Here is a 115,343-nt window from a genome sequence, read left to right on the forward strand (position 1 = left end):
AAGGGGGAGATCACCTCTGACCTGCCGGTTCTAGTTCGTGTCCATTCGGAATGTCTGACCGGAGATGTATTCCATTCCCACCGCTGTGATTGCGGGCCTCAGCTTGCGGCGGCGCTCCGCCAGATCGATGAAGCGGGATGCGGTGTTCTGCTTTACATGAGACAAGAAGGAAGAGGCATCGGGTTGATTAACAAGCTGAAGGCATACGCGCTTCAGGAGCAGGGGTTGGATACGGTGGAGGCCAATGCCAAGCTCGGCTTCGGCGCCGATCTGCGCGAGTATGGCATCGGAGCGCAAATATTGCGGGATCTGGGCGTCAGGAAGATGAGTCTGATGACGAATAATCCGCGCAAAATAAAAGGACTGGAAGGCTACGGACTTGAAGTGTCGCAACGCGTGCCCATTCAGATGGAAGCCAACGATAACAACCGGAATTATTTGAAGACGAAGCAATCCAAGCTGGGGCATATGCTCCGATTAGATCAATTAGAGATGAAGGGAAGCGAATAAGATGGCAAACGTATTTGAAGGAAACCTGATTTCTAGCGGATTGAAATATGGTGTAGTGGTAGGGCGATTCAACGAATTTATATCCAGCAAGCTGTTGGGAGGCGCTTTGGACGCCTTCAAGCGTCATGGCGCCGATGAGGAAGACGTAGACGTAGCTTGGGTGCCAGGCGCCTTCGAAATCCCGCTTATCGCGCAGAAGATGGCGGAGAGCGGTAAATATGACGCCGTGATTACGCTAGGAGCGGTCATTAGAGGCTCCACGCCGCACTTTGATTATGTGTGCAACGAAGCGGCGAAAGGCGTGGCCGCCGTCAATCTGAAGACAGGCGTGCCAACGATATTCGGGGTTCTAACCGTCGATTCCATCGAGCAAGCGATTGAACGTGCAGGCACGAAGGCCGGCAATAAAGGGTACGAGGCGGCAGTTACCGCGATCGAAATGGCTAATTTGACCAAACAGCTCGAGGGCTAAGCAGGGAGTAGCTTCCCGAAACGAAATCTACTATTATATAATAAGTAGCTAAGAAGGTATATTCGGGAGGAAAGCAACTTGTCTGTGCTGTATAAGCTGGAAGCATTCGAAGGCCCGCTTGATCTCCTGCTTCATCTAATTGATAAAGCCGAGATTGATATTCATGAAATATCGATAAGCGAAATCACGATTCAATATATGGAATATCTGGATGCCATGAAGGAACTGGAGCTTGAAGTGACAAGCGAATTCCTGGTCATGGCGGCCACGCTGCTGGCCATCAAAAGCAAGCAGCTGCTGCCCAAGCCACCCGTATTCGAGGATGAAATCTATGAGGACTGGCAAGATGACGGACTGGATCTTCGGGACGAGCTTATTCATAAGCTGGTGGAATACCGGAAGTTCAAAGTGATCGCGGAGCAACTGCAGGAGAAGGAGCTGCAGCGCAGTCTCGTCTATTCGCGAGAGCCGGAAGATATGACGCCGTTCTTGAAGGAACGCTTCGTCAATCCAGTGGAAGGGCTTCGCTTGAGCGACTTAATCGCCGCATTCCAGAAGGCGCTGCGCAGAGCGGCGAGGCGCAATATCATTGCGACGGTGCAACGGGATGAGATATCCGTCAAGGATCGCATCGTCGACATCGTCGATATATTGAGGCAGCATGAGACCGTCCGGTTCTCCAAGCTGATTCGCGAGAATATGGACAGACATGAGATCGTGGTTACATTCCTTGCCATTCTAGAGCTGATGAAGATGAAAAATATTAGCTGCTATCAGCATGGATTGTTCGACGATATCGTCATCCAGTGGAGAGGAGAAGTCAGTCCGGATGGATTATCAGAACTTGAAATCAATTATTGAGGGATTGCTGTTCATGGCCGGAGACGAAGGCCTAACGAAGCGGCAACTGGCTGATATTATGGAGATCGATCCAGAATTCGCGGTGGACTTGATCTATGATCTGCAGCGCGATCTGGAACGGGAAGGAAGAGGCGTCCAGATCGCGGAGGTAGCCTCAGCGTTCCGCTTGACAACTAATGCGGAGCATGCGCCTTACTTCGAGAGGATGGCATACACGCCAACCCGTGCTCAGCTGTCCCAGGCAGCTCTGGAGACGCTCTCGATTGTCGCTTACAGACAACCGATAACGCGGATCGATATTGAAGAGATTCGTGGTGTGAAGTCGGACCGGGCTATTCAGACGCTTGTGTCCAAGGATCTGATCGAAGAAGTGGGTCGTGCGGAGGCGATCGGCAGACCGATTCTATATGGTACTACGAAATCATTCCTGGATTATTTCGGTCTTCCTTCCTTGAAGGAATTACCTGAACCCCGCGATATCGAATTGGACGACGAACTGGATGACGGTACCCAGATGCTGTTCGAGCGGCTGGAAGGCCGTCAAATAACAATTGAAGAAATAAAAGAATGAGAACTGACCGCATGGCTATACTATATTTAACCATACTTGGGGAATCGGGGAGGATAACGATGCTCGGAACCCTGTACGGTTGGATAGTGGCCTGCGGTTTTTTTGTGTTGCTCGCCACTGCGATGTTATCGCCAATCGTTATTACGGCACAATTTGCCAAGCAAGGGAAAAATGAAGAGATGGAGATTAGGGTGAATGGGTTATTCGGTCTTCTCTCTTATAAGTTGAAAGTACCGGTAATGAAATGGCAGGGCGCTTCGCTGCAAGTGGAAGAAGATAGTAGGAAAGTCGGAGCAGGCATCAATTCCTGGAGACACGATGAGGAAGATATCGATGCAGAGAAGGTAGCGAACGGAGTAGAGAAATTCAAACATGCACTCCGTTTGACCCGGAATATGAAAGAGTGGGCGAAGAGAACGCTTGCCAAAGTGAAACTGGTGGAGTGGAGATGGTCAACTTCTGTTGGAACAGGCGACGCGATGTGGACGGCGATGACGACAGGCTTGATATGGTCGGTCAAGTCGTCGATCATCGGCGTGCTGTCGCAACTGGTGCAATTGAAAGTCCAGCCAGTGATGAACGTCACTCCCCAATTTGCGCGACCTGCATTTTCAACGGAATGGACGTGCATAGCGAAAATACGCTTCGGTTATGCTATGCTTGCCGGACTGCAGCTATTGGTTCGCATGAAGAAATGGAAAGGAGGCGTCAAGGCATGGCAGAACATCCTATTCAAGGCCTAATGCAAACCGCAATGGAAAATATCAAAGAAATGGTCGATGTCAATACAATCGTCGGCGATCCCGTTCAAACGCCGGACGGCAGTGTCATTATGCCGATATCCAAAGTAGGCTTCGGCTTCGTGGCAGGCGGCAGTGAATTCAAGATGGGGGAGACGGAAAAACTTCATGGCACCGATGGGGCCGGAGGTGGGTCCGACGCACATAAAGCATCTGTGCATATGCCGTTCGGCGGCGGCAGCGGCGGCGGCGTATCCATTACCCCCATCGCATTCCTCGTAGTAGGAGCGCATGGCGTGAAAATTGTACCGCTGGACAATCAAACGCATCTGTATGAACGCATTATCGAGTCCGCCCCTGGCGTTGTGGATAAGCTCCAAACGATGTTCAAAAAAACCATCTAATGACAGCGGTACGGATTACGTCGAAACTGCAGCCATTATCGATGACGATTCACTACAATAAGCCTGATGAACCATCATCGTGACGCGCGAACTGCCCGAAAGGGCAGTTTTTCATTTTTTACCCCTTTAAGTTCGTCTACACTTCCATGTACAAGCATATACTACCCTTAACGATGGAACGCTAAAGCAAATATTTAGTATGCAATGCCAACGAGAGGAGTTAACGAACAAGATGGGCTTCACATTCAGAATCAATGCCAGTCGATCTATTTTGATGACGATAACAGTTATGCTGGTAACCATATTGGGGGTGACACCAGCCATCTCCGCCAAACCGGATGCTATTAAAACGAAGGCTAAAGCAGCTGCCTTAATTGATGTAACCTCGGGGAGACTTCTATATAGCTACAATGGAGATGAAGAGCTTCGCATTGCGAGCTTGACTAAAATAATGACAGCAATCGTAGCGATCGAGCATAGCGATATTCGTGATACCGTGAAAGTGTCAAAGCGTGCTGTCGGTAAAGAAGGTTCCTCCATCTATCTGCAACTGAACGAAGAAATGAGTTTGTCGAATATGTTGTTCGGATTGATGCTTCGGTCCGGTAACGATGCGGCAACAGCTATCGCTGAGCATGTTGGAGGAACGGAAGAAGGCTTCGTCTATCTGATGAATGAGAAAGCGGCGTTCCTCGGACTTGCACATACGCAATTCCGTAATCCGCACGGGCTGGATGCCGACGGGCACTATTCTTCGGCCAATGACATGGCCAAGCTTACCGCCTATGCGTTGCATAATCAGGTATTCGCGGAAATCGTGGCAACGAAGCAGAAAAAGGCGCCTAATCCCAATGATTCATGGGATTACAGCTGGAGGAACAAAAATAAAATGCTGACGATGTATGAAGGGGCGGATGGCGTGAAAACCGGTTATACGAAAAAATCGTTTCGCTGTCTTGTCAGCTCAGCTACTCGTAACGGCCAGCAGCTCGTAGCAGTGACGATTAACGATGGGGATGACTGGGCGGATCATCGAGATTTGCTGGATTGGGGATTCCGCCATTACCCTTTGCAGCAGATTACTTCCAAAGGCGAGGCCATAGAAGGTACGACAATCGTGGTAGGACAGAGCTTTCATTACCCTCTGACAACTGATGAGTATTCCGGTATTACCAGTGAAATCGTCTGGACGGAACAGGGAAGCGAAGCTCATGCGCTCGGCGACAGAGGCAAAATGAGTTGGAGGCTTAACGGAGAGACGATCGGCTCCGTGCCATTGTATGAGTCAGGCAGCGCCAAGCTGAAGACACGAGCACACGCCAAGCGCTCTGAGCAATCGTTGAAACAATTTCGCAAAGCGAGCAAGTATGAAGACTCCATCATTAAAAAATGGAAACGAATCATTGGTGTTGGACGATAGCGAGTATGGGAGGGGAGGCGTAACTATGGTGAATTGGATATGGCTGTTCTTAATTGTCGCAAGCGTATTAGTAGCCGCATTCACCGGTGAGATGGACACGGTGACGGCGGCCGCCTTCGATGGCGCAAAATCAGGCGTAACGGTCAGTTTTGGGCTGATCAGCATAATGGTATTCTGGCTGGGCATGATGCGTATTGCCGAAGATGCCGGATTGTTGAAAAAACTGGCGATCATGTTGGGTCCAATCGTTCGATGGCTGTTCCCCGATGTGCCCAAGGATCATCCTGCATTAGGCTATATAATGAGTAATCTCAGCGCGAATCTGTTCGGCCTCGGCAACGCGGCAACACCGATGGGTATTCGAGCAATGCAAGAGCTGCAGAAGCTGAATCGGGACAAAGAAACGGCGACGCCGGCGATGTGTACATTGCTGGCGCTCAATACGTCTAGCATAACCCTTGTGCCAACCACCTTGATTGCCATTCGGATGAACTACAACTCCGCCAATCCCGCAGAAATTATCGGTACGACGCTTGCCGCAACCTTCATCGCCACCTTTGCCGCAATTGCCGCAGACAGGTGGTATCGACGGAAGGCGCAATCACCGCCAAGAACTCCAACTACGGACAAATCAAGTAGCTTAGCTCAGCCCTCGGGAGGTGGCGAGGTTGTATAATTGGTTCGCCTCGATATCCTCATGGATGATTCCCGCGATTATCGTCTTCATTCCTCTGTATGCAGCTATGAGAAGGAAATTGCCCGTCTATGAGACGTTCGTGGAGGGGGCGAAGGACGGCTTCGGTACTGCCATCAGCATCATTCCCCATCTGGTTGGCATGATGGTGGCCATCAGTATGTTCCGGGCATCCGGTGCGATGGAGCTGATGCTATCGGCGGTACGCCCGCTGTTCGACTGGCTCGGCATTCCGAGCGAAGTGCTGCCGCTTGGCTTGCTGCGACCATTGACTGGCGCGGGATCGCTTGCTTTTACCGCAGATCTGATTGGCACGTACGGACCGGATTCCATGATCGGCCGAATCGCATCGACGATACAGGGCAGTACGGATACAACGTTATATGTGCTGACCGTGTACTTCGGAGCAGTCGCCGTGAGACGTACGCGTTATGCGCTGAAGGTAGGTCTGTTCTCTGATTTGGTAGGCTTCGTCGCGGCAATTATGATCTGTATGTACATATTCGGATAAACTGGCTTGAGATTTGCACTCGATATCGTTATGATGGAGAGTGAGGTGAAAGAATTGGATCGTTTACAGAAAATATTAGCGCAAGCGGGTGTAGCTTCCCGCCGCAAATGCGAAGAGCTGATTCAATCCGGCGTCGTAGAGGTTAACGGAGAGAAAGTGACTGCGCTTGGAGTCAAGGCGGATGCCGCAGCTGACATCATCACCGTGAACGGTAAGCCGATACGCGGGGAGAACAAGCTATACTTGATGTTGAACAAGCCTAAGGGTGTTATTACTAGCGCGACCGATCCCAAAGGCCGGAAGGTCGTCACGGATTTCCTGCACGGCATTAAAGAACGCGTCTATCCCGTTGGACGTCTGGACTACGATACGGAGGGGCTCCTGCTTCTAACGAACGATGGGGAGTTCGCGAACTTGCTCACTCATCCCAAGCATCATGTACCGAAGACGTATCATGCTACCGTGAACGGTATCCCGCACGGCACTGCATTGGAGCGGCTGCAGAAGGGGATTAAGCTGGAGGACGGCATGACTTCTCCCGCTGAAGTGGAGTATGTGGATGTGGATCTGGACGGGAACAAGTCAACCGTATCCATTACAATCCATGAAGGGCGCAATCGGCAAGTCAGGCGGATGTTCGAAGCGATCGGCCATAAGGTAACGCGTCTGCGACGTATCCGATTCGGTGAGCTGGGGCTGGAATCGCTGCACCGGGGGAAGTTCAGACACTTGACGCCGCAAGAGGTGAAGGAGCTGCTGGACGGGGCGCGCAAGACACATAAAGTTCATAAATAGTGAACGGCGGCGGCAGTAATTGCCGTCGACTTTTCGTTATAATGAAATCATTGCTCATGAAATATTGGTGGTGAGAACACATAATGAGAAAAAACCGAAAGAAAGTGCAAATTGTGATTCTGATCGCTGTATTCATCATCGGGGGATACGCCATCGGGAGTACGCTGTTCGGCGAAGAAGATACGGGACAGATCAAAGTGGGGATGGAACCGCCTCCGTTCACGCTGGCTGATCTTGACGATAATCCCCAATCTCTGTCTAACTACACGGGACAGCCCGTCATCATTAACTTCTGGGGAACGTTCTGCGAACCTTGCGTCAAGGAGATGCCCGAATTCGAACGCCAATACGAGAAGTGGAAGGACAGGGGGTTGGTCATTCTTGCGATCAATCTGAGCGAGGACACGCTCTCCGTCAACAATTTCGTAAAACGGTTCAATTTAAGCTATCCCATCCTGCGCGATGTCAATCGCAAAACCGAGCGCAAATACGGCTTGCGCCAGTATCCGACGACATTCTTCGTGAAGCCTGACGGCAAGCTGATGGAGGTCGTCGTCGGGGGAATGAGCGAAGAGCAGATCAACTCGAGAGTTGAGCGTCTGCTGCAGTCATAGGAGGTCATCACTTGTTACTACCGGAAAATACGAAATGCGAGTGCGGTCACCAGAACGCTATTGGAACCGTGCTGTGCGAATCTTGCGGCAAGCCGCTGGATAAGGAGATGCTGCAAGCGGAATCACCGCTTGAGATGCGTTATGACGGCGTAGCCAGAAGATCGCAGAAGAGCAACCCCAATCCGATTGATCAAATATGGAATTTCTTCTCCTCGGTGAAGATAGCCATCTACTTAATTGTCATCACATTCCTTGGGGCGATGCTCGGCACGATTTATCCCCAAGAGAGCACATTCATAAGCAAAACATTCGATGCGGCTTCTCACTACGAGGAATCATATGGCTTGCCGGGAAAAATCTATTATCTACTGGGATTGTCTCATACTTATGAGAGCTGGTGGTTCATTGGGCTGCTTGTCATGATTGGCGCATCTCTGATCATATGCAGTCTGGATCGGGTGCTACCGCTGTATCGAGCACTTAAGAAGCAGCAGATCCGCAAGCATCACCAATTTATTCTTAGGCAGAAGACAGTCTATAAGACGAGATTAGAAAGCGATGTCAACGAATGGACGGAACAGGTCGCCGATGCGCTGAAGGGCAAAAGGTACAAGGTTCATCGCGACGGTACCGCATTGCTTGCTGAGAAAAACCGCTTCAGCAGATGGGGGCCCTATATTAATCACATCGGTCTTATTCTGTTCCTGCTCGCAGCGCTGGCTCGAAGCATCCCTGGCTGGGAGATGGACGAGTATGTGAAAATAACGGATGGCGATACAGTGCCTGTCCCTGGCACCAACGATCAGTATTATATTAAAAGCGAAAAGTTCATTGTGGAATATTACGCCGAAGAGGAACTTCCCGAGGAACTGAAGGGCACGATGCGTGCCAAAAACTTCGAGACGAAAGCCGTGTTGTACGAATGTGTGGAAAACTGCGGCCTGGAATCGCTGAACGAACCCATCCTGAAGGAAGTGAAGCGGCACTCCATCATCGTGAATGATCCGCTGAAATACAAAGGCTTGAAGCTGTATCAATTCGATTTCGATCTGAATCCCCGGCTCAATGCTGTCCATCCCGTGTTGGAAGACAAGCGTACGGGTGAAACATACGGCCCATTCTATCTGCCGATGAAGGATGGCGAGACAAGGCATCAGCTCGGTCCGTTCACATTAGAGCTGTATGCGAACTTTATGGAGTTCGGTCTGGACAGCAATGGTGATCCTACGACTCTCTCCAGGGATCCCAATGCGCCTGCCTTCATCTTCACCGTGAAAGGACCGGGACTTCTTCCGGAGGGCGAGCCATATATGTACTTCCCAATGCAGAAGGATAAGGTGAGATTCTCACAAGATACGATCAATCGGGAGTTGTCCGAGAAGATTGAGATCAGAGTGGACGGCATGGAGAACGTAGAGTTCTCAGAAGCGTCAACGTATTTGAACGTCCGTGTAGATCGAGCGCTCCCCTACATCTGGATAGGCGCGGCATTTTCCATGATTGGCTTGTTAATGGGTTCTTACTGGCAGCATCGCCGCATTTGGTTGCGTGTGGATGACAGCGAGCTTGCGCTGGGCGCACATACGAATAAAAACTGGTTCGGCATGCGTCAAGATGTCGCGGCAGTATTGAAGAAGACAGGGATCGATATCGACCCTAAGTCTCTGGATAACGGAGGGAAAAACGCGTGAGTTTACTCGATTTTAGTAGTGATGTATTTTTGGCGGCATTTTTTCTGTACTGCTTTGCGTTTCTGTTTTATATGATTGCAATTGCGGGGAAACAGTGGAGCAACCGGGATCCTCAGAAGCATGAGAAGAAGTGGGGGAAAATTGCTTTTATCGTGTCAAGTCTCGGCTTGACTGCCCATCTCACCTTCTTTTTTACCCGCTGGATTGGCGGGGGCCAAATACCAACGAGCAATATGTATGAGTTCATGACATTTCTTGGCATGGCCATCATGATCGCGTATACCATCGTTTACTTGATTTACCGCAAGCCATTGCTGGGTATGTTCGCCCTTCCGCTAACGGTAATTATCATTGGGTACGCATCCGTCTTTCCACAGGAAGTGCAGCCGCTTATTCCTGCGCTTGATTCCATCTGGCTGAAGGTGCATGTCACGACGGCAGCGCTTGGTGAAGCTTTCTTCGCCGTCGGTTTTGCCGCGGGTTTGATGTATTTGCTAAGGGTTACAGACTATAATGATAAGAGCAAGCAAGCTAGAAGGGCTCAGTTCTGGGTAGAATTCACACTGTATTCCATTACAGTCATTGTGGGCTTCATTATTGTCGTGTTCGCGTTCCGCGCTGTCGGCTACGAAGCGGACTTTACGAGAGAGAAAGCGGTGGTAGACGCTAAAGGTGTGGTGCAGACGACAGTGGAAGAAGAACATTACACGCTGCCACCGATCGTGAAGCCGTACAATAGCGAAGTTGTTGCTATGCAGCCGTTCCTCGGCATGGAGAAGCCGTTATTCCAAGCGCCAGACTGGATGAACGGTGTAAGCGCAGGCCGCAAGCTGAATACGGTCATATGGTCCATCATTGCCGGTACGATTCTGTACGGCCTGCTGCGATTGGCATTCAGGAGGCGTCTCGGAGCTGTGATTCATCCCGTCATGGACGGCATTGATCCTGATGATCTGGACGAGATTAGTTACCGCGCCATCGCGATCGGCTTCCCTATCTTCACGCTGGGAGCATTGATCTTCGCGATGATCTGGGCTGAGATTGCATGGGGTAGATTCTGGGGGTGGGATCCCAAGGAAGTGTGGGCTCTCATTACTTGGCTGTTCTACAGTGCGTATCTTCACTTCCGGCTGTCTCGCGGCTGGCAGGGACGTCCGTCCGCGTGGTTGGCGGTTATCGGCTTCGTCATCGTATTATTCACGCTGATCGGGGTCAATCTGATTATCGCGGGTCTGCATTCGTATGCAGGTGTGTAATATCGGAAAAGAAAGTAGCGGGAAGGAGTTGTAATGATGCCGGATTATGGTAATCGCATATTGGTCGTCGACGATGAAGAGAGAATAAGACGACTGTTGAAGATGTACTTGGAGAAGGAAGGCTATACAATCGATGAAGCGGAGGACGGAGAATCCGCGCTGAGAATGGCAGTGAGCGGCGATTATGCGTTGATTCTGCTGGACGTCATGCTTCCTGGCATAGACGGGGTAGAGGTGTGCTCGCGTCTTCGCCAGGTCAAGTCTACGCCTGTTATTATGCTTACAGCCAAAGGAGAAGAGATGAACCGTGTGCAAGGCTTCGAGGTAGGGGCTGACGATTATGTCGTGAAGCCGTTCAGCCCGCGGGAGGTCATCTACCGGGTGAAGGCCATTCTTCGTCGATCTTCGGCTACCGCGTTTCTGACGAAGGAGAATAATACGAGCAACAATATCGTCTTCCCTCATCTTGTCATTGAGCATGACGCACATAGAGTAACAGCAGGCGGCCAGGAGGTAAGCCTAACTCCGAAGGAATATGAGCTGCTGCATTATTTGGCTGTCTCGCCGGACAAGGTGTTCTCCAGGGAGGAATTGCTGAAGGATGTTTGGAATTATGAGTTCTTTGGCGATTTGCGAACGGTAGATACACATGTGAAGCGGCTGCGGGAGAAGCTGAACAAGGTGTCGCCAGAGGCAGCCGGGATGATTACGACAGTATGGGGCGTAGGATACAAGCTGGAGGTTCCCAAGTAACATGAAGTTGTGGAACCGCCTCGCTCGACTGCTCTGGTACAGCGTCATCGGCAAGCTATGGGCGACGATCATGTTGCTCGTAGCGGTCGTGCTGCTCATATTAGGTGTATTCCTGCTGCAATACATCGATATCTGGTTCGACGAGAAGAATTCGCATGACATTAAAGTATTATTCGTCATTACAGCGACAATCGGGTTCCTGCTGTCCACCTTCTTCGCCTTCTTCCTATCGACTAAAATCCAGCAACCGCTGCTCCAGCTGAAAAATGCGGCCGATTCCGTCTCGCAAGGCGACTACAGCACGCGGGTCAATATTCGTTCATCGGATGAAATCGGCCAGCTGGCCAATACGTTCAATCATATGACAGAGCAATTGGATAAGCTGATTCACGATTTGAACGACGGACGCAATCACTTGGCCAGTATATTGAGGAGCATGGGCGACTCCGTCATTACATTCGATGCGGATGGGCAGGTTACGCTGACGAATCCGAGTGGGCACCTGCTTCTCAATCAATGGTCCGGACTGGAATCGGCTTGGGATGATCCTACAGCTGGATCGTCTCTCACTATGAGCGTTCCGGTTCCGTTAAGAGAGTTATTCTACAGTGTGAAGGAGCGGGGGAGAGATCTTACGGAGAATATTCATGTTCACAGCAGCGTCTGGTCAGTGGTCATGGCTCCTCTGCAATCGGGAGGAGTCGTTCGCGGCGCAGTAGCCGTTATCCGGGACGTCACGGAGGAGCATAAGCTTGACAAGATGCGCAGGGACTTCGTCGCCAACATTTCGCACGAGATTAGAACGCCACTCTCTATGCTACAGGGCTATAGTGAAGCGCTGCTGGACGATATTGTCGCTTCTCCTGAGGATCGGAAGGAGCTCGTTCAGGTCATTTACGATGAATCGCTTCGAATGGGCAGACTAGTGAACGATTTCCTGGACATCGCGCGCATGGAAGCGGGGCATGTCGATATGCACTTCCAGGAGATTGACTTGCGGAATATACTCACAAGGGTTCATCGCAAGTTCGGCGTATACGCGAAGGAACGGGGAGTGGATCTGCATGTGCATATGCCGCATGAAGCCCTCTTGCTGCGTCAGGCGGACGAGGATCGGTTGGAACAGGTGCTGACGAATTTGATGGACAATGCGCTTCGTCATACGCCGGCGGGCAAGTCCATCGCGATTACAGGGGAGCATCTGCAAGTGAACGGCACTTCCTACATTCAGCTTCAAGTGAAGGATGAAGGGCAAGGCATTCCGCAGGAAGACGCCCCATACATCTTCGAACGGTTCTATAAGGCGGACAAAGCCAGAAAGCGTGGGGCGTCAGGAGGCACGGGCCTTGGTCTCGCGATCGTGAAAAATTTGATCGACCTTCATCATGGACGGATCGTTGTCGACAGCGTAGCGGGTTCAGGCACGACCTTTACGTTGTTGCTGCCTGTCGAAGCACATGAATAAGCGAGCTCGTATTGGTGCGATTTCTGTCCGAATAAGTGATTTAATCGAAAGCGTTCCGTCCAGGGACGCTTTTTTTGTTGAAGCAAGCCGATTAATCTTGTTGTACGTGAAACAAAAAAAGCCCCCCGCTTACAAGGTTGCAAGGTTGCAAGCGAGAGGGCGTACTATTAACATGACTGCTGCTATGGCAAAATAATTTCCTTGGCCGTATTCAATCCGGACATGTCGGTCAATTGCAGCAGCACTTCTTTCGGTGTGCCCTTGTCGACGCGCAATACCATAATGGCGGAGCCGCCTTCCAACTGGCGCCCTACCTGCATGGTGGCGATGTTGACATTATTGTTGCCAAGCAGCGTGCCAACGCTGCCGATAATACCGGGCTTGTCGTTATGAGCAATCAAAATCAAATTGCCTTCCGGCGTAACATCAACAGGGTACTTGTCGATTTGCACGATGCGAGGACCATACCCTGTTAATAGAGTACCCGCAACAGAACGCTCTTCCTTCTTCGTGCGAAGGCTTACCGTAACCAAATTGGTGAAATCTTTCGATTTGTGCGATTTCTGAACGATAATGTTAATATCGCGCTGCTTGGCAAGGTGCATGGAGTTGACAATGTTCACCTGTTCCGATCCCAGATGGTGGGAGAGTAAGCCACGCATAATGTAACGCGTAATTGGCTGTGTATCCACTTCTGCCAGCTCGCCGGCATACTGGACGGTAATCTCTTGAACGGCTCCCTCGGACGCCTGAGCGATGAAGCTGCCCAGCTTCTCTCCAAGCTCGAAGTACGGCTGCAGCTTGCTCTGAAGATTAGCTGGAATAGGAGGCATATTAACGGCGTTCATGAACGGCTCGTTACGCAGAATATGCAACACCTGCTCCGATACGTCGATGGCGACATTCTCCTGCGCTTCCACTGTCGAAGCGCCAAGATGCGGCGTGACGATAATGCTTGGATGTCCCAGGAAAGGGTGATCCGCAGCTGGAGGCTCCTTCTCGAACACATCGAATGCAGCGCCTGCGACGATGCCTTCGTCAATAGCTTCAACTAGCGCCTGCTCGTCGATGATGCCGCCTCGCGCACAATTCACAATACGCATGCCGCGCTTCATGACGTCGAATTGCGACTTGCCGATCATGTGGCGAGTCTCGGGTGTTAGCGGTGTATGAACGGTGATGAAATCAGCATTTCTGACAATGTCATCGACGCTGCCCAGTTTCACGCCCAGTTTCTCCGCACGCTCCTCCGTCATGAACGGATCGAAGCCAAGAATATTCATTCCGAACGCTTTAGCTCGCTTGGCTACCTCGCTGCCGATACGGCCCATGCCAAGGACGCCCAGCGTCTTGTTACGAAGCTCTACTCCAAGGAACGATTTGCGATCCCATGTCCCCGATACCGTCTTCTTGTACGCTTGCGGAATGTGACGGGCCAGCGCCATCATCATGGCGAAAGTATGCTCGCAAGTGGTAATGGTGTTGCCGTCAGGGGCGTTAATGACGATAATGCCGTTCTGTGTCGCAGCTTCCAGATCGATGTTGTCTACGCCGACACCTGCTCGTCCAACGACTTTAAGCTTCTTTCCCGCTCCCATAATGTTTGCGGTGACGCGTGTCTGGCTTCGAACAAGCATGGCGTCATAATCACCGATAATAGCGATAAGCTCCTCTTCGCTTAACCCTGTCTTCTTGTCTACTAATACGTCTGAAGCATCAACAAGCTGCTGGATACCCATATCGCTAATGGGATCCGATACTAACACTTTGAACATATACTGCAGGCCTCCTAGACTGTACGAAGCCATGCTTGCTGGCTTCGCCGTATTATGAACAGAAAAACCCTCTACCCGCGTTGTTGGTATGGCGGGTTGAGAGTTCCATCAACGATCGTTCGGACTTTCTCTATTTTATAGCATGATTATGGCTTATTGCAATGCTCTAACTTGCTCATTTATGAATTTTTCGTTATGATTCTGTCATCCTTGATCGTGTTCGACAAAAATGTTGCCCTTTTTTCCTCTTAATTCATGTCCGGCAGAAAGAAGGGGAGCTGAGGCAGCAGCTCATCGTTGTAAAGCTTGTTCTTGAAGGAAATGAAGTGGCCGCTTGGTACAGCTTCCGTACTTAGAAGGAGATCCATCAATGCATTGAAGCTCTGCAGTTTCAACTTTGCCGCTCCGCCTGAATCGATGAACAGATCCACTCTGCTCGTCAAGTCATGCGGAAAGAAGGGATATAGATTGGAACTGTCAGCCAGGTAACCCGATACGATGCTGTTTTTCACAACGAGCGGCTTGTCCTGCCATTTGTCCAGCGCTAGCAGGTCCGGCGCGTTATACTCTCCCGGAATTTCAGGATCGACGGATGCAGCCCATTTTTGCATCGCCAAGTAATAACTGTTCTGAGCCTCTAGTGATTGCTTGACTGCTTTAAGGTATGTTTCATCATTCACAATATAATGATAAAGCTCGTCATCATTTTTGGTTTTTGCAGCTTTCTCAGCTTGTGCCGCTGCATCCTGGAACAGCTGCATGCTGCGGATGTACTGAATTTGCGCTTCTTCCAACAGCAAGGATTTACCCATATCGTAAGCGCTGGCCTCTTCCGCTTTCCGTTTGGACAATTTGCCCAGATTTTTGAATGCGGCCTCTGCTTCGACATGTTCGCTGCGGGCCAGCTTGTTCATCGTATTTAACCATTCGTTTTGAAATTCACGATACGGAGAAAATACAGTATGATAGAAAGAGACGAGATCTTGTTGCTGATAAGGGACGGCGAATTCATCAAGCGCTTCAGCTTCCATTTGTGCGGAATATTTCGCTTCGATTCGATCAGAGCCAATCTGAACGCCGTAGAAGAATGCTCCGACAGCCAGAATGAGCATGAACAGGAACCCTAAGCTAAATAACAATGCTGTTGCTGTAAATCTTTTTTCCATGATTAATCTCCTTCTATGTATGAAGTATAGGTTGACATCACAATTCAGCAATTAGGAGGAAACATTCGGGTATGAAAAAATTCGATATTCGGAACATACGCATCCGCAAGGTGAACGTTGATGAACTAGATGACCGGATGCTGCTTATCAACTTATATGTCACTCAGGCGCTTACTTTTATTATCGGTTTCATATGGATATTATTTCAGCATCAAAATTTCTTGGAACTGTTCGCGTTTCCCGCAACGTTTCATTTTGCAGCCTGGGGTCTCCTTTTCGCAGGGGGTGTCATTCTCGTCGATTTGCTCATATCTCGCTGGGTGCCGGAGGAGGCTGCAGACGATGGCGGCGTGAATGAGCGAATATTCGGCAACAGGCCGATCTGGCATATCGGACTCCTGTCCCTTGTCGTTGCGATATGTGAAGAGCTGCTGTTCAGAGGAGCGATTCAGCACGCGATAGGTCCTTATTGGACGAGCATCATATTCGCGGCGATTCATGTCCGCTATTTGCGCCACTGGATCCCGACAGGACTCGTATTCTCCATCAGCTACGGTTTGGGCTGGATTTATATCCAAAGCGGTAGCATTTGGGCTCCCATTATAGCACATTTTGTGATCGACTTCGTGATGGGTCTCATCATTCGTTTCAGGAGGGAGTCATGAACCGAAGGGAGAAGTACAGCCGAAGCCGGAAGGAGCCGGTAAACATACATGCCAAAAAACAGAGCGTCGTCTCCAAAGAAGCAGTTTCTTCAGAAGATCGAGCCCTGCCTTCAAGACGCATAAAATTTCCATCCAGCACCAATAAAATATCCAAATGGTACTACAATATCATGATTGTGCTGTTTCTAGTTCTGGTTGTCTGCTTGTTCTGGTACGGGACGACTTTTACTCATCAAGAGTAAAGCCAATCGTCGCAGGATCGATGAATACGTAATCCCTTCCGGCAATTTGGGTCAGCAGCTCATCCAACGCCTTGGCTGTCCATTCCAGCTCGTGCATGAGAATGTTGGCCCCGGGGTGGAGCTGCTCCATGACGTTGGCAATGACAACTTCAGGTTTCCCTTTTGCTGACTTGTCCCAATCGAGTGACCCGTTGGACCATGTCATATATAGCATTCCTTGTTTTTTGGCGGTGTCCTTGACGATATCGCTTCCGGCTCCGAACGGGGGTCTGAAAAACTTCGGCTTTTCCCCGATCAAAGCTTCCACATCTTCCTGCACCTTTCCCAGTTGGCTCTCCACTTTTTCCAATTCCTCATTTTTCAGATTGATATGATCATAGGAATGGTTGCCTAACGTATGTCCTCTTTCATGCATCAATTTAAGTAGCTCCGGATTCTGCTTGACCCGATAGCCGTTGACGAAGAATATCGCTTTAGCTCCGTGTTTATCCAATGTGTCCAGCATGCTGGTCAGCACCGTCTCGTCTTTCGGTCCGTCGTCGAAGGTCAGTAGCACGGCTCTCTCAGGGGCTTCGTCTTCATCGATGGGAACGAAGCGATACACCTTATTCATGCTGTATTTTGCCTTGATAGGTTCCGCCGATCCTTCAGGCACAGCTTCTGGATCGGGTGTCCTTGACGGTGCTATGCTCTGCACAGGGGCTGTGGTTGTGACTACAGCGTCGCGAGGAGCTGCCTCCTGTGGCGGAGCAGTGATAGAATGTGACTGTACGACCGGTTCCGCAGTCGGAGTCGCTGCGCCTCCGCTGCAGCCGGCTAGCAAGAAGAACAGAAGCGGGACCATTCGCCAATTACGTTTTTTCATATTCTAATCCCTCCGTAATATTCGGGTAACGAGCTACAATAGGTTCATTTAAATATCATATGGGGGTACGGCATCAACGTCAATCATTTCCTGTGAGAACGAAGCATGAGCCGAATTCGCCAGGGAATAATAATGCTGTAACGAGAAGACAAGGAAGAGGTGAACCACTTGAGAATGAGCAGCTTCATGCTTGGAGGCTTGTTGGGAGCCATGGCTGCGATGTACGCGACGCGCAGACGTCCCGAGCTGATGGCACGCGCCTGCAATGCGATGACAGATGCGGGTGCGGCAATGGCAGGTAAGGCAATGTCGATGTGGCTGAATGCTGATAGGAAGAAGGCGGCTGCCGAAGCCCCAAAGCCTGCAGACGATACCGCAGAACGATCCGGCGTCGCTTGGGAGCAAATTGAAGCCATCATTAGCAGCGACCCGGCCGTTAAGAAAGAAGTGGATAAAATAAAGGCGGCATCGTCCGGCATAACCCATTAACAGTCTTGATGCAAGAATCGTTGCGGATTGGTTTGTAAAGGCAAACATCCGTTATAACGGTTCTTTTTTTTGTGCAATAATAGTGCATTCCTGAACCAGAAGTGGTAAAGTAGTTGTAAGTATGGGTGTGCGCATATTCTTGGCACATTGGGTTGAAATGATCATACGCTATTACGACAGCTGCTGCAGAGGAGGATCCTGTCATGAAAATCGAACGGATTAGTGGGGACAGAATAAGGATTTTCCTAACGTTCGACGATTTGTTGGAACGTGGGATCCAGAAGGAAGATATGTGGCGCGAGCCTCCGAAGCTTCATGAACTGTTCCTGGAGATGATGGAGCAGGCTTACAATGAACTCGGCTTTGAAGCAAGCGGTCGTCCTCTTGCAGTAGAAGTATATGCTATGCCAGCGCAAGGTATGGTAGTCATCGTGACCAGAGGCAAGCAGGGAAGCGTCGATGATGGGTTGCGTGACGAAGACGAACTCGACGATGACATATATGATATGGAAGTGACGATGGAACTAAGCGATATCATCATGTACGCTTTCCGTGACTTCGAAGATGTAATCTCCATATCCACAGGATTAATGTCGGCAGGCATCACGGAGGGCGGCCAGCTCTATTCTTATAATGACAAGTGGATTATGGTTCTGGAGCCATCCCAGATCGATTCCGCCCGGCATAACGCTGCCATTGCTTTGTTGGCGGAATACGGTGAAGCGACATCTGTCACCTATGCTATGCTGGAGGAGTATGGGAAGGTTATTATGGCGGAGGATGCGGTCAAGACCGTTTGCGATCATTTTAATTTCTAGCCTTTTTGGATTCTACTTAGTAACATCTGCAGTCGAACGCACTGCGGATGTTTTTTATTTCGCAGACTTCAGTCGGCTATTCACTGGAATATGAAGTGCACCGAGGGCTCATATTAGAAGTATGAAGGCGGTGGATATGGTGGATAACGAAAAAAGCGATGTGTTGCATGCGACTCAGCTTGTCATCGAACAGGCTTTGGAGCGTTTAGGATACGGCAAGGATATGATTGAACTGCTGAAGGAGCCGCTTCGGATGCTAACAGTCAGAATACCGGTGCGTATGGATGATGGATCTACGATGGTGTTCACTGGTTTCAGGTCGCAGCATAATGACGCTGTCGGCCCGACGAAGGGCGGAGTCCGCTTCCATCCTGCAGTGACGGAACGAGAAGTTAAGGCGCTCTCGATCTGGATGAGCTTGAAGTGCGGTATCGCCGATCTTCCATATGGAGGCGGTAAGGGAGGCGTCATATGCGATCCGCGCAATATGTCATTCGGCGAGTTGGAGCGGTTAAGCAGGGGGTACGTGCGAGCAGTGAGTCAGATTGTAGGACCGACCAAGGATATCCCCGCTCCGGATGTGATGACCAACTCTCAGATTATGGCTTGGATGATGGACGAGTATAGCCGTATTCGCGAATTCGATTCCCCGGGATTCATAACGGGCAAGCCAATTGTGCTGGGTGGTTCGAAAGGACGCGAGACTGCGACGGCTCGAGGAGTCGTTATTATGATACAGGAAGCATTACGGCTTCGTAATTTTCCGATCAAGGATGCGCGGATCGTTATACAGGGCTTTGGCAATGCCGGCAGTTATTTAGCCAAATTCATGCATGAGGCGGGCTGCAGGGTAATTGCTATTTCCGATGTGCACGGAGCATTGTATAATAAAGATGGGCTTGATATTCCATACCTGCTTGACCGAAGGGATTCCTTCGGCAATGTGACCAATCTCTTCTCCAGCTCCATGACCAATAAGGAGCTGCTGGAGTTGGAATGCGAAGTATTGGTGCCGGCTGCAATCGAGAATCAGATTACGGAACATAATGCCCACGCTATTAAAGCCTCCATTATTGTGGAAGCGGCCAACGGGCCTACGACGCTGGAAGCGACTCGTATGCTTACGGATCGGGGAATTCTCCTTATTCCGGATGTTCTCGCGAGTGCTGGCGGCGTTATCGTATCTTATTTCGAATGGGTGCAGAACAACGGAGGTTACTATTGGACCGAGCAGGAAGTTGACGATAAACTGCAGTTGATGATGATACGCGGATTTCAGAATGTATATGAGATACACAGAACCCGGAAGGTGGATATGCGGCTTGCCGCTTATATGGCAGGTGTGCGCAAGGTAGCGGAAGCGGTCCGATTTCGCGGGTGGGTGTAAGAAAGCAGGGAAGTCATTTGTTGTTTTCGGTTATTGCCGCGGCTATTGCTCCCGGTATTTCACTTCTTCTTTATTTCTATTTGCGCGACCGGTACAACGCTGAGCCGATTCATATGGTACTTAGAATGTTTTTGCTCGGTGTGCTAATCGTGATCCCTATCATGGTTATTCAACGCGGGTTGCAGCTATGGCTTGGCGAGACGCCCTTTTTGTCCGCCTTCGTTCACTCAGCCGGCGTTGAGGAGTTTTTGAAGTGGTTCGTCCTTTATCATTTTATTTACAACCATACGGAATTCGACGAACATTACGACGGTATATTGTATGCCGCTTCCATCTCGATAGGTTTTGCCACGATGGAGAACGTGTTATACGCGTTAATTACGCCTGTATCGTTCAGCTCGTTGCTATTGCGTGCGTTGCTGCCAGTGTCAGGTCATGCGTTATTCGGCGTTATAATGGGCTATTACGTCGGGAAGGCCAAGTTTGCAAGTGGGAAGAATACCAGATTGTTCCTGGCGATATCTTTCTTATTGCCTTTCGGACTGCACGGCGTGTACGATTGGATTTTGCTCATATTCAAGGATGGCTGGCTATGGTTCATTGCACCATTCATGGTCCTACTCTGGATAGGGGGACTGTACGGCATGAATCGCGCCAATTCCAGATCTCCGTTCAGGCTCATGCATCGGGAAGAGGAGATTAAACTGTAACGTCTTCGTCCATACTGCTTATAGTTAACAAGCGAGGGCTCGCACCAAACTTACTATACTGACGGAGGTATGGATGGAGACGGACAGAGTAAAGGTAATCATTCGTTGTAACGTCTGCGGAGAGAAGTTTGTTCTTCGGGGCCGAAAGTACAGAGGCTCCTTCGATACAGGCTTCAAGCAATGCATTTGCAGCAACAGCGAAAATCTTCATATCGAAGAATACAATGCGCTATAATTGACGATCTATGAGTCTACAGATAATAGTGGATGCCCACATGCATAAAGCTCCATTCTGAAAACCAAACTAACACCAGGTTTGGCAATAGAAAGGAGTTTTTTGCATATGTACCGGAAAATAAGCTCGGTTCTGTTCCCCATTGTCACCGTGATGCTGATTGGAGCTGTTTATTGGGGTTATCAGACTCAGCAAGATAAAAATCAACTATTAATAAAGGCGGAAAATCAGTATCAACGGGCTTTTCATAATTTGACGTTCCATGTGGAAAAGCTTCATGAGCAACTTGGCAATACGTTAGCGGTCAATTCCACATCGAAAGGTTTTCATCAGAAAGGGCTTGTCAACGTCTGGCGGTTAACAAGTGAAGCGCAAAATGAAATTAGCCAGCTGCCGCTAAGTTATTTGCCGTTCACAGAGATGGAAAATTTCCTGTCGCATATTTCCAACTTTGCTTATAAGACCGCTGTCAGGGATTTGACGAAACAGCCGTTGTCGGAGGCGGAATTCAAAACGTTAAAGGAACTGTATGCGAAGTCGGATGATATCGCCAAAGATTTGCATCACATGCAGCAGGATGTTCTCTTAGACAACTTGCGCTGGACGGATGTGGAGCTTGCGATCGCCGCCGAGGAAGGAAGCGGAAAGAACACCGTCGTACAGGGATTAAGGGGAGTTGACCAGAAAGTAGGTGAATATCCGGAACTGGACTGGGGCCCTTCCGTCACCAGCATGTATGAGAAACGCACCATGAAGATGCTGAGCGGCGAAATGATGAATAACGTGGAGATTAGGAAGCGTGCGGCATCATTTCTTCAAGTAGATCCCTCTATGGTAGAGGTTAGCGAGAATGGCAAGGGGACGGAGTATGCTTCTTTCTCGGCAGTCGTACAAGGCGATGAGGATGGCAACAACAAAGTGCAGATGGACTTTGCCCAGCGTGGAGGAGCGCTGATCTGGTATATGAAAACACGTGAAGTGGGACAAACGACCATTAGCTTCGAACAGGCAAAGACGGCCGCAGATCAATTTTTGCAAAAGCATGGTTTCAAAAATATGCAAGCCGTAACCTACGACGAGTATCGTCATAATGGCGTATTCACTCTAGTTGAATCACAGAATGACGTGCTCATCTATCCTGACAAAGTAACGGTCAAGGTTGCGCTCGACAACGGAGAAGTGATCGGATTGCAGGCCAGCGATTATGTGTTCCAGCATCGGAAGAGAGAATTGACGGGGCCTGTATTGACCAAGGCGGAGGCTCGAAAGTCGATTAATCCGGAGTTGAAAGTGAAAGATGAGCGTCTGGCGCTCATTAAGGGGGATACCGGCGAGGAGGTTCTCTGTTATGAATTCGTGGGCAAGATCAACGGCTCTATGTATCGGGTATATATTAATGCGCAATCGGGCTTAGAGGAATCTGTAGAGGTTATTTCTGCTGAGGATATGCAGGCGGCTTCCTAAGGTTGATAGTCAAAATCAATGATAGCTCCCTTCTCTTCGACATGCTATAATGCTGTAGTATGGGAGGGGAGAGCTTGTTGTTGCCTAAAGTCAATCAGATGCTGTATTACCAGATCGCTTCATCCGATGAAGCAGAAGCGGCGATCGTGTACAAGTCACGTATTGCTGATGAAGAAGACCAATCGTTACATATCGAATATCCCATCAGTGAATCCAGCGGGCGCATGAAACGGCTCTTTCTGGGAGACGAGCTGTCCGTCTATTTCATCACCGGCGACGGCGTGAAACATTTTTTTGATTCACATGTCGTCGGATTCAAGGAAGAGTACGGCTTGAAATTGGTCAAAATCATGAAACCCGACCCCGAACGCATGACCAAAGTGCAGAGGCGCAGCTTTTTACGCGTGCCTGCCGAGCTTGAGCTTGCCGTAAAGTTCTCCGATCAAGTCCGCTTCTTGTGCCAGACTGACGATGTTGGGGGCGGAGGCATATCGTTCCTTTGCGAGAAGAAATGGTCATTCCAGCAGGAATTACAGATTGACTGCTGGCTGCTCGTTCCGTTCAAGAACGGTTCAGTGGAGCATGTGCCATTTAAAGCAGAAGTCGTTCGCGTTAATTTGCTTCAATCGGGACGCAATCAGGTAATGATCAAGTTCATCGCGATTAGCGACACAGAGCGTCAAAAAATTATTCGCTTCTGCTTTGAAAGGCAGCTAGAGTATCGTAATAGATGAATATTACGTGGAATAAACAACCATCCTAACGACCATCCGATGTTTTGGAGGGGCTGTTTGTGAAGGGAATATATCAATGGAGAGAGCGTCTTAGCCTTGATCTCGCTTTGCTTCTGGTGGATAAAATTTGCAAGTGGCTAGGAAAGAGTATTCTTATTCTCTTTATCTTGCTGCTTTTTGTACAGTCTATATCGCAAATCGACAGTGTCAGGTATTGGATAACGAATGTTGAGAAGTGGGAAGGAAACCGCTTGATGCGGCCTTGAGTAAACCTAATGTACAAGGAGATCATTTTTGCATCCCACAACAATCTGTGGTATAATTTTCACGTCGCAGGCAATGCCTGCTTTTTGTTTGACTTGAGCGGATTGATGAGGATGGCCGTCTTGAACTTAAAGGGGGTTGGCTGTAAGTGACGCAACAGACTGGTGACTGCGACCGCATCAATATCGCAATTGACGGGCCGGCAGGCGCCGGCAAGAGCACGGTTGCAAGACTTGTCGCCGGGCAACTGGGTTATATATATATCGACACTGGTGCTATGTATAGAGCCGTAACGTTAAGCGCACAGCGCTTGGCCATTGCCGCCGACCAAGATGAAGCGCTCTCCTTGCTTCTTGATAAGCTGGAGATAGCGTTAATCCGGGGCGAAGAGGGACAATCCGTGCTAGTGAACGGGGAAGATGTCACAGCCGATATTCGTTCCTTGGAAGTAACCCGCGAAGTATCCTACTACGCCGCTTCCCAGTCCATCAGGGAAGTGCTGGCTAGTCTTCAAAGAGAGATGGCTGCGCGCAAGGGAGTCGTCATGGACGGCAGGGATATCGGTACGCATGTGCTCCCTGATGCGGAAGTGAAAGTCTTCCTGACAGCATCTGCCCGCGAGAGGGCATTGCGTCGTTACAAGGAAATGAATAATCACGAGATTAGCCTGGATGAACTGGAAGCAGAAATCGCGAAGCGAGATTACCTTGATACGAAGCGGGAGATTGCCCCGCTTATTCAAGCGGAGGACGCCTATGTGTTGGACAGCAGCGGAATGACGATCGAGGAAGTTGTTGCGGACATTATCCGCTTATGCCGCACCAAATTGGCGGAGGCGAAGTAAACTATGCTATACATTTTTTTTCGCAGTCTGCTTGGCATCATCTACAAGCTGCTATTTCGTCTTGAAGCGCAAGGGCTGGAACATATTCCAGCTGAAGGCCCAGTTATTCTTGCTTCTAACCACATTAGCAATCTCGATCCGCCTACGGTGGGCATTTATGTGAAGCGAAAGGTTCATTTCATGGCGAAGGAAGAATTATTCAAAGTTCCCGTTTTCGGCGCGCTTATTACAGCCTTTGGCGCATTCCCGGTAAAACGCGGAGGTGTCAGCAAGGACGCGATCAAGTCGGCGATTACTCTGGTGGATTCCGGCAAGGTGCTGGGCATTTTCCCGGAGGGAACAAGAGGCGGTTCAGGTGCCGCCAAGAAGGGAACAGCCATGATCGCATTGCGAAGCGATGCGAAGATCGTACCCGTCGCCATCAAGGGAAGCTATAAGCCATTCCGCAAAATGTATGTCTGCTATGGCGAACCGATTACATTATCCGCTATTATTGACGCATCATCATCAGATAAGCTAGAGCAGGCGACAGATGCCATTATGGCTGCAATAAAAAAGCTTTCATCAAACAGTTAACGAATCGTTTTAAATACCGTATACTAAATAGTGTTATGCGGATTTAAATAAAGTTGGGGTAAGAACCGAGGAGGTTATTTCAATGTCAGAAGAGATCAATGTGCAAGAATCCGTTGCAGAGGAAGTAACACAAGACGCAATGGACAACATGGTGACGCTGAAGAAAGGCGACACAGTGAAGGGTACAATCGTCAAAATTGAAGACAACCAAGCTTATGTAAGCCTTGGATATAAATATGACGGTATCATTCAGCTTCGCGATCTGTCCGCTGTTCAGTTGGCAAATGCAACAGATGCAGTGGAAATCGGCCAAGAGGTTGAAGTGAAGGTTGTCAGCATCGACGACAATAAAGAGAGCCTCATTCTTTCCAAGAAGCTTATCGACGGAGAGAAAGCTTGGGACGTTCTGGGACAGCGCTTCGAAAATGGCGAAGTGTTCGAAGTAACTGTAGCGGATGTCGTTAAAGGCGGCCTTGTCGCTGACGTTGGCGTTCGAGGATTCATTCCGGCATCCATGGTTGAGCGTCATTTCGTAGAAGACTTCAGCGATTATAAGGGTCGTACGCTACGCGTCAAAGTGAAAGAAATTGACCGGGAAAACAATAAAGTCATCTTGTCCGCTAAAGAAGTGCTGGAAGCGGAATTCGAGCAGAAGAAACAAGAAGTTATGTCTTCGCTTGAGGTAGGTCAAGAACTGGAAGGAACCGTTCAACGCTTGACGCCGTTCGGCGCATTCGTTGACATCGGCGGCGTTGATGGATTGGTTCACGTATCAGAGTTGTCTTGGCAACATGTAGCGCATCCTAAGGATGTCGTGTCGGAAGGCCAATCGGTTAAGGTGAAGGTGCTGAAGGTAGATCCTGCAGCGGGTAAAATCAGCCTCAGCGTGAAAGAAGCTCAGCCAGGTCCTTGGGAAACGGCTGCCGATCAATTCAAAACAGGCGATATCGTAACAGGCACAGTACGCCGTATCGTATCCTTCGGTGCTTTCGTTGAGATTGCGGCGGGCGTAGAAGGACTTGTGCATATCTCCCAAATCGCGCATCGTCATGTCGCTACTCCTTATGAAGTGCTGAAGGAAGGGCAAGAAGTTTCGGCTAAAATTCTTGATTTCAATGCAGCTGAGAAGCGTGTCAGCCTCAGCATCAAGGAAACGGAAGAAGCTCCGGAGGAGACTGCACCACGCGCGAAGCAAGAGCGTGCTCCACGCGCTCCTAAGGTGGAGAACATCAATAACCCTAATGTCAGCTTGAACAGCTCAAGCATGAGTTACTCGCTCGGCGAGCGCTTCGGCGACAAGCTTAGCAAGCTGAAGTAATCCTTTATATTAATCAAGGCTATTCCCTCTTTTGGGAATAGCCTTTTTGTATTGGCGCATAATAGGGAAACGAGGAACGAAAGGTGGTGTATGGTCATGGTTACAGGTTACGCCAGTACCCTTTTTATTATGATCGGCATCATTCTGCTCATTACAGGTTGGCGCACCCATTTCTTTCCCGGCATCGGAAAATACACTTTTTGGTGCTTTCTAATCTTGTTTGGAATTTTATGCAAGCTCCCTCTATGGTTTAAGCCGATCCCGGATTATGATGGCCTTCAAATTCATGTGGCGTCGATCTTGCTGCTGATCGCTTGTTCAGTTGGTTTGTTTATGGGGAAGAGAGAGACGGCGATTGGCTACGAAGTGCTGTGCCTGTTGATGCTGACACTTGTATGGACGAGCTTGCGTTCACTTTATGCACATGATCCTTTGTTTCATTGGGTTTCTCCTGAGATGGATGCGCCACTGTTGTGCGGAATACTAAGCAGTGCGTTCGCCTCCTCTTACAGACAGCAATTCACTCAGCTTATTTGGGGCTCCACACTTGCTTCCATGTTGCTCGCTCTGCAGCAGCATAGCGGCACGCTAATCGGATCCGTAAATTGGTGGGATGAGCTATGCACGGCGGTTGCGGCAGGAATACTGTGCTCAGTCGGCGTCAAGATGTGGCAGCGAATCCTTTCTTGGCTTAACGGGGCATTGTTTTATAAGAATAGGGGGTCGTCATAGCGATGATGTTGTTTCTGGAGCAGAATAAATACTTGCTTGGCGTACTGAGCGGTATTGTAATAGGCGTTATAGCCCGTATCTTGCTGCTTAAGACGGATTACCGACAGTATCCGACATACCCTCATGGGAGAATAATACATATTTCACTCGGTGTCATAGCAGCTGCGCTTGGAGCGGTCGCGGTGCCTGCCTTGTTCAAGAAGGATTATACGGCGATTACGTTCCTGACGCTGGCTGCTCAACAATTCCGTGACGTCAGAAAGATGGAACGGGAAACATTGACGAAGATCGACAGTCTCGAGCTCGTAAGCAGGGGAGCGACATATATAGAAGGGATTGCCATGGTATTCGAAGGCCGGAATTATCTTGTGATCATGTCGGCGCTAGTTACTAGCTTGTTCGCGATTTTGTTTCACGTAGGGTATGGACTTGCCGCCGGCATCATTACTTTGCTCGTCGTTATGAAGCTGAAGTCGGGACATAATATCTCGCATATCGCTAAAGTCCATCAAGGCAAGGTGAAGGTGGACGGCCCGGACTTGTTCGTCGATGATATCTACATCATGAATGTGGGATTGAAGACGAATCAGGATGTTATTGCAGAACGCGGGGCGGGGTACATATTAACGCCGATCAATCCGAACGCAAGAGTGACACTCAGTAATCTGGGTCAGCGCCAAGCGATACTCTACGATCTTGCAACCATTATGGGTGTATATCGTGACGACGGGGAGCCAGCTCTAATTCCAATGGCCAAGTTGGATATGAATGATGGTCGACTGGCCATATTCTTTATCCCTCAAGATCACAGCACCTGGAAGGGGACGGAAGTTATCCTTCGCGTACCGATCCTGGAGTCAGCGGTAAGAATGCCGACAGAGTCACCGGTCAATCAGAAAGGAGAGGGTCAGCATAGCTGATATTATTGCCGTCGTCACGATGAACAGAGACACAGTAGCAGGAGGAGGAGCCCCCATATTCATCATGCAAAGTGAAGAGGGACTACAAGAGACGGCGTTTCTCCTTGAGAAAATTATGGATGCAAGCGCTCACGATTTGAAGAACGGCACGATCATTCTTGTGGACCATCAATAATTTATAGCCCCTTCTTCAACGAAAGGTTAGCCAAGCTCGCACTTTTTTGCTATGATGATTTACGTGAGAATTGTTGAAGGAGTGAAAAACCAATTATGGCAAGACCCGTTATCGCCATCGTCGGACGTCCGAATGTGGGCAAGTCTACCATATTCAATCGGGTAATCGGTGATCGGCTGGCAATTGTTGAAGATAAGCCAGGTGTTACGCGTGACCGACTTTACGGCACAGGAGAATGGAACGGAAAGCCATTCAGTATAATCGATACCGGAGGCATTGAGATTGACGGCGAGGATGAAATATTAAAGTCTGTTCGCATGCAAGCGGAGTTGGCTATTGAAGAGGCGGATGTCATTATTTTTATGGTGGATGCCAAAACAGGGCTGACGCATGCCGATGACGAAGTTGCGCAGCTGTTATTCCGTTCGCGCAAGCCTGTTGTCGTAGCCGTGAATAAAGTGGACAACGAGCATCGGATGGATGAAGTGTACGAATTCTACGGACTTGGCTTCGGCCAGCCGGTACCGGTATCCGGCTCGCACGGTCTTGGCCTTGGCGATCTGTTGGATGCGGCTACTGATCTGCTTCCGGAGCTGGAGGATGACGGTTACGACGACGACGTCATACGCGTCGCTTTGATCGGGAGACCTAACGTTGGGAAGTCATCGCTTGTGAACGCGCTCTTGGGAGAGGATCGTGTTATCGTCAGTAATGTGGCGGGAACGACACGTGATGCGATCGATACGCCATTCCAGCGCGACGGCCAGAAGTATGTACTGATTGATACAGCTGGCATGCGCAAGCGAGGCAAAGTGTACGAGACGACGGAGAAGTATAGCGTCATGCGAGCTATGAAAGCGATTGAACGCGCAGATGTCGTGCTGGTGCTTATTAACGGCGAGGAAGGTATTATTGAGCAGGACAAGCATATTGCAGGCTACGCGCATGAAGCGGGAAAAGCCTCCATATTTGTCGTTAACAAGTGGGATGTTGTGGACAAAGACGATAAAACGATGAAGCAATTCATGACAAAGGTCAGAGATCATTTCCTGTTCATGCAGTATGCGCCGATCGTCTTTCTGTCAGCGCTAACCAAGTCCAGACTGCATAAATTGCTGCCCGTCGTCAACTATGTCTCGGAGCAACATGCGCTTCGCATTCAGACCCATCTGCTCAACGATGTCGTATCGGATGCAGTGGCCATCAATCCTCCGCCTTCCGACAAAGGCAAGCGTCTGCGCATTAATTATGTCACACAGGTTTCGACGAAACCGCCGACTATTGTATGCTTCGTCAACGATCCAGAGCTGATGCATTTCTCTTATGAGCGTTACCTGGAGAACAAGATTCGTGCCGCATTCCAGTTCGATGGAACACCGGTGCGGATTTATACGAGACGGAAATCAGAGGAAGACTAGGGGAGAAGAAGTTTGGTGCTAGAAATTTTGGCGGTAGTGCTTAGTTACTTGATTGGATCGATATCATTTAGTATCGTAATTGCCAAGTTGGTGAAGGGCATCGACATTCGTCAGCATGGAAGCGGCAATGCAGGCGCCACGAATACACTGCGTGTATTAGGGAGAGGTCCAGGACTAATGGTATTCGTCCTGGATATCGGAAAGGGCATCGGAGCGGTCTTGATCGGGCACGTCGCAAGCGACAACGGCTGGGTCCCCGTATTGTGCGGTCTTGCGGCAATCATCGGCCATAACTGGCCGATCTATTTCCGCTTTAAGGGCGGTAAGGGTATCGCGACGACAGTAGGCGTCATCGCAACGCTTGCTTTCTGGCCGGCGCTGTGCGCAGGCATCGTGGCGATCATCTCCATCGCCATTACGCGGTATGTATCACTCGGCTCGCTGTTGTTCGCCTTGCTCACACCGATCTTTATTGTCGTATTTCAGTATTCCTTGCCGTTGTTCGCAGGCGCATTAATCATTACCCTGTTCGCATTCCTGCGTCATCGAAGCAATATCGGCAAGCTGCTGCAAGGGACAGAGAATAAATTGGGCGTGAAGAAGGGAGCGTGACGCAGCATGAATCAACATCCACCTATCAAGAGGGCGGCAGTACTTGTCGCAGGCAGCTGGGGCACAGCTCTGGCTTCCGTCCTTGCATGTAATGGTTATGGAGTCTCACTCTGGACGCGCAACGCCGTGCAAGCCGAAGAGATCAATACGCAACGTCGCAACAACAGGTATTTGCCGGGATGCGAGCTTCCCGTCGGAATTCACGCCACAACGGATATGCGAACTGCACTGGATGGGGCGGAGCTGTGCTTGTTCGTCGCGCCATCCGGAGCGATGAGGGAGGTAGCTAGGCAAGCGGCGCCGCATCTTGAATCGGCCATGCTGTGCATGCATGCCACGAAGGGATTCGAAAGCGAGAGTCTGAAGCCGATGTCGCTTGTGCTTGCTGAGGAATTGGGTCGCGAGCAATCTAGTGTCATCGTATTGTCCGGTCCTAGCCATGCGGAGGAAGTCATTCGCAGGCAGCCTACGACGGTCGTCGTGGCCTCTGAAGATATTGTTAAGGCGGAGAAGGCGCAGGATGCTTTCATGAACAGCGACTTCCGGGTGTACACAAACAAGGATCTCATTGGTGTGGAAGTAGCCGGCGCTATTAAGAATATTATCGCTCTTGGGGCGGGACTTATCGATGGGTTGCAATTCGGCGATAACGCCAAGGCAGCGCTCATTACACGCGGGTTGGCGGAGATCGGCAGGCTGGGAGCAGCTATGGGTGCGAATCCGTTAACGTTCGCTGGATTAGCTGGCGTTGGCGATCTTGTCGTCACGTGCACAAGCAAGCATAGTCGCAATTGGCGCGCGGGCTATATGCTGGCCGACGGAACGCCGCTCAGCGAAGTGCTGGACAAGATGGGCATGGTCGTGGAAGGCGTAAAAACGACAAAGGCGGCATACTCGCTTGCACAACAGTACGAAGTAGATATGCCAATTACGACTCAACTGTATGAGGTGCTCTTCCAGGGCAAGCAGCCTCGCGAAGCGGTGTCTCATCTGATGGGAAGAGTGAAGACGCATGAAATGGAAGTAATAGGATAGCTGCCTACACCAATTTTTCGCCCACTTCATATGATGGTAAGTACTCATATGGCTTAAGGAGGGTGGATAATTTGTCGAAAGGTATTCCTAAGGACGTATTGAGCGCTATCAATAAGAAAGCTGGCAAAAATATATCCGAGAACGCCGTTAAAAAATTGGCTGGAACGGTTGATGCCAACACACTTACTGATGAAGCGGAGCTGCGCAAGCTGATCAAGCGGGTTGCGGATATGGCAAAAATAAAAGTACCGGATTCCACAATGAATGACATTGTCAAAGCGGTAAAAGCGAGTGGCATGAGCCAGTCTAGTATGGAATCCTTGATCAAAATGATGATTAAAAAATGATCATGCTTTTGACAAATGCCGGCAACTTGCGGGGAGACCTACCGCTTCTGCTGCTGGCGTTTGTCTTTTTTTAAGTATGACAGTTGGGAGTATGATTGATGGATCCGATGACAAAAATGTGGGTTTCTTTTTTGGGCATAGGCTTGATGGCAATTGCAGCTGTCATCATTACGATTGCAAGATTGAAAACGAAAGGGTTTATTCGTATCATTTTGTCGATTGTTGCTTTCTTTTGTTTGCTGCTTGGCTTTATTTACGGTTTTTTCTCTATCATATAGCATTAGCAGTGAGAAATACATAAATCACAGAATGCAAGTTCGGAAGAGGAGCATGAGTAAATGATTGTTCTAACGGGTAAAACGAAAACGGCCGAGGTGGAGCCGGAAGCGGGTCTGAGCTTGCTTGACCTTGCTATGAAGCATGATATCGACTGGAGCTTCTCGTGTACACGAGGTACTTGCGCACGTTGCCGCTGCCTCGTATCCGAAGGCATGGATTTTTTGGAAGAAGTGACGGATGAAGAATGGGATCGCTTGGATCCAGAGGAATTCGATGAAGGCTACAGACTTGGTTGTCAAGCCGTCGTACGGGAAGGCGCCGGACGGATCGTAGCTGTTAATAAGACCTATTTCTAGGTAACGGAAAGGGATGTCGGTATGAACGACGTCAATCGGGTGTACCGTGCATTGACTGCCATTGCCAAAGCAGTGGGAAGCTCGAAATGGGTAATCGGGGGTAGTGCAGGTCTGTTGTTGCGAGGTTTGCCGCTGTCGCCGAATGATGTAGACATTTATTGCGACGATGAGGATGTAGCATATGTTCATCATGCGTTAAAGAAATATGCCATCGACCATCCTGAACATAGCTCAACGGCTATCTATCGATCTCGATTGGCTCATTACCGGATCGAAGGACTGGCCATTGAGCTGGTTGGCGGATTTGTTGTCTCTGCGCTTGGCTGCGCATATTCCATTAAAGTGAAGGAGCTTCTAATTCCGTACGCCCAGCTTGTGCAATTGCCTGAAGCGGAAGAGTCCGTGTATGTCGTACCGTTGGCCCATGAGCTGTTATTCAATGTGCTACGGGAGCGTCGCGACCGCGTCACGCCGATCGTTGCCATGATGGAGCGGGACCTTAAGCGACACTTGCCTGCATTGGAAGCGCTGGAGAGGAATAATAGCATTCCTGAAGCGATGAGCGTATATATTCGCGAGTTGATGGCTGGCAGGAACATGGAGGTGCCACAATGGAAGCTGAAGTAACCTTTCTTCCTTCCGGAAGCTCCGTTAAAGTCCGCAGAGGAACGAGTCTGTTGGATGCAGCAAGAAAGGCTGGCGTGCATATACCGACCAGATGTGGCGGGAAAGCGGGATGCTTTATGTGCAAAATTAAAGTATCCGATGATCGCGGTCTTCTGCCGATGGGAGATGTTGAACGACGAAAGCTGGCCGGCATGCAGGAGCAATCGTTCCGACTGGCTTGCCAGGCGCGTGCGGCGGGGAAGGTGGAGGTCCATGTGCCGATGGACCCGCTGCGGGCAGCTGTACAGAAGCAGCTTGAACTGGCTCGCAAGAAAGAAAATGATGATAAGCTTTGGTAGCCATGTGGAGGGCTGAGTGATGAAAGTAAGGAATAGCTTGCGGCAATTGAGGCATGTATATGTCATGTTGTGTCTGGCGGCAATGGTCGTATTGCTGGCTGGTTGTCTGTATCCGAAGGAGAATACGCAGCAGAACAGGGGAGCGGCGAATGAAGCTGTTCGTAATGTGCAAGCGGCTGTGGATCAATATTTGGAAGTGACGGGACTGCTACCGATTCATAATAGTACGCCAGACGTTCCGAAGTTCGAGAAATTCAAAGTCGATTTCACCAAGTTGCAGGCGAAGGAGTTAATCGGGGAGATTCCGTCTGTGGCTTTCGAGAAGGGCGGCAATTTTTATTTTATCGTCATTGACGAGGAGATTAATCCTACGGTAAAGCTGATGGATATCGTCTCTATGCAGAAGGTGAACGATATTCAAAATTGGGTAAGTCTGCATATACAGGAAACGGGTGAGCTGCCCAATCAGGCAACGGCTGTATATCCTGGATTCTATGAAATTGATTACAAGGTATTAGGCAAATCGGCTCCTATATTGACAAGCATTTTCTCCGGTCAGACCTTAAGAGCTGTGGTGGACGAGTCCGGGATCGTGTATCTGGATTATGGAATTGACATCATGCAGCAGTTGCAAAAAAATGGCGATACCGCTTTAGAAGAGGAAGGCGACTTGCGCGATCTGTTGGTTGCTTCCTCCTCTTTCGTGCCCGTAAAGGCTCCTTCATACCGTTATCGTGACGGGGAGCCGGTAGCTGTAAGGCAATAATATGCCGGAATAGCCTCATACTGAAGAAACCTCTTGCAATCTTTTACGTTTGCAGGAGGTTTTTTGTCATGTTTGCGGCAGTAGGCTCATATATTTCAATCTTGGAAGGGAAGGCAGTCTAATCTGGAAGGAAAAAGATTTCGTAGACGGGATCGGCATAATTGGACAGTCTGAACATAAGATGTTACTAGTCCAAAAAGTATGTACGAGTTGCGTCGCTGGCCTGCCCTCTTGTCCGGTGGAAGGCGGCGAACCGGAAAATCAATTGGGAGGGGATATTCAGTGGAGAAAGTAGACATTTTCAAGGACATTGCCGAACGTACCGGCGGGGATATTTACCTCGGCGTGGTCGGGGCGGTCCGGACGGGGAAATCAACATTTATTAAACGGTTCATGGAGACGGTCGTACTTCCCAACATTGCCAATGAATCAGATCGCGCCAGAGCCGTTGATGAGCTCCCTCAAAGCGCCGCAGGTAAAACAATCATGACGACCGAGCCGAAATTCGTGCCTAACCAGGCTGTTCAGCTGCGTGTGGCCGAAGGGCTTGAAGTAAATGTAAGAATGGTGGATTGCGTTGGATATGCGGTGGAAGGAGCCAAAGGCTACGAGGATGAAAACGGTCCGCGAATGATTACAACTCCGTGGTACGACGAGCCTATTCCGTTCCAAGAAGCTGCCGAGATCGGTACGCGCAAAGTAATTCAAGAGCATTCCACTTTAGGTGTCGTTGTCACGACAGACGGAACAATTGCCGAAATCTCAAGAAGCTCGTACGTCTTGGCGGAGGAACGGGTCGTCGAAGAACTGAAGGAAGTGGGCAAGCCCTTCGTCCTGATCATTAACTCAACTCGGCCGCGCAGCGACGAAACGCAGCAACTGCGCAGCGAGCTTCAAGCTAAATACGACATCCCTGTCATGGCGATGAGCGCCGCTACGATGGGAGAAGAAGAAGTGATGTCCGTCCTGCGCGAGGTGCTCTACGAATTCCCGGTTCACGAGGTGAATGTGAATCTGCCGAGCTGGGTTATGGTGCTAAACGACAAGCATTGGCTACGTAGCAATTATGAAAATTCCGTGCGTGACACCGTGAAGGACATCCGCCGATTAAGAGATGTGGACAGAGTTGTTAACCAATTCATGGAATACGACTTTATCGCTCGAGCGGGTTTAAGCGGGATGGATATGGGGCAAGGCGTCGCGGAGATCGATCTGTATGCGCCAGACGAGTTGTATGACCGCATCTTGATGGAAGTTGTCGGCGTCGAGATTCGGGGCAAGGATCACTTGCTTCAACTGATGCAGGAATTCTCTCATGCGAAGCGGGAATATGACCGGTTCGCAGAGGCGCTGGAGATGGTGAAGACGACCGGTTACGGCATTGCGGCACCTTCTCTCGCGGAGATGGCGCTGGATGAGCCGGAGCTGATACGCCAAGGCTCGCGCTTCGGTGTCCGGTTAAAGGCGACTGCGCCATCCATCCATATGATTCGCGTTGATGTGGAGTCGGAATTTGCGCCGATTATTGGCACAGAGAAGCAGAGCGAAGAGTTGGTCAGATACTTGATGCAGGATTTCGAGAACGATCCTATCAAAATATGGGAGTCCGACATTTTTGGTCGCTCCTTGCATTCTATCGTCCGAGAAGGTATACAAGGAAAAATCGCGATGATGCCGGATAATGCGCGTTATAAACTGCAAGAAACACTGGGACGGATTATCAATGAAGGCTCCGGCGGATTGATCGCTATCATTTTGTAGAATGCCACCCAATAAGGGGGGGAATAGTCAGGCCGTTTCGCTATGGGCGAAGCGGCCTGACTGCTTTTCAATGTTGGTCTGAACAGGGCAGTGAACGATCCGAGACGAACGAACTATAGAGGAAAGAATGGTATAAGCTGCAATAGGCTATTTTACCTAGCGTAGTGAGGGGAGCGTGGCGATTGCGGCTTTTTTATACAGGTTTAATCGGTTTCCTCTTGAAATTGCTTTTTGGCTGTATTAATATATGTTTGTTCGATCATGAGGTATATATTTCAAGTTTTCGGTGAATAAGAGGAAATATGAAGAGTATGATGCTTACGAAGTGAGTTTTGCTCCGCAAAACTAAGCTAATGCTTACGAAGTCAGTTTTGCTCCGCAAAACTATAAGGAGGTGAAATCATGAACAAAGCAGATCTGATCGCAAAAGTGACAGAGCTTACCGAGCTTCCGAAGAAAGATGCCACGAAAGCAGTTGACGCTGTGTTCGAAGCGATCTCTGAAGCGCTTCAGAACGGCGATAAAGTGCAACTTGTCGGCTTCGGCAATTTCGAAGTGCGCGAACGTCAAGCGCGCAAGGGCCGCAATCCTCAGACAGGCGAGGAGATTGATATTGCTGCAAGCAAGATGCCGGCATTCAAACCAGGCAAATCTCTAAAGGACCTCGTATCCCCATAACGCATAAACGGTATGAAACGCTCAAACTTGAACAAGTTTGGGCGTTTTTTAATAGCATAGAAATTATAAGTTGTAAGGAAATGGGTCGGTTGCCGCCGCGATTAAAGAGTCTGGAAATAGCGATATCGGGTCTGCGATTGAAACGTTGGAAGGATACGTTGCACAATGGTGGGACATCCTCTATAATTCTCAGAGACGGTTAAGCTATTGAAGGATACGGAGGGATTACGTTGGAACAATCAACGAACGATTATATTGTTGTTAAAGCAAAGGATCAGGGCGTGCAGGTTATAGGGCTGACCCGGGGTCAAGATACGAAGTTTCATCATACGGAGAAGCTGGACAGAAACGAAGTGCTGATTTGCCAATTCACAGATCATACATCCGCAATTAAAATTAGAGGCAAAGCAGTTGTCATGACGAAATACGGTACGGTGGAAACAGATCAATAGCAATCGGTGAGAAGCAGGCGCAGCCTGCTTTTTGTCGGTATAGACGACGGATATAGATGCTGTCGGACTAGTATAATCGCGAGAGGCTGCTCGTACAATGTTGTATGGGCCCTTATCCTGTATGAGCGCATCTTGAGATGTCCACACTTGTGATAGGGCACGAATTCCCCCCTCTGGGAGGTGTTGACGTGCGCACAGCTAAATCGTTAGCTGCAGCATGCTTGGCGGCACTCGTCGTAACTGCGTCATTGGCATGGATTCCCGATCAACTTCAGAATCAAGCCGACGACCGGCATTCCGTTGCAGCGTTCCGAGAGATGCCGATGAATCGAATAACGAATGAGAACGTAGTGGATATCTTTTCCGAAGTAGAGTTGCGGGAGCGGCTAGGTAAGGTGAAGTGGCACATTCCAGTGCTGACCGTAGATCTTGTAGTTTCCAATCAAGGAGGAAGACCAGAGGCTTTGTTCTCGGATATGGTGAAGCTGATCAGATTGTCTTACAAGCGTCTGACGAATGTGGACAGACTGCTTATTCGCTTCATGGAACACAGCGGCGGCGAGCAGCGTATTTTGGCGGCGGTCGACGTGAGGCAGCGGGATGGGTGGTTGGCGAATGAGAGCATTCCTGCTTATATCGATCCTATTCACGATGTGAAGTGGCGCAACAGGCTGCGACTCAGCTTTACTACGGCGTGGGTGCAGCGGTATGGACCGGTACAAGGCTATAGTACCGACTTGGCTGAAGATCGGCCTTGAATGCAAGAGATATTGCAAAAAGATGAATAAGCTGGCCAGGTCGTATGCTCATCATCGAAGTTATGCTATAATAGTTTAGATAATTAGGCAGCGACCTTGTCATTACTGTTCGGAGGCTTCCACAATGAATAGATACCGTATTCCTGAGATAGCAGAAAAGTATATGAAATATGACATGATACAATCTTTCACGGAGCTTCCTCCACTGTCTGAACCGAGACTGCGCATCCTGCATGCCGCACTGAACGGCCAGCTTACTACAGCAAAGCACAGCGAGCTGTTCACGCTCGTTACATCGCTTGTACAGGTCGGATTGGATACGCACGACTTGATCGACACGGACGGGCAGCGTCGCTCCGAACGGGAGATGCGCTCCAGGCAATTGAATGTGCTTGCGGGTGATTATTTCAGTTCCCGTTTCTACCAGTTGTTGGCGCAAGCCGGCCAGATCGAGATGATCGCTCGCATTAGCGGGGCCGTTAGCGAAGTGAACCGATTAAAGGTGACCCTGTATACCAAGATGAGAAGTTTGAAAGTAACCGCCGAGGATTATTATAGCCAGGCCGTAAGGATAAAGAGCGGTTTATTCCATCATTTTGCCGACTTGTTGGAAGGTTCCGTGTCCCGATTGTGGCCGGAGCTCCTGAATAAGCTTAGCAGCTGTGAGGTGGCTCTGGATGAGATGAGGCGGACTGAGAGCTGGGAGCGGTTCCGAAGCAGTTGGGGATATTGGTATATAATTCAGGTTGGTACGGACGAGGAGCGCTACAAGCTGACCAGCGCGTCTATGGAGAACAGATATTTGCAAGGGCTTGTGGAGAAGTACGGTATCCATTCTCAACTGCTTCAGTTGCTGAAGCAGTCTGGGCAAGAAGTCAAGACGATCGTGAACCGCATGGAGTCTGAGAGGCTTGTAGATGAGATGTCCCGCATTGTCGACCACATGCTGAATACACTTGGCGATCATGTGCCTGCCCTAAATGAGACGAGGTGATGTTATGACACAATCAGGTTCAAAGGATCATGTGCATGCTCTGTTCGAGGCGATAGCGCCTAAGTATGACACGATGAACGATATTATTAGCTTCCGCAGACATAAGGCTTGGCGCAAGTTCACGATGAAAAAAATGGGGATGAAGCCCGGTCACACTGCGCTGGATGTGTGTTGCGGCACGTGCGACTGGAGCATTGACATGGCCCGGACGACCGGCACCGGCGACATCATCGCGCTTGATTTCAGCCAGAATATGTTGGATATTGGCGCCGCCAAAATCAACAATTTGCAGCTGCAAGATCGGATACGGCTGGTCCGTGGGAATGCCATGAGTCTTCCATTCGAGGACGATACCTTCGACTATGTCACAATTGGCTTCGGACTGCGGAACGTGCCGGATTACCTGCAGGTTCTGCAGGAAATGAGACGTGTAGTAAAGCCTGGTGGGAAAGTCGTATGTCTGGATACGTCCAAGCCGACCTGGCAGCCGTTTAAAGGAATTTATTATTTATATTTTGAACGGATCTTGCCTCTATTCGGCAAGATGTTCGCCGGTAAGTTCAAGGAATACAAATGGCTTCCGGATTCGCTCAAGTTGTTCCCGGATGCCAAGCAATTGAAAGAGCTATTCCAAAAGGCGGGCTTGGAGAAAGTCGATGTAAAACTGTTTTTCGGGGGGGTAGCCGCCCTTCATATGGGAACTAAAGGGAAAGAGGAAGGGTAATGATTCGCAAACTTGGCATTATACTTGAAATGATTAAATTTGAACACACTGTTTTTGCCCTCCCGTTCGCTTATATGGGCGCTATCCTCGGCACAATCGTCATGGAAGATCGCTTGCCATTATGGAGCGAAATCGGATGGATTACGCTGGCCATGTTCGGCGCCAGAAGCGCAGCCATGGGCTTGAACCGTTTGATCGACAAGCGAATCGACACCAGCAATCCGAGGACGAGTAACCGCGCGCTGCCGGCTGGGCTGCTCCGTTCGGTTGAAGTGCTGCTATTCATCGTGGCTTCCTTCGCTATGCTGGTCTATGCTTCGGCCAACTTGGATGCCATTACGATGAAACTTATGCCGATTGCGGTGTTCATGCTAGTGTTCTATTCTTACACGAAGCGCTTCACTTGGCTTTGCCATATTATACTGGGCTTGACGATCGGATTGTCTCCGTTGGGCGGCTGGGTTGCCGTTACCGGAGAGTTCAATGCCGCAGCTTGGGTGCTGTATGCGACAGTTTCGTTATGGATTGCCGGATTCGATATCGTCTATGCGACACAGGATCGGGAATATGATCAGCGCGCAGACCTGCACTCCATTCCTGTCCGATTCGGAATTGCAGGAGCGCTGTGGATTGCCAGAGCGCTCCATGCTGTGACGGCTGTTGGATTTTTGTCTTTGTTCTGGATGACAGGACTGAGCTGGGCTTATCTGTTTGGTGCCGTAATCGCAGTGTCATTACTGTTTTACCAGCATTTTCTCGTCCGACCAACGGACTTGTCCCGCGTTCAAGTGGCATTTTTTGGCATGAACGGGACGCTAAGTGTCGTATTGTTCCTGTTCGCTATTTTTGACTTGTTGGTACTGCGCCAATGGTAGCTCACGGTAAGCGGCGGTTGGTCGTCGGCATAACGGGAGCAAGCGGATGCATATACGGCATCCGCTTGATTGAACAACTGCTTGCTAGCGGCTGGTGCGTGCATCTGGTTGTTACGGAGGCGGGCTGGCGGGTGCTGAAGGAAGAACTCGGCTGGGAGGTGGCAAGACGTACGGTTGCGCTGGATCAGGTTTTTGGAACGGCGCTTAAGGACGGTAGTCTGCACTATCATCCCAATGCTGATATTGGCGCCTCAATTGCGAGCGGCTCATTCCGTGTGCAGGGAATGGTTATTACTCCATGCTCGATGGGAACATTAAGCGCAATTGCCCACGGAAGCTCCGATAATCTGCTGACGCGTGCAGCGGATGTCATGCTGAAGGAAGGGCGTCCGTTGCTTCTCATGCCGCGGGAGACGCCGCTGCACGCTATTCATTTGGAGAATATGCTGACGCTCGCCAGATTGGGCGTTCGAATCGTTCCGGCCATGCCCGCCTTTTATTACAAGCCGCAATCGATGGAAGATATGATTGATTTCCTTGTCGGCAAAGTACTGGACAGCTTAGACATTGATCATGATTTGTACAGAAGATGGGGAGATGATCAGCATGGGGCTGGGACGCCCAATTCGAATAGGGGAGATTGATTACGCTAACGCCTGGCCCCTGTTTCATGGCCTAGCGCAGCAAGGAACATGCGGGAATGACAGCTACGAGCTGGTTGCCCAAGTGCCTTCCCGGTTGAATGGACTGCTCAGCGAGGGCAAACTGGATGTGGCGGCCATATCTTCCTTCTCCTACGGTCAATTCTCAGAGCAATACAGGCTGCTTCCAGGATTGTCTGTGGGATCCGTAGGCAAGGTGCATTCCATTCTCTTATTCCTGAAGGAACCTATCCATGTCACGAAACCGAAAAAAATTGCTTTAACGTCTGCATCTGCCACTTCAGTCAATCTGCTCAAAATTATTATGGCGTTAAGATTCCAATGCACGCCGGATTACATTACTACCGAGCCTGTGTTGGACGAGATGCTTCATCATGCTGATGCTGCGCTGCTGATTGGCGATCCCGCCATCCGGGCTTCATGGCTATCGCATGGCCTTCATATGATGGATCTAGGTGAGTTATGGCACGATTGGACGGGGCTCGGCATGACGTATGCGGTCGTCGCGGCAAGGCGCGATATGATCGACAGGGAGCCGAAGTTGGTGAGAGCGGTAGGGTCCATGCTTCTAGAGACAAAGCGCGACAATTTGAGCCATGTGGATGACTTGATCGTACACGCATGTGCGCGCATTGGCGGCAGCCGTCCCTATTGGACAACCTACTTCCGGTCATTGCAATATGATTTTGACTCGCGCCTTCAGGACGGTCTGTCTTTATATTTCAAGTACGCAAGACAACTGGGGTTATTGCAGCAAGAGACGAAAATTGCTTTTCTCGAAGAACAATCTGCTTATAAGGTGAACGAATGAAACTATTAGATCTGTACGCCAAAATGAAAGGCGATTTAAACGGCATAGAGAAGGAACTTGAGCGCAGCGTCAGGGACGAGCATGCGTTGCTTAGCGAGACGTCCGTGCATCTGCTCAAGGCGGGAGGAAAACGCATCCGACCGGTATTTGTGCTGCTTGCAGGAAAGTTTGGCGATTACAAACTTGACGTGCTCAAAAAGGTGGCTGTACCGCTGGAATTGATCCATATGGCATCGCTTGTGCATGACGATGTGATCGATGATGCTGACACCAGGCGCGGTCAGCCTACCGTCAAATCCAAGTGGGACAATCGGATCGCCATGTACACAGGTGATTACATTCATGGCCGTGCGCTCTCTGTAGCGGCTGAGTTGAAGGACCCGTTTGTCCATCAAGTGCTGTCTAGCGCATTGGTTCAGATGTGCATTGGTGAGATGGAGCAAATCAGGGATTTCTTCAATACGGATCAATCCGTCCGCAACTACTTGCTTAGAATTCGACGTAAGACTGCGCTTCTTATCGCAATTAGCTGCCAACTGGGCGCTGTTGCTGCAGGAGCAGAGCGCAAGACGGCGAATCAGCTCTATCGGTTCGGATACAATGTGGGCATGGCGTTCCAGATCAGGGACGACTTGTTGGATTTGTACGGTACGGAGAAAGCAATCGGCAAGCCGCCAGGATCAGATATGAGACAAGGCAACATCACGTTGCCAGTTATTCTGGCTCTGCGGGATGAAGGTATCCGTGAATCGCTGCTGCACGAGATTGCGGCTATTCGCCAGCAAGGCTTGTACGCAGATGCTTCGCGGGCTATCGGCCTGATCAAGAACAGCGTCGGCGGATCCTTAGCGGATGAGCTCGCCAACCGATACATTGCAAAGGCACTTCATGCGCTGCAGCAATTACCCGCTATTCCGGCTCGAAAAAACTTGATGGACATCGCACATTTTGTAGGCAAAAGAAATTACTAGCAACAGAAGAGAAATGAGATGCAGGAAGGAAATGATGAGGGATGGAAAAAACGTTTCTGATGATCAAACCAGATGGCGTGCAGCGTGGCTTGATCGGAGAGATCGTGTCGCGCTTCGAAAAGAAGGGGCTGACATTGTCAGCCGCCAAATTTATGACCGTTACGCAAGAGCTGGCCGAAATTCACTATGCCGAGCATAAAGGGAAGCCGTTTTACGAACCGCTTCTTACATTTATTACCTCCGGACCGGTATTTGCCATGGTGTGGAGCGGAGACAATGTCATCGCTCTCACTCGAGCGTTGATTGGTAAGACGGATGCACTGGCAGCCGCTCCTGGTACGATCCGCTCTGATTTCGCTGTACATACGAATTTCAATCTTATTCACGGTTCCGATTCGCCTGCTAATGCTGAGCGGGAGATTGGCTTGTTTTTTGCTCCTGAAGAAATCGTACACTACGAGCATTCGTTGCAAAAATGGGTATAGAGCTCGCGATATAGTTCCACATGCGTAAACTTTAAAGGATGGTAGAATAATCGTTACTTCAGGAGGGTAGAAATGTCAGACAATCAGGATTTCATGCGGTTCGTGGAGCGGATGAAGCATAAGACAGACATTGACTTATCCCAGTATAAGGAAGCCCAAATGAAGCGAAGGTTGACCACGCTTCGGATGAAGCATGGCTATACTACCTTTGATCAGTATTGGAAGGCGTTGGAGAACGATAAAGCGCTAATGAATGAATTTCTCGATCGGATGACGATCAACGTATCGGAGTTCTGGCGCAATCCGCAACGCTGGGAAGTGCTGAAGGACCGCTTTTTGCCTGACATGCTAAGTGCCCACTCCAATTTGAAAATATGGAGCGCGGCGTGCTCGACGGGGGAAGAGCCTTATACGATTGCGATGATTCTGGACGGATTGGGAGCGCTACAGCGTACGAAGCTGCTTGCAACGGATTTGGACAGCAATGTGCTACTTAAGGCGCAGCAGGGCGTCTACTTGGACCGGGCGCTTCGTGATGTGCCTCGAACCTATCGCGATCGTTACTTTACGGAGCAACACGGAGCCTACGAGGTTAACGACAAGCTGCGCCGAGCCATTCAATTCAAGCAACAGAATTTGCTGCATGACCGTTTCGACGGCGAATTTCATTTGATTGTATGCCGCAATGTTATGATCTATTTTACCGAGGATGCGAAGCATCAGCTCTATCATAAATTCTCTGCGGCGCTCAAGCCTGGCGGACTGCTCTTTGTAGGGAGTACAGAACAAATATTTACGCCATCGCAGTATGGATTTGAGGCGGCCGACACGTTTTTCTACCGTCGAATATAGCTTGCAGGTATACGAATTTCCCTCTTTTCCGATAATAGGTCTAAATAAACCTGCACGGAAGGTGGATTTCGTATGGATAAGCGTCAAGTGATTGCCGCATATAAGCGAGGCATGATCACGATTCAGGAATGTGCGCAAATTCTGGGACTGGAGAGAAGTCAATTGCCTGGCTTGCTGGACGATCGCGATTTTGCAGGAGAGCGCGCGCTCCCAGTTGAAAGCCGTGATCGGCCCTCTTCAGCTACATTCTTGTAAGTTAGGTAACTTTGCAAGCTTCACTGCCGCTCAATCATGAGAATGAGTCCGGCAGCGGAGCTTTTTTGTTGCCGTTTCATGGCGGCTATACTATAATGAGCAAAGATGTTTTCGGATAAAGAGGAACTTGTCGAAGGAGGAGCTTAAGCTTGAGTTTACGTTATTTAACGGCAGGGGAGACGCATGGTCCTCAGCTCACAGCGATTATTGAAGGGCTTCCCAGCAATATGCGGCTAGACTTCGAGGAGCTGAACTTTCAACTGCAGCGCCGGCAGAAGGGACACGGTCGAGGCCGCAGAATGCAGATAGAACAAGATGTGGCTGAGATCGTCGGCGGCGTTCGGCACGGCAAGACGACGGGAGCGCCTGTCGCGCTGATTGTCCGCAACAACGATTGGAAGCACTGGATGAAGGTGATGAATATTGAGCCGACCGAAGGCACCGACGAGGAGAAGCGGCGCGTCCATCGTCCACGACCGGGACACGCCGATTTGAACGGCGGGCTCAAGTATAATCTGAAGGATCTGCGCAATGTGCTGGAACGTTCCAGTGCGCGGGAGACGGCTGCCCGTGTTGCGGTAGGAGCGGTTGTGATGCAATTACTGGCGGCATTCGGCATTAAGATAGCGGGACAAGTCATATCCATTGGCGAGATTACGGCGCCACCGAACGATATACCGCTGGATGAACTGATGGCTTTGACAGAGGAATCGCCTGTTCGTGTAGCCGACAAGGCAACTGAGGCTAAGATGACTGAATATATCGACAAGATCAAAGCGGAGGGGGATTCCATCGGAGGGATCGTGGAGTGCATCGTCGAGGGCGTGCCGGTCGGCCTGGGCAGCCATGTGCAATGGGATCGCAAGCTGGACGGTCGAATTGCAGGGGCGGTGGTCTCCATTAATGCGTTCAAGGGCTGCGAGATAGGTATCGGCTTCAACGCGGCGAAGCTGCGCGGTTCGCAAGTGCACGACGAAATTATGTACAGCGAGGAGCGCGGTTATTATCGTGCAAGCAATCGGCTGGGCGGCTTCGAAGGTGGCATGACTAACGGTGAGAGCATTGTTGTGAGAGGCGTTATGAAGCCGATACCAACGTTGTATAAACCGTTAAGAAGCGTTGATATCGATACGAGAGAGCCATTCACTGCTCAAGTGGAACGTTCGGACAGCTGTGCGGTACCGTCAGCAAGCGTCGTCATGGAACATGTCGTGGCTTGGGAAGTGGCGAAGGCGTTCCTGGAGAAGTTCGGCGGAGACTCTATGGAAGAAATTCGCGACAACCTGAACAACTATCTAGAGCAATTGGAGAGGTATTAATATGCGTGAGCTAACAGTAGACCTGGGGGAACGGTCATACCCTATTTATATTGGGGAAGGACTCTTGAGTGAGGCTTCTTCTTACTTCCAACGTCATGGCATCAGTAAGAGATCGCCATTGATGATTATAACGAATGATGAGATTGCCGCGCATTATCTGGCACCGCTGCAGACCGAGCTTGAAGCGGGTGGGTATCGGGTTCACAGCGCCATCATCCCTGCTGGAGAGAATTCGAAATCGCTTGATATGCTGGGAGAGCTGGTAGGCGAGGCGCTAGAGGCGGGGCTCGACCGCAAATCTGCGATTGTCGCGCTTGGCGGTGGCGTAGTGGGCGATCTGGCGGGCTTCGTGGCCGCTTCCTACATGAGAGGGATCAAATTCGTTCAGCTTCCAACGACGATATTAGCACATGACAGCAGTGTGGGTGGAAAGGTTGCGGTTAACCATCCGCTCGCCAAAAATATTATCGGAGCGTTCCATCAGCCCGAGTTCGTATTATATGACCTGTACACGCTTCAGACGCTGCCTCTGCGAGAGGTGAAAGCGGGACTGTCGGAAGTGGTCAAGCATGGACTTATATGGGATGCGGAGTTCGTGGACTGGTGTGAGAAGCATGCCAATGATCTGCTGGCGTTATCCCCTGACGCGCTCGGCTATGCGCTCCATAAAGGTTGCGGTGTGAAAGCCGTTGTCGTCTCGCAGGATGAGACGGAGCAAGGCTTGCGCGCCATACTGAACCTGGGTCACACAATCGGCCACGCGCTTGAAGCGGTCGCAGGTTATAACGAGCTTCTTCATGGCGAGGCAATATCGATCGGAATGGTCGGTTCAGCTCGCCTTGCCATGAAGTTCGGCGCACCGTCACAAGTGTATGAGCAGACGAAGCGAACCCTTGCCAAGCTTGGTTTGCCCGTCGTCTTGCCGGAGAAGTATGATGTAGACAAAGTGATGAGCGCAATGATGCATGACAAGAAATTCGCAGAGGGTACGATGGTATTCGTATTGCCTACAGCGATCGGGAAAGTGGAAATCAGACGTGATATCCCTGTGGATTGGGTGAGAGAAGTCTTAGAGCAATTGAAACTGGAGGATGAACAACAATGAGCGTACGGGGAATTCGTGGGGCTGTGACCGTCGACAGCAATGACGCGAAGCTGATTGCATCGGCTACACTGGACATGATGAAGGAACTGGTGGAACAGAATGAACTGTCGCCAGTCGATATATGCAGCGTATTAATTACGGTTACGAACGATCTGGACGAGACGTTCCCGGCCCAAAGCATCAGACAGCTGTCAGGGTGGGAACTGGTACCGTTAATGTGTGCGCTGGAAGTGCCGGTGAAGGGGAGCCTGGAGCGTTGCATACGGGTAATGGCACTCGTTAATACGGATAAAGGACAGGAAGACATCAAGCATGTTTATCTGGGCGGGGCCAAGGCATTGCGTCCTGATTTGTCGACGAAATAAATGAACGTTCATGCAAGCGGTTGACGCATCACCGTGCATGTTATATAGTAAAACGTAGATGAGATGAGAGCAGTGAGATTTTAGCCGAGTTGAGATGAGACGAGACGAGTGGAATTGAACAGAGATCGTGCTGTGCGTGTATTGTGCACTTTGCAGCAGGGATAGATCGTGCGAACTGCAGCGGCGCCTTTTTCTATAGGTAGTCTGGTGAGCTGCGGATTCATTATAAGGCATATGGAATGTCTTTTGTTCGCTATCCCTTTATTTCTAATCAATTCATTAACGTTATCATCCATTCATATCGGGCTCCTGCTGCGGCAGGGGCTTTTTCTTGTTCTATACACCACAGAAGACGCCGGCAGTCGGCAGGCTCATCTTACATTTAGCAAAAGGAGGTCGTTGGGGTCCAATGATGAATCATGAGCTGCAACGTATCATTCAGTTATCCGATAGTTACAATTTAATCCCAATTGTTCGTCATGTCATGGCGGATACAGAGACGCCGATCTCATTGTTTCAGCATTTTGCCAAGGAGAAGCATGCTTTTCTGTTGGAAAGCGTAGAGGGTGGAGTGAAGTGGGCCAGACATTCCTTCATTGGAACGAATCCCTTCATGATGCTATATGGCAAGAATGGCGACTTGATACTGGAGCATGACGGCAGCAAGGCGGTGCTTAGCGGTTCACCGATTAGCGAGCTGAAGGCAAAGCTACGCACGTTCCGTAGTCCGTCTATCCCGGAGTTGCCCCCGTTTACAGGCGGAGCAATCGGGTTTTTCGGATATGATCTACTGCAATATTATGAACGTCTGCCGGCTCATCGAGTTGACGATTTGAATATGAACGACCTGCAATTTATGTTCTGCGACACGGTTATCGTCTTCGACCATTTCAAACAGCAGCTGCAGCTTATCGGCAACGTACACATCCCGGATGGTGCAACGGATGAGTCGATCGAGCAAGCGTATAACGAAGCTGTAAGCAAGTTAGAGTCGATGATGCTGCGTTTGCAGAAGCGTGTGGAGCCGGCGGCGGCGCCAGTAGCTCCCATCCCTTCCGATCCCGATCTTGGCGATGTGCAGTCCAATCTGACGAAGGAACAATATATGGCGAATGTGGTGAAGGCCCAGGAATATATCCGTGCGGGCGATATTTTTCAAGTGGTGCTGTCGCAACGATTCAGTATCGAGACGGAAGTCGATCCGCTGCATGTGTACAGAGTATTGCGCGTCATGAACCCTTCTCCGTATATGTATTACCTGAAGATGGGGGATGAAGTGATCGTAGGCACATCGCCGGAGGCGCTTGTGAAGGTGAATGGCGATCGGGTGGAGACGAGACCTATTGCCGGGACTCGTCCGCGCGGGGGGACACCGGAGGAAGACAAGGCGCTAGAGCTGGATCTGCTAGCTGACGAGAAGGAACGCGCCGAGCATCTGATGCTGGTCGATCTTGGCCGCAACGATATTGGCAGAGTGTCGGAATTCGGAACAGTGAAGTGCGATTCCTTCATGGAGATTGAGCGTTATTCCCATGTTATGCACATCGTATCTAATGTAAGCGGTAAGCTGCATCCCGAGAAGGACTTCTTCGACGCCTTCATCTCATGTCTTCCGGCAGGTACTGTATCGGGAGCTCCCAAGCTGCGCGCGATGGAGATTATCGCGGAGCTGGAGACGGAAGCGCGCGGCGCCTATGCAGGAGCAATCGGCTATCTGGGCTTTGGGGGCAGCATGGATACGTGTATAACGATCCGAACGATCATCTTCAAGAATGGCAAGGCTTATGTGCAGAGCGGGGCAGGTATCGTGTGGGATTCTGTGCCGGAGAACGAATATATGGAGACGGTCAATAAGGCGAAGGCGATGCTGAAGGCGATTCGGGCAGCGGAGGAGAGCTTCGCCTCGCGGGAAGAGAAGGCGCACAAGGTATCCATTAATGCGGATTATGATGTCGCAGCGAACAGCGAACGGGAGGCTGGGATAAGATGAGTACAATGACGATTACAATGCAGAACGCTCTTGGCAGAATTATGAACGGCAGTGATCTGACAAGAGGCGAAGCGGCCCATGTCATGTCGCTGATCATGAATGGAGAAGCGACAAATGCGCAGATCGGCGGCATTGCAGCGGCGCTTCGCATGAAGGGGGAATCGAGGGAGGAGATTACGGGCTTCGCTGAAGCGATGCGCGCCTTCTCCAGCCGCGTGCAGACCGAGCAGTCCGGACTGCTTGACACTTGCGGCACGGGAGGCTCCGGTATTCATAAGTTCAATATATCTACAGCCTCCTCTATTATTGCGTCCGCTTCCGGGATCCGAGTAGCCAAGCACGGCAACCGAGCAATGTCAGGCAAGGCTGGTAGTGCCGATGTGCTGGAAGCGCTTGGCGTGCAGATCTCGCTTTCGCCGGAACAAGCGGCCGCTTGCCTGGAGCGGATCGGACTGTGCTTCATGTTCGCCCAAATTTATCATCCGTCGCTACGCCACGCCGCAGCGCCACGTCGGGAGCTTGGCGTGCGAACGATCTTTAATATGCTGGGCCCGTTGACGAATCCTGCCGGAGCGGATCGCCAGTTGCTGGGATTGTACGACCGCAGCAGGACAGAGACGATTGCAGAAGTGCTAAGGGAACTGGGGCTTAAGCGTGCGATGGTCGTCAGTAGTCATGACGGACTGGATGAGATCAGTATATCGGCGCCTACCCAAATATCGGAGTTGAACGGCGGCGTAATTACTACCTATGATGTGACGCCCGAACAGCTTGGTTTGAAGCGTTCTCCAATCTCGCAGGTAAGCGGCGGAGATCCTGCCAAGAACGCTGACATTATCCGCGCCATCTTCCAAGGGGAGGAGACTGGGGCATATCGCGATATCGTGCTTGCCAACGCCGGCGCATGCATTTATATTGGGGGAGGCGCGTCTTCCTTGACAGAGGGCGTTGACTTGGCGGCATCTACAATCGATTCCGGTGCGGCAAGCGCCAAGCTGCAACAATTAATCGAGATGACAGGAGAGTTGGCCCATGTTTCTTGATCGCATAGTCGCTACGAAGCGCACCGAGGTTGAATCGCTCGAAGCAAGCTTCTCCATTCAACATACTGAACGTATCATTGCCGATCTTCCGCCGTGCAGAGGTTTTCACCGCGCGTTGACGGCTGAGGGGCGGAAGCGCCAGACGGGGCTCATCGCGGAAGTGAAGAAGGCGTCGCCTTCCAAAGGGCTTATTCGCTCGGACTTCCATCCTGTGCAACTTGCGGCGGCATACGAGGCTGCCGGAGCGGATTGCATATCCGTATTGACGGATCAACCTTATTTCCAAGGTTCAAATGCGTATCTTGAGCAAGTAAGAGCGGCAGTCGATCTGCCATTGCTGCGCAAAGACTTCACAATTGACTACCGACAAATATATGAAGCTCGTACAATCGGTGCAGATGCCGTATTGCTCATTGCAGCTATTCTGACGGATCAGCAAATGTCGGAATACTATGATCTGGCTCATGCGCTAGGCATGGACGCGCTCGTCGAGGTCCATGACGAGGAGGAGTTGCATCGTGTGCTTGCATTGGACAAGGTGGAGCTGATCGGTATCAACAATCGTGATCTGCGCACATTCGTAACGGATCTGCGGACGACGGAAAAGCTGATGAAGACGATTCCTGAGACGGTCACTGTTATTAGCGAAAGCGGCATTGCAGGCAGATCGGATTTGAATTATTTGCAAACCGTCGGTGCCGACGGCGTGCTGATCGGAGAGCATTTCATGCGTCAGCCAGATGTGGGAGCTGCCGTCGAATCGCTTATGGGGCCGATACGAGGATGACGGCGCAACGTGAATTGAAGGTGAAAATTTGCGGCTTGACGGATGTGGATACGATTGAAGGTATGAACGGTCTGCCGTTTCACTACTTGGGTCTCGTATTCGCTCCCAGCCGTCGGCAGGTGACGGGAAAGCAAGCGGGAAAACTTGTGGAAGCCGCACGGAAGATCAAGGGAGCCGGAGGGAATCGTCCTCTTGTCGTCGGTGTATTCGTCAACGCATCCATTGCGTACATCGGCGAAGTATTGAACGATGCTCCGCTCGATGTCGTTCAGCTTCACGGTCAGGAATCAGCGAATGACATGCGTGAGCTGCGAGAGGCATATCCTCATCTTCAGATATGGAAAGTATGTTCAGTAGCCAAAGAAGAACCAAAGGAATACGAGCAAATTCTGATGGAACTCAGCGCATACCGCACAACCATTAATGCGCTGCTGATAGATGCGCCAGGAGGCGGGACGGGCCAGACCTTCAACTGGGAACGGATCGAGGCCTATGGCCGTGCCGCCCGTCAGCTTGGACTTCCGCTGTTCGTGGCTGGCGGACTTCATGCGGATAATGTGCGGGAGCTGCTAGAGAAGCATTCGCCTGACGGCATCGATGTATCTAGCGGCGTGGAGATAGAAGGACGCAAGGATCTGGGGAAAATTGCATTATTTATTCGAAGGGTGATGGAGAGATGACTGTAGTGCCAGATGCGGCAGGAAGATACGGCAAGTTCGGAGGCCGATATGTGCCGGAGACGTTAATGAACGCATTGTTGGAGCTTGAAGAAGCTTATATACATTATGCCGGGGATGCTTCCTTCCAAGAGGAAGTGCGCACATTGCTGCACCGTTATTCAGGAAGACCCACCTCGCTCTATTATGCAGCCCGCCTGACTGATCAGCTGGGAGGTGCCAAGATTTACCTGAAGCGCGAAGACTTGAATCATACCGGGGCCCACAAGATCAACAATACGATCGGACAAGGCGTGCTCGCCAAGCGGATGGGCAAGACGAAGGTGATTGCGGAGACGGGGGCGGGGCAGCACGGCGTCGCATCGGCGACGATTGCAGCGCTGTTGGGACTGGAATGCAAGGTGTTCATGGGCGAAGAGGATATGAAGCGGCAGCAGCTGAATGTATTCCGCATGAACCTGCTGGGGACAGAAGTGGTGCCCGTCACGTCCGGCACGCGGACGCTGAAGGACGCCTGCAACGAAACGCTGCGCTACTGGGTAAGTCATGTGACGGATACCTATTATATTCTGGGCTCGGTTACGGGGCCGCATCCTTATCCCATGATGGTGCGCGACTTCCAGCGGATTATCGGCGATGAGGCAAGGAAGCAGATTCTGGAGGAAGAGGGGAGATTGCCGGATTACGTCGTCGCGGCAGTCGGCGGCGGAAGCAATGCGATGGGCATCTTCTATCCATTCGTGGAGGATGACGGCGTCAAGCTGTTGGGTGTTGAGGCTGCCGGGAGAGGCGTTGATACGCAGGAGCATGCGGCGACGATGACGAAGGGGACGCATGGCGTATTTCAGGGGTCCATGAGCTACGTGCTGCAAGATGAGCACGGACAAGTGCTTCCGGCGCATTCCATCTCCGCCGGTCTCGACTATCCCGGCATTGGTCCGGAGCACGCGTACTTGAAGGATTCCGGCCGAGCGCAGTACGTACCTGCTACGGACGCTGAGGCGCTGGATGCGCTGCAGCTGTTGTCGCGTACGGAAGGCATTATACCGGCGCTGGAGTCGGCGCATGCCATTGCCGAGACGATCAAGCTGGCACCTACGCTGAATAAGGACCAGATCGTCATCGTGAATCTGTCCGGACGCGGCGACAAAGATGTGGAAGCCATCATGGGCTACTTGGGAGGTGCGGTCAATGAATCAGATCGATAAAGTGTTCACAGAGCTTAAGGCGGCAGGGAAGACAGCGCTCATTCCGTTCATCTCGGTAGGCGATCCGGACTTGGACACAACGGTTGATATTGTGAAGGCGTTGGAGCAAGCAGGAGCCGACATCATTGAGCTTGGAGTGCCCTATTCCGATCCGCTCGCGGACGGACCCGTCATTCAGAAGGCGTCGGAGCGGGCTCTTCGCAACAAAGTGACGTTGCTTGACTGCATCAATGTCGCGGAGCGGCTTCAGAGCGAAGGGGTACGAATGCCGCTTATCTTATTCTCGTATTACAATCCTGTGCTTCAGTACGGTCTTGAGAGCTTCTTCGAGCTGGTCGCGAGCAAAGGAATTAGCGGTATGATCATTCCCGACTTGCCGATCGAGGAGAGCGAGAGCGTGCTGCCCCTGGCCGATGCCGCCGGGGTTCACCTGATCCCTCTAGTTGCCCCGGTATCACGGGAGCGAATCGTACGAATTGCCGAGAATGCAAGAGGATTTGTCTATTGCGTATCTTCTCTGGGCGTTACAGGCGTTCGCTCTGAGTTCCATAACGGCATTGACGAATTTCTGTCCACTGTTCGGGAAGCGACTGATTGTCCGATTGCAGTCGGATTCGGCATATCGAACCGTGATCAGGTCGCCAGATTCCAGCAGCAGTGCGATGGCGTTATCGTCGGAAGCGCCATCGTACGCAAGATAGAAGAGGCGATTCCGCTGCTTCAGTCGCCCGTGACGAAGGAGCAGGGCATAACGGAAATTACCCAATTTGTAACATCGTTGAAAGTATAATGTAACCTTGAGGAAGAGTTTCCCCGAAGTGCAGGCGGGAGGCTCTTCCTTCTTTCTTGCAAATCCTCTTTTAAAGCAATATCGAATATGAGACAATAGAGAGATAGAAACGATTGTTTCACATTGATATAGAGATGAGAGAGAGGATATGTCTATGCGGCCAAAAAGCAATATTGTTCATTTGCCGGTCTATCAGCCGGGCAAGCCTGTAGAAGATGTGAAGAGAGAATTGGGTTTAAGCGAAGTCATAAAGCTGGCATCCAATGAAAATCCTTACGGTTGCTCCAGTAAAGTAAGAGAAGCTGTACTTGAGGAAATTGAACGCTCCAGCATTTATCCCGATGGCGCGAGCATCGAGCTGACGGAAGCATTGGCGGGCAAGTTGGAAGTTGATGCAAGGAGCGTCATATTCGGTTCCGGCTCCAGCGAGATCATTCTGATGATCGCCAGAGCGTTCTTGGCCCCCGGAGACGAGACGATTATGGCGGATGAGACTTTCTCCCAGTACAAGCATAATGCAGAGGTCGAAAATGCCCATATTATTGAGGTTCCACTTAAGGAAGGCGTTCATGATTTGCAGGCAATGCTGGAGAAGGTTACCGACAGGACGAAGGTGCTGTGGATATGCAATCCTAACAATCCTACCGGTACCATCGTCAAGCATGACGAATTAATCGCGTTCATGAAAGCCGTTCCCGAGCATGTTCTTGTCGTGCTGGACGAAGCCTATGGCGAATATATTGATGACCCGGCATACAGCGATGGCGTTCAGATGCTGAAGGAGTACCGCAATCTTGTCGTCTTGCGGACATTTTCCAAAATATACGGACTTGCCGCTCTTCGCATCGGATACGGTGTCGGACATCCGGACGTCATCCATTTCATTAATCAGGTCAGGGAACCATTCAATACGACACGAGTCGCACAGGCAGCGGCGAAAGCTTCGCTTGCGGACGACGAGTTTGTAGCGAATTGCCGCATTCATAACAGTCAGGGGCTGGCGTACATGTGCGAGAAGTTCGATGAACTCGGTCTGAACTACTTTCCGGCATACGGCAATTTTATTATGGTAGATGCCAAGCGACCTTCCCAGGAAGTATTCCAGAGCTTGTTGCAGAAGGGCGTCATCGTGAGGCCTCGTTGGGCGCATTATCCTTCGTACATTCGCGTATCCGTCGGCACTCCGGAGCAGAATGTGAAGTTTATCGCCGCATTGGAGGTAGTATTGCAGGAAGCGGCGGTGCAGAAGAGCTAACATGATGAAAGTATCGATTTTCGGTGTCGGATTAATAGGCGGTTCAATAGCATTATGTTTAAAGGACAAGCCCGGCATTCAAGTAATGGGGTACTCTCCTCGTCTTTCGTCGGCAGAGAAATACGTCCAGAGAGGCGTAGTGGATGAGGCCACGACTTCCGTAGAGGAAGCCGCCGCAGATGCGGACTTTATATTCCTGTGCGTTCCAGTTGGCCATATGGACGAATACCTTCGACAGCTCAGTACCTGCAAGCTGAAGAAGGGCTGCATTGTGACGGATGTCGGCAGCACGAAAGCTTCAGTCATGCATAGTGCGGAGGTGCTGAAGCAGGAGGGCATCACATTCATCGGAGGTCATCCTATGGCGGGGTCGGAGCGTACAGGCGTTGAGGCGGCTTCCTACCATCTGCTTGAGAATGCCTTCTATGTATTGACTCCTGCACCTGATGCGACAGAGGAAGCGGTGCAAGCGCTGGAACAGCTTCTGTCCCATACAAGGGCGAATATCGTGAAGGTTGAAGCGGAGCTGCATGACGATATTGTGGGAGCCATTAGCCACTTGCCCCACATTATCGCTGTTGCTCTAGTTAATCAGGTTCGTGCATATAACGAAAGCAATCCCTTGTATGAAGCTCTTGCAGCAGGCGGCTTCCGAGATATTACAAGGATCGCATCAGGAGACCCTGCCTTATGGCGGGATATATTGCTGGATAACCGAGAAGTATTGCTGAAGCATCTGAAGGATTGGAATAACGGTATAGAAGAATTCGTCCGTATGCTGGAGCAAGGCGATGGCAACGGCATATCAGAAGCATTCCGATTGGCGGGGGAGTTCCGTGGCCAGATGCCTGAACGAAGGAAAGGCATGATTCATTCCATCTATGATTGCTATGTGGACGTTCCAGATCACCCCGGTATCATCGGCAATATCGCAAGCGAGCTAGGCAACAATAGAATCAACTTGAGCAATATTCAGATTATTGAAAGTAGAATGGATGTGCCTGGCGTATTGAGGCTAAGTTTTCGAAGTCAGGAATATCTGGATTTGGCGATCGAGCTTCTCCGGAGCAATGGCTATACCGTATCGACTTAAATAAGAGATATGTAACTCCGCGCCTGTCGATCTGCGCGGAGTTTAATTTTGCTATTGACATATTGGAAGCGTATACATATAATAAAAATACAGTATGGTTTCTCTCCACTCCTATCCAATATCTACAGCGCTCGGCATGAGCGCTAACCACTCATTAGAGTGGTTTTTTTTTGTCCTCTTTCATGCACTGAATGATATTTGTAAATAGATTATAAAAAAGGATGAAAATCCTTTTTGTCGAAATGGGAAGGAATTTGCATATCGAACACGAATAGTATACTACTCGTGTTTTTTTTCGTTATTTAAATAAAAGACCGCAACTTTTTGCTTCCCGTACAGTACAATGTTACAACAAATGCGCGGGGAGCAATTGTGCAGGTGGAGGAGGTTCGCCTGTCATGACGGATTCCCAATTAATACGTGAGATAAAGGATGGCAATGTTGAGCTTTACTCAGAACTTATGCAACGGTATCAGAGAAAGATCATGGCTTTCATCTATCACATGCTGAAGAGCTCGAAGCTGGAGCAGATGTCGGAGGATCTCTGTTCTGAGACGTTCTATAAAGCTTATCGCAGTCTGCATTCCTTCCGAGAGATGGATGCTTCTTTCTCTACTTGGTTATATACGATTGCCCGGAACACAGTGTTAAGCGAGCTTCGCAAGGTGAAAGCGATCAATGTGTCTCTAGAGGACGTCGGATTCGAGCCGCCGGAATCTGACGAATTGGCTCCAGAAGCGCACGCGCTGCGCAAGGAACGAATGGCACTCGTCAGACAGGCCATTAACCGGTTGCCTGAGAAGCAGCGATCGGCCCTGATTCTTCGTGAATATGACCAGCTCGACTATCAAGAGATCGCGAGCATATTGGGGCAGACGGTCAGTTCTGTCAAGTCACTGTTGTTCCGTGCAAGGACAAGTGTGAAAGATCAACTTGAACCTTATTTCGGAGCTGCATCGGAGACGGAACAATTCGAGAGGATGAATACACGATGAAATGTACAGAAGTGCAGCAGAAGTTTGGTGAGTATTGGGACTTGATGGAAGGGGATGAAGAGCGTACAGCTATCGATTTCCATCTGACGCAATGTTCAGCATGCAATGAGCAATATGAGATCTGGGAAGCCAGCCAGCAATTAATTAAGGACTCCTCTATCAATGCTGAGATATTCGGCTCCTTGGAGCTGATGAACAGAAATGTGATGGATCGTATATACGCCAGTACATCCCTAATGTCCGTACCGACCAAGAGTTACAAATTCACACAGGCGTTCAAACGAAATATTTCAATTGTAATCGCTGCATGTATGGCGATGTTTGCTAGCGCTTTGTTTGTATTTGTTTTGGATGGCAAAGATGTTGATCAGTCCGTGAAGCTAAGCGAATTATCCGGTCTAATAGAGACAGCTAACGCTGCCACGACAGGTTCGGTGGTGAAAGCATCCTTATATGCCGAAATACCAGTCGCCAGTATTAGCGATCCTGTTGTGCTGGAGGTTGTCCCTGGGTTTCCCCATTATTATATCGCTCTCTCTTTGATAGGATTAATCTTATGTCTGCTGGTATTGAATTGGCTGGCAAGGGTGAGAAACTAGTCGACGCAATGTTACTTAACAGAAGAACAGAAGTAGGGGAGAGAAAGGGATGCTAATCGGATTCGTCAGACACGGACAGACAGACTGGAATGCGAATGGCATCATTCAGGGACAGACGGATATTCCGCTGAATAGGGAAGGGCTGCGGCAAGCGAAGGCAATAGCGGATCGGCTTGCGGAGGATGAGCGGATATGGGATTGTGTGATCTCAAGCGATTTGCTGCGCGCTCGGGTGACAGCCGAAGAAATCGCTAGTGCATTGGACATTCCGCTGATGACGCCCCTAACGTCCCTTCGAGAACGACATTTCGGACAAGCGGAAGGCACGACGGAGTCGGAACGCATCGCCAGTTGGGGGGCGGATTGGCGCCAGCTGGATCTGGGCATCGAGACTTCGGAGCAAATTGTGAAGCGGGGCAGACGTTTTCTGGATGAATGGGATTGGGATGACGGGAACGTCCTTATCGTCACGCATGGCAGCTTTATCGCCGAGATGCTCCTGTCATTATGTCCGAATCTGCAGGACGAGAGGCTTGGCAATGTATCGTATTCTATACTGGAACGGCATGGTGATAGCTGGCAGCCGCTCCTTTATAATTGCTCGAAGCACTTGAGTGGTTAAAAAGTGAATAAGAAGAGGGTCAGCCATATCCGTAAGCTTTCGGATAAGCTGGCCTTCTTCGATTTCGATTGGTTCACGATACGTATGAAATATGTGAAAATTCCCATAATGATAGTAAACACCTTCGATTAAAAATAGCTTCTTGCCCAACATAACGGAAAGGAGAGAGCTATGAATTTATCGGATATGCTGGGATATGCGGATATTGGACAGCTTACTGAAATTGCGAATGCTTATTCGTGCGAATGCAGCAGCCATTCAAAAAACGAGCTGATCCAAGCAATTCTGTCAACGATGGGACGTAACGACGTATTCGAGAGACAAGTGCATGATATGAAGCTGGAAGACTTGCGATTCCTCAATTCGCTATTGTTCGATACGAGAGAGTCTTACAGCCTGGAGGATCTGATGGCGCGGGTTCAACAAAGCAGATTCGGATTAGAACAGAAGACGGAAGCCGAAGAGGCCGATCGTGCGGCATCGAAGACTAAGACTCGCAAGAGTAATCGTAAAAAAGTTGCGAAGCAGGAGCCACCTAGTCCAAGGGAAATGATACTCCGCTTCAAACATCAAGGGTGGTTGTTCAACGGATTTACAGGCCCAGGCAAATATTTGTTTCAAGTACCAAATGATTTGAAGGGAAGATTCCAGGAAGTAATGAAGCGCAGGCTGGCTTCACAGCTACATTACATGGATGAGCCTCCTCTCTACCGGGATGAACAGCACTTGCTCGGACACGACGTGAAAGCAATGTTGCATTACGTTAGCCAGAACCATGTGCAATTGTCTGCAGACGGTTCTATGTACAAGAGGTATATTCAAGCATTGCTGGATCGGTTCAGTGTGCAGGAGAAGCTTCCGCAGAAGGGGGCGTGGAGATTCGGCTACGGCCGTCACTTCAATCATTATCCGAATCGCCTGTCCTTCCTGTACGATTATTGTTACTACTCCGGCTACCTGCGCGAGAATCATGAGACGTTGGAGGTTACGACTGAAGGCATGGAACGCCTCTCGGCTTCTCCTGAACTGGAGGAGGAGAGCATGTATCATTACTGGCTTAAGCTTTACAGGGGATCGATTCCCAATCTGCTCTCTCTCGTTCATTGGATTCATTCACTGGCAGAGGAGTGGGTAACGTTCCTATCGATCAAGGAAGCACTGGAGCCGTTCATCAAGCCGTATTACTATGATAATGCCTCTTCCATACTGGAAGTGCGCGTGTTGACAATGATGATGCATCTGGGATTATTGAGGATTGGCGAGCACCCTCAGCACGGAACGGTCATACGCATGACAAGATGGGGGCATGCGGTTGTCTCCGGCAAGGTCGCAACAAAGCAATAAAGGTTGACTTTTGATCTGCAGCCTTGTTAGAATCTCTCCGAATAAATGAAGGGAGAGTTGGCGATATGTTGTTGCCTTATAAGGGGATAGTACCGGCAGTTCATTCCGACTGTTATATTGCTGAGGGAGCGAAAGTGATCGGAGAAGTGTCTATTGGAGCGAAGAGCACAGTGTGGTTCAACGCCGTGCTAAGAGGCGATCTGGCGCCGATTATTATCGGTCACAGCTGCAACATTCAGGATGGAGTCGTCGGACATGTGAACACAGATCAGCCGCTGCTGCTGGGAGATGAGGTGTCTGTCGGCCACAGCGCAATCATACATGGCTGCTCGATAGGCAAAGGTACATTGATCGGAATGGGGGCAATCGTACTGAACGGCGCCGACATCGGTGAATATGCTTTAATAGGAGCCGGATCGATTGTGACAGAGAACAAAAAAATACCTTCCTATACGCTTTCTCTTGGAACACCTGCCAAAGTCGTAAGAGAATTGACAGAGGATGATCTGCAGCGAATGAAATGGACGATGGAGAGCTATGTGACGAAAGGGATTGAATATAGGAGCTAACGCCGCTATGGAGGTGTATCCTATGGACAAAATGAAAATCACATACGAGGCAATGCTCGGCTTGTTCGCCGAAATGGTTCTGGATGAAGCGATTCAAAAGTATCAATCGGAACAGCTGAACGTTGCCATCGACAAGGCGCTTGCTGCTGGGGACGAGGATACGTTCTATTCTCTAACCAAACAATTGAATGAGCTACAAAAGGATTGAAAGAAAAGCTTCCGATTACCAGGGTGAGAACAGCAACTGTTCAAAACGGATCTGGCAATTGGAAGCTTTCTTTTGTACAATCATAAAAAGTGATTAGTAAAATGCAATCGATTGCATATTGGAGGAGTTCTTATGAAGTTCAGTGAGATCGAAGACGATAAATGGAAGGAGCTAGCTCCGTATCTGGATACCTGTCTGCTGCCTGTTACGGGAATGTCGGGCCTGGAGTCTCCGCCTAAGGCGACAGCCTGCCTTGAACAGCTGAGGGATATGATGGATATGGTAGAAATTCCGTTCAGGGGCAGAGTCGTAACGTATCCGGCATGTCACTATTGGGCGGATGGGTTGAATTTTGACGAAATGCTGGCAAAGTGGTGTGAGGCGCTAAGAAGTATAGGTTTTACATATATCATTGTTGCAACGGCGAACGCCACCTTAGAGTTGACATGCGATGCGGCGGATCTTGTCTTGCGGCCGACAGCGGATGGGACACTACCTCAACCAAGCGAGGTGACGAGCGCCATTAGAGAACTGTGGAGTTGAAGATGTGACACGAAACTGGAAGGGACCTGAATAAATGCCATCCTTTTGGGGGAAAACATAACTTATCGAAGGTCAAATGTGACAAAATGACAACAAATTGATGAACGTGATTTCCATAATGACGCAAATATCCAGCCATATTCTTGACGCTCCCATGCACCTAGGCTATTATAAGTAATGTCCTAGTTCGTAATGTGTTTTTGCTATGCGGCAAAACAGGAGAGATGGTTGGCAAAGGGGGTTGGAACAGATAATGAGTAACCAAGAACAACATGATGCGGCACATCGGCCAGTACAGCGCAAAGAGATGTCTCGGCGTCAGTTTTTGTCCTACACGCTCGGCGGCACGACAGCCTTTATGATGGGCGGCGCGGTATTGCCGATGGTTCGTTTTGCAGTTGACCCTCTGCTGGTGAAGAAAGGCGAGGGCACTTTCGTGAAGGTTGTGGAAGAAAGCAAAATTACGACCGAACCGTTGGAAGTGAAGTTCAAGATCCATCAAATTGACGGATGGTATGAGAGCGAGCCCGAGCTTGTTGCTTGGATTTCCAAGGACGCGCAAGGCAATATTTTCGCTTTGTCGCCAGTGTGCAAACATCTAGGCTGTACGATCTTCTGGAATACCAAGGGGCAGAACGAATATGATTGTCCTTGTCACGATGCCCGCTATTCCAAAGACGGCAAAAACATCACAGTTGCCAATGCGCCGCTGGATGAATATGAAGTCGAAGTGAACAAAGAAAACGGATTCGTCTATTTGGGACCATTGAAGCCAAATACTAGAGTGTAAGGAGGGCGTATTTCAGATGTTTAAAACCGTATACAACTGGATCGATGAACGTCTTGACATTACGCCGTTATGGAGAGATGTAGCCGATCATGAAGTGCCTGAGCACGTAAACCCGGCCCATCACTTCTCTGCATTCGTGTATTGCTTCGGCGGATTGACGTTTTTCATCACCATTATCCAAATTTTATCCGGCATGTTTCTGACTATGTATTACGTACCGGATATTATTCACGCTTATGCAAGCGTTGACTTCCTGCAGCATCAGGTTGCCTTCGGACAGATTGTCAGAGGTATGCATCATTTTGGGGCAAGCCTAGTTATCGTCATGATGTTCCTACATACGCTGCGCGTCTTCTTCACGGGTTCCTACAAGGCTCCTCGAGAGATGAACTGGGTAGTCGGAATGTTGATTTTCTTCATCATGCTTGGCCTGGGCTTCACAGGATACTTGCTGCCATGGGACAACAAAGCTTACTACGCAACCAAAGTAGGGGTTGAGATTGCGGCATCCGTACCTTATATCGGATCATATATCGCCGATTTCCTATATGGCGGAGATATTGTTGGCGCTCAGACATTGACTCGCTTCTTCGCGATTCACGTGTTCTTCCTGCCTGGCGCACTGATCGCTCTGTTGGCAGCGCATTTCCTGATGATACGGAAGCAAGGCATATCTGGACCACTATAAGCGAAAGGAGGCTAACTAATGGCGCACGGTCATAAATCGAACGAGAAAGTAGTATTCGTAGGCGATTCTCGGGTGAAGAAGGGCGAGTCGTGGCAGACGCCTCCGGATTATACAGCCTTCCCCGGGAAGTCTGAAGCCTTCATACCGAACTTTTTACTGAAGGAATGGATGGTAGGCTGCGTTGTGCTCGTAGGATTCCTGGCATGGGTTATCGCGGAGCCGCCTCCGCTCGGTTATCCCGCAGATCCTACGAACGCGGCATTTATTCCGATGCCGGACTGGTACTTCTTGTTCCTGTATCAATTTTTGAAATATCCATACGTTTCGCAAGAGTACGTGTTGCTTGGCACGATGGCCATTCCTGGAATTATGTTCGGCGCATTGCTGCTTGCTCCATTCCTGGACACAGGCAAGGAACGCCGCTTCTATCGCCGTCCAATTGCGTCATCTCTGATGATGCTGTCGCTCGTCGCTTGTATTTACTTGACAGTCGTATCCTGGGACCATTACCAGGATATGCTGGAGAAGAATGGACAGACGCCAGAGCATCATCTGCGCGCAGAGCGTGCGGAGGAAGCGATCAATGCGGGCAAGCCTCGTCCGAACCCGCTTAAGAAAGCGGCAGCCATTATCGAGCCGGAAGATCCGGCAATGGAGACCTACCAATCGCAATGTATGGGTTGTCATGCGACTGATTTAAATGGTGGAGCAGGCCCTGCATTGCTGGGTGTAGGCAATAAGCTTTCTCAAGAAGAAATTGCTGGCATTATTACCAATGGCAGTGAGAATAAAATGATGCCTGGATTCGGTGAATCCCTGTCCAGCGATGATATTGATAAACTAGCACTTTGGTTAACGAAACAAACACAGTAAATAGCCATTTGAAAAAAACCTGATCGTGTCAACGATCAGGTTTTTTTCAACCGATTAGAATTTATTAGTTTTTTACTATTCCAATAGACATAGGAGGGAAGAAAGGTGGGCATATCTTTTTTTTGGAGCCGAGCATTTTTGCTGGACCGCCGCTTTTTATGGCTATTGTTTATGGTCAATTTGATCGGCACAATTTATGGATACATTTGGTATGGTCATCAGCTGCAGGTAACTGCTGCTACCAAGCCGGGTTGGATGCTGCCGTTTGTGCCTGATTCGCCTACCGCGAGCTTGTTTTTTACTTTAGCTTTGCTTTACTTGCTTTTTCCTCCCGGTCGACTGTCCAAGCTTGCCTCTGCTAGTCGGCTCGTCATTGAAGCGTTGGCGGTCGTATGCTCTGTGAAATACGGGGTATGGGCAGTCGTCATGATATTCGCCGGACAAGCGCAAGGAGATGTATTGAATTGGCAACATTATATGTTGGTCGCTTCTCATCTAGGTATGGCAGCTGAGGCGTTATTGTACGTTCGATTCATGAAGGCTCGGCTCGGCGCATTGGCTGTTGCAACGAGCTGGCTGTTCCTTAACGATACGGTAGACTACACATACGGGGTATATCCGTATTTGCCGAATGAGTTGGAAGATGATATTGTGACTGTGAAGTGGTTTACAATTGGCTTATCGGCAGCTAGCTTCCTGTGCGGAGCGATGGCTCTGTCGTTCAGGAAGCGGTCATAACTTGTCCACGCTCCTCATACAGTAAGGTATGGGGGGATGATTATGTTTACACGTATCCTATTGCCATTCCTGTCGACAATTATACTGGCGCTAGGGGCTACAGGTATGCTGGGAAGTTATGGTGCTTCCGATATTTCCGTTCATGCTGTTCGGGATGCGAGATTCGACAAGCTGATGAAGCTGGATACTATAGCTGAATCTTTATATACAGCGTCATATTCGCATAATCGTCAAGCAGCTTATTCGCATCTGTTGACGCTGAAACGTTATCTGGAAGACGAGATCATTCAGCAATACGGCGCGGAAGATGGCTGGAGACTGATGATTGCGGATGCCGATAAGGTAGAACGCGCACTGACTGACGGACAGCCCGACATGAACTGGCTGGAGCAAGTTACGCGTATCAGACTTGCAGTTGATGCGATGGTAAGACCCGATAGAGCATTGTGGCTGCCATACGAACAGCTTCTTCGCGATGACGTCAGTTCCATTCGCCAGGCATGGCACAGGGGAGACGGTTCTGAGGGGCCCGCAGCTGCAGCTATGCTGCATCGTATGCATGTGCATGCGAATCGGATCGAAGCGGCGGCTAACATAGCGGGTCATCAGTTGAGAATGCGTGAGCTGATGGAGCGTATTCAGTACGGCAGGCGCATATTAGTCGCCATGGAGAAGCAAGGGGCTGAGAAGCTGAGGCCAATCTCCAATCAGGAAGTGGAGCGGACATTAGCGACGATGGACAACGTCATATCCGCCATCTATAGTGGAGATGACGGAATGTCTTACCCCGCCATAGCTTCCCCGGAGCAGGGGAAGCCGCTGAGGTGGATATTTATGATCGGTACGATGATCTCGGCCGTCCTTACCTTGGTGGGCTGGCGCAAGTACAGAACAAGACCATATGGCATCAAACCTATTGCTTAGACCGGACGCAGCTCGTGCGATCCGGTTTCTTCGTTTTCCTGCCGACGCAACGAAAAACGTTGATTTATGGAACGCGCTTACGGTAACATAGAGAGCATATACAAAGCATCAGACAAGGAGTGGGATGGAAGCTCATGGAGGAGAAGTCATTAGCGGAAATACAACGAGAAGTCGACGCATACATCTCCCAATTCAAAGAAGGTTATTTCAGTCCGCTTGCGCTGATGGCCAGATTGTCTGAAGAAGTCGGCGAGCTGGCCAGGGAAGTGAATCATGCTTATGGCGAGAAGCCTAAGAAGCCGGAAGAGGCAGATAATTCCGTAGAAATGGAGCTTGGTGACATCTTGTTCATCTTGAACTGCTTCGCCAATTCGCTCCACATCGATTTGACGGAAGCGCATAACAAAGTGATGAACAAGTTCAATACGCGCGATGCGGATAGATGGACTAGAATTAGCGACGAACCGTAAGTAATCTCCTTACATATGCTGTACCATCGAGCCCCTGTATAAGGAGGATGGGCATATGGATGGTGAGAGCAGCGTCAAAAAAGCATTTGAACTTATCTTGCAAAATGACTTTGAAGGTGCGATACACTGGTTCGAGCAAGCTATTGCTGCAGACCCTGGCAATGCAAGCTATTACCACCGATGTGCTGTATCTTGTGCGAGAAGCGAGAAGTGGCAGCGAGCGAAAGTATATGCTGATACCGCGGAACAGATGGAGCCTGATAATGAAGAATATCGCTATCATGCGAAGGTGGTGCAAGCAAAGCTGTTCATCTTGGAAGCGAATCATCTACTTGCTGCAGAACGGCCGTCCTGGAATGAGGCGGAAGACTTGCTCATGCGGGCTGTATCGCTGGATCCCATATGCTTTGAAGGCTACTATACGTTAGCGCTTGTGTACGGCGAACTTGACCGTCTGGATGAAGCAGCTAGCAATGCACGAGAAGCACTTCGGCTTGATCCACAGCATGCCGCCGCCAGAAGATTGTTCGCCGATCTTAACCGCAAACGGCGCATGCAGCGGAATCGGACCAATAATAGAAGAAAATAAGGAACAGGTGATAAATATGTCGAATGATAAAATAAAAGTTGCAGTAACCGGCGCGGGAGGAAGAATGGGAAAAGAGGTCGTTAAAATGGTGCTGGAGGATGAAGCGTTGCAGCTTGTGGCAGCAATTGATCCTTCAGCAGGTCCTGTAGATGCAGGAACCATTATTGGCGCTGGGGAAACTGGCGTGACAATTAGCGCTAATCTCGCGGAAGCTCTCAATACGGTGAAAGCGGATGTGCTAGTCGATTTCACTGTCCCGCAAGCCGCTTATTCCAATACAAGAACAGCGATTGAATATGGCGTTCGTCCTGTTATTGGGACAACAGGGTTCACGCCCGAGCAGATCACGGAGTTGGACGAGCTGTGCCAGAAGCAAGGGATCGGTGCGCTTATTGCGCCTAACTTCTCGATTGGCGCAATTCTGATGATGAAATTCGCAGCGGAAGCGGCCAAATATATGCCTCATGTCGAAATCATCGAATATCACGGCGACCAAAAGCTGGATGCGCCGTCGGGAACGTCGATCAAGACTGCAGAACTGATCTCGGAGACGCGTCAGGAGCTTCGTCAAGGCAATCCCAAGGAAGAAGAGACGATCGAAGGGGCAAGAGGCGGGTATTACAACGGATTCCGCATACATAGCGTCCGTCTCCCGGGCGTATTCGCCCAACAGGAGGTTATCTTCGGCGGGCACGGTCAGACATTGAAAATTAGACACGATTCTTACGAGCGCGCCGGCTATATGCCAGGCGTCAATCATGCCGTTAAGAAGGTTATGACTTACAGCGGCTTGATTTATGGATTCGAACATATTATGGATTAACACATGGATTGCCAGCTAACAGAAAGAGGAGATCACATATGTTGAATATCGCATTTATTGCACATGATCGGAAGAAAGAAGAAATGGTTAATTTCGTAACCGCCTACGAGCATGTATTTCAACCGCATTCACTGTATTCCACGGGGACGACAGGAATGCGAATAATGGAGCAGACGTCTCTGAATATTCACCGTTTCATGTCCGGCCCGCTAGGAGGGGACCAGCAGATAGGCGCTATGGTCGCGCAAAATGAGATGGATCTGATCGTTTTCTTGCGAGATCCGTTAATGGCGCAGCCTCACGAGCCAGATATTATTGCTTTGCTTCGCTTATGCGATGTGCAGGGGATACCGGTTGCTACAAATATTGCCACGGCGGAGCTGTTGGTAAGAGCGGTGGAACGAGGAGACTTTGCATGGCGAGAGCTAGTGCACAAGTACAAGCCGGGAGTTGAGATCTAATGGAGTCGCTGGATATTCTCATATTCGGCGCTCATCCGGACGATGCGGAGATCGGTATGGGCGGGACAATTGCGAAGCATTCCGCCGCAGGCTATCGCGTCGGCATATGTGACTTGACAGAAGCGGAGTTATCTTCCAATGGAACGGTACAGCTGCGCAAGAAGGAAGCTGAAGAAGCATCCGCAGTGCTTCGCTTAAGCTACCGTTCTAATCTGAGGCTTCCTGATCGGGGAATTATTCAGACGGCAGAACAGTTGGATCTGATCGTGAAGGAAATACGAAAGTGCAAGCCGCGCCTGGTATTCGCCCCTTATTGGATTGATCGGCATCCTGATCATATCGCATGCAGCAAGATTGTGGAAGAGGCTGTATTCAATGCGAAGCTGCGCAATTACAAGCCGGAGCTAGGCGAGGCCATAACCGTCCATCAGCTCCTCTTCTATTATATTAACGATTGCCAAGACGTCACGCTGCTTGTCGACGTATCGGACCATTACGAGCAGAAGCGGCAAGCATTGCGGGCTTATCGGTCCCAATTCGAACTGTCAGCCACCGACAATGCAGTGGAAACGCCGTTGACTGGTGGTTATCTGGAACGTGTTGAGGCGCGCGACGCGTTGCTTGGCGGACCCAAGGGGATTCTTTTCGGAGAAGGATTTGCAGCGAAAATACCGTATCCCGTCAAAATGTTTTGACAAGTTGAACGACCCTATGGGAATACAATAGCTAGACGATCATTCCCAGATAGGAGATGCGATTGCCATGACGAGAAAATTGAAAATAGGCATTACCTGTTACCCGACGCTCGGAGGCTCGGGCGTAGTTGCCACTGAGCTAGGCAAGCTTCTGGCGGAGCGCGGGCATGAAATTCACTTTATTACGCATAGCATGCCGTTCCGGCTAGGCAAATATCATAAAAATATTTTCTTTCACGAAGTGGAAGTGAACGATTATTATGTTTTCCGATATCCACCGTATGATCTGTCGCTTGCGAGCAAAATGGCTCAAGTAGCGACGATGCAGCAGTTGGATGTGCTTCATGTGCATTATGCCATTCCTCATGCCGTATGCGCCTACCTGGCGAAGCAAATGATGAACAACGGTCTGAAAACAGTGACGACGCTGCACGGAACGGATATTACCGTGCTTGCGCAGGACGAATCGCTTAAGGACTTGATCCGACTGGCCATTCATCAGAGCGATGCGGTTACGGCGGTGTCGAAAGACCTCATCCATGAAACGAGACGTCTGCTGGATATCGTTACACCAATTGATTTGACCTATAATTTTGTGGACAAGAGGGTGTATTATCCCCGTGAGGTGGGCAGTCTGAGAGTGGACTATGCGGATCCGAACGAGAAAATACTGATGCATATATCCAACTTCAGGCCCGTAAAGCGTGTGACTGATGTGATTGATATATTCCATCGCGTACAAGAAGTCATGCCCGCGAAGCTTTTGCTGGTAGGTGAAGGCCCGGAGTTGTCCAAAATGCAATGCAAAATTAAAAATATGGGCTTGGAAAATTCCGTCGTCTTTCTGGGCAAGCAGGAAGATGTCGCGCAGGTTATTTCGCTTGCAGATGTACTTCTTCTTCCTTCAGAGAAAGAAAGCTTCGGTCTAGTCGCATTGGAAGCGATGGCGTGCGGTGTGCCCACAATTGGTTCTAGAGCCGGAGGCATTCCAGAGCTTGTCGTTCACGGTGAAACTGGCTTCCTGTCTGACATAGGCGACGTTGCGGATATGGCGCAGCATGTTATCGCTCTTCTGAAGGACGAGGAGATGCATCAGCGGTTTAAAGCCGCTTGTATGGAACGGGCGCGCCATGAATTTTGCAATGATGTGATTACGATGCAATATGAGGATATTTATTATCGTGTGCTCGGGATTGCCCGAGAGTCCGATCTTGCCCAGCAGTCTGTCGCAATATGCAATGACTAGGGCTAAGCAAGACTTGTTACAGACAATAAATTCATTATGAATGTTCGATAACAGAAAGGTGCTATTGTTATGTTGCAATTGCCGCCTGCAATGACGGCTGCGCTGCCGTTGCTACACCGATTACATGACCATCAATTCGAAGGCGTATTCGTAGGAGGGGCTGTTCGGGACACTGTTCTGGGCTTGCCCCTTAAAGACATTGACATTGCGACCTCGGCATCGCCCCAGCAAGTGATGGCCATATTCCCGAAGTGCATTCCTACCGGGCTGGCGCATGGCACCGTTACTGTCGTGCATGATGGAATCGGATATGAAGTGACAACTTATCGGATCGAGTCGGGATATAGAGATTGCCGGAAGCCGGATCATGTGGCGTTCATCGATAATCTGGATCAGGATTTGATACGGCGCGACTTTACGATGAATGCGATGGCGATTCGTCAAGATGGCGCTTTATACGATCCCTATGGAGGAATGGTGGATCTTCGCCTTCAACGACTGCGACCCGTTGGCGCCGGGGACGAGCGATTCCAGGAGGATGCGCTTCGTATGCTGAGAGCTATACGCTTCCTGGCGGTGTATAGGCTTTATCCTACAGCCAGCTTGTGGCGCGCTCTAATCAGACATCGGGAGCTGATGCGCCATATCGCGATGGAGAGAGTGCAAGCAGAACTGGACAAGATGATCGGCAGTGATGCGCCAGCGAGTGCGCTTGGCTGGTTGGGTGGCAGCCGACTGCTGAACTATACGAAGGAAGAACTGCCTTGGACACCACAAGATCATGAGGCTCTAAAGTCTTCAAGGCTGGACTTGCTGGACAGTCTTGATGAACGATGGGCTTCCATATTCATCGCTCTGTCTTATACCGCGGACAAGGTCAAGTCTGCATTGAAGTCATTGCGCTTCGGCAATCACAGAATCCGCTTCATCTACAGCATAATTCATGTCGATGCTATAATGGCAGTGGCAACAGTTGAGAGCGAGCGAAGAAGCGCGTGGCTGAATGTCGTGCTCGCGCATGGAGAAGCTATCGCTCACAGCTGGCTTCGCTGTGCGCAGGCGGCCGGTTGTGCTCCGCTGCACAGAGATACCGAGCAACTGGAAGGGTTAAGACGGCAGCTACTGGAGATGCCTGTGAGGACGTTGAAGGAGCTGCAGGTGAACGGCAACGATCTCTGCCGCTCGTTGGGCATGCGCAAGGGTCCATGGGTGCGGGAGCTTCTACAGCTATTGCTGAGCGAGGCGGCATCCGGCGAATTGCCGAATACGGAAGCTGAATTACTTGAAAGAGCTAATATATGGAGAACCGAGGTAAACATTGATGAGCAATCAAACCCATGAGACGATGCTGGAGATGTTCAGGCAATCTCGGGATGGATTCCTATCCGGCATGATGATAAGCGAGAAGCTTCAAGTAAGCCGAACGGCGATATGGAAGCATATACGCAAGCTGGAGGCAGCAGGATATGAATTCGAAGCATCGACCAAGCTCGGCTACCGGCTGACTTTCGAACCGGATTATTGGAACCTGGAGCATCTTCGGCATGTTTTGGCCAACTCGACAGAGAAGCAGCGGGACATTCATCTGCTGGAGGAGGTCGCATCCACGCAAAATGTAGCCAAAGCGCTTGCTGAGGAAGGAGCGCAGGAGGGTACTCTTGTCCTTGCCGAGCAGCAGCTGAACGGCAGAGGCCGCATGGGCCGCAACTGGGTATCCCCGAAAGGAAAAGGAATTTGGATGAGCATGGTGCTAAGGCCGTCCATGCCGATTCATTGTGCGCCACAATTGACTTTGCTGACGGCAGTGGCGTTATGTCAAGGTTTGCGTGAGTCGACCTCTCTGCCCATTGGCATCAAGTGGCCAAATGACTTGTTGGTCGAGGGCAAAAAAATTAGCGGAATTTTGCTAGAATCATCTGCAGAAGACGAGCGCTTGAAATATGTCATTGCTGGCATCGGCATAAGTGTCAATATGAACGCGGCGGATTACGGTGACGAATCGCTGCTGGAGCGGGCCACATCCTTGCGGCTGGCAGCCGGAGAACCGTTTGGCAGAGAGCGGTTGATCGCAGCATTTATTGCCCAATGGGACCACCTATATGAGCTTTACAAGAGTGAAGGCTTCGAGCCTATCCGGGAATTATGGCAATCGCTGTCTGTCTCTCTAGGCAAGCCTGTGCGATTAACCACGCCAATGGAATCGTTCCTCGGGACTCCGCTGGAGCTGCTGCCAAGCGGCGCTTTATCTGTCAAGCGCGAGGATGGCTCCGTCATCCCTGTATTCTCCGCGGAGATGGGTGAGCCGCATTAAATCTCGTTTACGAACGGAAGCAATTTTGTTAAACTACATTTACAGGCGGTATTCAGCAATGAAACTGCACTGGAGTAAGGCAATGCCTCATGACAAGACTAACATCATTTGGAAATGCCCACTCTGCTCTGAGCCGTAGGGACCGAGACAGAAGGAAGCAGTTCTGCACAACGTTTCCTTTTTACGTACGGGAACCTTTTTAGCAGCGGCTAAAAGGTTTTTTTGTGTTCACAATAACTGTAAGGAGGAAAACGGATGAAAAAAAGACTAACGATTGCAAGCATGCAAAAAATGAAACAGAAACAAGTGCCGATCACGATGCTGACTGCCTACGATTATCCCTCTGCGAGGCTCGCCCAGGAAGCGGGTATCGATATGATTCTGGTGGGAGATTCGCTTGGCAACGTTGTGCTTGGATATGATACGACAATTCCTGTAACGATTGATGATATTGTATACCACACCCGCGCAGTGGCAAGAGGAGCAGCAGAGACGTTCATCGTCTCGGATATGCCTTTCATGACTTACGGAGTAAGCAGGGAAGCAACCTTGAATAACGCTGCGGTTATTATGCAGAAAGGCGGCGCACAGGCTGTCAAGCTGGAAGGCGGCGCTGAAATTGCTGATGATGTTAGCGCATTGGTGAAGGCAGGCATTCCTGTTATGGGCCATATCGGACTTACGCCGCAATCCGTTCATCAGTTGAGCGGATACAGAGTGCAGGGCAAGGTGGAGCAAGAAGCGAAAGCGTTAATGGAAGATGCGCTGGCACTGCAGCAGGCAGGAGCGTTCAGCATCGTGCTGGAATTGATGACAGAGCCGATCGCCGCCGCTATAGGTGAAGCACTGACTATTCCTGTTATAGGCATCGGAGCCGGTCGCGGATGCGATGGGCAAGTAATCGTCTATCACGACTTGCTGCAATACGCTTCCCCTTATATCGAGAAGAGATTCGTGAAGCCTTATGTCGACGTCGCGTCAACGATAAGGCAAGCGATCGAGCAATATGTCGATGAGGTGAAGACAAGACAATTCCCTGCGGAAGAACATGTGTTCCAGCCGCAATCAGAATCAACTTCATCCGCTGCTGAAGCAGCATCGCAAGCGCTGTATGGCGGAAGGAGCCAGTAATTATGATCATTGTTCGTACGAAAGAGGAGTTGCGACATGCTATACGTGAGATGGCAGACGACGGACAATCGATAGGCCTGGTTCCTACGATGGGGTACCTGCATGAAGGCCATGCCAGTCTCTTGACGGCAGCCCGTGAGCAGTGCGAGGTGACAGTACTAAGCATATTCGTCAATCCGCTGCAGTTCGGTGCCAATGAAGATCTGGATACGTATCCTAGAGATGAAACAAGAGATATTGCGTTAGCGGGTTCCTGCCATACAGATATCGTATTCATCCCGTCAGTTCAAGAGATGTATTCGTCTCGGCCGTTGACAAGCGTGAAGGTGAGCGAAATCACCGAGCAGCTGTGCGGTGCTTCCCGACCGGGACACTTCGACGGCGTTGGCATTGTCATCGCCAAGTTGTTCCATCTCGTGAAGCCACATCGCGCATACTTCGGGATGAAAGACGCGCAGCAGGTTGCCGTAATTGAGCAGCTGGTGCATGATCTGGACTTTGATGTTGAGATCGTCCGGATGCCGACGGTAAGAGAGCCGGACGGTCTGGCGTTGAGCTCCAGGAATGTGCGCTTATCGCCCGAGCAGCGGCATCAGGCGCTAGTCTTGTCCAAGGTGCTGAAGGATGCAGCACGCTGGCTGAAGGGGCCGGAGATGACGGTCGACAGCTTGCTGAAGGCTGTCAGGACGGAGATCGGGAAGATGAAGGAAGCAGAGATCGATTACGTCGAACTGATGCAATATCCTTCCCTACAGAGGGTGCCGGGAAAGCAATGCTTGCAGGAAGCAAGCGGTACGGTTATTCTGGCGCTGGCAGTCAAGTTCGGAGCGACGAGATTGATCGACAATGCCTTGTATACTATCGGCGAGAGGTGAGAAGCCTTGTATAGAACGATGATGAAATCCAAGCTTCACCGTGCGACGGTGACGGAAGCGAATTTAAACTATGTAGGCAGCATTACCATTGATGAAGACTTGATGGATGCGGCCGACCTGCTTGAAAATGAAAAGGTTCAAATTGTCAATAACAACAACGGCGCCAGGTTTGAAACATATGTCATAACAGGCGAACGCGGTTCCGGCGTGATCTGCCTGAACGGCGCTGCTGCAAGGCTTGTTCAGCCTGGGGATCAGGTAATTATTATCTCGTATGCCGCTATGGAAGACGAACAGGCGCGAAGCTACAAGCCAATAGTTACTATTCTTGATGAGAACAATAAGCCATTGAAAGTGCTCTCTCAAGAAATGCACGCGACCGTATTGTAATAACTGGCATCTAATCGCTAGTCGCGAATTCCTGCATTATGTAACGGCTGGATGACGGTATGAAAAGCCTGCCGAAAACAAAAAATGACCGTGACACTCCTTAATTCAAAACGAAGGCGGGATGCGGTATGTTCCAGCATATGTTCATGACGATGCACAAGCTGCTCGACGGCATTATGAGACAGTATCCCACTGCGTCGGAGCAGGAGCGACAGCACTATGAGCTTCAGCTTAGCGAGTTGAAGAAAGCCAGCGATTGCTTTATCGAATTGTGGTTGAATTTCGAGGAGAAGCTTTCCCAGTTCAAACAAAATCAAGCGGACGATGTCAGTAATGCGGTTAGTGGCTTAGACGCTGCTGCATGCGGCCAGAAGGCTTCTGACTCTGCGATAGACGGCCAATCTGACGCTGAAATCTGCGCTCCTGGTCTTGACAGCACGCCCTGCAGCGCAGCGGATCTGTATATTCCAGATGACATTGCCGGTGATGTGAGCAAAGGCCAGGGATATTACAAGCTGTTCATGTTCCCGCAAGCGGCAACGATCTTTCACGACGTTCTTGCGCAAGCTCCGGAATGCAATTTGGCGCGGCTTTACTTGGGGATGAGCTTGATGCATATGCGAAGCTGGAATGAGGCACAGCGGCAATTTCAACTGCTTATTGTGCTATCGGACTTTCCGAAGTGGCTCGCTTTAGGCTATAATGCTCTTGGATGCATTCAGGCGATCCACATGAATTTGGCACAAGCGGAGAAGCTGTTCCAGAAGGCCTATGAAGTTTATCCCCGCTTCGCCGACTCTTTAAGCAATTTGAAGTCGTGTCAGGAAACACCTAAGCAATTATCCCTATATTTTGGTAGCACGGAGCTGTGCTGTATGTGAAAGGTCGGGGGAAGCAAATGAAATATGCCGTATTGGATTTGGAGACGACTGGACATGGCACAGAAGATCAGATTATTCAAGTGGGGCTTGTCATTGTCAATGACGAGCTGCAAATAACGGATAACTTCAGCACTTTTGTTAAACCAACGATTGCCATCCCTGAATTTATTACGAATTTAACCGGTATAGACCATGCGATGACGGAGCACTCCCCGCAATGGGATGAAGTTGCTCTAAAGCTGCTGCCGTATCTGGAGGACGCGGTACTTGTTGCGCATAATGTAGGCTTCGACGCTTCCTTCTTGGATCGGGCTCTGCAGGATAGCGGGTATATGCCATTTTTGGGACGAAAGCTGGATACGATTGAGCTTCTTCGTATCCTCTATCCGTCGCTCACGTCCTATCAGCTAGGCATGGTGACGGAGCAGTTCGGCATTGTGCACGAACATCACCATCGGGCCGATAGCGATGCGGTGGCTACAGCGGAAATATTCATGACATGTGTCCGGAAGTTAAGATCTTTGCCGCTGCTTACTGTGCAGCGGCTGTCTTCATTGATTGATGAGAGCAAGGATGTGCAGTGGTTTCTCGCGGAGCAGGCCGCTCACATGGAGCAGCATACCGTATTCGAAGCAAGCGATTATGATTATTATCGGCAGTTTGCCCTTCAGGCTGGCGAATGGGGCGAAGAGAAGGCGCCGCGGCAAGATGAAGGGATGGATGAGGAATGGCTCGCTGACACGACCTTCGAGCAATATTTGAACGGTGTAAAGCAGCGATTCCAAGAGCTGTTCCCCGGCTATGAAGAACGTGAAGCGCAATCCCGGATGTTCCAGGAAGTGCATCAGTCCTTCGAAGAAGGCAAGCATTTGTTAATAGAGGCAGGCACGGGAACGGGCAAGTCACTCGGTTATCTAATTCCAGCATTGTATTACAGTATTCGCCATCACACGAAGATGGTAGTCAGCACCCATACGATTAACTTGCAGGAACAACTTCGCCATCGTGATCTTCCGTTACTCGCCCAAGTGCTGCCTTTTCCGTTCAAGGCATCCATCTTGAAGGGGCGCGGCAATTATCTCTGTATGCGCAAGCTCGAACATAAGTTGAATACAAGAGATTTTATGAGCAAGGGGGAGGACGGGATAACCGCCGCCGCCATGCTCGTATGGCTGAGTGAGACCGAGACCGGCGATCAGGAAGAATTGAACTTCAGCAGCAGAGGTGCTGAATTTTGGTCGACGGTAGCAAGCGACGCCAATTCCTGTCTGAACCGTGCATGCCCTTGGTTCAAGAGGTGCTATTATCATCGCGCCAAGCACGAATCCAATATCGCCGATGTCTGTATAACAAACCATTCTATGTTGTTCACCGATGTGCAAGCTGATCACCGCCTGCTTCCAACTTATAACCACCTTGTTATAGACGAGGCTCATCATGTAGAAGAAGTGGCGGGTAAGCATCTGGGAACGCTCGTGAACTATTTCACGCTTATTAGTACATTAACTCGCTTGCAGAAGGATGCCCGTTCAGGGATTTTACATACGCTTCGGCATAAGTTGAGAGAAGATGGAGATGACCACGCAGAAGCTTGGGTAGAAACGATTGACGACTGCCTGCCCAAGCTGGGCGAATTGAAGGAGCAATGGGACAAGCTGTTCGAATTGTTGTTCAGCGATATTGCTTCTGTCCAGGCCGAAGGCGACGGTACGCTTGTGAAGCGATTAATTCCAGGAGAGACATCGGAACATTGGCAGGAAGCGGTCGGAGTTGAAGGGAATATTCATGTCGAGCTTGCACGGTTAATCAAGACGTTTGAAAAGCTTATTAGCGATGTGAAGGAACGAAGCGAAGAACAGAGTGTGCAAGGCGTATTGACGGACCTGAACGGCTGCCTGCGTGACTTGAGCAGACTGAAGGACGAATTACGCACGATGACGAAGCTGGAACAGGTGGATTTCGTGTTCTGGATTGAAGGCAATAGCGCTTACCGTCACCGCTCCGTTCAATTGTACGCGGCGCCGATCGATGTCAGCCGCAAGCTGCAGCAGTATTTTTTCGATGCGAAGGAAAGCATAGTGCTGACTTCGGCGACGCTGACGGTCAAGAAGACATTTCAATATGCGGAAGAACAGCTTGGACTTGCAGGCTACGAAGAGAAGGGCAAGCTTCGTGCAGTTCAGCTGCCGTCACCGTTCCAATACCGCGAGCAGGCCCTGGTTATCGTTCCCAGAGACTTTCCGGTACTGAAAGGAGCTTCCTACAACGACGACTATGTGAATAGGCTTGTGCAATCATTAAGGGATGTGGCGAGCGGAACAAGGGGGAGAATGCTGGTATTATTCACATCTTACCGGATGCTGCGAGGCGTATACGATCCTCTTAAGGAATCGCTTGCCGAAGCAGGCATCAATGTGTTGGGACAAGGCATTGACAGCAGCAACCGATCGAAGCTGACAAGACGATTCCTTCAGCAACCGGAATCTGTCCTCCTTGGCACGAGCAGCTTCTGGGAAGGGGTGGACATTCCTGGTGAATCCTTGATCTGTCTAGCTATTGTCAGGCTGCCCTTCCAGCCGCCAAGCCATCCTGTACTGGAAGCGAAAGCGGAGTTACTGCAGCGGAGGAACCAGAACCCCTTCATGAAGCTGTCCATTCCTGGAGCCGTCATCAAGTTCAAGCAAGGATTCGGTCGATTGGTCCGTTCCTCGCAAGACAAGGGGATTGTTATTATATACGACACAAGAGTAATCGAAACATTCTACGGCAAGCACTTCCTGTATTCCTTGCCCGGCCCAAAAATCGAGACGATGCATGTGGATCAGATCGTTCCCAGAATGAAAGAGTGGCTGTCAGACCGGACTGTTGCAGCCGATGACCAAGCAAAGATCGTGCCAGCGATAGAGGAGGAATAGCGGCAATGAAGCAAACCAAAATATCGGAAGCGGTAGTGAAACGGCTTCCGTTGTACTTACAGGTGTTAAACGAGCTTCATGCACGTGAGGTGCAGACGGTGTCCTCTCAGGAGCTGGGAGTGAAGCTTGATTTGAATCCTGCTCAGATTCGTAAAGATTTGGCTTACTTCGGAGAGTTCGGCAGGAAGGGCGTCGGCTATGATGTCGTGTATCTGATCGAGAAAATTCGTCAAATATTAAAGGTGAACCAAACGATTAAGGTCGCGTTGATCGGCGCAGGCAATCTTGGTCTGGCGCTCTGCAACTACAATAAATATTCCAAAGACAATATGCAGATTACCGCTGTGTTCGACAATCACCCCGAGAAGGTAGGAAGCAGTATCGGCCATTTGACCGTACAGCCGATGAGCAAGCTTGCTGAATCCATCAAGGAGCACAATATTCGAGTCGGCATTATAACAGTACCCGCTCATGAAGCGCAAAACGTAGCGAATGAGCTGACAAATGCGGGTATTGAAGGCATACTAAATTTCGCGCCGGCTATTCTTCGGGTCCCGGAAGAAATTCGCATTCACTATGCGGACTTCACGAAGGAATTATTGAGCCTGGCTTACTACTTGAATCATGAAGGAGATGAAAACGATGAGTCAGCTATGGATACAGAATAGCCTGTTCGTTACAATGGATGATGCCTTGCCCGTCGTAAAAAGGGGTCACATGCTCGTATCGGACGATCGCATCGCTTATATCGGCGAAGAGGAGCCGCAGCCGCAATGGCTGCAATCCGATGTGAAGAAGTTCGATGGAAGCCGCCATGCCATTATGCCTGGCCTCATTAATACGCACGGCCATTCACCGATGACGCTATTGCGCGGTTATTCGGACGATGAAGCGCTGCAAGTGTGGCTGGAACAAAAAATGTGGCCGATGGAAGCGCGTTACAGAAGTGAAGACACGCGTGTCGGAAGCGGTCTTGCGATTGCGGAGATGCTGCTCAGCGGCACAACGACGTTCGTCGATATGTACGACCGGATGGAGCAGGTAGCGCTTATGACAGAACAGGCCGGCATGCGCGGTGTGCTGATGCGCGGAGTCATCGGCCTGTGCTCTGAGGAAGAGCAGCGCGCTAAGCTGAAGGACTCTGTCCAATTCGCGAAAGACTGGAACGGGGCAGCGGGGGGCCGCATCACGACGATGCTGTCGCCGCATGCGCCATACACGTGTCCTCCAGCGTTCATTGAGCAATTCGTACAGGCAGCACATGATTACAATCTGCCGCTGCACACCCATATGTCAGAGACGACCGCGGAAGTGGAGCAGAATGTTCGTGATTACGGGAGCAGGCCGGTGAAGCATCTGGATTCGCTTGGCTTCTTCTCGCGTCCGGCGCTTCTTGCCCATGCCGTACATCTGAACGATGAGGAGATCGCGTTGCTCGCAGAGAGAGGCGCCTCAATATCCCATAATCCTGTAAGCAATCTGAAGCTGGCAAGCGGCATTGCCAGAGTGACGGATCTGATGAAGGCCGGCGTGAAGGTGTCTCTCGGCACCGATAGCGTCGCAAGCAACAATAACCTGGATCTGTTCCAGGAGATCGCTATGGCGGCCCTGCTTCATAAGGGAGTGACTAACGATCCTACTGCCGTTCCTGCCATGGAAGCTCTGAAGCTTGGAACAGTATATGGCGCGAGGGCGCTGTGGCGCGAAGATATCGGCGTGCTTAGGGAAGGGATGAAGGCGGACTTCATCGCTCTTGACATCGATCAGCCTCACTACTATCCGCTGACGGATATCGTGTCCCATCTGGTGTATGCGGGTAGCGGACGCGATGTGACCGATGTGTGGGTAGACGGCAAGCAGGTGGTTGCCGGAGGGAAATGCCTGTTCCTGGACGAGGAGAAGCTGCGACGCGATGCGCAGGCCAGCTTCGAGCGGTTGCTGCAAGCAACATGAGGGTGATTGACAGGAAGTCACCGCCGCTGATGAATAAGAAGCGATGGCTGGTATTGATTACAGCTTGCCTGTTGACATTGGCTGTATGGGGCGTATTCTATTATCGCAGCGTTCAAATGCCGAATTGGACCGAATCGCAGGAAGTGAGGCAAGCTGTGACGGAAACGGCAGGCCTTGTGCGAATCGAATCATTGACCAAGCATATCTGGGACGAGGTAACCTGGGTTGCGCAAGGGTCGGACGCTTCTGGACAGCCCGTGATTGTATTTCTGCAGAACGGTGAAGTCGTCTTCCGGACGGAAGAAGGGAATACAATGACGAAGGAAGATATGCTGCAATTATTCGATAGAGAGCACGCGGATGCGAAGCTAGTGGCCATTCAGCCAGGATGGTTTCGGGATCAGCCTGCTTGGGAAATGCAATATAAGCAGCAAGGGAGTAACGGTTTTTTTTATCACTTTTATTCCCTTCGAAACGGAGAAGAGTTGAATCATTTTTTCATAGCGACTCACTAGACAGGAAGCGGAGCGATTATGCTCCGCTTCCTGTTTTTACACCCACTTGATCCCCTCAAGATATGATATACTTTGATATATCAAGATTGTATATATGATAATCTATCTACTACAACATCTGGAGGGGAAAACCTTGCAAAAACCGCGTTTGATACCTGTAGTGCTGACAGCGGCTGCTACTGCAGTTCTCCTGTTCGGCGGATGGGGAATATATAAGCAATTAGCGGTATCTGCTCCCTTGCATGATATGCTGCATGAAGTGAATGGCATTGCTTATGCAGCGGAACCCGTCATTGACAAGGATAAGGTAGCCGTAACTGTGCAATTGTCGGAAGACGCAAGCTTGCGGGAAGTGTACGGGGATATCGCTCGCGAAGTGAAAGATATCGCAGGAGACAAGCAGCTTGAGGTGTCGATCAAGGATGAAGTCGATGAAGAGCTGGAACGACTATGGCACGCCTCCCTGTTCGATATTGCGGAGGCGATGGAGACGAAGACCTATTCTGCGATTCCTGCAGCCATGGAGAAGGCCGTTCAAGGATCAGAGCAGCTTGAAGTGGATACAGAGATGGACAATACCAATGTGTATATTACGATGAAGAACGGAGCGGCAACCAAGCATATTGTATTGCCGCGTACGCCGCAGCAGCTTGGGGTGTGGCCAAATGCGTAAAAGATGGCTTGAGCTTGTTATAGGCGTCGTTCCCGTTGCGATTTTGTTCGTGGCTTTCATGGGGATTAATGTGCTTCCGCTACTGTTCGCCATGATGATTGGAGCTGTTCTGTTCCTGGCGATAAGCGGCAAGGGCAAGCTTGCCGCGATGCCGGGCGGAGCCGGCAGGAGCGAATCCAGGATTGCGCCGCTGTCGTTCGATGAGATCGGCGGGCAGGAACGGGCGAAGAAGGAACTTGTCGAAGCGCTTGACTTCCTGGTCAAGAGAGAACAGATCGAGAAGCTCGGAATCCGCCCGCTCAAGGGGATATTGCTATCCGGTCCTCCTGGAACCGGCAAGACGCTGCTGGCGAAAGCGGCTGCGCAGCATACGGATTCAGTGTATGTCGCCGCATCGGGCAGCGAATTCGTCGAGATGTACGTTGGCGTAGGCGCGGGCCGTATCCGCGAGTTGTTCAAGAATGCCAGAGCGAAGGCGAAGAAGGAGAACAAGAGCAGCGCCATCATCTTCATCGACGAGATTGAAGTAATCGGCGGGAAGCGCGACGGCGGTCAGCATCGCGAATACGATCAGACATTGAATCAGCTACTGACGGAGATGGACGGCATATACGGCAATGAATCGCCGCGCATCTTGCTTATTGCCGCTACTAACCGGAAAGAGATGCTGGATAGCGCCTTGCTGAGGCCCGGCAGATTCGATAGGCATATCGAAGTCACACTGCCTGACAAGAAGGGCAGGCTGCATATTCTGAACATCCATGCGAAGAACAAGCCGCTTCATGAAGGAAGCGATCTCGCGTCTGTCGCTTCACAGGCGTTCAATTTCTCCGGGGCACAGCTGGAGTCGGTCATGAACGAAGCCGCTATCTATGCCATGCGGGAGAACGAAGCACTCATTACGAACAAGCATTTGACGATGGCGATTGACAAGGTGATGCTTGGCGAACGCACCGATCGCGAGACGACGCATGAAGAGAAGGAACGGGTGGCGCTGCATGAGTTGGGTCATGCGATTATGGCCGAGCTGCTGCGGCCGGGCAGCGTATCGCAAGTCGCCTTGTCGCCGAGAGGCGGAGCGCTCGGTTACGTCCGTCAGCATCCGCAGGATGATCAATATTTGTACACGAAGCGATTCCTGGAATCGCAAATTATGGTAGCATTAGGCGGCGCGGCAGCCGAGGAAATCTTCTATGACGAGCGAAGCACAGGCTCGAGAGGCGACTTCCAGCAAGCGTTGGACCTGGTGAAAACACTGGTGGAATCCGGTCTGACGGATCTGGGCATCGTAGATGCGGACATGATTACCAAAATGCAATGGAGTAAGGTGACTGGAGCTATTCTTGATGATTTAATGCAGCGAACGAAGGATATGCTACAGGAGAAGCAAGACGTGTTCCGCACCTCCTTGCATATTTTGATGGCAGAAGAACAGCTGTCCGGAGATGAATTCCGGAACCTGCTGAACCGAAATTCCGCAGCGTAAGCGCTCAACTTTCTAACAATTTGAAGGCAGTGACATTGACTGCCTTCTTTTTTTATTGAAAACCGTTATAATAAAGGTGCATGTGAAATTTCTGACTTGAAGGAGCATTATCACTACATGATAAAAAAGGTTGGCGTAATCGGCGTTGGCACGATGGGACAAGGCATCGCGGAAATGCTTGCCGCGAACGGGCTGGAAGTTGTGCTCGTGGAGCAAACTCCGGAGCGCCTTGCATACGGATTGCAAATGATTAAAGTAAGCTTGGATAAGCAAATTGAAAAGTGGGCACTGACAGCTTCCGAAAAGAAGCTGATCTTGTCACGCATTCATACAGAAGGCGGTTACGATGCTTTAGTGAAGTGTGAGCTGGTGATCGAGACAATATCAGAGGAGCTGGAAGCCAAGAAGGAAGTTTTCCGCCGCATTGACCGCATTTGCTCGCCGCATGCCATCTTGGCCAGTAATACTTCAACGCTAAGCTTGACAGAATTGGCCAGTGTCACGAAGCGTCCTGATCGGGTAATCGGTCTTCATTTCATATACCCCGCATTCAAGATCGATCTGGTGGAAATTGTGCGGGGACTGAAAACCTCTGACGAAACGTTCAAAGAGACGAAGCATTTCGTCGAGGAGATTATTCAGAAGAAAGGTGTTATGGTATTCGAATCGCCCGGCTTCGTGACGACACGGCTCATCTGTCTATTCATTAATGAAGCGCTGCATGTGCTGCAAGAAGGTGTCGCTTATGCGGAAGATATCGACGATGCGATGCGAATCGGCTATTCCTTCCAGCATGGGCCGCTGGAGATGGCGGATCGGTTCGGCCTCGATTCTGTCCTGGCTGCTCTGGAACGCATGTTCAGGGAATACGGGGAGCTGAAGTACCGTCCATCCATTGTGCTGAAGAAGATGGTACGCGCAGGTCAGCTGGGTGTGAAGTCCGGTTCTGGATTTTTCAAATACGACAAGGATGGGGACCGAATCTCATGAAAATACTCGTTATCAATGCAGGTAGCTCATCATTGAAATATCAGCTGTATGATATGTCGGACGAGTCCGTACTCGCAAGCGGACGGGTTGAACGGATTGGAATGGACTCCTCGATCGTCACGCACGAGCCTGTCGGCGCTCTCGAGGTTCGCGACGTCAGCGAAATATTAGATCATGTATCGGCAGTGAAGCGGGTAATCGATCTGCTTACGCATAAGGAATACGGCGTCGTCACTTCCATGTCGGAGATCGAGGCAGTCGGCCATCGCATTGTGCATGGCGGCGAGGTGTTCAAGAACTCCGCTCTCGTCACAATGGAAGTGAAGAAAGAGATCAAACGACTGTTCGATCTTGCTCCGCTTCATAACCCGGCACACTTGATGGGCATTACTGCTGTCGAGAATGTATTGCCTGGCGTTCCTCAAGCCGTTGTCTTCGATACGGCGTTCCATCAGACGATGCCGGACACCTCCTATCTGTACCCGATTCCCACGGTATTGTACCGCAGACACGGCGTTCGCCGTTACGGCTTCCATGGGACTTCTCACGCATATGTGAGCGATAAAGCGGCCCGGGTACTGAATAAGCCTCTGGAATCGCTCAAGATGATTACCTGCCATATCGGCAATGGCGCCAGCTGCACGGCGATCAAGGACGGTAAGTCGATCGATACCAGTATGGGTATGACGCCATTGGAAGGGTTGATGATGGGGACACGCAGCGGTGATATCGACCCCGCTATTGTGCCATTCGTTATGAACAAGGAAGAGCTGACGCTGAACGAGGCCAGCTCCATGCTGAACAAGCACAGCGGCATGCTGGCGATATCCGGACTTAGCAGCGATATGAGAGAAGTGACAGACGCAATGAACGAAGGGGACAAGAATGCGAAGCTCGCATTCGATATGTATGTCTACCGCGTGAAGAAGTATATCGGCGCATATGCTGCCGCCATGAATGGCTTGGACGTGCTCGTGTTCACAGCAGGAGTCGGCGAGAACTCCGTCGTATTGCGAAAAGCTGTTATGGAAGGATTGACCTTCCTTGGTTTGGAGCTGGATGAGAAACGAAACGCTGCGAGAAGCAAGGAAGCGCGACAGATATCGACAGATCGTTCGAAGGTAAAAGCGCTAGTCGTACCGACGAATGAGGAATTGCTGATTGCACGAGACACCTATGCGCTTGTGAATGAAGCTCAATAGCCAGTTGTCATCATGCTTGTATCTTCTGCGGAAGATGCAGGCATGTGCTGTATCAAGAGTTGTTCGGGAGAAGAGAGGGGAGTGCTGGAGTTGAGTGACGAGCTATGGAAAGCCTATTCTCACGGCATGGCGGCCGCAATGGGAGAAGGCGGCGCTTACTTGCCGTCCGTTCTTCTGCGTAGTTATAAGGAGCTGGGGCTGTCAGATACGGAGGCTCTACTGATGCTGCAACTGGTCATGTTCCGAGAAGCGGAGCACAATGATTTCCCGACACTGGCGCAGTTGGCAGTACGGATGGGCGTTAGCGAGAAGAACGTCAGCGCCTGGATTGGAAGACTGATGAAAGACGGGTTCCTTACGATTGACGAATATGTAGACGATACGAACGGGATGCAAGCGGAGCGGTACAATTGGAACGGCTGGCTGCTGAAGGCCGCAGAATGGTCGTCTGATCGGAAGCGTCAATCCAAGCGGGCCGACTACAAGCCGAACGCTTCGCACGTGAAGCGTCAGCTGGAGAACGATCTGTTCACCGTATTCGAGCAAGAGCTGGGCAGGCTGCTGTCGCCGATGGAATGCGAGACGATCAGCAGCTGGCTGGATGTGGACGGCTATACGGAGGAGATTATCCGATTCGCATTGAAGGAAGCGGTATTCGCAGGCAAGCTGAACTTACGCTATATCGACCGTATTCTGTTCGAGTGGAGCCGCAATCGCGTTACCAATCCCGACGAGGCCAGAGCCCACGCGAAGCAGCACTACGGAACAAGCAAGCAGTAAGAGCGTAACGTTTGTTGGAGAAATATACTAATCAACGCAAAGTTCTTATTGCAGAAGGCGGAGAGAGCCAATTAGGCAAATGATTGAAGTGAGATGGAAAAATAATAAGTACTCATAAAAATATAAAACACGAGGATGATCTGATCTCTGCTAGAGACGCATAATGGTTCCCCGCTTTTACATTTTCACAGCAATAATAATGTGAATCGACTCCGTTATATGCCGGGAGACAACATCATAATGATGCTGCTTTAGCCAGCCCGTCAGCTCAGACAGAGTGGAAGGTGTGATGGCATGAGCAGCTTCTTCGTGATTCCGGCTTTTAGGCTCATCTGCCGGTTGACTCCCGCTTTCAATCGCCATTAATCCCGAAATGACCAGTCTTCCGCCGACCAGCAGCACACGGTCCATCTCTTGGAGTGCAAGCAGCTGCTGCTGACGGTCAAGATATTGCATGGCAAAGCTGGTTGCGATGAAGTTGTAATGGCTTGAAGCAACAGGCAAGCTGAGCATATTGCCGCGCCGTGCCGTAACTTGTGGCACTCGCTGGCGTAAAATGGCTAGCATCTCCGCCGATTGCTCCACAATTGTCAACTGCGCTCCCGATTCGGCCAGCAGCATCGTTAAATTGCCGCTGCCCGCTCCCAGCTCAAGTCCCTTTTCTTCCATTTGCGGATCAAGCCATTCCAGTGTTTGCGCCAGTGCTGCGTCATAAGCGGACGGGCTGATGAAATGTTGCAGGACGGTCAGAGGAGCATGCGTACCGTATTGCCGCGCAATGCCGTCAAAGTCCCACTTATCACTCCACTTATCGCGCAGGCTGCGGATGGAGCGAATGTTCTCAGCGGCTGCTTCTGCTTCATCTAACGATATGTTTTCCTTTTGATGCCATCGCGCTAATGTTTCATCGAAGGCACGCAGCATTTGCGAAGCAGCAAGCCATTCTTCGTAAAGCTTTCCCCGGGCGGCATCCACTTTCTCCAAAAAGGCACTCGGCTTATCGATTGAAGCAAGCGCATTTTTAATTTGGGCGATGGATAATCCAAGCTCTCTCAGCGCGACAATCCACCGTAGCCGTTCCACATCGTTGTCGTTGTATAGGCGATAGCCATTATCGTCCTGTTTTACGGGCGCGATGAGCCCCTTCTCTTCATAGAAACGCAAAGCCCGCGGGCTTGCTCCGACCTTGGCGGCCGCTTCATGCACTTTCACCTGACACACCTCCTGCCCTTCATTGTGAACGTTGACGCAGCGTCAAGGTCAAGCGGAAAGGAAAACTCCCCATCGAAGGGATGGGGAGCAAGCGCTGCTGATTTAACGCTGGCCGCTTCGCTTCAGCAGCTCCCAGCGATAGACGTATTCAAAGATGAATTCAAATGCTTCCAGATGTCGCTTTGCTTCGAAAGCGTTGGCGCCCCAGGCGTAGATGCCGTGCTTCCTGAGCAGAATGCCGGGAATATGCTTCTGGATGCGCTCCGTCACCTCCGGAATGATGGAAGGGATATGGGCGAAGTTGGATACGATCGGAATGTCAATATGCGCTTCCTCGTCCCAAATGTTAAAGCCCTTGATCAGCTCTACGCCATCGACTGGCACGGACTTTTGGTCCCAGAAGTATTCGGAGATGACGTTGTTCCATACGGTGTGCACATGGAATATCGCACCGGCGCCCGTTAGCCGATAGATTTCGCAATGAATGAGCGTCTCGGCGGATGGCTTAAGCGAGGTCTGCTCGCATGGCTTGCCGTGCTGATCCACGAACAGGTAGTCTTCGGGCGTATGAACGGTCTTGTCCTTGCCGCTTGCCGTAATCGCGAATTGAAAATCATTGGGCTGGTAGTCGCCCACCCGAATGGACAGATTGCCGCTCGTTCCCGGGAACCAGCCGCGGGATGCGAATAGCTCTTTTACTTCACGAAGCTCCAGCAGCGCGCGTTGCTTGTCTTCTAACGCAATTTGTTCAAAGCTCATGTTACATTAATCCTTTCTGCTTCCATGGCGTGAATGATATCGTGGAATGTCTCATATTCGTTATGCGGTATGCCGAGCTCCCGGCATTTCTCGGTCAAGTGGGAGCGGGAGAAGACGATATCCGCCTGCTTGGCGCCTTCGAAATCCGTCACGCTGTCTCCGATAATAATCCGCTCATACTTGCTTGCCGGATAACGGCGCATAATCGTCGTCTTGCACATGCCGCAATCGTTCGCGCAGTGATCATCGCATGGATGCGGCCACAGAATCTCCGTCTGCGGACTGCTGAAGTCGCTGCCGTTGCAGAATATATGCTCCTTCGGAATGCCGAACGGCTCCAGCAGAGGAAAGACAAAGAAATCGATGCCCCCGCTTGTCACAAGCACCTGGATATCATTTCCCTTGCAGTAATTGAGAAATGTCTGGAAACCTTCTCGAATGCGTGCGTTGGAGATACTGTATTGAATCATCTCTTCTTTCATGGAAGAGGGGAGGAGGCGGAACATACGCCCTACCCCTTCTTTGATCGATAGCTCGGTAGCGATTGTTCGGCTCGCGATGTCTTCCCAGCCTGGCGGATTGAAATGCTTGATAAGCGCGATGATGTTGTCATTGACGGTGATGGTCCCGTCGAAGTCGCAAAATACGATGCGTTTCTTGTCTGTTCTTTGCTTGTTGCTCATGATGTCTTGATCCCCCATGCTTCGATAGCTGCCTTTAAAGGCGCATGGCCCACTTGACTCGCCGCCTCTTCCAGCGGCACGCCGTTCATAGCGGCCGCAATCGCTTGACGGAATGCGGAGCCGCCGGCTTCCGTACCCATAGGATGGCCGTGAATGCCGCCGCCGGCATTGACTACGACTTCATGGCCGAAGTCCTGCAGGATAAGCGGCACGAGACCGGGGTGAATGCCGGCGGATGGAACGGGGAGGCTTGTCCGCAAGTTGTGCAGCGGCTGCAGCAAAGCTTCCTTAATAGCCAGATTCTCCGCCTTCGGCATGACGACAGAGCCGTAAGGGGAAGGGAACAGCACCAGATCGGCACCGGACAATCGCATCAGCTTGCCAAGCAGGAGCGAAGCGCTCATCCCGTAATGGGGCGAAGGATAGATCGCACCGGCCATTGCGGGGTGGGCCGCAATGGGAACGGAGATGGAGGGATCGCTGCTCAGCTCGTGCAATACGTCGTAGCCGTATGCCAGTACGTTGAACAGCAGCGCGTTCGCGCCTGCTGCAATCGCTCTGCGGGCGTTGTCCGCCAGCCTCGAGGTCGGTCCGGTCAAATTAACGGCGTACAGCAGCTTTTGGCCCGTCTGTTCCTCGGCTTGCCGCGCCGCTGCCATACAGGTCTCCACGCGCTTCTCCAGCGGGGTAAGCGGGTTCTCGAACAATATTTCGTCATCCTTGATCAGATCGACGCCGCCCATTGCTTGCCGGTAAAATTGCTCCTTCAAATTCGCCAGATCGTGACCGACGACCGATTTGAAGATGCTCATCAGCAGCGGTCGGTCGTGCACGCCAAGCAGCTGTCTGACGCCTTGCAGTCCGAACTTGGGTCCCGGGAACGCGGAAGCGAACGATTCCGACACGTCCAGATCCATGAGCTTGATGCGTCCATCCATGCTTAGCTTGCCGAATACGGTGACGAGGAGCGCGGGCAGATCCCTGCTGAAATTCAGGTCAGGATAAGCAATGGCAATATCGGCATAGCGACTGCCTGGGAGCGCATCATCAGGCTCGTGTACGGCAACGGACACCACCTTTCCGAGATGCTTCTCCATTTCCTCTTTTTTCGCTTGCGGTAGCTCCGTCCAGCTTCCTACCGTAAGACCGACCGCGATGGAGTGGGCTTTCTTGTGGAAGTCGGCCTTGTCGTCATAAGCTCTGTAAGTGGCAATACATACGCTGCTTGTTGTCATTGCGCCATACTCCTTTCAATCGCTTCGCCCAGCTCGTCGGCTCTGTCCGCGCTGCGGCGCATCCCGCTGACGATCGTGCGCGCGAGGTGGCCTTCCGCCATTACGCGCAGCGCCGCTTCTGTCGTCCCGTTCGGCGACGTAACCTTCCTGCGCAGCTCCGCAGGATGCTCGCCGGTCGTCCGGGCCATCTGGGCTGCGCCGAGAACGGTCTGGATGACGAGCTCTCTGGCCGCCGCCTCTGTCAAGCCCAGCTCGTCGGCGCCTTGCATCATCGCTTCCATGAAGGCGTACACATACGCGGGTCCGCTGCCGGATACGCCGGTGACGGCGGATTGCAGCGATTCCTCCACTACTGTAATGATGCCAATGGATTGGAAAATGGCTTCCGCAATCAATCGCTGTTGTTCTGAGACGACTTCCGAATAACTGATGCCTGTCGCGCCAAGTCCGATTGTACTAGAGGTGTTCGGCATCGCTCTGACGATAGGCTGGTCGCCGCCAAGCAGTTGTTCCATCGATGCGATGGACAGTCCGGCAATGACGGATACGACAAGCTGACGCGGCGTCAGAAGAGGCTTCAGCTCAGTCAGCGCCTCCGCTGCATCTTTTGGCTTCATGGCCAGAAAGATGACGTCGGCTTCGCGAAGGCTTCCCGCATGGGAACAGCCCTGCAGCTTCGTCCGCACGCCGTATTGTTGATGGAGCTCCGCCAGACGGTCCTCATTGCTCCGATTTAGCATCGTAATGCGTTCCGCTTGTATCATTTCATTGTTAATAAGTCCCCGGGCAATCGCTTCCGCCATGGAGCCAGCGCCGTAGAAGCATAGGTGCATGGAGGCAATGCTGCCTTGCGTTAGTGTAGACATGGTGATTTCCCTCCTTCGTAGCTTTAGGTGATTATCCTCTTATTTGACCGGAGCCGGCAATGCGGTATTTCGTGGATGTCAATGCAGGCAAGCCCATTGGTCCACGCGCATGCAGCTTCTGCGTGCTGATGCCGATCTCCGCGCCGAACCCGAATTCGAAGCCGTCGGTGAAGCGAGTGGAGGCGTTATGGTATACAGCCGCCGCATCCACTTCCTGCATGAACCGCTCTGCATGCTCTGTGTTCTCCGTCACGATGCATTCGGAATGCTTCGTGCCGAATTGGCGAATATGGGCCAGCGCTTCGTCCAGATTCTCCACAACCTTTATGTTCAAAATATAGTCATTGTATTCCGTCGCGTAATGAGATTCCTCCACAGTTAAAAGGCCGTCTACGATCGCTTGCGACTTGCTGCAGCCCTTCAGTTCAACACCTGCTTCACGCAGTCGCGCTGCGAGAGCGGGAAGGTGCTTGCCGGCATGGCTGCTGTGTACGAGCAGCGTCTCCATCGCGTTGCAGACGGAGGGGCGCTGCACCTTGGCGTTGAAGGCGATGTCGGACGCCATGCCGGGTTGAGCGGATTCGTCGATGTAAGTATGGCAGATGCCGGCTCCCGTCTCAATGACAGGAACAGTCGCATTCTCCACGACATTGCGAATGAGCGATGCGCCTCCGCGGGGAATTACGACGTCGAGCAGACCGTTCAACTTCAGCATTTCGTTGACGGAAGCACGATCGGAATCTTCAATGAGAGCAATGGCATCCTGCGGCAATCCCGCCGCTTCAAGCGCCTGCTTTAATATAGCCACGATCGCGCGATTGGATTCCAGCGCGGCGGAGCCGCCTCGCAGCACGACGCAGTTGCCGGTCTTCAAGCAGAGGCCCGCCGCATCGACAGTCACATTGGGGCGCGCTTCGTAGATCATCCCGATGACGCCTAGCGGCACGCGTACGGCTTGGATGGATAATCCGTTAGGTCGCCGGAAGTCGTCCAACACCGTTCCTACCGGATCTGGCAGGGCGACAATCTGACGCAAACCTTCTGCAATTCCGGCGATTCGCACGCCATCCAGCGCCAGCCGGTCGAGCAGGGAGTCGCTTGTTCCATTGTCGCGGCCGCGCGACAAATCTTGCCCGTTCGCAGCAATAATCTGCCCCTGATGCTCCAGCAGGGCATCCGCCATCATGAGCAGAGCCTTGTTCTTCTGCTCCGTTGTCATACGATTCATTGCGGCAGCTGCTTCTTGCGCCAGCATTGCCTTCTCTCTGACCTCGCTTATAGTCATATGAAAACCTCCTGTTCTTTTCAATCCATTGGATGCTAGAGTGTTACCCACTCGTCGCGATGAATCACTTCCAGCCTTGTCACTTCAACGCGGCGTGACACCTCGTCGGAACATAATCCGGCTGCCGCCTGCAGCTGCCAGGAGGCGTAGTTAACGACGCCTCTGCCGATCGGGTTCCCGCCGCTGCTCCGGACCTCGACGACATCGCCGGGATGGAAGTCTCCTTCACAGCTCGTTACGCCTGCGGGCAGCAGACTTCTGCCCGCAGTGAGCAGCGCTTGCTCCGCTCCTTCGTCCACTGTGATAACGCCTGTCGGTACAGAGTGGAAGCCAAGCCACTGCTTCTTCATCGACAAGCTGTGAAGCTTCGTATCGAAGTAGGTGCCTCGTCCTTGTCCGTTAACGGCGAGTGTCAGTTCGCCATCCTGCTGTACTTTGCCGATGAAGGCGGAGACACCGCCGCGCATGGCGATACGAGCGGCTTCAATCTTGGACCGCATGCCGCCTGTGCCGATCGCTGAGCCGGCACCGCCGGCAAGCTTGAGGATATCGTCCGATATCCGATCGACTCGCTCGATCTTGACCGCTTGCGGATTTATGCGGGGGTCCTCCGTATAGAGTCCATCCATATCCGTGATAATGACCAGCTTGGCTGCGCGGGTCATGGCCGCGACAAGCGCGGACAAATTGTCGTTGTCGCCAAATTTTAACACAAGTTCATCTGTAGCAACGGTATCGTTTTCGTTAATAATAGGAATAATGCGCTGCTTCAGCAATTCATCAACTGTCATTAACGCATTGTTCATTCTGCGGCGGTTGGAGAAGTCGGCCCGCGTCAGCAGAATCTGGGCCGCGACAAGCTCGTAGCGGGCCAGCTCCTCCTGATAAGCCTGCATAAGCAGCGCCTGACCGACGGCGGCAGCAGCTTGCTTCTCATGTACGGCTTTCGGACGAGCCGTATAGCCGATTCTCCGGAATCCTGCCGCCACGGCTCCGGAGGTAACGAGCAGCACTTCGCAGCCTTGCCTGTGAAGAGAGGCGAGTTCTCTGGAGAAATAAGCAATCCGCTCTCGATTCAACCCGCCTTCTTCCGTATTAAGCGAGCTGCTTCCGATTTTAACCACTATTCGTTCCATCATCGATCCCGTCCTAATCCATAATCAGATGTACATCCAATGCGCATTGTGCAGCAAAAAAAGACCTCCGTCCCCTGAAAAGGACGAAAGTCTCTGCTTCCGCGGTACCACCTTTGTTGATGAGCGCTCTTAAAAGGCGTTCACCCACCTCTGGCCTGATAACAGCAGGCGCTGTCCGGCTTGTCGCCGGCCGTTCGGGGATAGGCTTCGGCAGTTGCCACTCGGTAAATTCTCGCAGCCATTGGAATTCACTCTCTGTACGCGGCTCAACTTGCTTACTGGTCCCGTCGTTACGTTTTGTGTTCAATTATAATAAGAATATCACGATCTCATGGTACTGTAAAGAAAGGTAAACGCACGAATAGTGAGAGCGGCAGGACCGTCAGAACAAGCCAAGCTTGCCGATCCGCTGCACAGCTTCGCGCAGACGCACTTCGTCGGCCAGCAAGCCTAGCCGAACGTAACCTTCGCCATGCACGCCGAAGCCGTTCCCGGGAGCGACGACAACATTCGCTTCTTGCAGCAGCTTGTCGGCGAAGCTCTCCGACGTGTAGCCCTGCGGCACCGGCAGCCAGCAGAAGAAGGAGCCGCTTGGCTTCTGCGCACGCCAGCCGATGCTCTCCAACTCCTGGAACAGGGCGTCGCGACGCTGTTCGTAGCGAGCGGTTAAGTCCAAGACGCATTGCTGCGGACCGGTCAATGCCAGCGCGGCAGCCTCCTGAATACCGCCGAACAGACTGCAATAATAGTGATCCTGAATCGTGTTGATAAGGGAGATGATATCACGGTTGCCCAGCGCGAAGCCGACACGCCAGCCGGCCATATTGTACGTCTTCGACAACGTGTAGAATTCAATGCCGACCTCCTTGGCGCCAGGCGTCTGCAGGAAGCTGACGGGTCTGACATTGTCGTAGCCAATTGCTCCGTACGCGAAGTCGCTGGCCGCCACGATTCCATGCTTCCGTGCGAACGCCACGACCTCTTCATAGAAAGAAGCATCTGCAGTCGCTCCGGTGGGATTATTCGGATAGTTCATGAACATCAGCTTGGCCTTGTTCGCCGTCTCATCATCAACCGCGTGAAGATTGGGCAAGAAGGCATGTTCTTCCTTCAAAGGCATGAAGAACATCTCTGCCCCTGCAAGCGCTACGCCGGACCAATAATCGGGATAGCCGGGATCGGGAACGAGACAGACGTCACCCGGGTTCAGCAGGCATTGGCTGATTTCCACCAATCCCGTCTTGCCGCCGAATAGAATGGCCACTTCGGTCTGCGGGTCTAGCTCGACGTTATAATCTGCCTTATACCGCTTCGTTACCGCTTCCTTCAAAAACGAGTAACCGCTGAAGGGAGGGTATTTATGGTAGAGCGGATTGGCTGCCGCTTCTTGCAGCTTGGAGACAATATGGGGGGGAGTCGGCTGATCAGGATTGCCTTGGCCCAGATTGATTACGTCATGTCCCTCGGCGATTCGCACATTGGCCTTCTCGACCAGATTGGCGAAAAACTGCTTAGGAAGCGCCAACATCCTGTCGGCAGGCGTCACTTTCCATTGTGTATCCATCAAAACATCATCACTCTCCGCACACGCTACTTTTAATGTTCAAATATAAATAATGTAGCATGAACGCGACAAGATTTGAAGAACAAGCTCTACGATGGTTTAAGTGGCCGGTATGCCCATCTTTTTGATAAACGGTGCAATATCCACGTTGAACAGGAACAAATAGGGCCGTTTGTTCTGGTCAAACAATAGCAGGGTCGGCGGTTTGTCCGTGCAATAAAACAGGAACAAGTCATTCGTCACAATAGAGATGTCGTCTGTCTTCACTGTGGCCGGAGATGCCAGAGGTATGCGGTATACATAACTGCAACTATCGTCGGCTGTAACCTGCGGAGCCAGACCTGTTACAGATTGCAGCCAGGACATCGCCATCGCCTGGAACTCACTGTCGTTAGGCACACTTTTAACGACTTTCCCTGCAGCCACGTCGAACGCTTGTACGGGCAATAGCGGAGCTGCGTTTATTTCTTTCGCGGATACCGGTACTGCGATGCATGCAAGCAACAATACAGCGGATAAGAGCATTCCATATATTTTGCGCAATGGATAACGCCTCCTTATGATCAGAATTCGCCATGACTGATGGCATTCATTGCTTCTTCCGTTACGTTGCCCATCTTGACAGAGAACCATGAGCCGGTATGATTAGGGAAATAAACCAACTAGGGAGGAACTGCATCATGAGTAAAAAATTGCGGCTCGCGATCATCCAAATGGATGTGCACGTCGGAAATCCGGAGTCCAACTTCGTATCGCTGGAACGAAAGCTGGAAGAGGCGGTGGGAGTCGCCCATAAACCTGACGTTATTCTGTTCCCGGAAATGTGGAATACGGGCTACGCCTTGTCTGAAATTAGACAGTTGTCGGATCCGGAAGGCAAGCGGACGAAGGAACTACTATCGGGATTCAGCAAGCGACACAGCGTCTATATTGTGGGCGGATCGATCGCGGAGCTGAGGGGGAACGAAGTATTCAATACGATCTATGCATTCGATCGGAATGGGGAGCAGATTAGCGATTATTCCAAAATGCATCTGTTCCGTCTTATGGATGAAGAAAAATACCTGACTGCGGGGGACAAGCATGGGAACCTGACGATCGATGGAGAACAGGCGGGCATGATGATCTGCTACGATATCCGATTCCCCGAGCTGGCGCGCGGACTTGCGCTTGGCGGCGTCAAGCTGCTGTTCGTTCCCGCGCAATGGCCGAATCCGAGACTCCATCACTGGAGAACGTTGTTGATGGCGCGGGCGATTGAGAACCAAATGTTCGTGATTGCTTGCAACCGAATGGGACAGAGTGGAGATACGACCTTCTTCGGCCATTCCATGGTTGTCGACCCTTGGGGGGAGATCGTAGCGGAAGCAGGAGAAGAAGAGACCATATTACATGCAGAGATCGACATGGCGCTCGTCGATTCCGTTCGCGCGAAGATTCCTATCTTTGAGGACAGACGACCGGCGTTGTATTCCAAAAACTAAAGACTTACGAGGAAGCCCAACTGTCATTCACGATAGCTACCCATCGTCTTGTTAAGCGTCTCGATGAAAGCTTGCGCTGCTTTGGACAGGTAACGCCCTTTACGACTCGCTACTACAAGCGTCCTGGTCGGCTTGGCGCTAAGCGGCAAGTATACCGGGGCGAATTCCTCTCCGCGTGAGCGAGTGAGCATTTTTGGTACGAAGCCGATGCCCATTCCGCCAGCTACAAGCGATTGAACGGTCTCGATGTTGCTGCTTTCGAACACGATGCGAGGGGAGAAGCCGACCTGCTGGCACAACTCTACTGTAATCTGTCGGAAGCCTTGTCCCCGCTTCAAGCCGATGAACGGTTCCTCGGCGAGCCGAGCGATGTCTACCGGACTATTCTCTGCCGCAAGAGGATGCTGCGGCGGGACGGCCAGGCAGATCTCTTCCTCGAGATAGGGCTTCCATGTCAATGAGCTGTCGATGAGCGGTAAGGATAGCAGGCTCAGATCCGTTCCGCCGCTGGCCGTCAGCTGTTCCAGCTTTGCGGTCGTATCCTCTACAAGGGACACTTCAATCTGGGGATACATGGCTCCAAAGACCGGCAGTACGAGCGGCAGCACATGGGAGCCGGTAATGGGCAGCGTGCCGACGATGAGTCGGCCGCGGCGCATCTCGCCCATGTCGTCCATTTCCTGCTTGAGCTGCTCCACAGCATCCAGTATATACTGCGCTTTTTGAACGAATAATTCACCCGCATGTGTCAGCTCGACAGAGTTGGTCGTGCGCCTGAACAGCATTAGTCCCAGCTCTTGCTCGAGCTTGGACAGCTGTTGGCTTAGCGAAGGTTGTGCGATATGCAGCTTATCTGCGGCACGGGAGAAGTTTTTCTCCTGCGCGATATGAATGACATAATTCAGTTGGCGTAGTTCCAAGTGAAGGTCCTCCCTTTTAATTGAAATCAATTCACATTACGTTATAGGGAATAACTATAGTTATTATAGATATTATATCTTAGATCAATCAAGAAAGACATGGTATGATGACATTAATTCAATTGCAACGCTGAAACTGAAATGAACTCATGGGGTGATCATAATGTCGAAGAAGACAATGTTTGAAAAAATTTGGAATAATCACGTCATTCATCAAGAAGAAGGCAAGCCAAGCATCATTTACATTGACTTGCATCTTGTTCACGAAGTTACTTCTCCGCAAGCGTTCGAAGGGCTTCGCATGTCCGGTCGTCAAGTGCGCCGTCCAGAGCTGACGTTCGCCACGATGGATCATAACGTTCCGACGAAGGATCGTTACAACATTACCGACCCCATCTCCAAGCAACAGATCGATACGCTGACTCAGAATTGTAAAGACTTCGGCGTGAAGCTGTACGACTTGGACAACATCGATCAAGGCGTCGTGCACGTGATGGGACCTGAACTTGGTCTTACTCATCCCGGAAAAACGATTGTGTGCGGTGACAGTCATACGTCTACGCACGGCGCGTTCGGCGCGCTGGCGTTCGGCATCGGCACAAGCGAAGTGGAGCATGTGCTTGCCACGCAGTGTCTGCAGCAATCCAAGCCGAAGACAATGGAAGTGCGCTTCAGCGGCAAGCGCAAGCCGGGCGTAACTGCGAAGGATTTGATTCTTGGCGTCATTGCCCAGTACGGTACGGACTTCGCAACCGGCTATGTGATCGAGTACACGGGGGAAGCGATCAAAAGCCTTACGATGGAGGAGCGCATGACGGTGTGCAACATGTCCATTGAAGCCGGCGCCCGCGCAGGTCTGATCGCACCAGACGAGACAACTTACAACTATCTGAAGGGCCGCGAGTATGCGCCCGTTGATTATGAAGCGGCTGTTGCTGCATGGTCGAAACTGACGACAGACGAAGGAGCGGCGTTCGACAAGGTCGTGCCTTTCGATGTGGATTCCCTTATTCCGCAAGTGACTTGGGGAACTAGCCCAGGCATGGGTACGGACATTACGGCAGCTGTTCCCAATCCGGCTGACATGTCGGCGGACAATGAGCGCAAGGCGGCGGAGAAGGCTCTTGAGTATATGGATTTGAAGCCAGGTACGCCAATGACGGATATCGCGATCGACTATGTGTTTATCGGTTCCTGCACGAACGGTCGTATCGAGGATCTTCGGGCAGCTGCGGATATCGCGAGAGGCTACAAGGTGCACGAGAATGTGACGGCGATAGTTGTGCCGGGTTCTGGACGCGTTAAGATGCAAGCGGAGAAGGAAGGGCTGCACGAAGTGTTCATCGAAGCGGGCTTCGAGTGGCGCGAAGCAGGTTGCTCCATGTGTCTGGCGATGAATCCGGATGTGCTGCAACCGGGACAACGGTGCGCATCGACTTCTAACCGCAACTTTGAGGGCCGCCAAGGCCGTGGCGGAAGAACGCATCTGGTGTCTCCTGCTATGGCTGCGGCTGCAGCCGTGAAGGGACGTTTCACCGATGTGCGGGAATGGAAGCTTAACGCTGAGGTTGTCAGTTAATCAGTTAATTGATGCGACGATACAGGTGTAGCCTGATTTGATCAAAGAGAGGGGATTTACTCACATGGAACCATTTTTACAGCATTCGGGTATTGTAGCGCCAGTCGACCGTGTCAATGTGGACACAGATGCCATTATACCGAAACAATTTCTTAAGCGGATTGAACGCAGCGGCTTCGGCCAGTTCCTGTTCTACGAATGGCGCTTTCACGAGAATGGAGAAGTGAACGAAAGCTTTGAACCGAACAAGCCGCGTTACAAAGGGGCTTCCGTTCTGATCTCCCGCGCGAACTTCGGTTGCGGCTCGTCACGCGAGCATGCGCCATGGGCGATTCTGGATTACGGCTACAAGGTTGTCATTGCGCCTTCCTTTGCCGATATATTCTACAACAACTGCTTTAAAAACGGCATTCTGCCCATCAAACTGAGCGAAGAGCAAGTAGAGGAACTATTCCAACGCACTGCCGGTACAGAAGGCTATAGCCTGACGGTTGACCTTGCGAACAAGCTGCTGACGGATAATGCGGGCCTTTCCATCGCTTTCGATCTGGATGAGCACCGTCGCCAATTCTTGCTTCAAGGTCTTGACGACATCGGTCTCACGCTTCAGCATGAGGACAAAATCTCCGCTTACGAGCAGCAACGCTCCGCCAAGCAGGCCTAGTCATAATCTACTACAGAGGACATTTCCTACGAGAGACGGAGAATGTCCTCTTTTTCCGTTCCTTTCGCAACTTTTTCCGACAGAATGCGTCTAATACTTTGCCTGTCCATGTCGATGACTACGGATTCATTCGGCAGCGGGCAATTCAGTCATCGAGGTGGGAAATGAAGAAAAGGTTATCCATATTGTTGTTACTGTCGATGTTTTTCACATTGTTCGCTTCCGTCGGACATGCTGCTTCACCCCCGCCCAAGCTATTTCTGAACGGCAAGCCAATTATATCCGATGTGGAGCCGCGAATCGTGGAAGGAAGCACGCTGGTGCCTCTGGCCGTGCTCTCAGAGGATCTGGGTTACGAAGTGGATTGGGACGGCACGATACGGAAAGTAACCGTAAAGGATGACAGCACACAGATTGAATTAATTATTGGGGAATCGGCAGTCCTGGTGAACGGAGATATTGTCGAGACGAACGTGAAGCCTCAGCTCATCAATTGGCGCACGATGGTGCCAGTCCGATTCGTAGGGGAGCTGCTGGGCCTGGAGTTCGAGTGGAAAGAGATTGAGCGCGAAGTACATATGTTCGAGAAGCGACAGCAGCCGGAGCAACCGAAGCCCGATCCAGACCAACCGGGAACGGAACAACCGGATGAAGAGGGGACAGAGGACGAAGGCACGCAGAACAATAAACCAGATACGGGCGAGACGGACAAGCCTGACGAGGAAGAGACGACAGAGTCGGAGCAAGAGCCGCAGCTAGCAACGGAATACATATCATCTATTTCATTAAGCGAAGACAATGTCATTCGCATTACGAATTCAGGCATTCAGCTGCCGAAAGCGCCACTTCAGTTAGAGGGACCGCGCCGACTAGTATTTGATTTCCCCTCCACTTCCTATATTCCGGACTTAATGGCGGGGTTCGTGGATGGACAGACTGGAGTCGTGGTGGAAGAAAATCCATATATTTCTGGATACCGATTCTCACAGTTCAGCGTCGAACCGCTTACAGCCAGGCTGGTGTTGGAGATTGGAGAGGACACCGGTTATGTCGTAAAGGAATCGCGTGGTTTGGTGGAAATCGCATTAATGCCTGCCGATGAGGTGCCTGTCCCGGAACCTGAGCCAGATGCAGAGCCGAATCTGCCGGAGCCGGACGACGGCGTATTCGATATCGTAATCGACGCAGGTCATGGAGGCAGCGATCCCGGATCCGAGAGCAAGTCGTTGAACCGATGGGAGAAGGAATTCAATCTGACAGTGTCCTTGATGCTGCAAGCTGAGCTGGAGAAGTTGGATAACGTACGCGTGCATATGACGCGTACAGACGACACCTATATAGCTTTACTTGACCGTGTCGCCTTCGCTGAGGAGAAGCAAGCGGACATGTTCATCTCCATTCACGCCAATAGCTACACGAAGACTTCGGTTAGTGGAACGGAGACGTATTATGAACGAGAGAACAGTAAGGAGCTTGCGGAAATTATGCACAAGCATTTGCTTGGTGCAACCGGCTTTAACGACCGAGGTGTAAGACAAGCGGCTTACAAGGTCATTAAGGAGACGACGATGCCTGCCGTTCTGCTGGAATCCGGTTATTTGTCAAATCCGGAAGAAGCGAAGGTGCTGTTCGATAACAATAAGCAAAAAGATATCGTGGCAGCAATCGTAAAAGGCGTTAAAGAGTATTGGCATCTGAAGTAGAAAGGGGCGTGCGATGCGTCATGAAGTCTAAAACCACGATTAGCTTGCTGCTGGCGACCGGCTTGATTGTTGCAGTCCTGAGCGGTTGCGGTGCGGAGTCGAAACCAGTGAATGATTCCGAAGGATCGAAGCGGAATGATAGTGCTACGGAAGGCTCCGCCAACAACAATAATCAAGCGGCGAATGACGAATCGAAGGGGGAGCCTCAGGAAGAAGATGTGTGGGAAGAGGCTTCGCAACAGACGGAGGCTGTCATTTATGGCTCTGATGATCAGCTGCTTCAGCTGACGGAGCGCAAGGCGGCTATCTCATATGTAGACGGTCAGGAGTTGATCGAGAAGGCTGTAGCCGAGCTTCAGATGAAGGGGAATGACGGGCAGCTGTCGTTATGGTCACGCATCGAGATTCACGCAATCCAGCTGGACAACGATGGTGCCGCAACGATTGATATACATATCCCTGATGAAGCAAGGCTAGGTGCTCCGGGTGAACAGTTACTGGTGGAATCACTACTCAAGACGCTATTCCAGTTCCCGGAGGTACATTCGATTCAATTGCTTGCTGACGGAGAGGCAGTTGAGAGCTTAATGGGGCATGTCGAACTGGCGCACCCTTTCCTTAGACCGTAACGTAATTCAAGTAAAGTTGAGTAGACTACATTATAGATAAGGGGAAATTATATTATGCCAATGCACATGACCTGGAAGAAAATCATGACGGGAGCACTTGCGTTCTCAATTGCTGCGGGCAGCGGCACGATGGCACTGACTACCTCGCCTGCAATCGTCAGCGCGGAGCAAATGCGAGCTACGAAGTTCCAGGACGTAGAAGGAGGACATTGGGCGGAGAAGCATATTGCCAAGCTAGCGTTGCAGGGCATTATTACGGGATACAAGATGGATGACGAGACCTTCACGTTCGAGCCTGGCAAGAGTGTATCCCAGCAGGAAGCGGTATTGATGGCGATCCGCTTCGCGGGGCTTTACGATTATGTCGATCGGAGTACGCAAGTCGTATTCGGCGACTCTTTCAAAGTAAGTGAGTTTTATATTCCTATCATCGAACTGGCTTTCCGTGAAGGCCTGCTGGACAAGAAGGAAGAGTTCGAACTGGCTGTAGCAGATCCGGAGTCGGAATGGGGCAAGAAGCCTGCCAGCCGCGAATGGGTGACGAAGCTGATCGTGAAGGCGATCGGTGAACAGAATGCGGCCGAGGATCTGATGCAGGTACCCTCCGCCTTCCATGATGCCGGAGCTATCGACGACCGTTACTTGGGCTATGTGAACGCGGCGGTGGAGATGGGTCTTGTTACCGGGAAGACGCCCGTGAGGTTCGATCCCGATGCTCCGGTGAATCGAGCTAGCTTGGCGACCTTGTTCAGCAGGGCGCAGGGACAATATCCCGTCGCCTTCGAGAACCAACATGAAGGTGTCGTCACGTCATACACCGGTGACACGATTACGATCTATGAGGACGGGGAAGAGACGACGTTCAGCATGGATATGTATACGAACTATTTCCATTATCAATCCGATTCTCCTGTTGATCTGGGAAGCATACTGGAGTATGGCGACATAATGATCATCGAAGAAGAAGGAGTCGCACGCTATGTAGAAGTGCAGGGAGACGTTCAGCATATCGAGACCATTGAAGGCACATTCGAGCGGTATAATGCGGACGATCAACAGATCTATGTGTGGCAAGGTAATGATTATTTGAAAGTCAATTATTATGATGGCATCCTCATTGAAGACACGGAAGGAATGCCGCTTACAATAGAGGATCTGCGGAGTGACGCCAAGCTTAGCATTCTGCGAGATAACTTCCGGGAGCAACCTGTAGCCTTGAAGATTGTAACCGAGGCGCCTCCGGAGACGACGACAGTGGAGGGGGATCTTCTCCAGGTAAATGCCGGACTCATTACCATTCAAAGTGATGGGAAACCGATGGCTTATTATATGGCACCTAACGCACCAATACAGATAGAAGGGCTTTCCGGCGCGAATGTGGACGATCTGGTCATTAAAGAAGATCAGTTGCAGCTTACGTTGAACTTGGAAGAACAAGTTGTCGGCGTTAAAGTGCTGAACAGACAAGTGGAGACGCTTGCTGGCGTAGAGATTGAAGGCTATAACGAAGACAGGAATTATATTACAATCTACGATTATACAAACAATAAATCCCAACTGCTTACGTTGACCGACAAAACGAGATACAATTATTTGGGCACGAAGCTGGACAAGCAAGGTGCGATGTCGTTCATCGCACAAAACAAAAACGTCATTATCCGATACACGGACGGGAATGTCGTATCCATTGAGTTCGTCACAAGCTATACTGGCACCATCTATGAAATCGATACAAAAAACAAGCGAATTACGATACAGCTGCAAGACGGCGAACTGGTAAAAGTCCCTTACTTGAGTGAAATTGCCGTAAGTACAATTATTCGTCCGTTATCTAGCCATCTGGATCTGAGAATTGGCGATACGGTCACGCTGAATATGAGGATGGATAAAGTGGAAGTCACACTTATTCAGCTTCATGAGCAAATGCAATATGAAATCGTGTCCATAGATTCTGTTAAGAAAACTATAAAAGTGAAAAACGCCACTGTAAAATCGGATGATTTAAGAGTAGACAAAGTGGAGCTGCTTAAAGCGGACGGAAGCAAAGCATTATTGAAGGACTTGAAAGTCGGCTCCTGGATTACCGTTGATTTCGTCGGTGACAATCCTATAAAGATACAAGCTAATTCCAGCAACTCCAACGGTTAATGGCCTGTTCAGACGTAAAGAAGGAAGGTTTTGTGAAAAACTGCCCCCAGAGGCAGTTTTTTTTTTAGAATTCTTCCGAATAACAGTTGCGCAGCGTGACAAATTTCGCTACACTTTGAACGACAGTAATGAAGTGGAGGCTTATGGATGAATGCGAAGCAGAAGATGCGTCATATATTGGATACAATAGCCGACATGTTTCCTGATGCAGAATGCGAGCTCGTTCACAGCAATCCGTTCGAGCTGACCATAGCCGTACTGTTGTCCGCGCAATGCACGGATGCTACCGTGAATAAGGTAACGGCTACCCTGTTCCAGAAGTACAAATCGCCGCAAGATTATTTAAGCGTGCCTTTGGAGGAACTGGAGGGGGATATTAAAAGAATCGGCCTCTTCAGAAGCAAAGCATCTCATATTCAGAAGCTATGCCGTATTCTTGTGGATAAATATCATAGTGAAGTGCCCGCAAGTCACAAGCAGCTGACGGAGTTGCCGGGGGTAGGACGCAAAACGGCCAACGTCGTTATGTCGGTAGCGTTCGGCGTGCCGGCCATCGCTGTAGATACGCATGTGGAACGTGTATCAAAGCGGCTCGGCATCGCGAAACCGGACGATTCCGTACTGAAGGTCGAGCAGACGCTGATGCGCCGTATCCCTCAAGAGGAATGGAGCGATACTCATCATCGGCTTATTTTCTTCGGAAGGTACCATTGTAAGGCTCAAAGTCCGCAATGCCCGCTATGTCCGCTGCTTGATGTATGCAAGGAAGGCAAGAAACGTATGAAGCCTGCTCCCAAATCCAAAAATAGTAAAAGTAACACCAAAATTGCGAACGAAGGATGATGATGAAGGATGAAATGCATTTCCGTTTACACGAATAGCTTCGAGCTGTTCTCTGACATTTATGAGCAAGTGCTGCAAACTCCGCCCCAAGAGAATGAGGATATCGTAATTGAAGGTGTTACCGTAAGCGGCTCCGGCCATGTGCCAGAGCAGTATATCGAAAGAATGCGTGTGAAGCCTGAAGTTGTGGTCATGAAGGAGAAAGCCCGCAATATTATGATTTTGCAGCACGGCGACGTATTCGAAATATGCCTTCCTTCCGACGAAGAGGAAGCTGTATAGGAGTAGCATGGGATGACAATAGAAACGATGCATAACATGACAGGAACATTGGAAGAGATTGCAAGTGTCATGTCCGCAGCGGACGATGCCATCCGTTCCGAGCAAGTGAAGGAGCTAAGCAGTAAGCTGACCGAAGGTCGGCTTACTGTTGCATTATGCGGACATTTCTCAGCTGGTAAGTCAACGCTAATCAATGCGTTATGCGGCGCGCGGCTGCTGCCGTCAAGCCCGATCCCGACGAGTGCCAACGTCGTTGCGATTAGAGGGGGAGAGCCTGCATGCGCGACTGTGGAGATGATCAGAGACGGCAGGCTTCATCATACCAGCGTAGAGCTGGATGAGCTTGACCGCTATTGCATCGATGGCGAACAGTTCTCATCCGTAACGATTACGTATCCCAGTCCGTTGCTGGGCAGCCGGATGGTGCTGCTGGATACGCCCGGCATAGATTCTACCGATGATGCTCACCGGATGGCTACAGAATCCGCCCTTCACCTTGCGGATGTTGTTTTTTATGTGATGGATTACAATCATGTTCAATCCGAGATCAATTTCTCCTTCGCCAAGGAGCTGAAGGATTGGGGCAAGCCATTATATCTCATTGTTAATCAGATTGACAAGCATAGGGAACGGGAGCTAAGCTTCCAAGCCTATAGGCGAAGTGTAGAAGAGGCGTTCCAGGCATGGCATCTTCAGCCGTCGGGCATTCTCTACCTGTCACTGCGACAGCCAGAGCATCCGCATCATGAATGGAACAAGCTGACGGGGTTGCTGCAGGAGCTGACAGCGCGCAGAGAAGAGCTGTGCGCATTCAGTGTCGACCAGTCGCTCAGGCATCTGACGGAAAGCCATCTGGCTTGGCGGCAAGAGAGGCAAGAGCCTGAGAGGGCAGCGCTACAAGCGCAAGCGGGCGGGGAGGACGCTGCAGCAGCTCATGAGATTGCTCAGATCAAGCGGGATGTAGACCGCGTTCAGCAAGAAAGTGATGAATGGATCATCGGCAGACGGACTGAGCTGCAGACGCTGCTTGACAACGCCAATATTACGCCAGCTGCGCTAAGGGATCTGGCTCAGCACTTCCTGGAGAGCCGAAAACCTGGCTTCAAGACGGGATTATTATTCGCAGCGTCGAAGACGGCAGCAGAGCAGGAGAGACGGCTGAAAGCGTTCCATGAGGAGCTGGCTACGCTCATCCGTGCTTCTATTGAATGGCATGCTAAGGCGATGCTCAGGAAAGCTGGCGAAGAAGTGCGATACGACAGTGAAGGGCTGGAAGCTCTGCTGGAGCAAAGGTTGAGCTGGACTCCCGAAGAAGCTTGGCTGGTGAACCGCGTCAATACGAAGGCAGAATTCGGTAACGCTTATACGATTGTCTATTGTCGGGATCTGGCACAAGACGTAAAGGGAGAGTTCAGACGCAGAGCGATGGAACTGATTGAGCGGCTGGCGGCTCATGGAGCTGCTGCAAGCCAAGCAATCGTGGCGGAGAAGCAGCAACGTCTTGACGAGCTTGCCGAAGCGGCGAAGGCGCTGGAACAATTAGCAGAGCTGAACAACCAGTCTGCAGACTATCGAAGCAAGCTTCAGGCTATGCTGCCTCAGCAGCCGCAAGCTCCGATGCTGCCGGCTACGTCATTCATTGGGTCGGGCGCTGAGGCGTCGGGATGGTCAGGCAATGATACGACGGCTGGGCAGGCGGAAGCTCACTCGAAGTCGGAGAAGCGTAATAAGGTGAGCGGCGATGAGGCCGACTTAGCGCCTTCGATGCAGAACGCATCAGAGGATACGCTGGATATGACGGAGCAATATGAGGCGGCTGATCGGCTCCAGCGGGCTGCAGCGCTTCTGGAGCCATACCCGTCGATGAGGGATACGATCAATTCGATGAAGGAGAAGGCGAAGCGACTGCGCGCGAGCTCGTTCACTATCGCACTGTTCGGCGCGTTCAGTGCGGGCAAGTCTTCGCTTGCGAACGCCTTGATCGGGGAAGGCGTACTGCCGGTATCCCCGAATCCGACTACTGCGGCTATCAATCGGCTTGTGCCGCCCAGTGCACAGCATCCCCATAATACGGCGCTCATTACGATGAAAGAACGTGAGGCCGTTACGGCCGACCTTCGCTACTCGCTGGCGCTCCTGGGGCTGGATGCTTCCCCGGAGAAGCTGCCGGACAGTGATGCCTTGCTGCGCGTAATCGGCAAGCTGAGTCCGGAGTCGATCCCGGCGGGGGGGCGTCCGCACTACAGCTTCTTGAAAGCTGCAGCGACAGGATGGCAGGTGCACGAAGCGCACCTGGGCAACCAATTGACTGTTGATGCGGAACAATATCGGGCTTATGTGGCGGATGAGACGCGATCTTGCTTCGTTAGCGAGATTGACTTTCACTACGATTGTCCGCTGACGAAGCAAGGTATCGTACTGGTGGATACGCCTGGCGCAGATTCCGTGAACGCGCGACATACGGGCGTCGCTTTCAATTACATCAAAAATGCGGATGCCGTTTTGTTCGTCACCTATTACAACCATGCCTTCTCGCAAGCGGATAGGCAGTTCCTGGATCAACTGGGTCGGGTGAAGGATCAATTCGAGATGGACAAAATGTTCTTCCTTGTCAATGCCGCCGATCTGGCCGCAAGCGATGAGGAGCTGCATGGGGTGCAGGAGCATGTGAAGGCCAATCTGCAACAGCATGGCATTCTGAATCCGCGTCTATATGCCGTATCCAGCTTGCAGGCGCTTGACGGCAAGCTGGACCATGATCAATCGTTGTTAATGACCTCCGGGCTGTCAACCTTCGAGAAGGCGTTCTTCTCCTTCATTCGTCATGATCTTGGCGGATTGGCGATTGAAGCGGCTGAAGGTGAATTGCAACGTGCGCAAGGCATGGTATCGCAGTGGCTGCGCAGCGCGCAGGGAGACAAGGCGACGAAGGAAAGAGAGCTGCAGCAGTTGGAAGTCGCGATGGATGCCGCGATGACATCGCTGGAGGAGCTGGCAGTAAGCAGCATGCCGGACGAGTTGAAGCAAGAGCTGAAGGAGTTGCTGTTCTATGTTGTACAGAGAGTGCAATTCCGGTTCGGCGACTTTTACAACTATGCATTCAATCCTGCGACATTGAAAGATGACGGCAGTGACTTGAAGCGAGCGATATGGGCAGCGTGGCTGGAGCTTCAGCGCATTATCCAACGGGAGCTGTCGCAAGAGTTGCTTGCCACCTCCCTGCGCATGGAGAAGGGATTACTCTCCGTATGGAAGAAGCCATACGGACGGTGTGTACACCGGTTGTCCACACTTCTGGAGGGATATACCGGCAAGTCGACTTCGGAGAGCTCGTTGACTACACCGGAGGAGTCTCTCGTCTGGGAGGGAAGCGGTGTAGACGCCAAATGGCTCTGGAGCCGATTCAAGTCTCCGCGCCACTTCTTCGAAGGTGAGGGGAAGTCGGCTCTGCGAAGGGAATTGGAGGCGCTATTGTCATCTGGCATGCAGCAGTGGATGGATCATGTCGCACTGGACTGGATGAAGCACTATGAAGTGCTGTGGTCTAACCATGCGGTGATGGATAGCGCATTGCTTCGAAGCGATGTGGAGGCCTATGCGGAGGGGAAGCGCAATTCGCTACGTGAAGGTGCCGACATAGGTGCAATGAGAGAGCTTCATGAGCAGTTGCAGAAGCTGCAGGGAGTCTGAAGGATCGATACTTTTTTTCTATCATAACGTACTGAACTTATCTCACATGGGGCTGAATGCTTCCGATAGGGCGTCAAACGCCTATTCGGAAGCATTTTTTGTGCCGAAAGATGGAATAAGTATCAGGGCTCCCGCAATTGACCTCAGTAAGCTGCGGGGTAGAACTCAACGATTGCAATTGCGGATTTTTTTTGTTTTTTGTGTGTTTCTGTGCAAAAACGGAGGAATACACACATGTAGATGTTCAACGGTGATGATTATGAAGCAATCGCCCCATCCTATTCAGCATATCCCATATTTCGCGAAAACGGTGTGTTTTTGACCGGATTATCACGTTTGCTCCTCTATTGCGATGCTGCTAATATTCATTCATAACTTATGAAATCAAAATATTTGGGATAGGGAGATGGATTTCGTTGGACGTTTTAAAACGGCTTAAAGCTTTCTACATGCCGGAAAGGAAGAAGCTGTTCGCATCAATATTTTTTCTGATGTGCGCTACTGCGCTTGGATTGGTGTATCCCAACCTATTGCGCTACTTGATTGACGAGGTGATTACCCCAGGGAGATTCGACCAAGTGCCGATGCTTGCGCTTGCTGTCGTCGGCATTATTTCACTGAAGGCACTTAATCAATTTCTTCACGGTTTCTTTGGCGGCCGGCTTGGCAACCAGGTTGCGTACAGCATGCGTAATGCGCTTTACAGCAAGCTGCAACAACTATCATTTCAGTATTACGACCGAGCGAAGACAGGCGATTTGATGTCCAGACTGACCGCCGATCTGGAAGCGATTCGCAACTTTGTCGGCTTCGGCTTCGCCCAAATTCTCAATATGATTCTTATGGTAGTGTTCGGCGGAATTATGATGCTGTCTATCCATTGGCAGTTAACCTTGTTCACACTCTTGACGATTCCGCTGCTGGGTTATCTAGCCATTCGCTTCGAGCGTCATATTCACCCTGCCTTCCGCGAGATGCGCCAGGCGATGAGCAACTTGACCACTGCCGTTCAGGAGAATATTACGGGTGTGCGTACCGTGAAATCGTACGCCAGGGAAGATCATGAAGTGTCTAAATTCTCGATTCGGAGCGAAGCGTATCAGAGTAATCAGGTAGGGGCGGCGGCGATATGGGCCCGCTACTTCCCGACAATGGAACTAGTGGCGAATATGAGCGCGGTTATCCTCCTTATAGCGGGCGGTCTGCTCGTTATTCAAAAGTCGCTGCTTCTTGGGGAGTTCGTTGCCTTCTTCAGCTTGATCTGGTTCATTATCGGTCCGATGTGGGGTCTTGGCTTCCACATTAACAACTATACCCAATTCAAGGCTTCCGGCGAACGTGTGCTTGGCCTGCTGGATGAGCACGTTCATATTAAAAACGAAAAAGACGCAATCCTGCTGGACGAATCGCTTGTGAAGGGGCATGTCAAATTCAACGATATTGTCTTCCACTACCCCGACAAATCACCGGCGCTAACGAATATTGACATCGACGCCGCTCCAGGCAGCGTAATCGGGCTGCTGGGAGCAACCGGATCGGGAAAATCAACGATTATCCAACTGCTTATGCGTGCTTATGATGTGAAAAAGGGTAGCATTACACTTGACGGCATTGACATACGTCAACTTGATGTGTCTTCTCTGCGTCGGCAAATCGCGCCGGTCTTTCAAGAGACATTCCTGTTCTCCGCTTCTATTCGCGACAACATCTCATACGGAGCCGCAGGCATTAGCGAAGAAGAGATAGTCAAGGCGGCGAAGCTGGCGAAAGCCCATGAGTTTATTATGGAGATGCCTCAAGGCTACGATACGGTCGTCGGAGAGCGCGGGATGGGCTTGTCGGGCGGCCAGAAGCAACGGATCGCGATTGCGAGAGCTTTCATTAAAAATCCGCGCATTCTTATTCTGGACGATGCGACAAGCGCGGTTGATATGGAGACGGAGCAAGAAATACAAGCTGGCTTCAAGCAGTTGATGGCCGGTAGAACGACCTTCATAATCGCCCACCGTATCTCATCGCTAAAGCATGCGGACGAGATCATCGTGCTGGACGGCGGACATATCGCGCAGCGCGGCAAGCATGAGCAATTGATTAGCGAGCCTGGATTATACCGGGAAACCTACAATATTCAATATGCCGATTTCCTCAACGATGAAGCTGCATTGGTCGGAAGCGACTCGGCAAGAAGAAGGAGTATGACGTCATGAGTGCGGGAACGAATGTGAAAGGCCGCAGCCGGAATGAACGATTTGTGTATCAGGACGACGAGGCAATCGAGAAGCCGTTTAACTGGTCGCAGCTGCGCCGATTATTTTCCTATATGAAGCCTTACAGGAAGCAGTTGATGCCCGTCATCGCTATGATGGTGGTCGGGACGTTGACCAGATTGTCCATTCCGTTCCTGATGATGCTGGTCATTGACGGGATCATTGATCCGCAGAAGGGCTCCGGTAACAAGCTGGAGCTGGTGCTGATGGGGATGGCCATGCTGGTTCTCTACGGCATTCAGTGGGCCGCCAATACGTATCGAATCAAACATACGAGTATTATCGGACAAAAGGTCATATTCGATCTGCGGCAGCATCTGTTCCAGCATATTCAGCAGCTGTCATTCCGCTTCTATGATAAGCGCCCGGCAGGATCGGTGCTTGTCAGAGTTACGAACGATGTGAACGCGCTGCAGGATCTGTTCACGAACGGGGTCGTCAATCTGCTGATGGACTGCATTCAGCTTGTCGGGATCGTCATCATCTTGCTTATGCTTAATGTGAAGCTGGGGCTGGCCATCATGATCACCGTCCCGCTCATGTTCATCGTGTCGACTTCGCTGCGCAAGCGCATCCGGTTCGCCTGGCAGGATGTTCGAATGAAGCAGTCCCGCATTAATGCGCATCTCAATGAGAGCATTCAAGGGATGAAGGTGACGCAAGCGTTCGTGCAGGAGAAGGACAATATGAACTTCTTCAATGGAATGAACGGCATCAATTTGAAGTCGTGGAACAAGGCATCGGCGCTCAACCAGACATTTGGTCCCGTCATTGAAGTGACGGCGGCGATCGGCACATGCATTTTGTTCTGGTATGGTTCGTCGCTTGTGCAAAGCACGGCTATTACGGTCGGCTTGCTGGTCGCCTTCGCGAACTACATGGGTAACTTCTGGGAGCCCATTAACCGGCTTGGTCAGATGTATGCGCAGCTGTTGATCGCCATGGCCTCGTCAGAGCGTATCTTCGAGTTCATTGATGAGAAGCCTACTGTTGCGGAGGCGGAGCAGGCCCCCCCGCTCCCATCTATTCGCGGGGATGTTCACTTCGACAATATCGTGTTCGAATATGAGAAAGGCAGACCGGCTCTGAAGGGAATCAGCTTGCACGCGAAAGCGGGACAATCGATCGCGCTTGTCGGGCATACCGGCTCCGGGAAGAGTACGATCATTAACTTGCTGTGCCGCTTCTACGATCCTGTTCAAGGTCGGGTGCTGATCGACGGGACAGATATTCGCGACGTGACGATCAGCAGCTTGCGATCACAGGTAGGAATCGTCATGCAGGATACATTCATCTTCGGGGGTTCCATTCGCGACAATATTCGTTACGGTCGGTTGGACGCGACACATGAGGAAATTGTTGCAGCGGCGAAGGCTGTGAATGCCCATGACTTCATCATGGGGCTGCCGGACGGCTACGATACGCAAGTGGAGGAGCGAGGCAACGTGCTGTCGATGGGACAGCGGCAGCTGCTCTCCTTCGCCCGGGCGCTGCTGGCCGATCCGAAGATTCTCATACTGGATGAAGCGACGGCCAGCATCGATACGGAGACAGAGCTGAAAATCCAGGAAGCGCTCAAGACGCTGCTGGAGGGGCGAACTTCGTTCATGATCGCGCACCGCTTGTCTACGATTCGCCATGCCGATGAAATCGTCGTGCTGGACCATGGCGAGATTGTAGAGCAGGGCAATCATGAGGCGTTGATGTCCCGGCGGGGTGTATACTACGGCTTAATAGAGGCGCAGTATCGCTTTTAATCGTTATAGAGGTTGTTCAAAAAGCCCGCTTTTGATCACGAAGTATACCAAGAGGAGTATTCGACATCGCATATTGAACTCAACCGGAACAAGCGTATGTTTCGAAGTCTGTTTCCATCACTTTTTGAACATGCACTTATAGTCTTGATTTTTATCGAAAGAACCTCCACAATGAAAGAAAAAAGGGAGGTTCTTTCTTTACGATGTATGGATCACCGCTAACGCCGCAAGGGCGCAAATTGTTGTTGCTGGGTTCAGGAGAGCTGGGGAAAGAAGTCATCATGGAAGCACAGCGGCTAGGGGTGGAGACAGTTGCCGTCGATCGCTACGCGAATGCACCGGCAATGGGTGTCGCGCACCGAAGCTATGTAACGGACATGCTGGACGGAGATGCGCTACGCCGCATAATTGAAGAGGAGCGCCCTCATTATATCGTACCCGAGATTGAAGCGATTGCGACGGATATGCTGGTGGAGCTGGAGAGCGAGGGGTACCATGTTGTGCCGACGGCGCGCGCGGCACGATTGACGATGGATCGCGAAGGCATCCGAAGACTGGCGGCGGAGAAGCTGGGCTTGCCGACGGCTCCGTATCGCTTCGCCGACTCCTTGGTACAGTTAGAGGCCGCGGCGGAGGAGTTAGGTTATCCATGCGTTATCAAGCCGATTATGAGTTCGTCGGGGAAAGGGCAGAGTGTATGCCGCTCCCGTGAAGAGCTGGCTGACTGCTGGGGTTATGCGATAGAAGGCGGTCGCGCGAAGAAAAACCGCATCATCGTGGAAGGCTTCGTCCGGTTCCAATCGGAGATTACGCTGCTGACCGTTCGTTCCGTATCGGGCACAGCCTTCTGCGCCCCGATCGGTCATACACAGAAGGACGGAGACTATATCGAATCCTGGCAACCACATGAGATGAGTAAGGCTCATATCCGGGAAGCGGAGCAGATTGCAAAGACGATTACCGATGAACTTGGCGGTTATGGTATCTATGGCGTAGAGCTGTTCATTACGGCTGACGGCGTGCTGTTCAGCGAGGTGTCGCCGCGTCCGCACGATACGGGGATGGTCACAATGGTGACGCAGGACTTGTCTGAATTCGCCTTGCATGTTCGCGCCATATTGGGCTTTCCGATCCCTTCAGTTGCATTGATGACGCCAGGAGCTTCCCACACGTTGAAAGCGGACAGGGAGAGTGCGTCCTTCTCTGTCGGCGGAATAGAAGAGGCCTTGTCGCTGCCGCGGACGCAAGTGAGGCTATTCGGCAAGCCGGAGACGAAGCCGGGTAGACGGATGGCGGTCGCATTAAGCACCGCATCCGATACGGAGACGGCAAGAGGGATCGCACGTCAAGCTGCGGAGAGCTTGTACGTGAACTACGAGTAACAAGAGATGGGCAGGTGAACTGGCGATGGCCAAGAAAGTAAAGCATTCCACTGAAGCGTCCAAGGGCCGGACAGCTTTCCATAGCGACGGGGCCGGCGCTTCACTGAAGGAGTTGCTAGGCGCAGATGTGTTGAATAAGTTGCAGGCAAAGGCTGGCGAGCTGAAGCAAGAGCAAGCGAAGCGAGAGGAACAAGCCCGTAAGGAGAAGGAAGAAGACCGTCGGCAGGAACAGAAGCGGCTGGAGAACGACTTCTCCTACTTATTGAACAACAGTGATTCGGACTGGAGCAAGTATAAGTAAACAGCGGTACGGGAAGAAGGGCGAAAGCCCTTTTTTCAATGCCTGATACAAGTACTCATTTGAATCACCGGACAAGAATTTTTACCTTCTGGCATAATGACAAGAGCAAATGCAAACCATGGTAACATGGTGTCAATATGGAATATTTCACAATTATTTGTTGATTTGGACGTGGGCAGCAAGCGATTACCATTGCTATGATGCGCATATTGTGTTACTTTATATCGGGCTGCATCCTGCGAACTGTCTTTACGAAAGTGGATATTTTGCATTAAAATAGCTTGAGGCATGTCAAAGAGGACTTTGATTGGGGGAAGCTCATGACTGAACAATTAGATTTATTCGCGAACGCACCAGCCGTAAATCGAAATTATGAGGCTGATGATATACAGGTATTGGAAGGATTGACCGCTGTAAGAAAGCGTCCTGGCATGTACATAGGCAGCACCAGCACTTCCGGCTTGCACCATCTCGTATGGGAAATTGTCGATAATTCTGTGGACGAGCATCTGGCTAAATTCTGCAATGCAATCGACGTGACACTTCATAAGAATGGCTCTATAACGGTATATGACAACGGACGAGGCATTCCGACTGGACTCCATAAGACGGGCATTCCGACGCCGCAGGTCGTGTTCACCATTCTTCATGCCGGGGGCAAGTTCGGCGGCAGCGGGTACAAGAAGTCAGGCGGCTTGCACGGCGTAGGGGCATCCGTGACGAACGCCTTATCGGAGTGGCTGGAGGTGGAAATATTCCGCGACGGCAAGACGCATAAGCAGCGCTTCGAATACTGGATTGACGACACCGGCAAGGAGCATGTAGGCGAGCCGGTAACGGGTCTGGAAGTGACAGGGAATACGAATCGCACAGGAACCAAGGTTACCTTCAAGCCTGACATTCGGGTGTTCCAGAACGGAACGACATTTAATTACGACACTCTCGCTGAGCGCCTTCAGGAAATTGCTTTCCTGAATTCCGGCTTGAAGGTAACGATTAAGGACGAACGTCACGGCAAGGAAGATGTGTTCCACTACGAAGGCGGAGCTAGTCAATTCGTCCAGTTTTTGAACGAAGATAAGAACGTGCTTCATGATGTGATTCATTTCACAGGCGAGCGCGAGGATATTGAGGTGGAGGTAGCGCTTCAATACAATGATGGTTATACCGAGACACTAGCTTCGTTCGTCAATTCTATTCCGACTCGGGGCGGCGGAACGCATGAGACGGGATTCAAGACGGCTTATACTCGAGTTATGAATGAATATGCCCGCAAGATGGGTCTGCTGAAGGACAAGGATAAAAATCTGGACGGTAACGATCTACGGGAAGGCATGATGGCGGTCATTAACATTAAAATGTCTGAAGTGGAGTTCGTCGGCCAAACGAAGGACCAGCTCGGCAGTTCGACAGCGCGCGGTGCGGTAGATGCCGTAGTGGCAGACAATATGGGCGTATTCCTGGAGGAGAATCCGCAGGTTGGACAATCGCTCTTGAAGAAGGCGGTTCAAGCTGCGAAGGCAAGGGAAGCGGCACGCAAGGCGCGAGAGGAAATCCGCAGCGGCAAGAAGCGGAGTGAGAGCTCCAATCTAGGCGGCAAACTGACACCGGCTCAGTCCAAGGATTATACACGCAACGAGCTGTTCATCGTTGAGGGAGACTCTGCCGGAGGTTCGGCCAAGCAAGGTCGCGATTCCAAGCATCAGGCGATTCTGCCGCTTAAGGGCAAGCCGATGAATCCAGAGAAGGCGAAGCTGGTCGACATTTTGAAAAATGAGGAATACAAAGCGATTATTGCTGCGATCGGAGCGGGCGTCGGGCCTGAATTCGAAGCGGAGGAGAGCAATTACA

General features: G+C 51.0%; 122 protein-coding genes (2 of these 122 running past the window's edge). 109 read left to right on the forward strand and 13 right to left on the reverse strand.

Going from position 1 to position 115,343, the window contains the following annotated elements; genetic code table 11:
- The 15 genes from ACFQ2I_RS05120 to ACFQ2I_RS05190 all read left to right on the forward strand — a co-directional run.
- Positions 1-510: the 3' end of a bifunctional 3,4-dihydroxy-2-butanone-4-phosphate synthase/GTP cyclohydrolase II gene (locus tag ACFQ2I_RS05120; protein ID WP_377562572.1), read on the forward strand. It extends 732 nt beyond the left edge of the window; only the last 510 of its 1,242 coding nucleotides appear in the window; its start codon lies off the left edge, out of view; the stop codon is at positions 508-510.
- Position 511: 1 nt separating this feature from the next.
- Positions 512-982 (forward strand): 6,7-dimethyl-8-ribityllumazine synthase, encoded by a 471-nt coding sequence (ribH, locus tag ACFQ2I_RS05125; RefSeq protein WP_377562573.1) that lies wholly within the window; start codon positions 512-514, stop codon positions 980-982.
- A 78-nt stretch (positions 983-1,060) separates the two neighbouring features.
- Positions 1,061-1,843 carry a segregation and condensation protein A gene (locus ACFQ2I_RS05130; protein ID WP_377562574.1) on the forward strand — a complete coding sequence of 261 codons (783 nt, stop codon included), beginning with the start codon at positions 1,061-1,063 and terminating at the stop codon, positions 1,841-1,843.
- The gene (gene scpB, locus ACFQ2I_RS05135) at positions 1,812-2,414 is read left to right on the forward strand and encodes an SMC-Scp complex subunit ScpB (protein WP_377562575.1); all 603 of its coding nucleotides are present in this window, start codon (positions 1,812-1,814) and stop codon (positions 2,412-2,414) included. Before ACFQ2I_RS05130 ends, scpB begins: the two co-directional genes overlap by 32 nt.
- A 59-nt stretch (positions 2,415-2,473) precedes the next feature.
- A complete protein-coding gene (locus ACFQ2I_RS05140) occupies positions 2,474-3,157 on the forward strand; it encodes a DUF2953 domain-containing protein (RefSeq protein WP_377562576.1) in 684 nt (227 codons plus the stop codon).
- Entirely contained in the window at positions 3,130-3,558 is a 429-nt protein-coding gene (gene ytfJ, locus ACFQ2I_RS05145; RefSeq protein WP_377562577.1) for a GerW family sporulation protein, read from the forward strand. Before ACFQ2I_RS05140 ends, ytfJ begins: the two co-directional genes overlap by 28 nt.
- A gap of 289 nt (positions 3,559-3,847) precedes the next feature.
- Positions 3,848-4,978: a D-alanyl-D-alanine carboxypeptidase family protein gene (locus ACFQ2I_RS05150; protein WP_377562982.1), complete on the forward strand. Its 1,131-nt coding sequence runs from the start codon at positions 3,848-3,850 to the stop codon at positions 4,976-4,978.
- Between the two features lie 25 nt (positions 4,979-5,003).
- Entirely contained in the window at positions 5,004-5,654 is a 651-nt protein-coding gene (locus tag ACFQ2I_RS05155) for a nucleoside recognition domain-containing protein (RefSeq protein ID WP_377562578.1), read from the forward strand.
- The gene (locus ACFQ2I_RS05160) at positions 5,647-6,183 is read left to right on the forward strand and encodes a spore maturation protein (RefSeq protein ID WP_377562579.1); all 537 of its coding nucleotides are present in this window, start codon (positions 5,647-5,649) and stop codon (positions 6,181-6,183) included. The genes ACFQ2I_RS05155 and ACFQ2I_RS05160 overlap by 8 nt, the downstream gene beginning before the upstream one ends.
- A gap of 54 nt (positions 6,184-6,237) precedes the next feature.
- Positions 6,238-6,978: a pseudouridine synthase gene (locus tag ACFQ2I_RS05165; RefSeq protein WP_377562580.1), complete on the forward strand. Its 741-nt coding sequence runs from the start codon at positions 6,238-6,240 to the stop codon at positions 6,976-6,978.
- A gap of 83 nt (positions 6,979-7,061) precedes the next feature.
- On the forward strand, positions 7,062-7,592 hold the full coding sequence (locus ACFQ2I_RS05170; protein ID WP_377562581.1) for a redoxin domain-containing protein: 531 nt from the start codon (positions 7,062-7,064) through the stop codon (positions 7,590-7,592).
- 11 nt (positions 7,593-7,603) lie between these two features.
- Positions 7,604-9,283, forward strand: a complete 1,680-nt coding sequence (locus tag ACFQ2I_RS05175; RefSeq protein WP_377562582.1) for a cytochrome c biogenesis protein ResB — start codon at positions 7,604-7,606, stop codon at positions 9,281-9,283.
- The gene (ccsA, locus tag ACFQ2I_RS05180; protein WP_377562583.1) at positions 9,280-10,539 is read left to right on the forward strand and encodes a cytochrome c biogenesis protein CcsA; all 1,260 of its coding nucleotides are present in this window, start codon (positions 9,280-9,282) and stop codon (positions 10,537-10,539) included. Before ACFQ2I_RS05175 ends, ccsA begins: the two co-directional genes overlap by 4 nt.
- Before the next feature lie 36 nt (positions 10,540-10,575).
- Entirely contained in the window at positions 10,576-11,292 is a 717-nt protein-coding gene (locus ACFQ2I_RS05185) for a response regulator transcription factor (RefSeq protein ID WP_377562584.1), read from the forward strand.
- Position 11,293: 1 nt separating this feature from the next.
- Positions 11,294-12,757: a HAMP domain-containing sensor histidine kinase gene (locus ACFQ2I_RS05190; RefSeq protein WP_377562585.1), complete on the forward strand. Its 1,464-nt coding sequence runs from the start codon at positions 11,294-11,296 to the stop codon at positions 12,755-12,757.
- 182 nt (positions 12,758-12,939) lie between these two features.
- Here the strand turns inward: ACFQ2I_RS05190 and serA are convergent, their stop codons facing one another.
- Both serA and ACFQ2I_RS05200 read right to left on the reverse strand, forming a co-directional pair.
- The gene (serA, locus tag ACFQ2I_RS05195; protein WP_377562586.1) at positions 12,940-14,532 is read right to left on the reverse strand and encodes a phosphoglycerate dehydrogenase; all 1,593 of its coding nucleotides are present in this window, start codon (positions 14,530-14,532) and stop codon (positions 12,940-12,942) included.
- Positions 14,533-14,780: 248 nt separating this feature from the next.
- A complete protein-coding gene (locus ACFQ2I_RS05200; protein WP_377562587.1) occupies positions 14,781-15,698 on the reverse strand; it encodes a hypothetical protein in 918 nt (305 codons plus the stop codon).
- A 71-nt stretch (positions 15,699-15,769) separates the two neighbouring features.
- Between ACFQ2I_RS05200 and ACFQ2I_RS05205 the strand changes: the two genes are divergently transcribed.
- Both ACFQ2I_RS05205 and ACFQ2I_RS05210 read left to right on the forward strand, forming a co-directional pair.
- Entirely contained in the window at positions 15,770-16,363 is a 594-nt protein-coding gene (locus ACFQ2I_RS05205; RefSeq protein ID WP_377562588.1) for a CPBP family glutamic-type intramembrane protease, read from the forward strand.
- The gene (locus tag ACFQ2I_RS05210; RefSeq protein ID WP_377562589.1) at positions 16,360-16,605 is read left to right on the forward strand and encodes a hypothetical protein; all 246 of its coding nucleotides are present in this window, start codon (positions 16,360-16,362) and stop codon (positions 16,603-16,605) included. The genes ACFQ2I_RS05205 and ACFQ2I_RS05210 overlap by 4 nt, the downstream gene beginning before the upstream one ends.
- Here ACFQ2I_RS05210 and ACFQ2I_RS05215 read toward each other — a convergent pair.
- On the reverse strand, positions 16,589-17,470 hold the full coding sequence (locus ACFQ2I_RS05215; protein ID WP_377562590.1) for a polysaccharide deacetylase family protein: 882 nt from the start codon (positions 17,468-17,470) through the stop codon (positions 16,589-16,591). The two genes, ACFQ2I_RS05210 and ACFQ2I_RS05215, sit on opposite strands and share 17 nt — an antisense overlap.
- Positions 17,471-17,638: 168 nt before the next feature.
- Here ACFQ2I_RS05215 and ACFQ2I_RS05220 point away from each other — a divergent pair, with 168 nt between their 5' ends.
- The 78 genes from ACFQ2I_RS05220 (at position 17,639) to ACFQ2I_RS05605 (ending at position 85,103) form a co-directional block, all read left to right on the forward strand.
- Positions 17,639-17,959 carry a hypothetical protein gene (locus tag ACFQ2I_RS05220; protein WP_377562591.1) on the forward strand — a complete coding sequence of 107 codons (321 nt, stop codon included), beginning with the start codon at positions 17,639-17,641 and terminating at the stop codon, positions 17,957-17,959.
- Between the two features lie 203 nt (positions 17,960-18,162).
- Positions 18,163-18,777: a genetic competence negative regulator gene (locus tag ACFQ2I_RS05225; protein WP_377562592.1), complete on the forward strand. Its 615-nt coding sequence runs from the start codon at positions 18,163-18,165 to the stop codon at positions 18,775-18,777.
- A gap of 136 nt (positions 18,778-18,913) precedes the next feature.
- Complete coding sequence (locus ACFQ2I_RS05230) at positions 18,914-20,164, forward strand: Glu/Leu/Phe/Val family dehydrogenase (protein ID WP_377562984.1); 1,251 nt, start codon at positions 18,914-18,916, stop codon at positions 20,162-20,164.
- Positions 20,165-20,181: 17 nt separating this feature from the next.
- Complete coding sequence (prsW, locus tag ACFQ2I_RS05235) at positions 20,182-20,874, forward strand: glutamic-type intramembrane protease PrsW (RefSeq protein WP_377562593.1); 693 nt, start codon at positions 20,182-20,184, stop codon at positions 20,872-20,874.
- Positions 20,875-21,217: 343 nt separating this feature from the next.
- Positions 21,218-22,573: a germination protein YpeB gene (gene ypeB / locus ACFQ2I_RS05240; RefSeq protein ID WP_377562594.1), complete on the forward strand. Its 1,356-nt coding sequence runs from the start codon at positions 21,218-21,220 to the stop codon at positions 22,571-22,573.
- A gap of 77 nt (positions 22,574-22,650) precedes the next feature.
- A complete protein-coding gene (locus ACFQ2I_RS05245; RefSeq protein WP_377562985.1) occupies positions 22,651-23,307 on the forward strand; it encodes a flagellar brake protein in 657 nt (218 codons plus the stop codon).
- 412 nt (positions 23,308-23,719) lie between these two features.
- Entirely contained in the window at positions 23,720-24,415 is a 696-nt protein-coding gene (gene cmk / locus ACFQ2I_RS05250; RefSeq protein WP_377562595.1) for a (d)CMP kinase, read from the forward strand.
- 3 nt (positions 24,416-24,418) lie between these two features.
- Positions 24,419-24,991, forward strand: a complete 573-nt coding sequence (locus tag ACFQ2I_RS05255) for a lysophospholipid acyltransferase family protein (protein WP_377562596.1) — start codon at positions 24,419-24,421, stop codon at positions 24,989-24,991.
- A gap of 82 nt (positions 24,992-25,073) precedes the next feature.
- Positions 25,074-26,309 (forward strand): 30S ribosomal protein S1, encoded by a 1,236-nt coding sequence (rpsA, locus tag ACFQ2I_RS05260; protein WP_377562597.1) that lies wholly within the window; start codon positions 25,074-25,076, stop codon positions 26,307-26,309.
- A gap of 96 nt (positions 26,310-26,405) precedes the next feature.
- Entirely contained in the window at positions 26,406-27,041 is a 636-nt protein-coding gene (locus ACFQ2I_RS05265; protein ID WP_377562598.1) for a YphA family membrane protein, read from the forward strand.
- 2 nt (positions 27,042-27,043) lie between these two features.
- The gene (locus tag ACFQ2I_RS05270) at positions 27,044-27,961 is read left to right on the forward strand and encodes a YIEGIA family protein (RefSeq protein ID WP_377562599.1); all 918 of its coding nucleotides are present in this window, start codon (positions 27,044-27,046) and stop codon (positions 27,959-27,961) included.
- Between the two features lie 19 nt (positions 27,962-27,980).
- The gene (locus tag ACFQ2I_RS05275; protein WP_377562600.1) at positions 27,981-28,136 is read left to right on the forward strand and encodes a capping complex subunit for YIEGIA; all 156 of its coding nucleotides are present in this window, start codon (positions 27,981-27,983) and stop codon (positions 28,134-28,136) included.
- A 95-nt stretch (positions 28,137-28,231) separates the two neighbouring features.
- Complete coding sequence (gene der / locus ACFQ2I_RS05280) at positions 28,232-29,554, forward strand: ribosome biogenesis GTPase Der (protein WP_377562601.1); 1,323 nt, start codon at positions 28,232-28,234, stop codon at positions 29,552-29,554.
- Positions 29,555-29,566: 12 nt separating this feature from the next.
- A complete protein-coding gene (plsY, locus tag ACFQ2I_RS05285; protein WP_377562602.1) occupies positions 29,567-30,166 on the forward strand; it encodes a glycerol-3-phosphate 1-O-acyltransferase PlsY in 600 nt (199 codons plus the stop codon).
- A 6-nt stretch (positions 30,167-30,172) separates the two neighbouring features.
- Positions 30,173-31,201: an NAD(P)H-dependent glycerol-3-phosphate dehydrogenase gene (locus ACFQ2I_RS05290; RefSeq protein WP_377562603.1), complete on the forward strand. Its 1,029-nt coding sequence runs from the start codon at positions 30,173-30,175 to the stop codon at positions 31,199-31,201.
- A gap of 71 nt (positions 31,202-31,272) precedes the next feature.
- Entirely contained in the window at positions 31,273-31,548 is a 276-nt protein-coding gene (locus ACFQ2I_RS05295) for a stage VI sporulation protein F (protein WP_377562604.1), read from the forward strand.
- Between the two features lie 98 nt (positions 31,549-31,646).
- Positions 31,647-31,826 carry a DUF2768 family protein gene (locus tag ACFQ2I_RS05300; protein ID WP_377562605.1) on the forward strand — a complete coding sequence of 60 codons (180 nt, stop codon included), beginning with the start codon at positions 31,647-31,649 and terminating at the stop codon, positions 31,824-31,826.
- A gap of 60 nt (positions 31,827-31,886) precedes the next feature.
- Positions 31,887-32,183: a 2Fe-2S iron-sulfur cluster-binding protein gene (locus tag ACFQ2I_RS05305; protein WP_377562606.1), complete on the forward strand. Its 297-nt coding sequence runs from the start codon at positions 31,887-31,889 to the stop codon at positions 32,181-32,183.
- A gap of 21 nt (positions 32,184-32,204) precedes the next feature.
- Positions 32,205-32,810, forward strand: a complete 606-nt coding sequence (locus tag ACFQ2I_RS05310) for a hypothetical protein (protein WP_377562607.1) — start codon at positions 32,205-32,207, stop codon at positions 32,808-32,810.
- Complete coding sequence (locus ACFQ2I_RS05315; RefSeq protein WP_377562608.1) at positions 32,795-33,148, forward strand: 2Fe-2S iron-sulfur cluster-binding protein; 354 nt, start codon at positions 32,795-32,797, stop codon at positions 33,146-33,148. The genes ACFQ2I_RS05310 and ACFQ2I_RS05315 overlap by 16 nt, the downstream gene beginning before the upstream one ends.
- Positions 33,149-33,167: 19 nt before the next feature.
- Positions 33,168-33,914: a hypothetical protein gene (locus tag ACFQ2I_RS05320; RefSeq protein ID WP_377562609.1), complete on the forward strand. Its 747-nt coding sequence runs from the start codon at positions 33,168-33,170 to the stop codon at positions 33,912-33,914.
- A 282-nt stretch (positions 33,915-34,196) separates the two neighbouring features.
- Positions 34,197-35,675 carry a stage IV sporulation protein A gene (spoIVA, locus tag ACFQ2I_RS05325; protein ID WP_377562610.1) on the forward strand — a complete coding sequence of 493 codons (1,479 nt, stop codon included), beginning with the start codon at positions 34,197-34,199 and terminating at the stop codon, positions 35,673-35,675.
- Between the two features lie 402 nt (positions 35,676-36,077).
- A complete protein-coding gene (locus ACFQ2I_RS05330) occupies positions 36,078-36,353 on the forward strand; it encodes an HU family DNA-binding protein (protein WP_377562611.1) in 276 nt (91 codons plus the stop codon).
- 230 nt (positions 36,354-36,583) lie between these two features.
- Positions 36,584-36,805: a trp RNA-binding attenuation protein MtrB gene (gene mtrB, locus ACFQ2I_RS05335; RefSeq protein ID WP_377562612.1), complete on the forward strand. Its 222-nt coding sequence runs from the start codon at positions 36,584-36,586 to the stop codon at positions 36,803-36,805.
- 188 nt (positions 36,806-36,993) lie between these two features.
- Positions 36,994-37,563, forward strand: a complete 570-nt coding sequence (locus ACFQ2I_RS05340) for a hypothetical protein (protein ID WP_377562613.1) — start codon at positions 36,994-36,996, stop codon at positions 37,561-37,563.
- 124 nt (positions 37,564-37,687) lie between these two features.
- Positions 37,688-38,557: a heptaprenyl diphosphate synthase component 1 gene (locus tag ACFQ2I_RS05345; protein WP_377562614.1), complete on the forward strand. Its 870-nt coding sequence runs from the start codon at positions 37,688-37,690 to the stop codon at positions 38,555-38,557.
- A 4-nt stretch (positions 38,558-38,561) separates the two neighbouring features.
- Entirely contained in the window at positions 38,562-39,281 is a 720-nt protein-coding gene (locus ACFQ2I_RS05350) for a demethylmenaquinone methyltransferase (RefSeq protein ID WP_377562615.1), read from the forward strand.
- Positions 39,281-40,156, forward strand: a complete 876-nt coding sequence (locus ACFQ2I_RS05355; protein WP_377562616.1) for a UbiA-like polyprenyltransferase — start codon at positions 39,281-39,283, stop codon at positions 40,154-40,156. Before ACFQ2I_RS05350 ends, ACFQ2I_RS05355 begins: the two co-directional genes overlap by 1 nt.
- Positions 40,150-40,800 carry a UbiX family flavin prenyltransferase gene (locus ACFQ2I_RS05360; protein ID WP_377562617.1) on the forward strand — a complete coding sequence of 217 codons (651 nt, stop codon included), beginning with the start codon at positions 40,150-40,152 and terminating at the stop codon, positions 40,798-40,800. Before ACFQ2I_RS05355 ends, ACFQ2I_RS05360 begins: the two co-directional genes overlap by 7 nt.
- On the forward strand, positions 40,763-41,629 hold the full coding sequence (locus ACFQ2I_RS05365) for a menaquinone biosynthesis protein (protein WP_377562618.1): 867 nt from the start codon (positions 40,763-40,765) through the stop codon (positions 41,627-41,629). The genes ACFQ2I_RS05360 and ACFQ2I_RS05365 overlap by 38 nt, the downstream gene beginning before the upstream one ends.
- On the forward strand, positions 41,626-42,600 hold the full coding sequence (locus tag ACFQ2I_RS05370) for a polyprenyl synthetase family protein (protein ID WP_377562619.1): 975 nt from the start codon (positions 41,626-41,628) through the stop codon (positions 42,598-42,600). The genes ACFQ2I_RS05365 and ACFQ2I_RS05370 overlap by 4 nt, the downstream gene beginning before the upstream one ends.
- Positions 42,601-42,641: 41 nt before the next feature.
- Positions 42,642-43,085 (forward strand): nucleoside-diphosphate kinase, encoded by a 444-nt coding sequence (gene ndk, locus ACFQ2I_RS05375; RefSeq protein WP_377562620.1) that lies wholly within the window; start codon positions 42,642-42,644, stop codon positions 43,083-43,085.
- A gap of 72 nt (positions 43,086-43,157) precedes the next feature.
- On the forward strand, positions 43,158-43,937 hold the full coding sequence (locus ACFQ2I_RS05380) for a CheR family methyltransferase (protein WP_377562621.1): 780 nt from the start codon (positions 43,158-43,160) through the stop codon (positions 43,935-43,937).
- 72 nt (positions 43,938-44,009) lie between these two features.
- Positions 44,010-44,192, forward strand: a complete 183-nt coding sequence (locus ACFQ2I_RS05385) for a hypothetical protein (protein WP_377562622.1) — start codon at positions 44,010-44,012, stop codon at positions 44,190-44,192.
- A gap of 149 nt (positions 44,193-44,341) precedes the next feature.
- Positions 44,342-45,511, forward strand: coding sequence for a chorismate synthase (aroC, locus tag ACFQ2I_RS05390; RefSeq protein WP_377562623.1), 1,170 nt, complete (start codon positions 44,342-44,344; stop codon positions 45,509-45,511).
- Position 45,512: 1 nt separating this feature from the next.
- Complete coding sequence (gene aroB, locus ACFQ2I_RS05395) at positions 45,513-46,616, forward strand: 3-dehydroquinate synthase (protein WP_377562624.1); 1,104 nt, start codon at positions 45,513-45,515, stop codon at positions 46,614-46,616.
- Positions 46,613-46,981, forward strand: coding sequence for a chorismate mutase (gene aroH, locus ACFQ2I_RS05400; protein WP_377562625.1), 369 nt, complete (start codon positions 46,613-46,615; stop codon positions 46,979-46,981). The genes aroB and aroH overlap by 4 nt, the downstream gene beginning before the upstream one ends.
- 409 nt (positions 46,982-47,390) lie before the next feature.
- Positions 47,391-48,971, forward strand: a complete 1,581-nt coding sequence (gene trpE / locus ACFQ2I_RS05405; protein WP_377562626.1) for an anthranilate synthase component I — start codon at positions 47,391-47,393, stop codon at positions 48,969-48,971.
- Positions 48,968-50,014, forward strand: a complete 1,047-nt coding sequence (trpD, locus tag ACFQ2I_RS05410; protein ID WP_377562627.1) for an anthranilate phosphoribosyltransferase — start codon at positions 48,968-48,970, stop codon at positions 50,012-50,014. Before trpE ends, trpD begins: the two co-directional genes overlap by 4 nt.
- Complete coding sequence (gene trpC, locus ACFQ2I_RS05415) at positions 50,004-50,801, forward strand: indole-3-glycerol phosphate synthase TrpC (protein ID WP_377562628.1); 798 nt, start codon at positions 50,004-50,006, stop codon at positions 50,799-50,801. Before trpD ends, trpC begins: the two co-directional genes overlap by 11 nt.
- Complete coding sequence (locus ACFQ2I_RS05420; protein WP_377562629.1) at positions 50,798-51,481, forward strand: phosphoribosylanthranilate isomerase; 684 nt, start codon at positions 50,798-50,800, stop codon at positions 51,479-51,481. The genes trpC and ACFQ2I_RS05420 overlap by 4 nt, the downstream gene beginning before the upstream one ends.
- On the forward strand, positions 51,478-52,686 hold the full coding sequence (trpB, locus tag ACFQ2I_RS05425) for a tryptophan synthase subunit beta (protein WP_377562630.1): 1,209 nt from the start codon (positions 51,478-51,480) through the stop codon (positions 52,684-52,686). The genes ACFQ2I_RS05420 and trpB overlap by 4 nt, the downstream gene beginning before the upstream one ends.
- On the forward strand, positions 52,670-53,476 hold the full coding sequence (trpA, locus tag ACFQ2I_RS05430) for a tryptophan synthase subunit alpha (protein ID WP_377562631.1): 807 nt from the start codon (positions 52,670-52,672) through the stop codon (positions 53,474-53,476). The genes trpB and trpA overlap by 17 nt, the downstream gene beginning before the upstream one ends.
- 154 nt (positions 53,477-53,630) lie before the next feature.
- A complete protein-coding gene (gene hisC, locus ACFQ2I_RS05435) occupies positions 53,631-54,731 on the forward strand; it encodes a histidinol-phosphate transaminase (RefSeq protein ID WP_377562632.1) in 1,101 nt (366 codons plus the stop codon).
- A gap of 1 nt (position 54,732) precedes the next feature.
- On the forward strand, positions 54,733-55,824 hold the full coding sequence (locus tag ACFQ2I_RS05440) for a prephenate dehydrogenase (RefSeq protein WP_377562633.1): 1,092 nt from the start codon (positions 54,733-54,735) through the stop codon (positions 55,822-55,824).
- Between the two features lie 398 nt (positions 55,825-56,222).
- A complete protein-coding gene (locus ACFQ2I_RS05445; RefSeq protein ID WP_377562634.1) occupies positions 56,223-56,819 on the forward strand; it encodes an RNA polymerase sigma factor in 597 nt (198 codons plus the stop codon).
- Positions 56,816-57,418 carry a zf-HC2 domain-containing protein gene (locus ACFQ2I_RS05450; protein ID WP_377562635.1) on the forward strand — a complete coding sequence of 201 codons (603 nt, stop codon included), beginning with the start codon at positions 56,816-56,818 and terminating at the stop codon, positions 57,416-57,418. The genes ACFQ2I_RS05445 and ACFQ2I_RS05450 overlap by 4 nt, the downstream gene beginning before the upstream one ends.
- 49 nt (positions 57,419-57,467) lie before the next feature.
- Positions 57,468-58,040 (forward strand): histidine phosphatase family protein, encoded by a 573-nt coding sequence (locus ACFQ2I_RS05455; RefSeq protein ID WP_377562636.1) that lies wholly within the window; start codon positions 57,468-57,470, stop codon positions 58,038-58,040.
- Positions 58,041-58,211: 171 nt separating this feature from the next.
- Positions 58,212-59,384 carry a hypothetical protein gene (locus ACFQ2I_RS05460; RefSeq protein ID WP_377562637.1) on the forward strand — a complete coding sequence of 391 codons (1,173 nt, stop codon included), beginning with the start codon at positions 58,212-58,214 and terminating at the stop codon, positions 59,382-59,384.
- Positions 59,385-59,449: 65 nt separating this feature from the next.
- Positions 59,450-59,953 (forward strand): gamma carbonic anhydrase family protein, encoded by a 504-nt coding sequence (locus ACFQ2I_RS05465; protein ID WP_377562638.1) that lies wholly within the window; start codon positions 59,450-59,452, stop codon positions 59,951-59,953.
- Positions 59,954-59,975: 22 nt separating this feature from the next.
- Positions 59,976-60,161: an IDEAL domain-containing protein gene (locus tag ACFQ2I_RS05470; RefSeq protein WP_377562639.1), complete on the forward strand. Its 186-nt coding sequence runs from the start codon at positions 59,976-59,978 to the stop codon at positions 60,159-60,161.
- A 132-nt stretch (positions 60,162-60,293) separates the two neighbouring features.
- Entirely contained in the window at positions 60,294-60,704 is a 411-nt protein-coding gene (locus tag ACFQ2I_RS05475; protein WP_377562640.1) for a DUF2487 family protein, read from the forward strand.
- 253 nt (positions 60,705-60,957) lie between these two features.
- Positions 60,958-61,494: a Rieske 2Fe-2S domain-containing protein gene (locus ACFQ2I_RS05480; protein ID WP_377562641.1), complete on the forward strand. Its 537-nt coding sequence runs from the start codon at positions 60,958-60,960 to the stop codon at positions 61,492-61,494.
- Positions 61,495-61,510: 16 nt separating this feature from the next.
- The gene (gene qcrB / locus ACFQ2I_RS05485; protein ID WP_377562642.1) at positions 61,511-62,182 is read left to right on the forward strand and encodes a menaquinol-cytochrome c reductase cytochrome b subunit; all 672 of its coding nucleotides are present in this window, start codon (positions 61,511-61,513) and stop codon (positions 62,180-62,182) included.
- A gap of 18 nt (positions 62,183-62,200) precedes the next feature.
- Positions 62,201-63,055, forward strand: coding sequence for a c-type cytochrome (locus tag ACFQ2I_RS05490; RefSeq protein ID WP_377562643.1), 855 nt, complete (start codon positions 62,201-62,203; stop codon positions 63,053-63,055).
- 105 nt (positions 63,056-63,160) lie between these two features.
- On the forward strand, positions 63,161-63,793 hold the full coding sequence (locus ACFQ2I_RS05495) for a DUF1405 domain-containing protein (RefSeq protein WP_377562644.1): 633 nt from the start codon (positions 63,161-63,163) through the stop codon (positions 63,791-63,793).
- A 42-nt stretch (positions 63,794-63,835) separates the two neighbouring features.
- Complete coding sequence (locus ACFQ2I_RS05500; protein ID WP_377562645.1) at positions 63,836-64,717, forward strand: sporulation protein YpjB; 882 nt, start codon at positions 63,836-63,838, stop codon at positions 64,715-64,717.
- 134 nt (positions 64,718-64,851) lie between these two features.
- Complete coding sequence (locus ACFQ2I_RS05505) at positions 64,852-65,187, forward strand: nucleotide pyrophosphohydrolase (protein WP_377562646.1); 336 nt, start codon at positions 64,852-64,854, stop codon at positions 65,185-65,187.
- Positions 65,188-65,242: 55 nt separating this feature from the next.
- Positions 65,243-65,776: a tetratricopeptide repeat protein gene (locus tag ACFQ2I_RS05510; RefSeq protein WP_377562647.1), complete on the forward strand. Its 534-nt coding sequence runs from the start codon at positions 65,243-65,245 to the stop codon at positions 65,774-65,776.
- A gap of 16 nt (positions 65,777-65,792) precedes the next feature.
- The gene (dapB, locus tag ACFQ2I_RS05515; protein ID WP_377562648.1) at positions 65,793-66,599 is read left to right on the forward strand and encodes a 4-hydroxy-tetrahydrodipicolinate reductase; all 807 of its coding nucleotides are present in this window, start codon (positions 65,793-65,795) and stop codon (positions 66,597-66,599) included.
- A 38-nt stretch (positions 66,600-66,637) separates the two neighbouring features.
- Positions 66,638-67,060 (forward strand): methylglyoxal synthase, encoded by a 423-nt coding sequence (locus tag ACFQ2I_RS05520; protein WP_377562649.1) that lies wholly within the window; start codon positions 66,638-66,640, stop codon positions 67,058-67,060.
- A complete protein-coding gene (bshB1, locus tag ACFQ2I_RS05525; RefSeq protein ID WP_377562650.1) occupies positions 67,060-67,755 on the forward strand; it encodes a bacillithiol biosynthesis deacetylase BshB1 in 696 nt (231 codons plus the stop codon). The genes ACFQ2I_RS05520 and bshB1 overlap by 1 nt, the downstream gene beginning before the upstream one ends.
- A gap of 67 nt (positions 67,756-67,822) precedes the next feature.
- The gene (bshA, locus tag ACFQ2I_RS05530; protein ID WP_377562651.1) at positions 67,823-69,001 is read left to right on the forward strand and encodes an N-acetyl-alpha-D-glucosaminyl L-malate synthase BshA; all 1,179 of its coding nucleotides are present in this window, start codon (positions 67,823-67,825) and stop codon (positions 68,999-69,001) included.
- Between the two features lie 69 nt (positions 69,002-69,070).
- Entirely contained in the window at positions 69,071-70,342 is a 1,272-nt protein-coding gene (locus tag ACFQ2I_RS05535) for a CCA tRNA nucleotidyltransferase (protein WP_377562653.1), read from the forward strand.
- On the forward strand, positions 70,323-71,312 hold the full coding sequence (locus ACFQ2I_RS05540; protein WP_377562654.1) for a biotin--[acetyl-CoA-carboxylase] ligase: 990 nt from the start codon (positions 70,323-70,325) through the stop codon (positions 71,310-71,312). Before ACFQ2I_RS05535 ends, ACFQ2I_RS05540 begins: the two co-directional genes overlap by 20 nt.
- A gap of 255 nt (positions 71,313-71,567) precedes the next feature.
- Positions 71,568-72,443, forward strand: a complete 876-nt coding sequence (gene panB, locus ACFQ2I_RS05545) for a 3-methyl-2-oxobutanoate hydroxymethyltransferase (RefSeq protein WP_377562655.1) — start codon at positions 71,568-71,570, stop codon at positions 72,441-72,443.
- 2 nt (positions 72,444-72,445) lie between these two features.
- A complete protein-coding gene (panC, locus tag ACFQ2I_RS05550; protein ID WP_377562656.1) occupies positions 72,446-73,318 on the forward strand; it encodes a pantoate--beta-alanine ligase in 873 nt (290 codons plus the stop codon).
- A 6-nt stretch (positions 73,319-73,324) separates the two neighbouring features.
- Positions 73,325-73,708, forward strand: coding sequence for an aspartate 1-decarboxylase (gene panD / locus ACFQ2I_RS05555; RefSeq protein WP_377562657.1), 384 nt, complete (start codon positions 73,325-73,327; stop codon positions 73,706-73,708).
- A 128-nt stretch (positions 73,709-73,836) separates the two neighbouring features.
- Positions 73,837-74,589, forward strand: coding sequence for a hypothetical protein (locus ACFQ2I_RS05560; RefSeq protein WP_377562659.1), 753 nt, complete (start codon positions 73,837-73,839; stop codon positions 74,587-74,589).
- A gap of 17 nt (positions 74,590-74,606) precedes the next feature.
- Positions 74,607-77,504: an ATP-dependent DNA helicase DinG gene (dinG, locus tag ACFQ2I_RS05565; RefSeq protein ID WP_377562660.1), complete on the forward strand. Its 2,898-nt coding sequence runs from the start codon at positions 74,607-74,609 to the stop codon at positions 77,502-77,504.
- A 5-nt stretch (positions 77,505-77,509) separates the two neighbouring features.
- Complete coding sequence (locus ACFQ2I_RS05570) at positions 77,510-78,172, forward strand: redox-sensing transcriptional repressor Rex (RefSeq protein WP_377562662.1); 663 nt, start codon at positions 77,510-77,512, stop codon at positions 78,170-78,172.
- The gene (locus tag ACFQ2I_RS05575; RefSeq protein ID WP_377562663.1) at positions 78,147-79,457 is read left to right on the forward strand and encodes an amidohydrolase; all 1,311 of its coding nucleotides are present in this window, start codon (positions 78,147-78,149) and stop codon (positions 79,455-79,457) included. The genes ACFQ2I_RS05570 and ACFQ2I_RS05575 overlap by 26 nt, the downstream gene beginning before the upstream one ends.
- Before the next feature lie 29 nt (positions 79,458-79,486).
- Positions 79,487-79,972 (forward strand): hypothetical protein, encoded by a 486-nt coding sequence (locus ACFQ2I_RS05580; RefSeq protein WP_377562664.1) that lies wholly within the window; start codon positions 79,487-79,489, stop codon positions 79,970-79,972.
- Between the two features lie 133 nt (positions 79,973-80,105).
- Positions 80,106-80,645: a hypothetical protein gene (locus ACFQ2I_RS05585; protein WP_377562666.1), complete on the forward strand. Its 540-nt coding sequence runs from the start codon at positions 80,106-80,108 to the stop codon at positions 80,643-80,645.
- Positions 80,638-82,131 (forward strand): AAA family ATPase, encoded by a 1,494-nt coding sequence (locus tag ACFQ2I_RS05590; RefSeq protein WP_377562667.1) that lies wholly within the window; start codon positions 80,638-80,640, stop codon positions 82,129-82,131. The genes ACFQ2I_RS05585 and ACFQ2I_RS05590 overlap by 8 nt, the downstream gene beginning before the upstream one ends.
- A gap of 117 nt (positions 82,132-82,248) precedes the next feature.
- Positions 82,249-83,121: a 3-hydroxyacyl-CoA dehydrogenase family protein gene (locus ACFQ2I_RS05595; protein WP_377562669.1), complete on the forward strand. Its 873-nt coding sequence runs from the start codon at positions 82,249-82,251 to the stop codon at positions 83,119-83,121.
- Positions 83,118-84,323, forward strand: a complete 1,206-nt coding sequence (locus tag ACFQ2I_RS05600; protein ID WP_377562671.1) for an acetate/propionate family kinase — start codon at positions 83,118-83,120, stop codon at positions 84,321-84,323. Before ACFQ2I_RS05595 ends, ACFQ2I_RS05600 begins: the two co-directional genes overlap by 4 nt.
- An 81-nt stretch (positions 84,324-84,404) precedes the next feature.
- Entirely contained in the window at positions 84,405-85,103 is a 699-nt protein-coding gene (locus ACFQ2I_RS05605) for a DnaD domain protein (RefSeq protein WP_377562673.1), read from the forward strand.
- Positions 85,104-85,280: 177 nt separating this feature from the next.
- On the opposite strand, the gene ACFQ2I_RS05610 is transcribed toward ACFQ2I_RS05605, so the two are convergent.
- From ACFQ2I_RS05610 to ACFQ2I_RS05650, 9 genes are all read right to left on the reverse strand, one after another.
- Positions 85,281-86,315, reverse strand: a complete 1,035-nt coding sequence (locus tag ACFQ2I_RS05610; RefSeq protein ID WP_377562675.1) for a MerR family transcriptional regulator — start codon at positions 86,313-86,315, stop codon at positions 85,281-85,283.
- Between the two features lie 102 nt (positions 86,316-86,417).
- Positions 86,418-87,074, reverse strand: a complete 657-nt coding sequence (gene mtnB, locus ACFQ2I_RS05615) for a methylthioribulose 1-phosphate dehydratase (RefSeq protein WP_377562677.1) — start codon at positions 87,072-87,074, stop codon at positions 86,418-86,420.
- Positions 87,071-87,757: a 2-hydroxy-3-keto-5-methylthiopentenyl-1-phosphate phosphatase gene (locus ACFQ2I_RS05620; RefSeq protein WP_377562679.1), complete on the reverse strand. Its 687-nt coding sequence runs from the start codon at positions 87,755-87,757 to the stop codon at positions 87,071-87,073. Before ACFQ2I_RS05620 ends, mtnB begins: the two co-directional genes overlap by 4 nt.
- Complete coding sequence (locus ACFQ2I_RS05625; protein ID WP_377562681.1) at positions 87,754-88,992, reverse strand: 2,3-diketo-5-methylthiopentyl-1-phosphate enolase; 1,239 nt, start codon at positions 88,990-88,992, stop codon at positions 87,754-87,756. The genes ACFQ2I_RS05620 and ACFQ2I_RS05625 overlap by 4 nt, the downstream gene beginning before the upstream one ends.
- Positions 88,989-89,858: a pyrroline-5-carboxylate reductase gene (proC, locus tag ACFQ2I_RS05630; RefSeq protein ID WP_377562684.1), complete on the reverse strand. Its 870-nt coding sequence runs from the start codon at positions 89,856-89,858 to the stop codon at positions 88,989-88,991. The genes ACFQ2I_RS05625 and proC overlap by 4 nt, the downstream gene beginning before the upstream one ends.
- A 31-nt stretch (positions 89,859-89,889) precedes the next feature.
- The gene (locus ACFQ2I_RS05635; protein WP_377562686.1) at positions 89,890-91,143 is read right to left on the reverse strand and encodes a glutamate-5-semialdehyde dehydrogenase; all 1,254 of its coding nucleotides are present in this window, start codon (positions 91,141-91,143) and stop codon (positions 89,890-89,892) included.
- Positions 91,144-91,178: 35 nt separating this feature from the next.
- Positions 91,179-92,282: a glutamate 5-kinase gene (gene proB, locus ACFQ2I_RS05640; RefSeq protein WP_377562689.1), complete on the reverse strand. Its 1,104-nt coding sequence runs from the start codon at positions 92,280-92,282 to the stop codon at positions 91,179-91,181.
- A gap of 379 nt (positions 92,283-92,661) precedes the next feature.
- On the reverse strand, positions 92,662-93,843 hold the full coding sequence (locus ACFQ2I_RS05645; RefSeq protein ID WP_377562690.1) for a pyridoxal phosphate-dependent aminotransferase: 1,182 nt from the start codon (positions 93,841-93,843) through the stop codon (positions 92,662-92,664).
- Positions 93,844-93,942: 99 nt separating this feature from the next.
- Positions 93,943-94,386, reverse strand: coding sequence for a hypothetical protein (locus ACFQ2I_RS05650; RefSeq protein WP_377562691.1), 444 nt, complete (start codon positions 94,384-94,386; stop codon positions 93,943-93,945).
- Between the two features lie 137 nt (positions 94,387-94,523).
- Here ACFQ2I_RS05650 and ACFQ2I_RS05655 point away from each other — a divergent pair, with 137 nt between their 5' ends.
- A complete protein-coding gene (locus ACFQ2I_RS05655; RefSeq protein WP_377562693.1) occupies positions 94,524-95,327 on the forward strand; it encodes a carbon-nitrogen family hydrolase in 804 nt (267 codons plus the stop codon).
- A gap of 23 nt (positions 95,328-95,350) precedes the next feature.
- Here ACFQ2I_RS05655 and ACFQ2I_RS05660 read toward each other — a convergent pair whose 3' ends face one another.
- Positions 95,351-96,247 (reverse strand): LysR family transcriptional regulator, encoded by an 897-nt coding sequence (locus ACFQ2I_RS05660; RefSeq protein WP_377562695.1) that lies wholly within the window; start codon positions 96,245-96,247, stop codon positions 95,351-95,353.
- 163 nt (positions 96,248-96,410) lie between these two features.
- Between ACFQ2I_RS05660 and leuC the strand changes: the two genes are divergently transcribed.
- The 13 genes from leuC to parE all read left to right on the forward strand — a co-directional run.
- A complete protein-coding gene (gene leuC / locus ACFQ2I_RS05665) occupies positions 96,411-97,826 on the forward strand; it encodes a 3-isopropylmalate dehydratase large subunit (RefSeq protein ID WP_377562696.1) in 1,416 nt (471 codons plus the stop codon).
- Between the two features lie 64 nt (positions 97,827-97,890).
- Positions 97,891-98,490, forward strand: a complete 600-nt coding sequence (gene leuD, locus ACFQ2I_RS05670) for a 3-isopropylmalate dehydratase small subunit (RefSeq protein WP_377562698.1) — start codon at positions 97,891-97,893, stop codon at positions 98,488-98,490.
- 164 nt (positions 98,491-98,654) lie between these two features.
- Entirely contained in the window at positions 98,655-100,193 is a 1,539-nt protein-coding gene (locus tag ACFQ2I_RS05675; protein ID WP_377562699.1) for an N-acetylmuramoyl-L-alanine amidase, read from the forward strand.
- A 20-nt stretch (positions 100,194-100,213) separates the two neighbouring features.
- Positions 100,214-100,822 (forward strand): GerMN domain-containing protein, encoded by a 609-nt coding sequence (locus tag ACFQ2I_RS05680; protein WP_377562700.1) that lies wholly within the window; start codon positions 100,214-100,216, stop codon positions 100,820-100,822.
- Between the two features lie 54 nt (positions 100,823-100,876).
- Positions 100,877-102,970 carry an S-layer homology domain-containing protein gene (locus ACFQ2I_RS05685; RefSeq protein WP_377562701.1) on the forward strand — a complete coding sequence of 698 codons (2,094 nt, stop codon included), beginning with the start codon at positions 100,877-100,879 and terminating at the stop codon, positions 102,968-102,970.
- 147 nt (positions 102,971-103,117) lie between these two features.
- Positions 103,118-103,813: an endonuclease III gene (gene nth / locus ACFQ2I_RS05690; protein WP_377562703.1), complete on the forward strand. Its 696-nt coding sequence runs from the start codon at positions 103,118-103,120 to the stop codon at positions 103,811-103,813.
- A 9-nt stretch (positions 103,814-103,822) separates the two neighbouring features.
- Positions 103,823-104,095, forward strand: a complete 273-nt coding sequence (locus tag ACFQ2I_RS05695) for an NAD/NADP transhydrogenase alpha subunit (protein WP_377562704.1) — start codon at positions 103,823-103,825, stop codon at positions 104,093-104,095.
- Positions 104,096-104,107: 12 nt separating this feature from the next.
- Entirely contained in the window at positions 104,108-107,785 is a 3,678-nt protein-coding gene (locus ACFQ2I_RS05700) for a dynamin family protein (RefSeq protein WP_377562705.1), read from the forward strand.
- A 416-nt stretch (positions 107,786-108,201) separates the two neighbouring features.
- Positions 108,202-109,992 carry an ABC transporter ATP-binding protein gene (locus ACFQ2I_RS05705; protein WP_377562707.1) on the forward strand — a complete coding sequence of 597 codons (1,791 nt, stop codon included), beginning with the start codon at positions 108,202-108,204 and terminating at the stop codon, positions 109,990-109,992.
- Entirely contained in the window at positions 109,989-111,809 is a 1,821-nt protein-coding gene (locus tag ACFQ2I_RS05710; RefSeq protein WP_377562708.1) for an ABC transporter ATP-binding protein, read from the forward strand. The genes ACFQ2I_RS05705 and ACFQ2I_RS05710 overlap by 4 nt, the downstream gene beginning before the upstream one ends.
- Before the next feature lie 203 nt (positions 111,810-112,012).
- On the forward strand, positions 112,013-113,191 hold the full coding sequence (purT, locus tag ACFQ2I_RS05715) for a formate-dependent phosphoribosylglycinamide formyltransferase (RefSeq protein WP_377562710.1): 1,179 nt from the start codon (positions 112,013-112,015) through the stop codon (positions 113,189-113,191).
- A 25-nt stretch (positions 113,192-113,216) separates the two neighbouring features.
- Positions 113,217-113,492 carry a YqkE family protein gene (locus tag ACFQ2I_RS05720; protein WP_377562711.1) on the forward strand — a complete coding sequence of 92 codons (276 nt, stop codon included), beginning with the start codon at positions 113,217-113,219 and terminating at the stop codon, positions 113,490-113,492.
- Between the two features lie 320 nt (positions 113,493-113,812).
- On the forward strand, positions 113,813-115,343 hold the 5' portion of the coding sequence (parE, locus tag ACFQ2I_RS05725; protein WP_377562712.1) for a DNA topoisomerase IV subunit B. 440 nt of this gene lie beyond the right edge of the window; the window shows 1,531 of its 1,971 coding nt (coding positions 1-1,531); it begins with the start codon at positions 113,813-113,815; its stop codon lies beyond the right edge, outside the window.

It is taken from the genome of Paenibacillus chungangensis (genome assembly GCF_042675905.1).
GTDB classification, from domain to species: Bacteria; Bacillota; Bacilli; order Paenibacillales; family Paenibacillaceae; genus Pristimantibacillus; species Pristimantibacillus chungangensis.

Excerpts from the sequence above, each read along its gene's own strand:
- ribH (WP_377562573.1), top strand. The coding sequence starts at position 512 with ATGGCAAACGTATTTGAAGGAAACCTGATTTCTAGCGGATTGAAATAT.
- scpB (WP_377562575.1), top strand. The coding sequence starts at position 1,812 with ATGGATTATCAGAACTTGAAATCAATTATTGAGGGATTGCTGTTCATG.
- ACFQ2I_RS05140 (WP_377562576.1), top strand. The coding sequence starts at position 2,474 with ATGCTCGGAACCCTGTACGGTTGGATAGTGGCCTGCGGTTTTTTTGTG.
- ytfJ (WP_377562577.1), top strand. The coding sequence starts at position 3,130 with ATGGCAGAACATCCTATTCAAGGCCTAATGCAAACCGCAATGGAAAAT.
- ACFQ2I_RS05150 (WP_377562982.1), top strand. The coding sequence starts at position 3,848 with ATGCTGGTAACCATATTGGGGGTGACACCAGCCATCTCCGCCAAACCG.
- ACFQ2I_RS05155 (WP_377562578.1), top strand. The coding sequence starts at position 5,004 with ATGGTGAATTGGATATGGCTGTTCTTAATTGTCGCAAGCGTATTAGTA.
- ACFQ2I_RS05170 (WP_377562581.1), top strand. The coding sequence starts at position 7,062 with ATGAGAAAAAACCGAAAGAAAGTGCAAATTGTGATTCTGATCGCTGTA.
- ACFQ2I_RS05185 (WP_377562584.1), top strand. The coding sequence starts at position 10,576 with ATGCCGGATTATGGTAATCGCATATTGGTCGTCGACGATGAAGAGAGA.
- ACFQ2I_RS05190 (WP_377562585.1), top strand. The coding sequence starts at position 11,294 with ATGAAGTTGTGGAACCGCCTCGCTCGACTGCTCTGGTACAGCGTCATC.
- serA (WP_377562586.1), bottom strand. The coding sequence starts at position 14,532 with ATGTTCAAAGTGTTAGTATCGGATCCCATTAGCGATATGGGTATCCAG.
- ACFQ2I_RS05200 (WP_377562587.1), bottom strand. The coding sequence starts at position 15,698 with ATGGAAAAAAGATTTACAGCAACAGCATTGTTATTTAGCTTAGGGTTC.
- ACFQ2I_RS05205 (WP_377562588.1), top strand. The coding sequence starts at position 15,770 with ATGAAAAAATTCGATATTCGGAACATACGCATCCGCAAGGTGAACGTT.
- ACFQ2I_RS05210 (WP_377562589.1), top strand. The coding sequence starts at position 16,360 with ATGAACCGAAGGGAGAAGTACAGCCGAAGCCGGAAGGAGCCGGTAAAC.
- ACFQ2I_RS05215 (WP_377562590.1), bottom strand. The coding sequence starts at position 17,470 with ATGAAAAAACGTAATTGGCGAATGGTCCCGCTTCTGTTCTTCTTGCTA.
- ACFQ2I_RS05225 (WP_377562592.1), top strand. The coding sequence starts at position 18,163 with ATGAAAATCGAACGGATTAGTGGGGACAGAATAAGGATTTTCCTAACG.
- ACFQ2I_RS05230 (WP_377562984.1), top strand. The coding sequence starts at position 18,914 with ATGGTGGATAACGAAAAAAGCGATGTGTTGCATGCGACTCAGCTTGTC.
- ypeB (WP_377562594.1), top strand. The coding sequence starts at position 21,218 with ATGTACCGGAAAATAAGCTCGGTTCTGTTCCCCATTGTCACCGTGATG.
- ACFQ2I_RS05255 (WP_377562596.1), top strand. The coding sequence starts at position 24,419 with ATGCTATACATTTTTTTTCGCAGTCTGCTTGGCATCATCTACAAGCTG.
- rpsA (WP_377562597.1), top strand. The coding sequence starts at position 25,074 with ATGTCAGAAGAGATCAATGTGCAAGAATCCGTTGCAGAGGAAGTAACA.
- ACFQ2I_RS05265 (WP_377562598.1), top strand. The coding sequence starts at position 26,406 with ATGGTTACAGGTTACGCCAGTACCCTTTTTATTATGATCGGCATCATT.
- ACFQ2I_RS05270 (WP_377562599.1), top strand. The coding sequence starts at position 27,044 with ATGATGTTGTTTCTGGAGCAGAATAAATACTTGCTTGGCGTACTGAGC.
- ACFQ2I_RS05275 (WP_377562600.1), top strand. The coding sequence starts at position 27,981 with ATGAACAGAGACACAGTAGCAGGAGGAGGAGCCCCCATATTCATCATG.
- der (WP_377562601.1), top strand. The coding sequence starts at position 28,232 with ATGGCAAGACCCGTTATCGCCATCGTCGGACGTCCGAATGTGGGCAAG.
- ACFQ2I_RS05290 (WP_377562603.1), top strand. The coding sequence starts at position 30,173 with ATGAATCAACATCCACCTATCAAGAGGGCGGCAGTACTTGTCGCAGGC.
- ACFQ2I_RS05300 (WP_377562605.1), top strand. The coding sequence starts at position 31,647 with ATGGATCCGATGACAAAAATGTGGGTTTCTTTTTTGGGCATAGGCTTG.
- ACFQ2I_RS05305 (WP_377562606.1), top strand. The coding sequence starts at position 31,887 with ATGATTGTTCTAACGGGTAAAACGAAAACGGCCGAGGTGGAGCCGGAA.
- ACFQ2I_RS05310 (WP_377562607.1), top strand. The coding sequence starts at position 32,205 with ATGAACGACGTCAATCGGGTGTACCGTGCATTGACTGCCATTGCCAAA.
- ACFQ2I_RS05315 (WP_377562608.1), top strand. The coding sequence starts at position 32,795 with ATGGAAGCTGAAGTAACCTTTCTTCCTTCCGGAAGCTCCGTTAAAGTC.
- ACFQ2I_RS05320 (WP_377562609.1), top strand. The coding sequence starts at position 33,168 with ATGAAAGTAAGGAATAGCTTGCGGCAATTGAGGCATGTATATGTCATG.
- ACFQ2I_RS05330 (WP_377562611.1), top strand. The coding sequence starts at position 36,078 with ATGAACAAAGCAGATCTGATCGCAAAAGTGACAGAGCTTACCGAGCTT.
- ACFQ2I_RS05345 (WP_377562614.1), top strand. The coding sequence starts at position 37,688 with ATGAATAGATACCGTATTCCTGAGATAGCAGAAAAGTATATGAAATAT.
- ACFQ2I_RS05350 (WP_377562615.1), top strand. The coding sequence starts at position 38,562 with ATGACACAATCAGGTTCAAAGGATCATGTGCATGCTCTGTTCGAGGCG.
- ACFQ2I_RS05355 (WP_377562616.1), top strand. The coding sequence starts at position 39,281 with ATGATTCGCAAACTTGGCATTATACTTGAAATGATTAAATTTGAACAC.
- ACFQ2I_RS05360 (WP_377562617.1), top strand. The coding sequence starts at position 40,150 with ATGGTAGCTCACGGTAAGCGGCGGTTGGTCGTCGGCATAACGGGAGCA.
- ACFQ2I_RS05365 (WP_377562618.1), top strand. The coding sequence starts at position 40,763 with ATGGGGCTGGGACGCCCAATTCGAATAGGGGAGATTGATTACGCTAAC.
- ACFQ2I_RS05370 (WP_377562619.1), top strand. The coding sequence starts at position 41,626 with ATGAAACTATTAGATCTGTACGCCAAAATGAAAGGCGATTTAAACGGC.
- ndk (WP_377562620.1), top strand. The coding sequence starts at position 42,642 with ATGGAAAAAACGTTTCTGATGATCAAACCAGATGGCGTGCAGCGTGGC.
- ACFQ2I_RS05380 (WP_377562621.1), top strand. The coding sequence starts at position 43,158 with ATGTCAGACAATCAGGATTTCATGCGGTTCGTGGAGCGGATGAAGCAT.
- ACFQ2I_RS05385 (WP_377562622.1), top strand. The coding sequence starts at position 44,010 with ATGGATAAGCGTCAAGTGATTGCCGCATATAAGCGAGGCATGATCACG.
- aroB (WP_377562624.1), top strand. The coding sequence starts at position 45,513 with ATGCGTGAGCTAACAGTAGACCTGGGGGAACGGTCATACCCTATTTAT.
- aroH (WP_377562625.1), top strand. The coding sequence starts at position 46,613 with ATGAGCGTACGGGGAATTCGTGGGGCTGTGACCGTCGACAGCAATGAC.
- trpE (WP_377562626.1), top strand. The coding sequence starts at position 47,391 with ATGATGAATCATGAGCTGCAACGTATCATTCAGTTATCCGATAGTTAC.
- trpD (WP_377562627.1), top strand. The coding sequence starts at position 48,968 with ATGAGTACAATGACGATTACAATGCAGAACGCTCTTGGCAGAATTATG.
- trpC (WP_377562628.1), top strand. The coding sequence starts at position 50,004 with ATGTTTCTTGATCGCATAGTCGCTACGAAGCGCACCGAGGTTGAATCG.
- ACFQ2I_RS05420 (WP_377562629.1), top strand. The coding sequence starts at position 50,798 with ATGACGGCGCAACGTGAATTGAAGGTGAAAATTTGCGGCTTGACGGAT.
- trpB (WP_377562630.1), top strand. The coding sequence starts at position 51,478 with ATGACTGTAGTGCCAGATGCGGCAGGAAGATACGGCAAGTTCGGAGGC.
- trpA (WP_377562631.1), top strand. The coding sequence starts at position 52,670 with ATGAATCAGATCGATAAAGTGTTCACAGAGCTTAAGGCGGCAGGGAAG.
- hisC (WP_377562632.1), top strand. The coding sequence starts at position 53,631 with ATGCGGCCAAAAAGCAATATTGTTCATTTGCCGGTCTATCAGCCGGGC.
- ACFQ2I_RS05440 (WP_377562633.1), top strand. The coding sequence starts at position 54,733 with ATGATGAAAGTATCGATTTTCGGTGTCGGATTAATAGGCGGTTCAATA.
- ACFQ2I_RS05445 (WP_377562634.1), top strand. The coding sequence starts at position 56,223 with ATGACGGATTCCCAATTAATACGTGAGATAAAGGATGGCAATGTTGAG.
- ACFQ2I_RS05450 (WP_377562635.1), top strand. The coding sequence starts at position 56,816 with ATGAAATGTACAGAAGTGCAGCAGAAGTTTGGTGAGTATTGGGACTTG.
- ACFQ2I_RS05455 (WP_377562636.1), top strand. The coding sequence starts at position 57,468 with ATGCTAATCGGATTCGTCAGACACGGACAGACAGACTGGAATGCGAAT.
- ACFQ2I_RS05460 (WP_377562637.1), top strand. The coding sequence starts at position 58,212 with ATGAATTTATCGGATATGCTGGGATATGCGGATATTGGACAGCTTACT.
- ACFQ2I_RS05465 (WP_377562638.1), top strand. The coding sequence starts at position 59,450 with ATGTTGTTGCCTTATAAGGGGATAGTACCGGCAGTTCATTCCGACTGT.
- ACFQ2I_RS05470 (WP_377562639.1), top strand. The coding sequence starts at position 59,976 with ATGGACAAAATGAAAATCACATACGAGGCAATGCTCGGCTTGTTCGCC.
- ACFQ2I_RS05475 (WP_377562640.1), top strand. The coding sequence starts at position 60,294 with ATGAAGTTCAGTGAGATCGAAGACGATAAATGGAAGGAGCTAGCTCCG.
- ACFQ2I_RS05480 (WP_377562641.1), top strand. The coding sequence starts at position 60,958 with ATGAGTAACCAAGAACAACATGATGCGGCACATCGGCCAGTACAGCGC.
- qcrB (WP_377562642.1), top strand. The coding sequence starts at position 61,511 with ATGTTTAAAACCGTATACAACTGGATCGATGAACGTCTTGACATTACG.
- ACFQ2I_RS05490 (WP_377562643.1), top strand. The coding sequence starts at position 62,201 with ATGGCGCACGGTCATAAATCGAACGAGAAAGTAGTATTCGTAGGCGAT.
- ACFQ2I_RS05500 (WP_377562645.1), top strand. The coding sequence starts at position 63,836 with ATGTTTACACGTATCCTATTGCCATTCCTGTCGACAATTATACTGGCG.
- ACFQ2I_RS05505 (WP_377562646.1), top strand. The coding sequence starts at position 64,852 with ATGGAGGAGAAGTCATTAGCGGAAATACAACGAGAAGTCGACGCATAC.
- ACFQ2I_RS05510 (WP_377562647.1), top strand. The coding sequence starts at position 65,243 with ATGGATGGTGAGAGCAGCGTCAAAAAAGCATTTGAACTTATCTTGCAA.
- dapB (WP_377562648.1), top strand. The coding sequence starts at position 65,793 with ATGTCGAATGATAAAATAAAAGTTGCAGTAACCGGCGCGGGAGGAAGA.
- ACFQ2I_RS05520 (WP_377562649.1), top strand. The coding sequence starts at position 66,638 with ATGTTGAATATCGCATTTATTGCACATGATCGGAAGAAAGAAGAAATG.
- bshB1 (WP_377562650.1), top strand. The coding sequence starts at position 67,060 with ATGGAGTCGCTGGATATTCTCATATTCGGCGCTCATCCGGACGATGCG.
- bshA (WP_377562651.1), top strand. The coding sequence starts at position 67,823 with ATGACGAGAAAATTGAAAATAGGCATTACCTGTTACCCGACGCTCGGA.
- ACFQ2I_RS05535 (WP_377562653.1), top strand. The coding sequence starts at position 69,071 with ATGTTGCAATTGCCGCCTGCAATGACGGCTGCGCTGCCGTTGCTACAC.
- ACFQ2I_RS05540 (WP_377562654.1), top strand. The coding sequence starts at position 70,323 with ATGAGCAATCAAACCCATGAGACGATGCTGGAGATGTTCAGGCAATCT.
- panB (WP_377562655.1), top strand. The coding sequence starts at position 71,568 with ATGAAAAAAAGACTAACGATTGCAAGCATGCAAAAAATGAAACAGAAA.
- panC (WP_377562656.1), top strand. The coding sequence starts at position 72,446 with ATGATCATTGTTCGTACGAAAGAGGAGTTGCGACATGCTATACGTGAG.
- ACFQ2I_RS05560 (WP_377562659.1), top strand. The coding sequence starts at position 73,837 with ATGTTCCAGCATATGTTCATGACGATGCACAAGCTGCTCGACGGCATT.
- dinG (WP_377562660.1), top strand. The coding sequence starts at position 74,607 with ATGAAATATGCCGTATTGGATTTGGAGACGACTGGACATGGCACAGAA.
- ACFQ2I_RS05570 (WP_377562662.1), top strand. The coding sequence starts at position 77,510 with ATGAAGCAAACCAAAATATCGGAAGCGGTAGTGAAACGGCTTCCGTTG.
- ACFQ2I_RS05575 (WP_377562663.1), top strand. The coding sequence starts at position 78,147 with ATGAGTCAGCTATGGATACAGAATAGCCTGTTCGTTACAATGGATGAT.
- ACFQ2I_RS05580 (WP_377562664.1), top strand. The coding sequence starts at position 79,487 with ATGAATAAGAAGCGATGGCTGGTATTGATTACAGCTTGCCTGTTGACA.
- ACFQ2I_RS05590 (WP_377562667.1), top strand. The coding sequence starts at position 80,638 with ATGCGTAAAAGATGGCTTGAGCTTGTTATAGGCGTCGTTCCCGTTGCG.
- ACFQ2I_RS05595 (WP_377562669.1), top strand. The coding sequence starts at position 82,249 with ATGATAAAAAAGGTTGGCGTAATCGGCGTTGGCACGATGGGACAAGGC.
- ACFQ2I_RS05600 (WP_377562671.1), top strand. The coding sequence starts at position 83,118 with ATGAAAATACTCGTTATCAATGCAGGTAGCTCATCATTGAAATATCAG.
- mtnB (WP_377562677.1), bottom strand. The coding sequence starts at position 87,074 with ATGAGCTTTGAACAAATTGCGTTAGAAGACAAGCAACGCGCGCTGCTG.
- ACFQ2I_RS05620 (WP_377562679.1), bottom strand. The coding sequence starts at position 87,757 with ATGAGCAACAAGCAAAGAACAGACAAGAAACGCATCGTATTTTGCGAC.
- ACFQ2I_RS05625 (WP_377562681.1), bottom strand. The coding sequence starts at position 88,992 with ATGACAACAAGCAGCGTATGTATTGCCACTTACAGAGCTTATGACGAC.
- proC (WP_377562684.1), bottom strand. The coding sequence starts at position 89,858 with ATGTCTACACTAACGCAAGGCAGCATTGCCTCCATGCACCTATGCTTC.
- ACFQ2I_RS05635 (WP_377562686.1), bottom strand. The coding sequence starts at position 91,143 with ATGACTATAAGCGAGGTCAGAGAGAAGGCAATGCTGGCGCAAGAAGCA.
- proB (WP_377562689.1), bottom strand. The coding sequence starts at position 92,282 with ATGATGGAACGAATAGTGGTTAAAATCGGAAGCAGCTCGCTTAATACG.
- ACFQ2I_RS05645 (WP_377562690.1), bottom strand. The coding sequence starts at position 93,843 with ATGGATACACAATGGAAAGTGACGCCTGCCGACAGGATGTTGGCGCTT.
- ACFQ2I_RS05655 (WP_377562693.1), top strand. The coding sequence starts at position 94,524 with ATGAGTAAAAAATTGCGGCTCGCGATCATCCAAATGGATGTGCACGTC.
- leuC (WP_377562696.1), top strand. The coding sequence starts at position 96,411 with ATGTCGAAGAAGACAATGTTTGAAAAAATTTGGAATAATCACGTCATT.
- leuD (WP_377562698.1), top strand. The coding sequence starts at position 97,891 with ATGGAACCATTTTTACAGCATTCGGGTATTGTAGCGCCAGTCGACCGT.
- ACFQ2I_RS05675 (WP_377562699.1), top strand. The coding sequence starts at position 98,655 with ATGAAGAAAAGGTTATCCATATTGTTGTTACTGTCGATGTTTTTCACA.
- ACFQ2I_RS05680 (WP_377562700.1), top strand. The coding sequence starts at position 100,214 with ATGAAGTCTAAAACCACGATTAGCTTGCTGCTGGCGACCGGCTTGATT.
- ACFQ2I_RS05685 (WP_377562701.1), top strand. The coding sequence starts at position 100,877 with ATGCCAATGCACATGACCTGGAAGAAAATCATGACGGGAGCACTTGCG.
- nth (WP_377562703.1), top strand. The coding sequence starts at position 103,118 with ATGAATGCGAAGCAGAAGATGCGTCATATATTGGATACAATAGCCGAC.
- ACFQ2I_RS05695 (WP_377562704.1), top strand. The coding sequence starts at position 103,823 with ATGAAATGCATTTCCGTTTACACGAATAGCTTCGAGCTGTTCTCTGAC.
- ACFQ2I_RS05700 (WP_377562705.1), top strand. The coding sequence starts at position 104,108 with ATGACAATAGAAACGATGCATAACATGACAGGAACATTGGAAGAGATT.
- ACFQ2I_RS05710 (WP_377562708.1), top strand. The coding sequence starts at position 109,989 with ATGAGTGCGGGAACGAATGTGAAAGGCCGCAGCCGGAATGAACGATTT.
- purT (WP_377562710.1), top strand. The coding sequence starts at position 112,013 with ATGTATGGATCACCGCTAACGCCGCAAGGGCGCAAATTGTTGTTGCTG.
- ACFQ2I_RS05720 (WP_377562711.1), top strand. The coding sequence starts at position 113,217 with ATGGCCAAGAAAGTAAAGCATTCCACTGAAGCGTCCAAGGGCCGGACA.